Raw genomic sequence first — 110,868 nt, 5'->3', positions numbered from 1 at the left:
GTACCAGGTAGTGGTAGTTGGTATCGAACCACTTGGTCATCTCCAGCGCCGGGCGGCCGTCGTGGGCAGGCCCGGCGGCAGCGCAGCCGCAGCCTGCGGCGCTCCCGGCTATATCGGCGGCCACGCCGCGGGCCAGGGTGAAATAGCGTGTCAGTTCGCCTTCGCTGCCGTCGAAGCCGAAGCGCGCGGGCTCGCAGCCCAGCAGCTGGATGTGGTTGGCGACGTGATCGTAGTAGGCGAAATCGCCCACGGTGACGAAGTCCAGCCCGGCATCGCGCTGCAGCGCCCAGTGGCGCTGGCGCAGCTCGCGGCCGACGGCCTCCAGGGCGGCGGCGTCGAGCTCGCCGCGCCAGTGGCGTTCCAGCGCGAACTTGAGTTCGCGCTGCGCGCCGATGCGGGGAAAGCCCAGGGTGTGGCTGAGAATCACGGTTCTGCTCCGGGAGGTGAATGCGAGGCTGGGCATGATTCCGTGGTGGCGCCCATCATTCAAACGAAAGTTTTTCTGTGTTTGAATTAGGCGTTCTAATGTTTGCCACCTTACTCCATGAGTGCCTCCATCCTCGAACTGCGCCACCTCCGCACCCTGGCCGCGCTGCGCGCCGCCGGCAGCCTGACCCGCGCCGCCGATCTGCTGTGCCTGACGCAGTCGGCGCTGTCGCAGCAGATCCGCCTGCTGGAGGAGCGCTACGGCGGGCCGCTGTTCGAGCGCAAGTCCGTGCCGCTGGTGTTCACTGCGCTGGGCGGACGCCTGCTGCAATTGGCGGACGCCGTGCTGCCGCAGGTGGACGAAGCCGAGCGCGACATCGTGCGGCTGGCCTCCGGCGTGGCCGGCGAGCTGCGCATCGCGGTGGAGTGCCATACCTGCTTCGACTGGCTGATGCCGGCGATGGACGCCTTCCGCAGCCGCTGGCCGGAGGTGGAGCTGGACATCGTCTCCGGCTTCCATCCCGACCCGGTCGGCCTGCTGCACCAGAACCGCGCCGACCTGGCGGTGGTGTCCGAGCCGGAGGCCGACAGCGGGGTGATCTGCCATCCGCTGTTCAGCTTCGAGATCGTCGCCCTGCTGGCCAACGGCCATGCGCTGAACGCGCGTCCCTTCCTGGTGGCGGAGGACTTCGCCGCCGAGACGCTGATCACCTACCCGGTGGCCGACGAGATGCTGGACCTGGTGCGCCAGGTGCTGGCGCCCGCCGGCGTCCGCCCGGCGCGGCGCACCACCGAGCTCACGGTGGCGATGCTGCAACTGGTGGCCAGCGGCCGCGGCGTGGCGGCGCTGCCGGAATGGGCGCTGCGGCCCTACCTGGACCGCGGCTACGTCAGCGCCCGCCGCATCGGCGCCGAGGGCCTCACCGGCCGGCTGTATGCCGCCACCACGGTGGAGAAGGCGCTGCGGCCCTATGTTGGCGACTTCGTGCGGGTGATGCGGGAACGCAGCTTCGCCGACCTGCCGGGGATCGCCCTGCTGTAGGGGTGGGCAGGGTGGCGAACTATGCCATTGGTTTTATCTGGAATGGATTGAATGCGGCAGGTTCAAGACCGCATGAGCCGCCCTCACTGCTGAGCCTGTTGCTGCTGATAGCCCTGCCACAGCGCCGCCGCGATCTTCTTCGCAAACTCGTCCGCGCGCAGCCGCAGCGCCTCGTTCTCCAACTCGGCGGTGGTGGCGTGGAACAGGTCCAGCCACTGCATGAACAGCGCCGGCTCCAGGTCCGGCAGCGCGGCGTGGGCGCGCATGGGCGAGCCGTGGAAGCGGCCGGTGCCGCGCAGCATGCCGGACCAGAAATCCACCAGCTTGGCGAGGTGGGCCGGCCAGTCGCTCACATGCGCGTCGAAAATGGGGCCGAGCAGGGCGTCTTCCCGCACCCGGCCGTAGAAGCGATGGACCAGGGTGGTAATTTCCTCTTCGGTGCAGAGATCCGGATTGGCCATGGTGCGGGGGGCGGAAAAACGGGCCATCAGCATACGCCTTGGCGCAAGACGGCGGGAGACAGGGTTCCACGCTATGCGGAACGGCGTATAGAATGCCCGGCGCTTTTCCCGCCCGCAGGGGCGGAAAAGCCATGAATCCTCCATCGAAGGTGCCCCGGCCGCCGCCCACTGGCGGGCCGGGGTTAAACGGGAAACAGGTGCGTCCGCGCCGCCTAGAGCGGCCGACCAGGCCTGTGCTGCCCCCGCAACGGTAAGCGGATGGGGCGGCTTCACGCCGGCATCGCCAGGATGCCGGCAGCCACTGCGCCGCAGGCGCGGGAAGGCGAAGCCGCCTGCCGTCGGAATCAGCAATGAAGCCGACGGCACTCCGCAAGCCCGGATACCGGCCTTCGACAGACCTTGGACGCCGCGGGAGTGCGTTGTCCGGGCGGCTCCCGCGTGCCCCGGCGCGCGGCATGCCGGTCGGGCCCCGTTCGCCCCGCGTTTTTTCGCCATCCGGCCGGCGGGGACGCCCGGCCGCTTGCAGGGACCGTATCGACATGGCCAGCTCCATCCGCCCACGCCTTTCCCGCGTGGCGCTCTCGCTTGTTTCTCCCTCTCCCGCGCCGCGCCTCGCCGCCGGCCTCATGCTGGCGCTGTGCGGCGCCGCCTTCGCCGATACCGGAAAGGAAACCGTGCTGCCGGAAGTCACCGCCACTGCCAGCGGCGAAACCGCCAGCCTCGGCCTGGAACTGCCGGCCAGCACCGGCAGCCGCCTGCGGCTCACGCCGCTGGAAACCCCGGCCAGCGTGGACGTGCTGGAGGGCGAGACGATACGTGCCCGCGGTGACGCCACCCTGATCGAAGCCGCCGCCCGCGCGCCCGGCATCACCCAGAGCGGCACCTCCGGCGGCGGCGCGCTCGCCGCCCGCGGCTTCGCCGGCAACACCTCGGTGATGCGGCTCTACGACGGCACCCGCATGTACGTTTCCGGCGGCACGGTGAGCTTCCCCTTCGACCCCTGGATGGCGGAGCGCATGGAAGTACTGCGCGGTCCGGCCTCGGTGCTGTACGGCGAGGGCGCCATCGGCGGCGCCATCAACACCGTGCCGAAGAAGCCCACGCGCGGCACCATCGTCAACGAGGCCCGCGTCGCCTACGGCTCGGACGACACCTGGCGCACCGCCTTCGGCAGCGGCGGCGCGGTGGACGAGCACTGGTCCTACCGCTTCGACGTCAGCCGCAACCACAGCGACGGCTACGTGGATCGCGGCGAATCCGACTCCCTGGTGGTGGCCGCGGCGCTGCGGCTGGACGTGTCGCCCGCCTTCAACCTCACCCTGTCGCACGACTACGGCAAGCTGGAGCCGATGCGCTACTTCGGCGTGCCGCTGATAGACGGCGACCTCGACAGCCGGCTGCGCGACACCAACTACAACGTCGCCGATTCCAAGCTGCGCTTCCGCGACAACTGGACCCGCCTGGACCTCGAATGGAAGCCGGCGGACGACGTGGTGGTGCGCAACCAGACCTACCGCCTGCACAGCCGCCGCGACTGGCGCAACGCCGAGGGCTACCGCTACAATCCCAACGGCACCATTACCCGCAGCAGCTTCCTGCTCATCGGCTACAGCCTGGAGCAGGTCGGCAACCGGCTGGACAGCACCTGGAGCGGCCAGCTCTTCGGCCTGGACAACCAGCTGGTGCTGGGCTTCGATGTGAACCGCCTGCGCTACCACCGCGACCGCAACAACGGCGCCGCCGCGCAGACGCTGGACGCCTTCGCCTTCAACCCCGGCAACTTCCCGGGCACGATGACCAACGGCGAGCTGTTCAAGACCCGCACCGACACCCTGTCGGTGTTCATGGAAGACAAGCTGCAGCTCAGCCAGCGCTGGTCCCTGGTCGGCGGCCTGCGCTGGGACCGCATCGACGTCGATCGCGAAGGCATGCGCAACGCCTCGGGCGCGGACTTCGACAAGACCTTCACCCACACCAGCGGCCGCATTGGCGCGGTGTTTGCCGCCACCCCGGCGCTGTCCTTCTACGGCCAGTACGCCACCGCCGCCGACCCGCTCACCGGCGTGGTCAACACCACCGCCCAGCAGAGCCAGTTCGATATGTCCACCGGCGAGCAGGCCGAGCTGGGCGTGAAGCAGCGCTTCGACGGCGGCCGCGGCGAATGGACCTTCGCCGGCTACTGGATCCGCAAGGAGAAGCTGCTGATCCGGGATGCGGACGACCCCAACGTCTACCAGCAGGTCGGCGCCCAGTCCTCGCGCGGCGTCGAACTCGCGCTGGCCTACGCCTTCACCCCGGCGCTGAAGCTGGATGCCAACGGCACCGTGCTCAACGCCCGCTACGACGACTTCAACGAAGTGGTCGGCGGCACGGTGGTGTCGCGCAGCGGCCGCACCCCCTCCGGCGTGCCGGAGCGGGCCGCCAACCTGTGGCTGAGCTGGGATTTCCTGCTGCAGTGGAACGCTGGCCTGGGCGCCCGCTACGTCGGCACCCGCTATGTGGACAACGCCAACAGCGCCAAGGTGGATGCCTACACCGTGGTGGACGCCACCCTGTCCTGGCAGCTGCGCCGCGATCTGCGCCTCAGCCTGTTCGGCTACAACCTGTTCGACCGCGATTACGCCCAGACCACCTACAACGGCAACAGCCAGTGGGTGCTCGGCCGTCCGCGCAGCGTCGAAGTAGCGGCGAACTTCAGCTTTTGAGCGGGGCGGCGATGAGGCGGGCGAGGGGCAGGGGCACAGGCGGCGGTTTTCGCCGGCCTGCGGCTGGAGGCGGGTCACGGACCATTGCCGCCTGCGTGTCCGATGAAGGCGCGGCAGTCGCGCTGCCACGGTTGCGCTGCCGCCCGGGCGTCGAACTGCTTGCGCTGGCTGGCAACCGGCACCGGCGCAGGCTTTGGCGCGAGCCCAGGCTCCTCGGTCCGATGCGGGCGACCACCGGCAAAACGTCATGATTGAGCACCGCCCCTTCCGCCTCTGGCCGCGCCTGCGCCGCTGGCTCTACCTCGTCCACCGCTGCTTGGGCGTGGGCGGCTGCCTGCTGTTCGTGCTCTGGTTCCTCACCGGGCTGGTGATGATGTACGTGCGCTTCCCCGCGCTGAGCGAGGCCGAGCGCCTGGCCGGCCTGCCGCCGCTGCAGCTGGAGGGCGCGCTGCTGGGGCCGGACGAAGCCTGGCGCGCGGCCGGGCTGGCGGCCTTCCCGCTCGCCCGCCTGCGGCTGGAGATGCTGGCCACCGTCGACGGCGGCGCCGAACCGGTGTGGCGCACCGCCGATGGCGGCCGGCCTGTCACCCTGTCGGCGCGGGATGGCCGCGCCATCCCGGTGGTGGATGCCGCCCGCGCCACCGCCATCGCCCGCCGCTTCGCCGGCGGTACCGAGGTGCGCTACCTGGAGACCCGCGAGCGCGACCAATGGACCCTGCCGAACGCCAACGCCTTCGAGGCGCTGCGGCCGCTGCACCGCTTCGCGGTGGCGGACGGCGCCGGCACCGAGCTTTACGTATCGGCGGTGAACGGCGAGGTGGTGCGCGACACCAACCGGCATGAGCGTGGCTGGACCTGGCTGGGCACCATTCCCCACTACTACACCTTCGCCGTGCTGCGCGAACAGCACACCGTCTGGCGGCAGACGGTGCTGTGGACCGCTGGCCTGGGCATGGTCGCCGCGCTCACCGGCATCACCATCGGCCTGCTGCGCCTGCGTTTGCGGCGGCGCTACCGCAATGGCGCGGTGACGCCGCACCACGGCTGGATGGCCTGGCATCACCTCGCCGGCCTGGCCGGCGGCCTGTTCGTATTCACCTGGGTCGCCAGCGGCTGGGTGTCCATGACCCCCGGCGGCTGGCTGGCGCGCAAGCCGCCTCCGCCGGCGGCGCTGCAGGCTTATGCGGGCGAGCGCGGCGAATTTCCCTGGTCGGCGGAATGGCTGCGGCGTCTGCAGGTGGAGGAGGGCGGCGGCCTGCGCGAGATCGAGGCCTGGTGGTTCGACGGCCAGCCCATGCTGCTGCTGGCGGATGGCGCCGGCCGGCGGCGCAGCCTGCTGGCGGGGGATGGGGCGGCACCCATGCTGGGCGAAGCGGCCATCGCCGCCGCCGCCCGCCGCCTGCTCCCCGGCGCCGCCATCAAGCGCCTGCAATTGCTCGCCGAGGAAGACCGCTACTGGTACGGCCGCCGCCAGCCGGTGGTGCTGCCGGTGTGGCGGGTGGAGATGGACGATGCCGCCGCCACCTGGCTGCATATCGACCCGGCCAACGGCCGCCTGCTCGCCAGCAGCGACAGCGACGCCCGGCTGCGGCGCTGGCTGTTCAACGCCGCCCACAGCTTCGATTTTCCCTGGCTGCTCGATCGCCGCCCGGCCTGGGACGGCCTGATGTGGCTGCTATCGGCACTCGGCCTCGTCGTGTCGGCGAGCGGCGTCGTCGCCGGCTGGCGCCGTCTGCGCCGGCGCGCGGCGCGGCGCTGACTGCTGCGCCGGTGGGGGCGCCTGCTGCTCCACCGGCGCGGCTTCCGCCTCCACGGTTGCGGGGCCAGCCTCCAGCTCCACGCTGTGCAGCCATTCCCGCCAGATCGCCACCAGCAGCGCCATCAGCACCGGGCCGACGAAGAGGCCGACGATGCCCATGGTCTTGACCCCGCCGACCAGGCCGAAGAAGGTTGGCAGGAAGGGCAGCTTCACCGGCCCGCCGACCAGGCGCGGCCGCAGCGTCTTGTCCACGATGAACAGTTCCACCGTGCCCCACACGAACAGCCCCAGCCCGGCCGCCAGCTTGTCCGCGCCCACCAGGTAGATGGACACCAGGGTGAAAGCCAGCGGCGCGCCGCCGGGAATCAACGCCATGAAGGCGGTGACCACGCCCAGCAACACCGGCGAGGGCACGCCGGCGATCCAGTAGGCGATGCCCAGCACCACGCCCTCGCCCAGCGCGATCAGGCCCATGCCGGTCACCGTCGCGCTCACCGTCGCCGGCACCACGCGCGAGAAGCGGTTCCAGCGCTGGGGCAGGATGCGCTCGCCGACGATGTCCAGCTGGCCGGCGATGCGTTCGCCGTCCTTGTAGACGAAGAACAGGGTGATCAGCATGAACAGCACCGTCAGCCCCAGGTTCACCAGGTTGCCGGTGGCCGCCAGCGCGGTGCGGTAGATGTTGCCCAGGTGCTCGCCGCTCAGCAGTTGCACCCACTCGCCCAGCGCATGCGGCTCGCCCAGGTATTCCTGCCAGTAGTCCGCCAGCCGCTCGCCGACCATGGGCAGCGAACTGATCCAGCCCGGCACCGGCGCGCCCACCCGGTTGGCCTGCAACAGCCAGGCGATGAAGGTGCTGGCCTCCTGCAGGGCGTAGTGCAGCGCCAGCGACAGCGGCACCACCAGCACCACGATGACGACGACGAGCGCCAGGCTGGCGGCCAGCACGGTGTTGCCGCCGCACAGCCGCACGCCGCGGCGGTACAGCGGCCAACTGGCGAAGCCGATGATGAGTGCCGCCAGCACCGGCACCAGGAAGCCGCTGAAGAAATACACCCCGGCAGCGAGGATGAGGACGAGAAGACCGCGGGCGATGAGCGGGGCTTGCAGGACAGGCGGCATAGAAAAGGCGCAAAGAGTCTCGGAGCGGGGCGTCTGGGCCGGGATCGCCGCCGGAGCGGGCAGGCAGACCGCAATATACCGGGCCGGGGACCATCCGGGCGTTTTATGCACCAGCCCGGTGCCGGGCGCTGGTCGCGGGCTGTCGGCTGCCGCCCGGCTGGGGCATGATTGCCCTTTCCAGACACATCCCCGGCCTTACCGTTCCCCCCATGAAGCACGCCCGCACCTCGCCCAAGGATGAGTTCGCCGGCTTCGTCGTCGACCAGATGGCCGCCTTCGCCCCGGTGGAAGCGCGCCGCATGTTCGGCGGCCACGGCATCTTCCGCGACGGCCTGATGTTCGCGCTGATCGTCGACGGCCGCCTCCATTTCAAGACCGACGCCGCCAGCGCCCAGCGCTACGCCGCCCTCGGCCTGCAGCCCTTCCGCTACACCTCGCGCGGCCGCACGGTGGCGCTGGGCTACCACGAGGCGCCGCTGGAGGTGTTCGACCATCCGGCGCAGATGGCGGAGTGGGCCAGCCTGGCCTTCGACGTCGCCCTGCGGGCGGCCGCGGCCAAGCGCCGATGAACACCCTGCGCGCGCTGCGCAAGGCGGAGGCCGCCTTCAGCCGCGGCAACGCGGCGTTGGTCGCCGGCGAGCTGGCCGCCGCCGAAAAGGCCTACCGCGAAGTGCTGAAGCTGGCGCCGGATCTCGCCGAAGCCCATGCCAACCTCGGCCAGGTGTTGGACCGCCGCGGCCAGCCGGAGCAGGCCGAAGCCAGCTACCGCCAGGCCATCCGCCTGGCGCCGGCCAACCCGCGGCCGCACATCAACCTCGGCGTGCTGCTGCTGGCGCAGAAGCGCCATGCCGAAGCCGAGGCCGCCTTCACCGCCGCCCTCGGCCTGCCGCCGGTGCAGCCGGAAGCCTGGACCAACCTCGGTGTGCTGCACGCCAGCCTGGGCCGGCTGGATGAGGCGGAGCGCTGCCACCGCGCGGCGCTGGCGACGGCGCCGGACTACCGGCCGGCGCGCTTCAACCTCGCTTATGTGCTGCTGCGCCAGGGCCGCTATGAAGAGGGTTGGCCCTGCCTGGAAGCGCGCGACTGGGCGCGGGTGCTGGAAGCCCACCTGCCGATGCCGCGCTGGCAGGGCGAGCCACTGGCCGGCCGCCGGGTGCTGATCGGCTGCGAGGCCGGCCATGGCGACATGATCCAGTTCTGCCGCTATGCCACGCAGCTGAAGCAGGCCGGTGCCGCCGAGGTGGCGGTGCTCTGCCATGCCGGGCTGAAGCGCCTGTTCGGCGGCCTGGCAGGGGTGGATACCGTGCTGGGGCTGGATGAGGCGGTGCCGGCCGCGGCTGCCGAGGTCTGGATACCGGCGCTCAGCCTGCCGCATTGCTGCGGCACCCGGCGGCTGGCCGACATTCCGGCGCAGATTCCCTACCTGTCGGTGGATGCGGCATTGGCGGCGCAGTGGCGGGCGCGGCTGGACGAAGCGGCGCCCGCCAGCGGCGGCGGGCCGCGCGTGGGCTTGGTGTGGAAGGGCAATCCGCGCTTCGAGAACGACGCCGACCGCTCGTTGCCCGGCCTCGCCACCCTGGCGCCGCTGGCCGGGGCGGCCGGGGTGCGCTTCGTCAGCCTGCAGAAGGGGGCCGGCGAGGACGAGGCGCTGGCGCCGCCGCCGGGCATGGCGCTGGCCGCGCTCGGCGGCGAACTGGGCGACTTCGCCGACACCGCCGCGCTGCTGCAGGGGCTGGACCTGGTGATCGCGGTGGACACCGGCGTCGCCCACCTTGCCGGCGCGCTGGGCAAGCCGTGCTGGGTCATGCTGCCGGCCTACAAGACCGACTGGCGCTGGCTGGACGGGCGCGAGGACAGCCCCTGGTACCCCGGCACCCTGCGGCTGTTCCGCCAACGCGAAATGGGCAACTGGGCGCCGGTGGTAGTGCAGCTTGCGCAAGCGCTGCGGGAACTCGTTGCGGAACACCGGCCCGCTTGATTCGGTGCATGCATGGCGCGGCGAGAAGGCGGAGACGCCGGTTCTGACGCTCGCAGTTCCCGTGTATCCACGGGCCGGAGACAGGCGAGGAACGCCGCATTTTTCTCCGCCGCTTTCTTCACCGATCGAGCGCCGATCCCCTCTCCCGGGAGCGCTGTTTGCATGGCCGTTGGCCGCTCCTGGCCTGCTCGCAATTGCCATTGCCGGCTTCTATGGTTCAGGGAGTCGCGGCTGTCCTGGCCGCGCACAGCGGAAGGCGGCGGCGCCGTCTTCCTCCCGGCGATCCCGAACGAGGAGGCGTATCCGATGAGTGTGGAAAAAGTGCTCTACCGCGCGCATGCGCGTGCCACCGGTGGCCGCGACGGCCGCGCGGTTTCATCCGACGGCGTCGTGGACGTCAAGCTGACCACTCCGCGAGAGCTCGGCGGGGGTGGCGGCGAGGGAACCAACCCGGAGCAGCTCTTCGCCGCCGGCTATTCCGCCTGCTTCCTCGGCGCGATGAAGTTCGTCGCCTCCCGCGACAAGATCAAGATGCCCACCGATGCGGCGATAGACGGCAGCGTCGGCATAGGCCCGCTGCCCACCGGCTTCGGCATCGAGGTCGAGCTCAAGATCTCGCTGCCCGGCATGGACCGCGCCGAGGCGGAAGCGCTGATCCAGAAGGCGCACATCGTCTGCCCATATTCCAACGCCACCCGCGGCAACATCGACGTGAACCTGGTGCTGGCCTGAGCCGCCCGGCCGCGCGCCGACCGTTCACCGGCGGTTAAGGGCCGGCGCGCAAGAATGACTCCCGTGACATCGAGACGTCCTTTTCCTCACGGGAGACATCCAGCATGAACATCAGCAAGAAGTTCCTCCTCGGCGGCATGCTCGCCGGCAGCCTCGCCCTGCTCCAGCCCGCCATCGGCCAGGCGCAATACACCGGCCCTTCCACCCACCAGGCTCCCGCCACCGTGGCCGAGATCCTGAAGAACCCGGTGGACGACCAGGACGTGGTGCTGCGCGGCCACCTGCTGCGCAAGGTCGGCAACGAGAAGTACATCTTCTCCGACGGCACCGGCGAGATCCGGGTGGAGATCGAAGCGGAGGATTTCCCGCCGGAGCATATCGACGACAAGGTCCAGGTCGAAATCCGCGGCGAGGTGGAGAAGGACTTCCTCGAAAGCCCGGAGATCGACGTGGAGGCGCTGCGCAAGCTGCCGTGAGGGTGAGTTCCTGGTCCGGATTCCGACAAGGGACGGCATGAGCCGGCTGTGCACAGGCGGGCTGACTCCTTTCCTGAGTTTGACGTCGGAGCCGGCCAGGGGCGCGTGCGGGAAAGCGGTCGCGTGGAATGTCCTCATGCAGGCTGGTGCCGAGCCCAGCTGAAGGGTTCAGGCTCGCGGGCCTGCGGCGTCTTGCTCCTCGCGGGAGAGGGGGGAGGTCCGTGGGGCCAGAACACAGCCACCCCTGACGGGGTGCCCCCTCTCCCTGGCCCTCTGCCGCGAGGGGAGAGGGAAAAACCGGCGCCTGCCCAGGAGTCAGGCGGCATTGCGGCGGAGGGGGCTTGCATTGGTCTACCGATGGGCCTTCTTCCTCGACCCCTTGCGTCTTCGGCGGCGTCTTGCCGCCAGGCCCTGCCTCCGTCCGGCGCCATATTGCGTTGGAATCGAGGTCGCTTCCGTGCTGCTGACCCCCGGTAGCATTCCGGACCGCTAGCCGCACCGAGCCACCGGTATCCCAAACCGGAAATACCCTAAACCGGCAATACCAGCACCGCCTCCAGCCCGCCCAATCCGCTGCGGCCCAGTTCCAGCCGGCCGCCATAGGTCTCCGCGATGTCGCGGGTGATGGCCAGGCCCAGGCCGCTGCCTTCGGTGTTCTCGTCGAAGCGCAGGCCGCGCCGGCTGGCCTGTTCCAGCTGGGCGTCGTCCAGGCCGGGGCCGTCGTCGGCGATGCGGATGCGCAGTTCGCCGGCTGCGGCCGCGGCGCCCACCGTTACCCTGCCCCGCGCCCATTTGCCGGCGTTGTCCAGCAGGTTGCCCAGCATCTCGTCCAGGTCGGTGGGTTCGCAGCGCCAGTGCAGCTGTTCAGGCACCGTGAGCTGCCAGTCCAGTGCGCGCTCGCGGTGCAGGCGCTGCATCAGTGCGACCAGGTGGGCGATGCGCGGTGCCACCGCCACCCGCCGCAGTTCGCCGGCGCCGCTGCCGGCGCGGGCGAGGTGGCGGTCTATCAGGCGCGACATCGCCGCCACCTGGCCGCGCAGCAGTTCGCTGCCGCCGGCGGTGGCTTCGCCGCCGAGCAGGGCGAGCGGTTTCTTCAGCGCGTGGCTGAGGTCGGCAGCGTGGCCGCGGGCGCGGGCGACGATGCGGGCGTTGCGCGCCAGCACTTCATCCATTTCTTCCGCCAGCGGGTCCAGCTCCGGGCCGTAGCCGCCGCCCAGGCGCTCGGCGCTGCCCTCGCGCACCGCCGCCAGCGCGGCGCGCAGCCGGCGCAGCGGCGCCAGGCCCAGCCGCACCTGGGCGAGGGTGGCGAGGACCAGGGCGAGGATGAGCAGCGCCTGCGTGAGCAGCAGGATGCGGTCCAGCCGGGCGAGCTCCGCCTCGGTTTCCGCCGCCGGGCCATAGACGTGCAGCATGGCGCGCTGGCCGCCGGCTTCTACCGGGATGGCGAGGCCGAGCAGGGCTTCGTCGCGCGGGCCGCGCAGGCGGCGCAGCGTAGTGCCGGGCGCCAGCAGGGAGGTGAGGCTGGAGGAGGGGGGCGAGGCGTCGGCCGGCGTCAGCCGGCTGTCCCACAGCGAGCGGGAGCGCTGCTCCGGGCCGGCGCCTTCCAGCTGCCAGTACCAGCCGGAGAAGATGCGGCTGAATTCGTCGTTGTTGCGGCTGCGCTCCGGCACCAGGCCGCCACCGGGGGCGGCGAGCAGGCTGGCGGCGATGCGTTCCGCCCGTTCGTCCAGGCGCTGCTCCAGGCCGCGCAGCAGGGTGGCGTGCACGTTCTGGCGCAGCACCCAGCCGCCGGCGCCGCTCACCAGCAGGGCGGCGAGGCAGCCGAAGAGCAGCAGGCGGCCGCGCAGGCCGCCGCGCTCAGGCAGCGCCATCCTCCGCCGGGCTGGCCGGGCCGGCGGCGCCCTCCGGCTCGGCGAGGCGGAAGCCGCGGCCGCGCTCGGTGTGCAGCAGCGGGTGGCCGAGCTTGCGGCGGATGCGGCCGATGAGCACGTCCAGGGTGTTGGAGTCGGGGTCGAGATCGCGGGCGTAGACGTGCTCGGCGATCTCGCCGCGGCTTACCACGCAGCCCTTGCGCCGCATGAGGTAGGCGAGGATGCGCTGCTCCTGGGCGGTGAGGGCGAGCGGCGCGTCGTCCAGCGTGAAGCGGTCGGCGTTACTGTCGTAGGCCAGCGGGCCGACGCGCAGCAGCGGTTCGGCGTGGCCGCCGGCGCGGCGGGCAAGCACCCGCAGGCGCAGGGCGACTTCCTCGTGCAGGAAGGGTTTGGTGAGGTAGTCGTCGGCGCCGGCGTCGAAGCCTTCCAGCTTGTCGCTCCAGCGGCCGCGGGCGGTGAGGATGAGCACCGGCATGCGCCGGCCTTGGCCACGCCAGTGGCGCAGCACGGACACGCCGTCCTGGCCGGGCAGGCCGAGGTCCAGCACCGCGGCGTCGTAGTCCTCGGTGCTGCCGAGGAAGGCGGCTTCGTGGCCGTCGCCGCAGGTCTCGGCGACCATGCCGGCGGCGCGCAGGCTCTCGGCGATGCGCGCGGCCAGTCCGGCATCGTCCTCGACGATCAGCACCCGCATGGCGCGCTCCTCGCAGCCGGCTTCAATCCGATTCCTCCTCGTGCAGGATGCGGCCATCCACCGCGTCCACATGCAGCTCCAGGCCACGGCCGTCCGGCAGGCGCAGCTCGATCTCATAGTAGCGCCGGCCCTCGCGGTCGTGCTCCAGCTCCACCTCGTGCACCACGCCGCGGTAGCGCGCCTGCACCATGTCCAGCAGTTCGGGCAGGGGCTTGATGGACTTCATCGCGGTCAGCCGGCGTTCGCGGCCGCTCAGCACCTCGCCGCTGCGGGCGTCGATCTCGATCTCGCGCAGGCGGCCGTCGTCCTGGGCGATGCGCACTTGGTAGACCGGGTGCTCGTCCTCGCCCTGTTCCAGTTCCACCTCCAGCACCTGGCCGGGGTGCTTCGCCAGTAGCCTGCGCAGCACGCCAGCCAGCGCTTGCAGCGGCGCGGCGGATTCGGCCTGGCGACCCAGCTCGGCGCCGGTCTCCGCGTCCACCCGGATCTCCCAGCGGCGGCCATCGTTCTTCAATAGCTTGATTTCGTAGTAACGGCGGCCGTTGCGGTCGCGCTCCAGGTCCACATCCAGCACCTTGCCGGGGTGCTCCGCCTGCACCTTGGCGAGGATCTCGGCCAGCGGTTTCAACTGTCCGGCTTCCACCGCCCGGCGGACGACGTCATGCTCGCCCGCCTGCAGCAGGGCGGGTGCGGCGGCGAGACAGAGGAGCAGGGCGAGGGCAGGGCGGCGCATGGAGTGAATGCTGCGGTAGCAGGCTTAAACGCTTCGTGAATTGTAGCGGCGCGGCGTCCATCACCGCCGCCGGAACGGGAGGGGCGGGCTGTGACCGTCGCGCCCAGGTCCAGGACGAGGAGAAATCCGGCGAAAAAGCGCGTGGTCTTCATGTCGATGCGGGTTCCCGGTTACGCGAGGGGAACGCCGGGCGGGGAACGCCGGGTGTGAAAACGGGGCTTGCCACGTCGGACCGGGTTTGGGTCGCGGAGGCGGCCTTCTGCGCGGCCGATGTGACAATGTGTGCGCCACGGCGCCGCTGCGGGGGCAGATAATGGCAAGAAAATGAAGAATTTGTTGGTACTGCTCCCCAGCAGCGTGAAAGATGAACAACCCCTCCCAGCCCCCCAAGCCGCCGCCCGACAACCCGCCGCCGCTGCCTGTTTCCATGACCAACTCGGCAACGCCGGAGCGGGACATCGCCCAGGCGCTGGATGCCGCCACGCTGGATCTGTGCGCGCTGACGGATGCTGCGCCCGGCGTCTCCGTCCTGATCGATCGCGAGGGCCGCATCCTCGTCCTCAACCGGGCGGGCGCGGAGCGCTTCGGCGTCGGCCAGCAGGCGGCGATAGGCACCAATCTGTTTTCCTACTTTCCCGCCGAAGTGGCCGAGAGCCGCCGCCAGCGCCTGCAGCGGCTGCTGGCGGACAGGCAGCCGCTGGTGTTCGAGGATGAGCGTGCCGGCCTGTGTTACCGCAATTCGGCGGTGCCGGTGATAGACCGCGACGGCGAGATCCGCCGCATCGCGGTGTTCTCGGAGGACATCACCGAACGCTGGACCGCCGAGCGGCGGCTGCGCGACAGCGAGGCCCGCTACCGCTTCATCGCCGAGAACACCGAGGATGTGGTGTGGCAGCTGGACACGGACATGCGCTTCGTCTTCATCAGCTCCGCCGACGAGCGCATGCGCGGCGTGCCGCGGGAGCAGGTGGTGGGGCGGCATGTGACCGAGGTGTTCGGCCAGCGCGGCCGGGCCATCCTCGCCGAGGCGATGGAGCGCAGGCGCCAGCAGGAGGCGCGGGGCGAGGAGGTGAGCGCCAGCTTCCGCTTCGAGGCACCGCAGCTGCGCCATGACGACACCGAGGTGTGGACCGAGGTGGTCTCCACCCGGGTATATGACGAGGCCGGCCGGCTCACCGGCTACATCGGCGTCAGCCGCAACATCGAGGCGCGGCGGCGCTACCAGAGCACGCTGGAGGATGTGAACCGCCGCCTGCGCGCCCAGCTGGAGGAAATCTCCGCGCTGCAGGCGGAGCTGAAGGACAAGGCGGTGCGCGATCCGCTCACCGGCCTCTACAACCGCCACTACCTGCATGAGACGCTGCCGCGCGAACTGGCCCGCGCCCGGCGCGAAGCCTATCCGCTGGCGATGGTGATGGTGGACCTGGACTACTTCAAGGCCATCAATGACACCTATGGCCATGTCACTGGCGACCAGGCCATCACCCAGGCCGCCCGTGTGCTGCAGAAGCTGGCGCGCGAGAGCGATCTGGTGTGCCGCTATGGCGGCGAGGAGTTCCTCGCCGTGCTGCCGCGCATGGCGCTGGATGAGGCGCTGCAGCGGGCCGAACGCTGGCGCGACGCCATCTCGCAGGCCACGCTGCACAAGTTCGGCACCGAGATCCGCCTCACCGCCTCCTTCGGCGTCGCGGTATTCCCGGAGCACGCCACCGGCGGCGAGGCGCTGCTGCAGTGCGCGGATGCCGCCCTCTACGGCTCCAAGGACCATGGCCGCAACCGGGTGAAGGCCTACCAGCCGGGGATGTCGACCGGCTGAGCCCGGCTTGCGCTCAGGCGCGGGCGCCCGCGCCGATCTGTGCCCGGCCCAGCCATTCCTGCAGGAACTCCACGCACACCCTCACCTTGGCCGAGGTGGACAGCCGCGAGGGATACACCGCCCACACGTCCGCCGCCTGGGCGTAATCCGGCAGCAGCCGGACCAGGCTGCCGTCGGCCAGCGCCGGCGCCACGTCCCAGGCCGAGCGCAGGATGATGCCGTGGCCAGCCAGCCCCCATTCGCGCACGATCTCGCCATTGTTGGCCGACAGCGGGCCGCTCACCCGCACCGTCTCCGTGCCGGCCGGGCCGTCCAGTGTCCACCGGCCAAAATCCTGGTCGCGCTCGCGGATGACGATGCAGCGGTGCCGCGCCAAGTCCGCCAGCGTGGCCGGCGTGCCGTGGCGGGCGAGGTAGGCCGGCGCGGCGCACAACACCCGCGCGTTGCGGGCGATGCGGCGGGTGATGAGGTCCGCCTCGCGCACCGCGCCGACGCGGATGTCCAACTGGAAGCCCTCGCCGACGAGATCCACCGGCCGGTCCAGCAACTCCAGCTGTATCTCCAGCGCCGGATGCCGCTCCGCCAGCGCCGACAGCGCCGGCGCCACATGGTTGCGGCCGAAGCCGGAGCTGGTGCAGATGCGCAGCAGGCCGCTGGGCGCCAGGCGCTCGGCGGACAGCGCCTCCCCCATCTGGTCTACATCCTCCAGGATGCGCTGCGCCCACTGATGCACCACCTCGCCCTGCTCGGTGAGGCTGACGCTGCGGGTCGTCCGGTGCAGCAGGCGGGCGCCCAGCGCGGCTTCCAGCAGGCCGATGCGCTTGCTCACCAGCGCCTTGGAAGCGCCGGTCTCGCGCGCGGCGGCGGCGAAGCCGCGGCAGCGCACCACGATGCAGTACAGGCGCAGGTCTTCCAGTTGGGGTCGGGCGTTCACGATTCGTGGTCAATGTGGTCACGCAAAGGCGGATTATACGATTCACAAACCTCGCTATCCTGTGGCCCTGACGCTGCCCGAGCGGTATGCGCACCCCACAGCTAGGCGGCGCGGCCGCCACCCCGAGGAGGAGAACCGCATGAGCAAGACCCATCGCATCGCCGTCATCGCCGGCGACGGCATCGGCCAGGAAGTGATGCCGGAAGGCCTGCGCGCCGTGGAAGCGGCGGCGGCGAAGTTCGGCATGGCGCTCGAATTTACCCACTTCGACTGGGCCCACTGCGATTACTACCTGCAGCACGGCAAGATGATGCCGGACGACTGGTTCGCCCAGCTCAAGGGCTTCGACGCCATCTTCTTCGGCGCCGTCGGCTGGCCGGACAAGGTGCCGGACCACATCTCGCTGTGGGGCTCGCTGCTCAAGTTCCGCCGCGACTTCGACCAGTATGTGAACCTGCGCCCGGTGCGGCTGATGCCCGGCGTGCCCTGCCCGCTGGCGAACAAGAAGGTGGGCGACATCGACTTCTACGTGGTGCGCGAGAACACCGAAGGCGAGTATTCCGCGGTGGGCGGCAAGATGTACGAGGGCACCGAGCGCGAGACGGTGCTGCAGGAATCCATCTTCACCCGCAAGGGCGTAGACCGTATCCTCAAGTACGCCTTCGAACTGGCGCAGAAGCGGCCGAAGAAGCACCTGACCTCCGCCACCAAGTCCAACGGCATCGCCATCAGCATGCCGTACTGGGACGAACGGGTGAAGGAAATGGGCAAGGCCTACCCGGAAGTGAAGTGGGACCAGTACCACATCGACATCCTCACCGCCCGCTTCGTGCTCAGCCCGGAGCGCTTCGACGTGGTGGTGGCCTCCAACCTGTTCGGCGACATCCTCTCCGACCTCGGCCCGGCCTGCGCCGGCACCATAGGCATCGCACCCTCGGCCAACCTCAACCCGGACCGGACCTTCCCCTCGCTGTTCGAGCCGGTGCACGGCTCGGCGCCGGACATCCATGGCAAGGGCATCGCCAACCCGATCGCCATGATCTGGTCCGGCGCGATGATGCTGGATTTCCTCGGCCACACCGCGGCGCACGACGCCATGGTCAAGGCCATCGAGAAGGTGCTGGTGGAAGGTCCGCGCACGCCGGACATGGGCGGCGGCGCCAACACCTCGGAAGTGGGCAAGGCGGTGGCGGAGGCCATCGCCCGCGGCTGAGGCCGGCGGCCTCCGCTACAGCGCAAAACGGCCGCGCTCCGGCACGGAGCCCGGCCGTTTCAGTCATGCCGCCGGGCCAGGGCTCAGGGCAACTGGTAGGGCAGGCCGAAGCGTGAGGTGTCGAACAGCCGGTAGTGCACCTCGTCCAGCTTGAGGAAAGGATATTTGCGCCGGTATTCCAGCAACTGGTGCTGGAAGTTCTCCCTGCCCTGGGCGTAGTAGCGCCACAGCATGGGCGCCTGCTCGCAGTTCAGGGCGAAGTTGCCGATGTACACCGTTTCTCCGGCGCCCACCTGGAAGCTGCCGCCAGCCGGGGCGCCATCCTGGGCCAGCTCGCTGCGGGACAGATCGAGAGCGAGCGGTGCCGTGTCCCGCGTCGCCCTGATGCGCACGCGGCTGAGCGCATAACTGCCCGGCGGCAGCTGCAGGGCATAGTGCTGGAGGCCTGGTCGCATCAACACCGCCTCCGGGCCTTCCGCTTCCATATCGCCGGCAGCGGCGGGAGGGCGGCCGCCCCAGGGCAGGCGGTCGAAGGCGAAGCCACGCAACTCGGCGTGCTGGAAGCCGCCGCAGTTCCACCTGCGCCCCCAGTTGACCGCCAGCAGCACCACCCCCAGCGCTGACCGCTGCGCGGTGTAGTCGCTCTCGACAACTTCGGGGGCGAGGCTGGCGCGCTTCGTCGTCGTGCCGCCGCAGGCCGCAAGCGTGGCGCCCAGGAGCAGCGCCGCCAGGACGCTACCGCAACGATAAAAGAACATGATGGAGCCATTGAAGGATGTGTTTCCCAGAGCATACTTCAATGGCATGGATGATGGCGTTTGCTCGTGGCGGTGGCTAACGTTCCAGCGGCTGGGTGGCGGCGTCCGGCCGTTCCAGTTCGAAGCGGTCCGAGCTGCGGGCGTAGATGCCGGCGCCGCCCATGCGCGCGATGGGCGCATGGAGGGCGATGTGCACATGGCCGCGTTCCGCGTCCTGTACCAGGGCGTCGTCCACATGAAGGGCCACCACCTGGCCCAGCATGACGCGCTGATGTTCCGACACCGGAATGCTCTGTAGCAGCCTGCATTCCAGGCTGGCGCTGCAGGCGGTGATGCGCGGTACCTCCACCGCCAGCCCGGGTGCGGTCTCCAGCCCGACGAGGGCGAGTTCGCTGCTGCCGTAGGCGAGGTCCACCGCGGTGGCGTTCATGGCGGCGGCGAGGTGTTCATCCACTAGGTTGACCACGAATTCACCGCTGCGCTCGATGTTGCGCGCAGTGTCCTTCAACGGCTTTTCCGGGTGGGCGAGGATGCCCAGCGCGACCACCGCCGGATCGTGCCCCATGAGGTTGAAGAAGCTGAAGGGAGCCGCATTGACCGTTCCCTCCGGCGACACGGTGGTGACCCAGGCGATGGGGCGCGGCACCACCAGCGAGGTGAGCAGGCCATAGCGCTGCTTCTCGGTGAGCCTGTCCAGGCTGATCTGCATGATGTGTCCTGTGGGAGGCGCGGCAAGCCTGAATCGCCCGCCGCGCCGGGTGCTTACTTCGGCCTTACTTCACCCGCTCGGCCACGCGCAGGGTCAGGTCCAGCATTTCGCCGGTGGCCTTGTTCTCGCGCAGCATGGCGGAAGCGGCCTCGCGCATGTCCTTCAGCAGGGCGGCGCGTTCCTGGGCGGGCAGGTGGAAGACCTTGCCGCCCTGTTCTTCCCACAGCTTGTAGGCCTTGGCCTGGTCGTCGAGCACGAAGTCGTACAGCTCTGGCTCCAGCGCGGCGGCTTCCTCGCGCAGCATCTTCTGCAGATCGGCCGGCAGGGTGTCCCACCACTGCTTGCTTGCCAGCATCAGCTCGCCCATCACCCCGTCCTCGGTGGCGGTGACGTTCTTGACGATGTTGATGAGCTTGAGCGAGGTGAAGGCCGGCGGCGAGCTCTTGAGGCCGTCGATGGTGCCCTGCTGCAGCGCGGTGACGACCTCGCTGAAGTCCACCGGCACCGCGGTGGCGCCCATCAGCTCGACGCCCTTGCGCTCCACCCGGGAGGCCAGCACGCGCAGCTTGCGACCCTTGAAGTCGGCCACCTTGGCGCCCTCGAAGCGGGTCGCGAAGGCGGTGTTGCCGTAGATGTAGGTGCCGAGGCCGACCAGGCCCTTGCTGGTGCCGATGTCGAGGAGGGCCTTGCGGAACTCCGGATCGCTGAAGGTGCGCTGGGCGTGGCGGGCATCGGTGAACACGCCGGGCATGTCCATGATCTGGTAACGCGCATCCACGCCCACCAGGTAGGCCGCCGGGCCGGTGTAGAACTCGATGCTGCCCAGCTGCAGGCCTTCGATCATGCGGGTGTTGGAGCCGAGCTGGGCAGCAGGGTAGAGCTCGGTCTTGATGCGGCCGTTGCTGCGCGTCTCGACGCGCTTGGCGAAGCGCTTGATGGCCTCGGTCTGCACGTCGTTCACCGTGGCGGTGGCGAGCTTCATGGTGAAGTCGGCAGCATGTGCGGCGCTGGCGCCGAGCACCAGCGCGAGGGCGCCGAGGGAACACGCCAGGCGGGAACGCAGGCGGCGGGGGGCTTTACCTTGAACAGCGGACATCACTTACTCCTTGTGGTCTTGGTGGCCGTAGCCAGGGGTTGGGCGTGGGTCAGCGGACGAACTGGGCGCCGACGAGCGACAGCCAGGGGATGAAACTGATGACGAAGAGGGTGATCACCTGCAGCACGATGAAGGGCACGAGGCCGGCGCAGATGGTGGAGATCTTCACGTTGAACAGCGCGTGGGAAGTGAAGATGTTCAGGCCGAAGGGCGGGGTGAACATGCCGATGCTGAGGTTCACCGCCATGATCACGCCGAAGTGGACCAGGTCGATGCCGAGGTGGCTGGCCAGCGGCACCAGCATGGGCGTGAGCAGCACGATGGCCGACACCGGATCGATCAGGCAACCGACGACGAGCAGGAAGAGATTGATCGCGATCAGCACAACCCACGGGCTGTCGGCCAGGCCGCCGACGGATTGCACCAGCGCCTGCGGAATGCCGCTGGTGGTCAGCACCCAGGAGAACACGCCGGAGGCGGCCACCACCAGCAGGATCTGCGCGGTGAGGCGGGCGGAGCTGACCACCACTTCCCAGATCTCGCACCAGCTGATTTCGCGGTAGAGGAAGCGGGCCACCAGGATGCCGTACACCCCGGCGATGCCGGCCGACTCGGTGGGCGAGAACACCCCGGAGTAGATGCCGCCCAGGATCACCAGCGGCGTGCCCAGGGCCGGCAGCGCGCCCAGCACCAGCGCCACGGTTTCCACCGCGCTGCGCCTGGCCTCCGGCACCGGCTTCACCTTGCGGGCGTGCCACAGGATGTAGACCAGGGTGGCGAAGCCCAGCAGCAGCGCAGGGATGACGCCGGCGGCGAACAGCTCGGTGACCGACTGCTCGGCCGAGGCGGCGTACAGGATCATCAGGATGCTGGGCGGCATCACGCTGGCGATGCCGCCGGCCGAGGTCAGCAGGCCGAGGGAGAACTTCTCGCCGTAGCCGCCTTCGCGCAGGCTGGGATACATCAGCTTGCCCATGGCGGCGACGGTGGCCGGGCTGGAGCCGGACACCGCGCCGAAGAACTCGCTGGCGGCGATGGTGGTGATCGGCCGCGCCGCCTTGAAGCGACCGCACAGCGACAGGATGCAGGCGACGATGCGGCGCGACACGCCGCCGCGCGCCATGATCTCGCCGGCGAAGATGAAGAAGGGCACCGACAGCAGCGCGAACTTGTCCAGCCCGCCGAACATGATCTGCGGGATCAGGGTGGGCGGCACGCTCATGAAGCCGAGAATGGCGGCGCCGGCGCTCACCAGCAGCACCAGGTAGATTGGCAGGCCGGCGATCAGCAGCACTGGCGGCAGGATGGAGAGAACGAGAGGGATGCTCACTTCGCGCCCTCCGTGGCCAGGATGGCGTCATCCACTTCGGCCGGCTCGGCGCCCGGCAGCGGGCGGCGGGTGTCGGCCATCTGCAGCAGGCGCACCAGGCTGCCGGCGAGTGCCAGCGCGAAGCAGGCGAGGATGGAGCCGTTGGCGACTTCCTTCGGAAGCTCCGCCACGGTGGTGAGCTGCTGCAGGCGGGCCACCAGCGCCACGACCACATAGGCGTAGTAGGCGACGAAGCCGGTCGCGGCCACGCCGAACGCGGTCACCGCCAGCAGCAGGGCCCGCTGCAGCGAAGCCGGCAGGAAGGGGCGCAGGATGTCGGTGACCAGGTGTTCGCCGTTGGCGGTGAGGCGGTAGGACATCAGGCAGACCGACCAGATCACCAGCAAGGTGGTGACTTCCTCGGCCCAGAACAGCGGGGCGTGGAACACATAACGGCCGACCACGTTGACGAAGTTGATCGCGATGGCCGCCGCGAACAGCAGGCCGGCGGCCGCGTTCAACAGGGTGATCAGCCCGCGGGAGAGTTTTTCCATTGGACTTCCTCTTGGGTGAGTGGAACGACGGCCGCCGCAGCGGCCGCTTCGTGAGGAGGCGGGGGAAGGCTGCGGCGGCGTTCAGCCCCTGGCCGGGCGGACGTAGTTCACCGGCTGCTGCGGCGCTTCGTTCACCGTCAGCTGGAACACGTCCGGCCGGGCGTAATGGCCGGCCACGTCGAAGTCGAGCTTGCCGCGGGTGATTTCACCCATGTCCAGCGTCGCGGTGAGGATGCCCTCCTCGTCGAACAGCGGTCCGGCCAGCACCCGGCCGAGCGGGTCGATGATGGCGCTGCCGCCGCGCATCAGCAGGGTCTCGGGCGTGCCGTCGATCTGGCAGACGTAGTCCTCCGGGAAATCACCACGGCGCAGCACCTGGCAGCTGGTGAGGACGAAGCAGCGGCCCTCCAGCGCGATGTGGCGCATCGTCGGCAGCCAGGACTCGCGGTCGTCGGCGGTGGGCGCGCAGTACAGGTTGATCTTCTTGCCGTACATCGCCATGCGCAGCATGGGCATGTAGTTCTCCCAGCAGATCACCGCCCCCAGGTTGCCGATGGCGGTGTCGTATACCGGCAGCGTGGAGCCGTCGCCGAAGCCCCACACCAGGCGCTCGGCGGCAGTCGGCATCAGCTTGCGGTGCTTGCCCAGCAGGCCGCCGTCCGGGCCGAAGAACAGCACTGTGCAGTAGAGGGTGCCGAAGTCTCGCTCGATGACGCCCATCACCAGATGCAGCCCGGCCTGCGCGGCGGCCTTGCCCAGCCGCTCGGTCACCGGTCCCGGCACCTGCACCGAACTGTCGAAGTAGCGGCGGAATTCCTCGCGCCCCTCCGGTGTGCGCACGCCGATGCTGACGCCGTAGTCCTGCCCCTTGGGGTAGGCCGAGAGGTAGGCCTCGGGAAAGACGACCAGCTCGCAAGCCTGTCGGCCGGCTTCGGCGATCAGGCGCTCAGCCTTGGTCAGGCTGGCCTCCAGGTCGAAGGGAATGGCGCCGGCCTGGACGACTGCGGCTTTGATCTGCATTGCGGTTCTCCTGTTGTGGGCGGCTCGCCAGCGGATGGGCGATCTGTCGATCAGTTTCGACACGATTTAAGTATTAATTTGTCGATTTTTTTCGTCAACTTATTTCTTTGCTACACAGGCGTTTTCCCCTTGTTCTGGGGATTAACGCGCACTAAATGGGTGCGTATCGCCTTCTTTTGGGGCCTGGAGAGGCGGCGGAATGGATTTTTTGTCGATATAAATAGACAGGTGACTGACGTGACCAGGATCTCTCTGTCGACAGCAATCAACAACTAGCGTAAGGTTCCGCCGCCTCACCTCTCGCATGGCATGGAACGGCGGAGTCACCACTGGATGGACATGGAAAGCAAACTGGCCCAGATCGGCATCAGCGGCACGCTGTTCAAGCTCTACGCGGCAGCGATCGAACTGGGGGAGGCGCCCATCTCCGACGTCGCGGCGCGGGCCGGGCTGGTGCGCACCACCGCTTACGACGCGCTGTCGCGGCTGGAGCAAGAAGGGCTGGTGGTGCTGGAGAACCGCGGCAGCAAGCGCTACGTGGTGGCGGAAGACCCCACCGTGCTGCTGGAGCGGCTGGAGGCGCGCCGGCAGATGCTGGGCGAGCTAATGCCGCAACTGCGCTCGCTCTACAACCGCGTCAAGGGCAAGCCCGGCATCCGTTTCTACGAGGGGGCGGAGGGCATACGCACCGCCCTGTGGGACACCTTGACGGTTACCGGCGAGCCCAAGGTGCTGCGCGGCATCCTCTCCATGGGCGAGCTGAGCGAGACGCCGGGCCTGGAAGAGATGGAACGCTTCATCGCCGCCCGGGCCTCCAAGGGCATCTGGCTCAAGGTGATCCGCTCCAGGCGCAAGGACGTGGAGCCCATCTGGCCCTCCAGCCTCGGCGACCTGCGCGACCTGCGCTATGCGCCGGATGACATGGTGCTGTCGATGACCACCTTCATCTACGACAACCGCGTCAGCCTGATCTCCTCGCGGCGGGAAAACTATGGGCTGATCATCGAGAGCGAGGAATTCGCCGCCATGCAGCGGCAGCTTTTCGATGCGCTGTGGAGCGTGGCGACGCCGACGCCGGACAGCGAGTAGCGAGCGGCTCGCGCAAGGCAGAGAGGCTGCGCCTGGCCTCACCGCCGCTGCCCGGGCCGGAATCCCGGCGGGAATCGGCGGAATGTTCAAGGCATCCAGGGCCGCACTTGTCCGGCATCGCGCCAGCCCCTCCCGCACGCCGCTTGCGGCGCTGCCACATTCCGCCATCCCCGGACGCTAGAATTCGATCTTCATTTTTCGTTGAGAGCATCGAATGGAAACGTCGCCGTGCCTGGGGATAGATCTGGGGACCACCAACAGCCTGGCTGCGGTGTTCAGGGACGGACAGACGGAGCTCATCCCCAATGCCTTCGGCCATGTGCTGACGCCCTCGGCGGTGAGCCTGGCGGATGACGGCAGCGTGCTCGTCGGCCTGCCCGCGCGGGAGCGGTTGGCGACGCATCCCGCCGGCACGGCCACCGCCTTCAAGCGCTGGATGGGCACCGACCACCGCCTGCGCCTGGGCAAGCGGGAGTTCCGCCCGGAGGAGCTGTCAGCGTTGGTGCTGAAGTCGCTGAAGCAGGACGCCGAGGCGGCGCTGGGCGTGGCGGTATCGCGGGCGGTGATCACCGTGCCGGCCTACTTCAACGAGGCGCAGCGCCGCGCCACCAAGGCGGCGGCCGAGATCGCCGGGCTGCAGGTGGAACGGCTGCTCAACGAACCCACCGCCGCCGGCCTCGCCTACGGCCTGCAGGAGCGCAGCGACCACAGCACCTTCCTGGTGTTCGACCTCGGCGGCGGCACCTTCGACGTTTCGGTGCTGGAGTATTTCGACGGCGTGGTCGAGGTGCGCGCCAGCGCCGGCGACACCCGCCTGGGCGGGGAGGACTTCGTCCGCGTGCTGGAGGGCTACTTCCTCGCCAACTGCGCCAGCCTGGACAACAGACTGCGCGAACAGCTGGAAGGCTCGCCGGCGCTGTGGCGCATGGCGGAGCAGGCCAAGCGAGAGCTGTCGGAGGCGCCGGCGGCCAGCATGCAGCTCGTGCTCGATGGCCGCTGCCACGTCTGCGAAGTCAGCCGCGAGCAATTCGAGGCCGCCAGCACCGAGCTGATCGCCCGCCTGCGCCGGCCGATAGAGCGTGCCCTGGGGGATGCCAGGCTGGACCCGGGCGAACTGGCCGAGATCGTGCTGGTCGGCGGCGCCACCCGCATGCCGCTGGTGCGCCAGACCGCCACCCGGCTGTTCCAGCGCCTGCCGCTGCGCACCATCAACCCGGACGAAACCGTGGCGCGCGGCGCCGCCATCCAGGCCGCGCTGCTGGCCCGCCACGAAGCGCTGGAAGAAGTGGTGCTCACCGACGTCATGCCTTATTCCCTGGGCATCGTCAGCAGCGAGGAGGTGAACGGCCGCCGCTACGGCGACCGCTTCTCGCCCATCATCGAACGCAACATGCCGGTGCCGGTGTCGCGGGTGTCCAACTACAGCACGGTGGCCGACCGCCAGACCCGCATCCTGATCGACGTGCGCCAGGGCGAGTCGCCGGTCGGCAGCGAGAACCTCAAGCTCGGCGAACTGGAGATCGAGGTGCCGCCGCTGCCCGCCGGCCAGGCCACGGTGGACGTGCGCTTCTCCTACGACGCCAACGGCCTGCTGGCGGTGGATGTGCATGAGCTGGCCGGCGGCGGCAAGGCCTCCACGCTGATCCGCCAGCACGACGGCCGCCTCAGCGAAGAAGAGATCGCCGCCGCGCTGGCCCGGCTGGAGGCACTGAAGGTGCATCCGCGTGAACAGCAGGAGAACGTCTATCTCATCGCCCGTGCCAAGCGCCTGTACGAGGACAGGCTGGGCAACGACAGGCCGATGATCCAGCAATGGCTGGCGGCCTTCGAGATCGCGCTGGACTCCCAGGACGAGCGCGAGGTCGCCCGTGCCCGCGAAGGCTTCCGCCGCGCGCTGGACAGCATAGACGGCAGCTTCGTGCTCTGAGGGCGGCGACATGCGCAACTGCTGGAGCGAACTGGGGCTGGACGAGGCCACCACCGACAACGTGATCATCAAGCGCGCCTACGCCCGCCTGCTGAAGCAGGCCAGGCCGGATGACGACCCCGAGGGCTACCAGCGCCTACGCGAGGCTTACGACGCCGCGCTGGAGCAGGCCCGCTGGATGCGGCATCACCAGGCCCTGCTCGCGGCGGAAGCCGCCGAGGAAGCGCAGCCGGGGGCCGCGGCGGGCGAAGCCAACGCCGCCCGGGTGGCCACGCTGGCGGAAGGCGGCGGAGCGCAGCGCATTGCCGGCGAACAGGCCGAAGCCGCGCCCCGGGCGGAGGGCTCCCCGCCGCCACAGGAAGGGCCGCAGCCGCTTTCCGCCGCCACTTCCGACTTGCCGCCGCAGGCCGGGATGCCCGGCGAGGCGCCGGCAGAAGCCGACGAACCCATGCCCGGCTGGTTTCCGCCGGAGCAACTGGTCGAATCCCTGCTGACGCACTGGCGCACGGAGGGCGACCAGGCGCTGCCGGGCGCCTGGCCGGTGCTGGTCGGCCACCTGGACGAACTGCCCTATGCGCTGCGCGGCGAAGCCTCGGTGCGCTTCGCCGACCTGGTGCTGGAACACGCCGACCTGCCGCAGGACTTCGCCCGTGCGCTGGCGACTTACTTCGGCTGGCTGAGCGATTTCCGTTCCGAAGCCCAGCTCGGCCTGCCGCGCGCCCAGGCACTGCGCGACCGCCTGGAGCAGGCCCGCAGCCTGGCGGAGGCGGATCCGGTGTTCGCCCTGCGTCTGGAGCGGCTGCAGCGCTTCCGCAGGCTGCGTAGCGAGCGTGGGGCCTGGCGTGCGTGGCTGTTCGCTTTTCTGCATCTGCCCAGCTTGTACATGTTGATACCCAGCCTGTCTGCGCCTGTTCTGGGTTCCCTCGGGATCGGCAGGGAGGAGCACGCCGGTTTGCTGCGCATGGTGGAGAAGCTTGGTTTCCTGCGCCTGCTGCCAGTGGCTTTCCTGGGGGCGTATTGCCTTCCGTCCAACTGGAAGCAGGGCTCCACCACCTTCGCGGCCCTGGGGTTGGTGTTCATGGCGGTGTTGATGCTGCTGGCGATGATGGCCGGTACTGCGTTCTTGCGCCGGGCGGGATGGGGGCTGCTGCAGGCAGCCGCAAAGGTGGTGGATGTATCGACGAAGAGTGGCTATCGCTTCACGCTTTTCGCGAGTCTGGGAGGGCCTATCATCTGCGGCGCGGTGCTGCTTGCGCCGGACCTCACGCCATCGCTGCCCGAGCCTTGGCGAGGCGGTGCATACAGCTTGCTGTATTCCTTGTTGTTTGTTGGCTCCGTGCTGGCCCTCCGCTTCGTCGGCAGCGCCGCGTCGACAGTCGGGTTGTGCTGGGGGCTTGCCGCTGTTGCCGCGGTCGACGTCACGTTCCAGCCGGAGCCGATGATGCAGGCGAGCTGGGTGCTGGTGGGGGCTGCACTGTGGATCAACCTCACCCTGTTCCTTTTGCATCGCTACCCGCAACAGGTGGAAACATGGGCGCTGGCCCCCTGGCGGGTGATGAGACCTTCCACGCCGATAGGCTGGCTGTTCGTCGTGGTTGCAATCAAGTTCTACGTCGCGGTCATAGCGCTGCTGGTGGTGGCCTTGCTGCCGGCGCTGGCTGTGGCGACGGGGCGCAATCTGGGGACTGGTTTCGTGGTGTCTGCGCTAGCGCTGGCCGTTGCCTTTGCGGAAAGGCTCGGGATGACGCCCATGCTGTATTTCCTGTGCTTCATCGGCACCCTGCGCGTGATGTGCCTTGCCCAGAGATGGGCGGATGCATTGGCGGAGCGCCTTTATTCCCGGCGGTGGCGGATGGCGGTGGCTTGATCGGAATGCGGGACGCGCTTCGCCGGCAGACGGGCGCGCTCGATGGTCATCAAGAGAACAGGCGGTCCCGCATCGAGGCCGCCCGTTTTTGTTCCTTGTAGTCCGGGAGGGGTAGCGCGTTCTGCGCCCGGCTCACCGGACCGGCAGGGCCGCCGTCCGCTCGAATCGGCACGAGCAGACCAGCCGCCCGCATCACTGCGCCGAACCCTCTCCCTTGCCCAGCAGCATGACCAGCCCCTCGCCCAGCGTGCCGCGCCAGTGCAGGTAGTCGTGGCCGGCGGCGTATTCCTTGTAGCGCACCGGGTAGCCCTTGGCGCGCAGCACGTCGCGCAGGTGGCGGCTGCTTTCGAGGATGCCGGTCTGGCCGTTGCGGCTGGCTTCGAACAGGCCGGCTTCGATCAGGAAGGCGAGCGGTTTGCGCTCGGCGGTGGCGTACTGGCGCATCAGCCAGCCGGGTTCTTCGCCGGTGACGCCGGGGCCGCTGCCGGGCGACCACCAGAAGGAGCCGGACTGGCTGTAGACCTTGCCGAACAGCTCCGGGTGGCGCAGGCCGGCGTAGGCGGCGGCGAGGCCGCCATAGCTGGAGCCGGCGATCACCGTGCGTTCGGCGGGCGCGGCGAGGCCGTGGGCGGCGGCCCAGGGCATCAGTTCTTCGGCGAGGAAGCGGGCGAACGCCGGGTTGGGCGGCAGCTCGCTGCCGCGCGCCTCGCGGCTGGGGTTGGCGAGCAGGATGGCGGCGGTGGGCGGAATGGCGCCGGCGGCGATGAGATTGTCGAGGAGGGTGGGGGTGGGTACTTCGCGCAGATAGGCGTGGGCGTCGAACAGCACCAGCAGGGCGTTGCCTTCGGCACCGGGGCGGTAGCCGGCGGGGCGGTAGAAATGCACCTCGCGCGTATTGCCGAGGATGCGGCTTTCCAGCGTCAGCGTTTCCAGCGTGCCGGTGGCGACGCCGGGGCGCACTTCGGTCCAGCGCTGTGGTGGCGCAGCCGGCAGCGCCAGGATGGATTCGCCTGCGTACTGGTCGATGGGCTGGGCCGGGAAGCTGTGGGCGTTGAGCGGGTCGCGCTGGGCGGTGGCGAGGATGGCGCGGCGGCGGGTGGTGGCGGGCGCGTTCAGCGTCGGTACGTCCGGCGCCAGCTTGTAGCCCAGGCGGCTGCTGTGCGGCAGGCGGTAGCTGCGGAACCAGACGTCGGAACCCGCCAGGCGCTGCAGTTCATCATGGTCGCCGGAGGGGGCGCCGAACAGGCGCACGTTGTCGCGGGCGCCGCGCCACAGGAAGGTGACCAGCAGCTCGTCGCCGGCCAGCGGCGGCGTCACGCCTGCGCTCTCGATCAGCGGCGTGCCGGCCTGGGCGAGCTCGCGCCAGAAGGCGCCGCTGTTGCCCCCGCGGCCGAGTTCGGCCTGCAGGGCGCGCAGGCGGGGGCTGTCCAGTTCCGCCGCCGGCATCAGCTGCCGGGCGCGCGGCACGATCTCGGCGATCTGCAGGCGGTAGCCGCCGGCCCGCGGGGCGCGCACTTCCAGCTTGTAGGGCGGGGTGTCGCCGGCGACGAACATGAAGTCCTGCCGGGCGTCCCTGCCTTCGCCCAGCACCCGCAGCCGCTCGCCGGCGGCGTCGGTGAGCACCAGCCGCATGCCGTCGCCTTCCAGCCAGCCGCGTACGTAGTCGCCGGGCGAGAGTTGCAGCGCATGGGCGCGGCGCTGCTTGCTCTCCAGCGTGTCTTCGACCTCCTGGCCGGCGCGCAGCGGCGCACCTTCCGCCGGCTGGCCGCCGGTGGGGGCGGCGTTGGCGCCCAGGGCGAAGGGGAGCAGGGTGAGTCCCAACAGGCGGCGCAGGGCGGGAAGGAGCATGGGGCGGTTTCCGGTGAAGGGGTGCAGAGGAGGGCTGGCCGGCGGCGATGGCGCCACCGGCCGGCGGCGGATTGGAGGCCGGGCGGTCAGAAGTCCATGGTGGCGGAGAGCTTGACGGTGCGGCCGGCGCCCTGGGTGACGTAGCCGTCGTTGAAGGAGCCAGCCCAGTAGCTCTTGTCGGCCACGTTCTCGACGTTGGCGCGCAGCATCAGCGCCTTGCCCATGAGCCGGGTGGCGTAGCGGGCGCCGAGGTCGAAGCGCGTCCAGTTCGGGATCTTCTGGGTGTTGGCGGTATTCACGTATTGCTCGCCGGTATGGACGATGCGGCCGCTCAGGGTCAGCGCCCGCAGGCCGGGCACCGTCCATTCCGCGCCGAGGTTGGCCTTCCACTTGGGCACGCCGTAGACGTGGTTGTCGTCGTAGGTGTGGTTGGCGCTGCGGGTGAACACCGCGTCGGTGTAGGCCACGCCGCCGAGCAGGCGCAGCTTGCTGTTGAGTTCGCCGTAGGCGCTCCACTCGATGCCGCGGTTGCGCTGTTCGCCGTCGTCGCTGTAGCGGCCGGTGGCGGTGTCCTGGATCAGGCTGGGCCGGGTGATCTGGAACAGGGCCAGGGTGCTGCCTACGGTGCTGGCGTCCCACTTCACGCCGACTTCGATTTGCTCGGTCTTGAAGGGAGCAAAGCTCTGGATGTCGCCGTTGTTGAGGGTCACGTTCTGCCCTTTGCTCAGGCCCTCGATGTAATTGGCGTAAAGCGAGACCGGCGCCGCCCACGGCTTGATGACGATGCCCAGCGCCGGAGTGAGCGCGCGCTCGTCGTAGTCCTCGGTGGTGGCGCCGGTGCTGACGTTGTAGGTCTTGGACTGTACCCGCTGGCTGCGGGCGCCGAGGATGAGCAGCAGCTTGTCATCGGCGAAGGACAGGGTGTCCGCCAGGGCGACGCTGGACAGCGTGGTGTCGCCGCTCTTGGGCGCATGGCCGGGGTCGGCGCCCAGGCGAGGGGTGGCGGGGTTGTATATGTTGGAGGCGTAGTTGGTGCTGTTGCCGGGATTGGCGCGGTAGCTGTCGTAGTCCAGGTTGGTGACGGCGAAGGTGAGCTGGTGGTGCACGCTGCCGGTGGCGAAGCGGGCGCGCAGGCCGGCTTCGGCGGAGACGGTGTCGTTGCCGCCGGCCTGGTTGTAGGTCTGGCCGGTGTAGTTGCCGTTGGGCTGGATGCTGCCGGCGCGTGTGCCGTTGATGTAGCCGGAGTAGCGGTAGCGCAGCGTGCCCAGGCTGGCGTAGGCCTCCAGGTGGTCGTTGAAGCTGTATTCGCCGCGCAGCACGGTGGCCTGGTTCTCCAGCTTGCCGTGGATGCCGCGCAGCAGGTTGGTGCCGGTGTCCGGCGGGCTGACGACCTTGCTGGCGAAGGAGGCCATCCAGGCGCTGCCGCCGTCTATGGTCTCCTCGCTGGTGTAGGCGTCCAGCGTGAGCTTGAGCTGGTCGCCGCGGTAGTCCAGCGCCACCGCCGCCAGGGTGCGTTCCTTTTCCTGGTGATCCAGCGAGGTCTTGCCATCGCGCCAGGCGCCGTTCACCCGGATGCCGAAGCGGTCGTCCGGGCCGAAGCGGCGGCCGACGTCGGCATGCACGCCGAACTGGGACTTGGTGGTGTAGTCCAGCGTCAGCTGCGTCAGCGGCGTGTCGCCGGCGCGCTTGGGCACCAGGTTCACGATGCCGCCGACGCCGCCCTGCGGCGCCATGCCGGTCAGCAATGCGCCGGGGCCCTTGAACACTTCCACCCGCTCGATGAACTCGGTGGCGACGTGGCCGTAAGGGGCGATGCCGTAGAGGCCTTCGAAGGCCATGTCGTCGGCGTTGATGTCGAAGCCGCGGATGCTGAAGTTCTCGTAGATGTGGCCTTCCGAGGTGGTGAAGCGCACCGAGGGATCGTTCTGCAGCACTTCCGCCACCGTGCTGGCCTGCTGGTCGGCGATCAGCTGTGCGGTGTAGGCGGTGGTGTTGAAGGGCGTGTCCATGGTGTCCATGTTGCCCAGCAGGCCGATGCGGGCGCCGCGGGCGACCTGGCCGCCGGCGTAGCTGTCCGGCAGGTCGTTGCTGCCACGGGTGGCGGTGGCGGTTACCGTGACCTGCCGCAGCGTGCTCGGGCTGCCGGCGGGGCGGCGGCGCAGGGTGTACTGGCCGTCGCCCTGGGCGACCGCCTCTAGGCCGCTGCCGGCGAGCAGTGCGGCGAAGCCGCCGGCCACGGTGTAGTCGCCCTGCAGGCCGGCGCTTTCCAGGCCGCGGGTGGCTTCGGGATCGAAGGACAGGGCAACGCCGGCGGCGGAGGCGTAGCGGCCGAGCACGGTGGACAGCGGGCCGGCGGCGATGTGGTAGCTGCGCGCGATGTCGGCCTGGGCTGCCTGCCCGGCCTGGGCGAGCTGGAGCGGCCTGGCAGAGGCGGCGGGCGGTTCGGCCGCGTGCGTTGCCGGTGCAGCGAGGAGGCTGGCGGCGGCGAGCAGCGGCAGGGCCTTGCACACCGCGATGGCAAGCGGGCGGCGGCTGGGAACAGGGGCGGACTGCGACATGGTTTTCCTTTCGTTCGATGGCGGGAGGCTGAAGCGCTTCAGCCTGTGGGCCGGTCGAGAAGGAAAAAGATGAAAACCGGAGCGGAAATTTTTTCAGCCCGCTGGCCGGGCCGCTTTCAGCGTCACCCAGTAACGGGTGAAACGCTCGACGCGCAGCGGCAGGGACTTTTCCAGCACTGCCAGCGCGCGCTCGGTGTCCGCCACCGGGAAGGCGCCGGAAACGCGCAGCTGGGCCACTGCCGGATCGCAGGCCAGGCGGCCGCTACGGTAGCGGCCGAGTTCGGCCACCAGGCGCTCCAACGGCCAGTCGTCGGCGATCACGCTGCCTTCGCTCCAGGCGGCATCGTTGGCATCGGCGGGCTGGGAGGCGGAAATGCCGGCGCCGTCGAAGCGCAGCTGCTCGCCCGCCTGCAGGCGGCGCGGCGGGCTGCTGTCGTGGGTGATCTCCACGGCTGCTTCGAGCACGCTGACCTGGGTGTAGCCAGCCTCGCGGCGGACGAGGAAGCGGGTGCCGAGGGCGCGCACCCGGCCGTGGGCGGTCTGGACGACGAAGGGGCGGGGATCGGGCGTTGCGCCCTTCGCGGTGCTGACGAGGATCTCGCCGGCATGCAGCTGCAGCAGGCGGAGGTGGCCGTCGAACACCACGTCCACCGCGCTGGCGGTGTTCAGCCGCAGCTGGCTGCCGTCGGCCAGCACCAGTGCGCGCTGCTCGCCGGTGGCGGTGCGGTAATCCGCCTGCCAGGTTGGCCACGGCGCCTGGCGGTAGCCCAGCCAGCCCAGCGCGCCGCCGGAGGCCAGCAGTACGACGCTCTTCAGCAGGGTGCGGCGGCTCTGGGTGGCGGCGCGCAGCGTGGGCGTGGCGACCGCCGCCGGCACCTGGCGCACCAGCCCGGCGAAGGCTTCGATGCGGCGCCAGGCGCGCTGGTTGTCCGGGTGCGCCTGGTGCCAGCGGCTCCAGGCGCGGTGCTCGGCTTCGGTGGCCTCGCCGGAACAGAGGCGGGCGTACCAGGCGACCGCTTCCTTGCGCACCTGGTCTTCGTCGCGGGCGGCAGCGGTGTTCATCGCCGCGCTCATTCCGCCGCCAGCAGGTAGCAATGCTCTATGGCCTTGAGCATGTAGTTATTCACCGTCCGAGGGGTGACGCCGAGCCGGCGGGCGATCTCGGCGTAGGTCAGCCCTTCGATCTGCGACAGCATGAAGGCTTCGCGTATCGCCGGTTTCATGCCCTCCAGCATGGCGGCGATGGCGGTCAGCGTTTCGACCACGATGGCGCGGGTTTCCAGCGAGGGCTGCTGGCCCTCCGGCTGCGCCGCCAGCACTTCCAGGTAGGCGCGCTCCACCGACTGGCGGCGGAAGAGATCGAACATCAGCCCTTTGGCGATGGTGGCGAGGTATTCGCGCGGCTCGCGGATGTCGGCGGCGTTGCGGCTGCGCAGGATGCGGAGGAAGGTGTCGTGCGCCAGGTCCGCCGCCTGGTGGGCATCGCCCAGCTTGCGCCGCAGCCAGCGCTTGAGCCAGTTGTGGTGGTCGAGATAGAGGGCCTCGACGGCGGTGGTCGAGGAGAGAGGGTTTGCCGGCACGCTGCGCCCGATGACGGAGGAACGGCGCAAGCGCCGCCTGTTTTTAAAAATGAGAATCGTTACTAATTATAGGGGCGGCTGGATCGCACGGTAAAGACCGTGCTGTCCCTAGGGAGGGGCTGTGGTTGGGGGCGCCTGCCGTTCGCGGCGCGGAGAAGAACGCCCCTCCGGTTTCCGGCGATGGGAGGGCGCTTTTGCCCTTGGCCCTTCGATTTCCTGCTGGCAGGCGGGTGGGCGAACCCAGTGAGCTCGCTCGCGGCAGGGCTTCCCGGGATGCCCTTCGGCAGGCTCAGGGCGAACGGGGGACTCGGGCCTGTTTGCCGTTTCGGCGGCGAGCGCTGGCCGCCGCGGCCTGTCGCCCGGAGTGGGGGATCAGCTGGCGCGGGGCGCCGGATTGAAGCGGAATACCGCCGGCGCGTCCGCGCGGCTCAGGGTCTGCACCGGCAGGTCGCGCCACCGCAGCAGGGTCTGGCCTTCGAGGGCGGCGAGCAGGGCTTCGTCGCTGGCGGGGCTGCCGTCGGCCAGCTGGCATTCGGCGAGCAGGGCGGCAAGGTCGCGGTCGTCCACCAGCGCCGGGCCGGCGGCGGTGGCGAGCAGCATGTTGCCTTCCTCGTCCAGCCAGACGCCACTGATGGCGCCCGCATCGTCGCTGGCATGGGTGTGCAGGCTGCCGTCCGGCTGCAGGCGCAGCACCAGTGGCATGTAGTCCAGTGCGGCGTAGACCTTCTGCGGGCCGTTCTGCACGAACCAGTTGCCGGCGTCGTCGTGACCGTAGTAGCGGTCGAGGAAGGCGCGCAGGCCGGCGTGGATCACCGCCTCGCCGCGCAGCCGCCAGGTGCCGCGGCGGTCCAGCGACAGCCAGTCGTAGCAGGCGGGAACGTTGGGCCAGGGCGGGGAAGCGGGGGTGTTGGTGGGGTTCGACATGGTGGCGGCGGTGTCGGTCTGGGCCGTCGAGCATAGCGCGCGGCGGCCGGGCTGCGAAGGAGCGGCTATCATGACGGCCATGAAGGCGGTGCCGCAGCGGCGCCGCGGGACGATTGCCGGCGCCGTTCGATGCGCCGGCCCAGGTAGCGCTTCGGTTGCCGAATCCAAAGGAGAAAAAGATGGCTTCATCCCATGACAACGCCAGCATGGCGGTGTTCTGCGACTTCGAGAACGTCGCGCTGGGCGTGCGGGATGCGAAGTACGAGAAGTTCGATATCAAGCGGGTGCTGGAGCGCCTGCTGCTGAAGGGCAACATCGTGGTCAAGAAGGCCTATTGCGACTGGGAGCGCTACAAGGGCTTCAAGGCGGCGATGCACGAGGCCAACTTCGAGCTGATCGAGATCCCCCACGTGCGCCAGTCCGGCAAGAACTCGGCCGATATCCGGCTGGTGGTGGACGCGCTGGACCTCTGCTACACCAAGCAGCATGTGGATACCTTCGTGATCATCAGCGGCGATTCGGACTTCTCGCCGCTGGTGTCCAAGCTGCGGGAGAACGCCCGCATGGTGATCGGCGTGGGGGTGAAGCAATCCACCTCCGACCTGCTGATCGCCAATTGCGATGAATTCATCTTCTACGACGACCTGGTGCGCGACCAGCGCGCGGCCAAGCGGGATACGCCGGAGGCGCGGGATGCGCAGCCGGCGCGGCGGTCGCCGGAAGAGGACAAGCGCCGCAAGGACGAGCTGGAGGCGCGCCGCAGCAAGGCCATCGAGATCGCGGTGGAGACCTTCGAGGCGCTGCTGGCCGAGCGCGGCGACGGCGGCAAGATCTGGGCGTCCATGCTGAAAGAGGCGATCAAGCGCCGCAAGCCGGACTTCAACGAGTCCTACTTCGGTTTCCGCGCCTTCGGCAACCTGCTGGAAGAGGCCCAGTCGCGCGGCCTGCTGGAATTCGGCCGCGACGAGAAGTCCGGCACCTACGTCTATCGCCGCGCTGGCACCGCCCCCGCGCTGCCGGCGGCACCGATGCCGCATCCGCTGCCGGAGAACAAGGGCGAGGCCGAGCAGGACCCGGTCGCGTGGGATGCCGGTGTCAGCGAAGCACCGCCGGCGCAGGAGCGCGACCGCGGCGGCCGGCGCAACCGCGGCCGTCATCGCAACGAAGGGGGGCGCAAGCCCAAGGACGCCACTGCGGCGGCCAGCGAGGTCGTGGCGGAGGCGCCGGTGGTCGTGGTGGTGGAAGCCCCGGTGGCGCCCGCGGTGCCGGCGGCAGCAGTGGCGGAGAAGGCCGCCGCCAAACCGGCGCGCTCCTCCTCGCGCCGTCGCCAGCCGGAAGGTGAGGCCAGGGCAGAGGCGGCCGCACCCATCCCTGCAGCGGCCGCGGAGGCCGCGCCCACTGCGCCCAAGGGACGCGGTCGGCGGGCTCAGTCGAAGGCCTCCGCCGAAGCTCCCGCCCAGCCGGCCCAGGCGCCTGCCCAGGGGGCTGCCCAGGGGGCTGCTGAGGCCGCGCCCGCAGCGGCGAGGCCCGAAAGCGGCAAGACGCAGAAGTCCCGGGCCAAGGCAAAGCCGGCGGTGGAATCCGCGGAGGCGGAAGCCAAGCCGCGTACGTCCTCGCGCGGCCGCCGTCCGCGCAAGCAGGAGGCTGGCGGCGAGGGCTGATCGCCGCTACGCCAGCCCGGCCGCCGAAGCGCAATGCGCCGGGCTGGAGGCCGTCTCCAGCGATTGGATGGCCTGCCGCAGCGGGGTCGAGCCCCTCGCGCGGGCTCTGGAAGAGGCGGCGGGCGATAGCAGCCCGCCGCGCAGCCCCTGGGCGGCCTGTTCGGAGCGCGGCCGCATGGTCCGGAGCGGATGGCCGCGGCCTGCGGCTGAACCGGCGCGGCGCAGGGCCTTCCATTGTTTGTCCTCGTAGGCAAGGCGCCGTGCTGAACGTTTCCGCACGGCTGACGGTTTCCCGCCGTTGCATCGCCTCAGAGAATCACGGTGATCTCCTCCCGGCTCACCATCTGCTGCTCGAATTCCCGGGCGTCACACTGGAGCGCATCGCGCGGCGACAGGATGCCAACCGCGCGGCCTTGCGCGTCCACCACCGGCACATGGCGGAAACGGCCCTCGTACATCAGGTGCAGGGCGTGGCTGAAGGGCTTGTCTTCCGACAGGGATTCCGGCTCGGTGGTCATGATTTCACGCACAGTCACCTGATCCGGATCGCCCGCTTCGGCAACCACCCGGGTAACGATGTCGCGCTCGGAGCAGATGCCGAGCAGCGCGTCGTCATCGCCCACGACCAGCACCGCGCCGGTCTGGTGCTCCTTCATCATCCGCGCGGCGTTTTGCACCGAGGTGTCGCGCGCTACTGACAAGCAGGGGCGATGGTTGAGGATTTCTGCGATGGGACGATCGAGCATGATGGTTCTCCTTCGCTGGATGCGGCCGCAGGCCTGCGCGGTGCCGCCCCCAGGGGGCGGAGGGAATCCGAACGGGAAGAGGGCAGACGAAGGCGGCCGGGGTGATCGGGCCGACGTGTTGCCGCCGCGCGGCAGACGCGCCATGTGTCCCTTACGACTGAAGCCGGGAAACCGCGTTCCGTAGCCGAAACCGGCGCTTACATAGTGGCTGCCGGCGGGGCGGGGAGGTCGGGCGCCGCCGCGCCTTTCCGGCGCGCCGGGGTTTGGGGCAGGGCGTCCCTCCCTGGCCAGGGAGGGCGCCGGGAGCGCGGGCCAACCCGGGCCTTTGCGGCGATCCCGGCCGGCCCAGGCGAACCATCAGCCCGCCAGCGCCTCGCGCACCCAGGCGTTGGCCTGCTTGGCGTCGAAGCCGGTGCCGAAGCGGGTCTTGAGGGCGCCCATGACTGTGCCCATGGACTTCGGGCTGCGGTCAGCCAGGCCGGCGACCGTCTCGGCGATGAAGGCCTTCACGTCGGCTTCGGTCGCCATCGGCGGCAGGTACTCTGCGAGGATGGCGGCTTCGTCCGCCAGCACCGCGCGGCGGGCCTCATCCTTGATCACCGCCAGCGCTTCCTGGTTGTTCTTGAGGAACTTGCGCAGGGTGGCCTGCACTTCGTCGTCGGTGCTTTCGCGGTTGCCGGCGTTCTTGCCCACCATCTCGGCTTCGGCGATCAGGGTGCTCAGCAGCGTGGCGCGCACGGTTGCCGCGTTCTTGCGCGCGACCAGCGCGTCTTTCTTCAGTTGGGCCAGCAGGCTCATGAGGGACTCCGGTGAAAGGACTACCGCCGGCCGGACCGGACCGCGCGGCTCAGCCCGCAAGTCTAGCGCAGCGGCGGGCGCCGGCGGCTTTGCCGGTGTGCCAAAGCGGATTACGCTGCGCTGTCCCCTCAGACAGGAGAGATGCGAGATGCCGATGTTGTGCGAATTGCTGGGCAGCGAACTGTCCCTCGTCCAGGCGCCGATGGCCGGTGTGCAAGGCAGCCGGCTGGCCCTGGCGGTGTGCGCTGCGGGGGGCGTGGGCTCGCTGCCGGCGGCGATGCTGACGCCCGATGCGCTGGTGGCCGAACTGAGTGTTTTGCGCGAGCAGGCCGCCGGCCCCTGGAACGTGAATTTCTTCTGTCACCAGCCGCCGGCCGCAGATGCGGCGCGAGAGGCGGCCTGGAAGACGAGGCTGGCGCCGTACTATGCCGAGTTCGGGCTGGAGCAGGCGGCGCCGGCGGGCGCCGGCCGGCAGCCCTTCTCGGATGAGATCGCCGAGGTGCTGGAAGCCTTCCGCCCGCCGGTCGTCAGCTTTCACTTCGGCTTGCCGGCGCCGGCGTTGCTGGCGCGGGTGAAGGGCTGGGGCAGCAAGGTGTTGTCGTCCGCCACCACGGTGGCAGAGGCGCGCTGGCTGGCCGAGCGCGGCGCGGACGCGGTGATCGCCCAGGGCCTGGAGGCAGGCGGCCATCGCGGCCATTTCCTGGATCATGACCTCAGCCTGCAGCGCGGCCTGTTCAGCCTGCTGCCGCGCATCGCGGACGCGGTGAAGCTGCCGGTGATCGCCGCCGGCGGCATCGCCGACGAGCGCGGCGTGCGAGCGGCGATGGCGCTGGGCGCTGCCGGCGTGCAGGTGGGCAGCGCCTTCCTGCTGTGCCCGGAGGCGGACACCAGCGCCATTCACCGCGCCGCGCTGAAGAGCCCGGCGGCTGCGCATACGGTGCTTACCAATGTGTTCACCGGCCGCCCGGCGCGGGCCATCGTCAACCGGCTGGTGAGCGAGCAGGGGCCGCTGGGCGAAGCGCCGGCCTTTCCGCGGGCAACCGCCTTTGCCGCACCCTTGCGCACTGCGGCGGAGGCAGCCGGCAGCGGCGATTTCTCGCCGATGTGGGCGGGACAGAATGTGACGGCGGCGGGGGAGGCGGGGGCCGCGGCCTTGGTGCGTCGCCTGGCGCCAGAGTGTTGCGGGGTGGGGTGATTGCCGGCGGGGGGCTGCTGCCGGGCAGTCGTTGCGGCTGTAGTTGGGAGGTCCTGGCTCCATGCGTCTCGGCCTCTTCCGCAGCGCATGGGAATCCACGCAAGTTGTGGGGATTGCTAGGTTTTTTTCTCGTGAGGGAGGGGATGGGCAGAGGGGGGCTGCGGCGCTCAAGCGACCGCTGGCGCCCTGGCGGGCGCTCCCCCTCCCCGGCCCTCCCCTGCGAGGGAGGGGGCAGGACTTGCCCCTTGCGAGGCGGGTGCTGGCCATGGGGCCTTGGTGATTGCTGCAAGGAGGGTGAAAGGCATGGCTTCCACGGTTCGCTGCCCGCAGCACTATCGGCGCCAGCGGCGTTTCCTGATGCGATCTGCTTCAGCGGCAGGCTGATCCAGCGACCAGGCCCGACTGCGCAGCGACCCGGCGGCGCTGCACCTCACTCCTTCACCCGGCCCAGGTCGGCCAGCGGATGCTCCCCACTGAAGCGCGCCCGCAACACGTCCTCGGCGTAGCCCTGCGGCACTTGCTCCAGCGCGGTGTATTGCCAGCGCGGCTGGCGGTCCTTGTCGATCAGCAGGGCGCGCACGCCTTCGATGAAGTCCGGCCGGGCGGTGGCGCCGAGGGAGGCTTGATATTCCAGCCGGAACACTTCCGCCAGCGACAGCTGGCGGGCCTGGTGCCACAGGGTGGCGGAGAGCACCGCCGAGCTGGGGGCGCCGTGGGTGAAGGCGCGGCCGGCGGCGGCGAGCCAGGGATCGGCGTCGTCGGCGAGCTGGCGCAGGCGGGGGGCGATGGCAGCGAGGTCGGGCAGGCCGCCGCCGGTGGGCCCGATGGCGTGTTCGATGCGGTTGAAGTGACGGTACAGCGGCGCAGTGGCGATGTCGTCCGGCAGCGCGCGGGCCTGCAGCAGGCGGCTGAGCTGGGTGCGGTCGGCCTGGGCTTCGCCGCTCCAGCGGGTGGCGGCGAGCGCGGCCAGCACATCGTCCAGCGCCCCGTCGGCGAGGATGAAGTCGGCCAGGCCGGCGAAGCGGGCGCTGGCGGCGTTCAGCGCGGCGCCGGTCAGCGCCAGGAAGAGGCCGCCGTGGCCGGGCATGCGCGGCAGGAACCAGCTGCCGCCGACGTCCGGGTACAGGCCGATGGTGATCTCCGGCATGGCCATGCGGGTGCTGGGCGTGGCGACGCGGTGGGAGGCGCCGGCGAGCAGGCCGATGCCGCCGCCCATGACGATGCCCTTGCCCCAGCACAGGATAGGTTTGGCGGCGGTGTGGATGCGGTAGTCCAGCCGGTATTCGCGTTCGAAGAAGTGGGCGGCTTCGGGCACCGGCCTGCCGCCGGCGGCCTTGATCGCGCGGTACAGCGCGGCGACGTCGCCGCCGGCGCAGAAGGCCTTGCCGCCGGCGCCGTCGAGCAGGATGCCGACGATGGCGGGGTCGGCCAGCCAGGCGTCCAGCGCGGCAGCCAGGCGGTCGATCATCGGCAGCGTCAGGGCATTGAGCGTCTTCGGGCTGTCCAGGGTGGCATGGCCGAAGCGGCGGCCGCAGGCGGTGGGGATTTCACGCAGGCTGACGCAGTCGTTCATCGGGAGGCTTCCAGGGCGGGGGAAAGCCGGGACTGTAGCAAGGTGGCGCGATGGCGGGTGGTGGGGGCGGGAGTTGCGCCAGCTGTCGCCCCTGCGGGGCGCCCTCTCTCCCCGGCCCTTCCCGCGAGGGGGAGGGAGTGGGACTGCCGTGGGGGGGCTGTCGCTTGTCGGTTCGATGCTGGCGCCTGTCGTTAAGGCATGCGGAGAAATACGCTTGACGGGCGCCGGCGAGGACGAATGCTGAGCGCCATCGCCATCGCCATCGCCATCGCCATCGCCATCGCCATCGCCACCGCCATCGCCATCGCCATCGCCATCGCCATCGCCATCGCCATCGCCATCGCCATCGCCATCGCCATCGCCACCGCCATCGCCATCGCCATCGCCATCGCCATCGCCATCGCCATCGCCATCGCCATCGCCATCGCCATCGCCATCGCCGGGGATGGCTCAACTTGCGATCCGGCGTTCCAGCTCACGATAGGCGGAACGCCAGTTCAATCCGCTGTCACCACCCGGTTGCGGCCTTGTTGTTTGGCTTCATAGAGGGCGGCGTCGGCGCGGCTGTAGAGCTCGTCGAAGGGGGTGCGGCGGGCGGCCCAGCTGACGCCGAAGCTGGCGGTGACCGGCCATTCGCTGAGCTCGGCCAGCGGCTCCGCGTTGAGGCTTTCGCGGATGCGCAGGGCGGTGGCGTGGGCGCCTTCGAGGCCGGCCCGGGGGTGGAGGATGGTGAATTCCTCGCCGCCGATGCGGCCTATGCTGTCGCCCTCGTCCAGGATGGTCTGCACCCGCCGGATGAGGCTGCGGATCACCGCGTCGCCGGTGGGGTGGCCGAAGCTGTCGTTGATGCGCTTGAAGTGGTCGATGTCGATCACCGTCAGCGCCACCGGGCCGGCGTCCAGCGCGCGCTGCACCCGGTCGATGATGGCGCTGCGGTTGTAGATGCCGGTGAGCGGGTCGTGGGTGGCCTTGTATTCCAGCGCGCAGGCGAGGTCCTGCAGTTGTTCGTTGAGGCGGTTGAGTTCGCGTTCGGCGCGGTCGCTGCGGGAGATCAGGCGGTGGGATTCCCGCATCATGCGCGCGTAGTGCTCCGCCAGCGCGGCCAGGGCCTGGCGGTAGATCTCCGCATGCTGGTTTTCCTGCGCGGCGATGGCGCGAGCCTCGCAGAGGATGGCGTTCTCGTGTGCGAACAGCTCGGTCGAAGACATCGTGTCAATCCGCCGGGTGGGCGTGGAAGGCGAGCGCCGGGAAATCGATGTGCAGTTCCTCGCCGAACTCCTCGGCGATGTCGTCTTCCCGGTCGTGATGCCAGTGCAGGGCAATGCGGTGGCCTTGTTCGGCGGCCTGGTTGAGGGTGTCGAAGAGGCCGAACAGCATCTTGGTGCTGGAGCTGTTGAAGTAGCTCAGGGCAACATGGACTTCGACCTGCTCCCCACCCTGCAGGCCGGCCACATAGGCTCTCAGCCCCTCGGCGAGGGGGCCGTAGAAGGCGGCGGCATTCTCCGGGTAGGACTCGCCTTCCAGCCGCAGCTGGTGGGCGTCGTAGCGGAAATCCACCAGCGGCGTGCTGGCGGTGGCGGGGAGGTGGAGGTTGTCCATGTGGGCGCTGCTCATGGTCTCAGATGATCGCTTTCAGATAGAACATGGCCTTGCCGTCGGGGCCACCATTGCGGAATGAGGACTGCAGCGGCGCGCTGGCGTCGCGGGCCACGGTGAGGAAGCCCAGGTCGGCGCCCTTGCTGCCCGCGGGCGTCTGGGCGCGCAGCGAGACCTTGTAGGCCTGCTTGATGTCTTCCAGCGACATCTGCGACAGGCTCTCCAGGCGGCTGCGCAGGCGCTCCAGCTCGGCGGCTTCCACCGGGTTGGCGCACAGCAGGAAGTAGTGCTCGCCTTCCCGGCCTATGCACACCGAGCCGTAGCGGATCTCCCCGTCCTGCGGGCTGGGCAGGCTGGCGGCGGAGTAATGCACGATGTTCTGCGCCATCTCGACGAAGGAGGAGAACAGCCGGCGGCGGGTGCTGGCGGGCACGCCGTTGGTCTCCAGGTGCAGGCGCACCGTCTCGGCCATGGTGCTGATGATGTTCTGCGAGAAGTAGCCGACGTAATAGAACAGCACCTCGCGCTGCTGCGCGTAGTCGAGGAATTCGTAGTATTTCTGCTCGGTCATGGGCTGGGCGTGGGGAAGGGGCGCCTGGGCGCGATGTTGGTCTTGTCGGTGCGTATGGGCGGGCGGCATGGGGAAACCGGGCGCTCAGGCGCGCCAGCCCCAGAAGGTGAGATCGTCGCGGCGGATCTGGCTGCCCTGATAGTCGCGGTGCTCCTGCTGCAGGGTGCGGGCGAGTTCCGGCATCGGCAGTTCGCGGCAGCGGTCGAGCAGGGCGAGCAGGCGGCGCTTGCCGTACATGATGCGGCGCTCGCCGCCGACCTGGTCGGTGAGGCCGTCGGTGGCGGCGAACAGCAGGTCGCCGGGCATCACCGCGCGTTGCTGGCTGGGCCAGGCGTAGCCGTGGGGTGTTTCGATGTAGCCCACGCCCATGCGGTTGCCGGCCAGTTCGACCGGCTCGCCGCCGTTGGCGGGCAGCAGGTAGGCGGACAGGCGGGCGCTGCTCCAGCGCATCACGCTTTCGGCGCTGTCCAGGCACACGATGAGCGCGTCGCAGCCGTCGTTGGAGGCGGGCGTGCCGTCGGCGCGGCCTTCGACCTGGCCGAGCGCATCCTTGATGCGGATGTTGATCTCGCCTAGCAGGCGGTCCGGATGCATCGGGCCGTGCAGCGCCAGCGCGCGGTCGAGCGCGGAGGAGAAGATCAGCGTCATGAAGGCGCCGGGCACGCCGTGGCCGGTGCAGTCGGCGATCACCGCCAGCCAGCCGCGGTCGTGGCGCATGAAGTAGTAACAGTCGCCGCCGACGTGGTCGCGCGGCTCCCAGGCGAGGCAGCTGTCGGCCAGCGCCGCCGTCATCGCCTGGCGCGAAGGGGTGAGCATGGCGCTCTGGATCACGCTGGCGTATTCGATGCTCTGCACGATCTGGCGGTGCTGCAGCGCATGCATCTCGGACACCGCCCGCATCAGGTCTATGCCGAGGCCGATGCCGAGGTAGCGGCCGCCGGCGGTGATGATGAAGCCGTCGGCCAGCGCCTTCTCGCCATAGGCCACCGCCAGGTCGGCCATCTCGTCTATGCCGGTGGCGGCGTCCACAATCAGCGGGCTCTTGTCCATGAAGGCGATGCAGCTCTTCCTGTCGTACAGCTCGCGGTGGAAGGGCCGCACGATCTGCGACAGGAAGATGTGGCGGTTGATGAGGCCGAAGGGGCGGCCATCCTCCACCACCGGCAGGCTCACCAGCTCCTTGTGGGCGGTGAACAGCTTCAGCACCGTTTCGTTGTCGCACTCAGGCGAAACGCTGGCTATCGCCAGGCAGAGGTCGCCGGCGCAGGGACGGCTGCCGAGGGGAGCGGTGGTGGCACGGACGGGGGCGGCGAGCATGCTTGTCCTGAAGGCACGGGGAGTTGGCGCCCGCCAAGGGTAGCCCTGCTTTATTACGCTTTAGTTATATCCGCCGGCCAGGTTCCGCAGGCCGGCGAAGAGCGCCGCGGAGGAGTCGCGCCGGGTTCAGCAGGGGCGTGCTCGAGGAGGAAGCGGGACCACAGGGGCCGGCTTCAAGCGCCCGGCGCGGAGATCCGCAGCCGGGAGGCATGGAAAAAGATGCGCCCCGTTCGCCAGGAGGGGGGCGAACGGGGCGATCAGGCGGCTGGCCTGCCTCGGAGGAGGAGGGCGAAGCAGGCCGTGCCAGCCGGCGGAGGGTTGCAGCTACCACGCCTCCCCACCGCCGGGACGCGGGGCTGCGCTCAGAGCGGCAGCTGGAAGTCGGGCGCGATCTGCTTCAGCCAGGTGCTGAGGCGCTCTTCCGTGAGGTCGGACTGGTTGTCCAGGTCCAGCGCCAGGCCGACGAACTTGCCGTCCTCGCCCACTGCCTGGGAGGTGGTGAAGTCGTAGCCGTCGGTGGGCCAGGAGCCAACGATCTTGGCACCGCGATCGCTGAAGAAGTCGTAGAGGAAGCTCAGCGCATCGACGAACTCGTTGCTGTAGCCCACCTGGTCGCCCAGGCCGTAGAGGGCGATGGTCTTGCCGTCGAAGCTGATGTCTTCCAGCTTGGGCAGGAATTCTTCCCAGCTCTCGGCTTCGGCTTCGGAGGAGAGGCCGGGCAGCTGGCCTTCGCCCAGCGTCGGCGTGCCGAGGATGAGGAAGTCGTAGGCGGCGAAGTCTTCCGGCGTGACGCGGTTCACGTTGAGCGGATCGGCCATCGTGTCGTCGTCGAAGCGCTTCTTGATCTGCTTGGCGATCTTGCGGGTGTTGCCGGTGTTGGTGCCGAAGAAAAGGCCGATACGTGCCATGGGATGTTCCTTCTCGGTTCTATGGATGAAAGCGGCAGGCGGGCGCATGGCGGCGCCACTGACCATACGGAGGCGGAGCTTTCCGCCTCCCTCGTACGGCATAAAGCACTATGCGTGCCTGTCTGCGCGAGAGCCGGCGGAATCCGCTTCAAGTGCGCCGCAGTAGCGGGTATCGTTCGCGCCTTCCTCCTTTTTTACCGCGTTGGCCGGGCTCGTGCGCCGCCGTCGGCGCGGTCTGCTTTCCTGGAACCGCCTTGAGCAGCTACGCAGTTGTCGACTTTGAAACAACCGGCATGACGCCGGAGCAGGGCGCGCGCCCTACCGAGATCGCGGTGGTGCTGGTGCGCGACGGCGCGGTGGTGGATCGTTACCAGAGCCTGATGAACGCCGATGCGTGGATTCCGCCGCAGATCCAGGCCCTTACCGGCATCAGCAACGCCATGGTGAGGGCGGCGCCGCGGGTGGAGCGGGTGATGGCGGAGGCGGCGGATTTTGTCGGAAACCTGCCATTGGTCGCACACAACGCAGCTTTCGACCGTAAGTTCTGGGACGCCGAACTGTCGGCGCTGGGCCGCAGCCGGGCGGGCGATTTCGTCTGCTCGCTGATGCTGGCGCGGCGGCTGTTCCCGGATGCGCCCAACCACAAGCTGGGCACGCTGGTGCGCACCCTGGGCCTGCCGGCCACCGGCCGTTACCACCGCGCGCTGGCGGATGCCGAGGCCACCGCCTACCTCTTTCTGCGCATTGCAGAAGAACTGCGCCAGCGTTACCGCCTGGCGCGGGTGGAACATGAGCTGCTGATGCGCATCCAGCAGACCGCCCGCAGCGGCCTGGCGCGCTGCATAGCGCGCCATGTGGCGCGAGCGGGCTGAGCGGGATTCCCGCAGCCTGCGGTGGCGGGATCAGCGCCCGGCGCCGTCCAGCAACTGCGCGGTGAGCGCCCCCAGCCGGCGCAGCGCGGCATCCAACTCCGGGCTGTAGGGATGGCCGCAGCCGATGCGGATGAAGTGATCGAAGCGCTGGGAGTTGGAGAACATGGACCCCGGCGCGATGCGGATGCCGGCCTGCAGCGCATGCTCGAACAGCAAGCGTGAGGGCAGGCCACCGGGCAGCTCCACCCACAGCATGGCGCCGCCGTCCGGCAGGCTGAGCCGGGTGCCGGGCGGAAAGCTGGCGGCCACCGTGTCCGCGATGCGTTCGCGCTGTTCGCGCAGATGCTCCCGCAGGCGCTGCAGGTGGCGGTCGTAGGCGCTGGTGGCCATGAAGCCGGCGGCAGCGATCTGCGACCATTCCTCGTTGTGCCGGCTCTGGGCGAACTTCAGCATCGCCACCCGCGCCTGCCAGCGCCCGGCGGCCATCCAGCCCAGGCGCATGCCTGGTGCCAGCGTCTTGTTCAGCGAGGCGCAATAGATGATGTTGCCGCTGCGGTCCCAGGCCTTCAGCGCCTTCGGCGGGGTGGTGCGGCAGTGCATGTCGCGGTAGGGGTCGTCCTCGATCACCGCGATGCCGTTGCGCTCGCACAGCGCCGCCAGCGCCGCCTTGCGGCCGTCCGGCATGATGGCGCCCAGCGGGTTCTGCAGGTTGGGCACCACCACCACCGCCTTGATGTTGCCGTAGGTGGCGATGGCCAGCTCCAGCGCCTCCAGTGAGATGCCGCTGCTCGGGCTGGTGGGAATCTCCAGCGCGCGCATGCCCAAGCTCTCCAGCACCTGCAGCAGGCCGAAAAAAGTGGGCGATTCCACCGCCACCGTGTCGCCCGGATTGGCGACCGCGCGCAAGGCGAGGTTCACCGCCTCGATGCCGCCATGGGTGACGATGACCTCCTCCGCCGTCATGCGGATGCCGGCATCCAGCGCCCGGCGGGCGATCACCTTGCGGAATTCCGGGTTGCCGTTGGGCGAGCCGGGCGTGGTCAGCAGCGTGGGCGACTGCCGCAGGCAGCGCAGCACCGCGTTCTTCAGCGCCTCGGTGGGGTAGTGCTCCGGCGCCGCGGTGGCGCCGCCGAGATTGAGCGCCGCCGGATAGCGCTGGCCCTGGGCGATGACGGCGGACACGGTGGCGTGGATGCCGACGAAGGCCGCCGGGTCTGGCGCCTGGTCCTGCGCCGGCTCCACCACGCCAGGCAGGCGGGCACGCAGCCGCCGGCGCACGAAGTAGCCGGAGCGCGGTCGCGCCTCCAGCCAGCCCTCGTCCTCCAGGTGGCGGCACAGCTGCAGCGCGGTGGACAGGCTCACCGTGTGGCGCTGCATCAACATGCGCACCGAAGGCATGCGGTCGCCCGGGCGCAGCGTGCCGTCCTCGATCGCGTCGCGGTAGGCGGCGGCGAGCTGGCGGTAGAGGGGCTGCGCAGAGGCGGGGGGCGCGGCGGTCGCGGTGGTATCCATGGTCAGGAATGATGGCGGGCGACTGTGGGCGGCGACAGATACAGAACGGGCCGAAGCGGACCATAACAGACTGGCGAAAAGGCCATCTGTTGCGGTTCACATTCTAGTTCCCTGTGTCTGTTGCGGCTGGCGGCCGGCGCCTAATCTGGTGCCGTCCGAAACAGCCGGGCCCAGCCCGCCGGAGTTCATCATGCGCCGCCAGTTCCTCTCCAGCCCATCGCCCTTCAGCCCCTTCATCCCCCTGTTCGCCCCGCTGCGGCTGGCCGTGACGCAAGCCGTGCCCAAGGCCGCTGCGAACTCGGCGGTGGAACTGCCGGCCGGCGGCCTGACCCAGCTCTCGCTGCCGGAAGGCTGCCTGGTGGTGGCCGCCGAAGGCAGCTTGCGGCTGGACTACCTGGCCTTCGACCCGGCCTGGCTGGGCGAGGCGCCGCCCCGGCGCAGCCTGCGGCTGGCGGACGGCGAAGCGCATGCGATGCCCTGGGCCGGCTGGGTGGAGATCGTTGCCACCGAGGGCGCGGCGCGCTGCGTGCTGTTGCAGCCGGCCAGGCGCCGGGTGCTGGCCTGGCTGGCAGCGGTGGGACTGGCGCTGACGGCGGCGGCGCGGGCGGGTGGGCAGGCGGCAGTCGCGGCGTTCAGGGAGGTTTTGCGGCGGGAAGGTGTGGCTTAGCGGCAGCGGGGGAGGAGGGCGTGAGCCCGCGGGGCGACTGCCATCCACGTTCGGGCTCAGCTATCGGAGCTTGGGTCGTTGCACCGGAGCCTGATCATCGCCCCCTGGCTGGCGCATCCTGGCCTGGGCGGCTGGCCCGAACCCGGCCGGCCCGGTCAAGCGCCTGGCCCTAAACATCGCCCCGCTCCTCCCTGGCTACCGCGGACAAGTCCCGCAAATACCAGCCGGCATAGCCCAGGCCGGCGAGGGCGACCAGGGCGCTGAAGCGCAGGGTGTTGTCGAAGGGCACGCCGGCCAGCAGGTTGGCGACGACCACGTAGCCGAGATAGAAGGCGGCGACCAGGCCGGCGACGATGCGGATGAGGGCGAAGGTCTTGCGTTGGCGCAGGGTGGGGCGTGCAGTCATGGCGTCGGGCGGAATGTTCCGGTGGCGTCGGGGGCCGACAGCATAGCTTTACTGCGGCCGGCTGGGGATGGCGCTTGCAATTGGCCTATGCGTGGCGCCTTGCGGTCGGCAGAAAGCGCCCGGCCGGCGGGTGCCAGGTGCCGCGCCCTGCGCATCTAAGCGCCCTGCCCGCCGCCTACAGGGCGTGCTCCCGCAGCCAGCGTTCCAGTTCGGCGGCCGGCAGCGGCGGCGAGAACAGATAGCCTTGGGCGACGTGGTAGCCCTGTGCCTTCAGCAGTTCCTGCTGGGTGCTGTCCTCCACGCCCTCGGCGACCACGGTGAGGCGCAGGCTGTCGCCGATGCGGATCACCGCGTTGGTCAGCGCGCGGGTGGCTTCATCCCGCGCCAGATCGCGCACGAAGCTCTTGTCCAGCTTGAGTTCGCTGACCGGCAGGCGGCGCAGGTAGCCCAGGCTGGAGTAGCCGGTGCCGAAGTCGTCCATCGCCAGCCGCACGCCCTGGGCATGGATGTCGCCCAGGGTTTTCATGGTGCTGGGGTTGGTGTCCATCAGCAGGCTCTCGGTGATCTCCACCGTGAGGTCCGAGGCCGCGAGTGCGTGGGTGCTCAGGGTGTCGGCGATGAGCTGCGGCAGTTCCAGGTTGTGGAAGTTGGTGGCAGAGAGGTTGACCGACACCGCCGGCACCGCCAGCCCGCGCTTGCGCCAGTCGGCCAGCTGGCGGCAGGCCTCGCGCAGCGCCCAGTCGCTCAGTTCGCCGATCAGGCCGCACTCTTCGGCCAGCGGGATGAAGCGTATGGGCGGGATGTTGCCGATCTCCGGATGCGTCCACCGCGCCAGCGCCTCGACGCCGTACAGATGGCCATCCTTGAGGTCGATCTGCGGCTGGTAGTGCAGGTGCAGCTGCTCCTTGCGCAGGGCCTCCCGCAGCGCGGCTTCCAGCGCCAGGCGCTCCTGCGCCAGCAGGTTCATCTCGTTGCTGAAGAAGCTGAAGCGACCGCGGCCGCTGGTCTTGGCCTGGTACATGGCCATGTCGGCGCGGTGCAGCAGGGTGTCCATGTCGCGCCCGTTCTGCGGGAAGAGGCTGATGCCTATGCTGGCCGAGGGCGTGAGGGCGATGTCGCCGAGGTGGCAGGGGGCGGCGATGGCCCGTTGCAGCTGCTCGGTGATGTCGGTGGCGCGGCTGGCGTCGCACTGGGTGAGGACGACGACGAACTCGTCGCCGGACAGCCGGCCAACGATGTCCGAATCGCGTACGGTGGCGCGCAGGCGGGCGGTGACGGTGCGCAGCAGGTCGTCGCCGGCGGGGTGGCCCAGGGAGTCGTTCACCTGCTTGAAGCGGTCGAGGTCGATGAACAGCACCGCCAGGCTTTCCTGCTCGCGGTTGGCGCGGGTGATGGCCTGCTCGGCCTGAACTTGCAGCAGGCTGCGGTTGGGCAGCCCGGTGAGGCCGTCGTAGAAGGCGAGCTGGCGGATGCGGGCGCGGGCCTCTTCGCGCTCCAGCGCGATGGCGCACAGATGCACGCTTACCTCCACCAGCCGTTTGTGCAGCGGCGTGGGCCCGCGCCGGTCGTGATAGTAGAAGGCGAAGGTGCCCACCACCCGGCCGTCGCTGCGCTTGATCGGGCTGGACCAGCAGCTCACCAGGCCCAGCGGCAGTGCCAGGTGCTTGTAAGGCGCCCACAGCGGGTCGGTGGCAATGTCCGCCAGCACCGGCTCGCCGCGGAAGGCAGCCGTGCCGCAGGAGCCGACGCTGGGGCCGATCTCCACGCCATCCAGCGCGCGCGAGTAAGACTCGGGCATGCGCGGTGCGGCCAGTGGGCGCAGCTTGCCCTCGTTATCCACTTGCAAGATGGTGGCCACCACTTCCGGTGCGATGCGCTCCACCTCGCGGCAGATCAGCGTCATCACCTCCGGCAGCGGCTCTTCCTGCACCAGGGCCGCCAGTACCTTGTGCTGGAGCACCTCGTGCATCTTGGTGTGGGTGATGTCGGTGTAGATGCCGACGGTGTTGCTGAGCCGGCCGCCGGCATCGACGATGGGGTTGAGCACCACGGAGCACCACAGCGGGCGCTCCTGGCTGTCGCACACCAGCTCGTCGGAGCGGTAGCTGCGGCCGGTGGCGAGCTGGGCGTGGACGTCGCCGAAGTGGGTGCGCGGGCAGTGGGCCGAGGAAAACAGCAGATCGCGTGGCTGGCGGCCGATGACTTCCTGCGGCTGCCAGCCGAACATGCGGGTGAAGCCGCTGTTCACATGGACGATGCGGTGGTCCGCGTCGGTGATGACGACCGCGCTGTCGGTCTCATTGAGGCCGAGGGAGAGCAGGCGCAGGGTTTCGTTGAGGCGGCGCTGCTCGGTGATGTCTTTGACGAAAGCGGTATAGAGGGTGCGTTCGGGCAGTTCCACCCGGGAGATGGACATCGCGCCCCAGGCGGTGTTGCCGTCCGGCCGGTGTATCGGCACCTCCAGCGGCTTGCCGACCAATGCGTCCAGGCTTTCTGCCGCCGCCGTTTCCACTGCTTCGCAGCTGGGGGTGACGAGGCCCTGAGCGAGCAGCACATCCAGGCTGTGGCCTATGACTTCGGCGCGCTCCAGGCCCCAGAGGCGCTCCGCGGCGGCGTTGAAGAGCAGTACCTTGCGGTCCGCTCCCAACATCGCCACCGCATCCACGGTCTGTTCCAGCGTGTGGGCCAGGATTACTGCTGCGTCTTGTATGTTGGGCATGGCGCCGCCGTCGTGCAGGGGAAGATACGGTTTCCCTTTCGTAATAACCGAACCGTATGACCACTATGGTGCGCCTGAATCGGCGTGGCGTCATCTGCGCCAGCGCTCGCCATGAGGCAGATCGCACGCCTTGCCCGGCCACCGGGCATTGCGGCCGGTGGCGCATGCCGCTGGCACCTTTGCGGCGGCGCTTTATTCGCTGATGCAGATGCCGTTGAGGAGGCCGATCGCGACCGCCACGCCCGCCATCAGGATGGCGGAGGCGTTGCAGCGTTGCTCGATGCGCTCGGCGAAGCGGCGCAGCAGGCCGAACACCAGCAACTGCACCACGCCGGTGATGACGGCCCACTTCACCATCTCCAGCAGGTCGTGGGTGAAGTAGATCGCCGCCATCAGCGGGAAGGTGAAGCCGAGCAGGGCGCCGGTGAGGGTGATGGCGGCGGCGGTGTTGTTCTCGCGGATCAGGGCGAATTCGTTGTAGGGCGTCACCCGGGTGTAGACGGCGGTGAAGGCGGCGAGCAGGGCGGCGGCGGTGCCGAAGTAGCTCAGGAAGGCGAGGAGGGCGTCCATGGCGTTCTCAGTCGAAATAGTGGGGAACGAAGCGGGCGAGGTTGGTGGTGATGGGCGTATCGTCTTCGCGTATGCACATGCCGGCGGCCTCGTCGCCCACCACCCAGGCGCCGATCACCGGGTAGCCGGGGCCGAAGCGGGCGAGGGGGTGCAGCGCCTGGTAAATGTGGCCCTCGGCGCCGTAGGGGCCGCCATCGCTGTGGTGCAGTTCGCCATTCTCGTACAGCTCGATGTTGGCGCCCTCGCGGGAGAACAGCGGCTTGCGCGCGTAGGAGGCGAGGCGGCCGGGGGTGAAGTGGGCTTCCAGCAGATTGGGGTGGCCGGGGTTGCGTTCCCACAGGATGGGCAGCAGGCCCTTGCAGGAGAGCAGCGCCTTCCACATCGGCTCGACGAAGCGGGTGCTGCAGCCGGGAATGTGCTCGCTGAAGGGCTCGCGCATCAGCCATTCCCAGGGGTAGAGCTTGAACAGCGTCTGCAGCGGCCGGCCGGCGAGGTCCACGAAGGCGCGCAGCAGCGGATCCCAGCCGATGTCTTCCATGTAGATGTGGCTGGTGCCCAGCCCGGCCTGGGCGGCGGTGTCCATCAGGTAGTGGGTGCAGACCCAGTCTTCCTCGTTGTCCGCCACCGAGGCGAAATCCACCTGGGCGAGGCCTGCGCCGGCGATCGCCCGCCAGCGCGCCACCAGTTTCTCGTGTACCGAGTTGAACTGGTCCAGCTCGCGGCCGCTGGCGGCGCGGTATTCCTCCAGCCAGTACCACTGCGCCACCGCGGTTTCGAGCAGGGAGGTGGGTGTGTCGGCGTTGTACTCCAGCAGCTTGGGCGGGTGGTGGCCGTCGTAGGCGAGGTCGAAGCGGCCGTAGAGCGAGGGCTCGCCGCGGGCGAAGGCGTCGGCGATGGGCTGGTGGAAGGCGGCGGGGATGCCGAGCTGGTCGAAGCGGTCGCGCTCGATGACGAAGCGCGCCGCGTCCACGCACAGGGCGTGCAGTTCCTCGGTGGCGGCTTCCAACTCGTCGATCTGGGCGGCGCTGAAGGCGTAGCAGGCGTTCTCGTGCCAGTAGTCGTCCCAGCTGTGGAAGGAGAAGCCGATTTGCTCCAGCCGCTGGCGGTAGTCCTTGCGGGGGGCGATGTCGAGGCGGCGCATGTCAGCCCCCGGACGAGGCGTGGGCGCTGCCGCCGAAGCCACCGCGCACGATGCCGGCGGACTTCATGCCGACGGCGTTGCGGGGCGCGCCGTTGGCCACGTTGGCATAGGGCACCGCGCGCCGGCTGCCATCGGCATCCACCGCGATGGGGTAGCCGCGGTCGCGGTCCCAGTAGTAGCGCGGGCCGTAGTAGACATAGCGGCCGCCGCTGCCGGCGCTGCCATCGCCGCTCTGGCAGTTGCGATAGTCGTACCCCCAGTCGCGGCGGCAGTCTTCCAGGCTGGCGTAGCGCGCCTGTTGCAGCGGGTATTCCGGGCTGCAGCCCGCCACTGCGGTGGCACCCAGGGTGCCGAGGATGACCAGACGAACCCGCTGCGAACGCTTCATGCCCATGCCCGATGAGTAAGGAAGCCCGGCCGGCGTCGGCGCGGGCGGGAAAAGGGGGCGGATTATGCGGCGGCGATATCCGCCGGGCAAGGGCAGGGAATGCAGGAGAGAGCCGGACGGCGTGTTCGGGCTGGCATGTTGCCGCCTCCGCCCCGCGATCTGCTGGCCGCGGGGCGTGCCGCAAGGCGGGGGACGGCGGACGGGCTCAGGGCAGCCAGATTTCGATCATGCCAGGGCGGATGTTGCGGTAGGACTGGGACAGGTCGCGCAGGGCCACCTGGCCAGTCAGGCCTTTGCGCACGATCCACTCCGCCAGCTCCCGATCCTCGGTGTGGTAGTAGATGACGGTGGGACGCTCGAAGCGCACCGGCGGTTTGCGCCCGCGGGCCTGGGCGCTGCGGGTGACGTTCTCTATGCCGGGCAGCTGGGTGCCCAGCAGGCCGGCGGCCTGCAGCGTGGCGACCACGGAGTCGGCGCGCGGGCGGGCATCTTCGGTGTAGATCTGCAGGTAGACCAGGGCGCGGGCGATGTCGGGCTGCTGCGCGGGTGGCGGCGGGGAAGTGGGGGGTGGCGTGGCCACGGGCGCATCGGGAGCAGCGGGAGTGGGGGCCGGCGGCGTGGGAGCGTGTGTTTGGCCTGCCGCCGCCGGCTGGTCGCTGCCGGAATGGGGGGCGGAAGTGGGGCTGCCCGCGGCAGCGCCGGCGGTGCTCAACTCGCCGCGGGCGCTGGCGCCGCCTGTGGCCGCGCCGGCCAGCGGTCTGTCCAGGCCCAGCGCGGAGGCCAGCTTGTCGGTGATCTCCAGCAGGGATTTTGCCTTCTCTGGCTTGATGAGGGCGAGGTCGGCGAGTTCCCGGCGCAGCATTTCCAGTTGGCCGGCGGCGGTGGGGCAGTCGCTGGTGCGGGTGCCGCACAGGGGTTTCTCGTCGGCCTTCTTTTCCAGCACGTCGATACGGGAGAGCACAAACTTCACCCGTTCCTCGGCGGCGGTGGCTTGCGACTTCTGGTAGTTGGAATAGAACTCGAAGCCGGTCCACAGCGCGATCACGATGGGGGTGTAGAGCGCGACCAGCTTGGCGGTGCCGACCGGCTTGGGGCTGTCTTCGGCCGGCTTGGGCGGCGGCGGGCGGCTCCAGTCGGTGCCGGTGAAGCCGGGATGGGCGGCGAGGTAGTCCTGCCAGGCCTGCGGCAGGGCGGCCAGCGGGCCGGCGAGCTGGCCGCCGATCAGCCGGCCGAGCTTGCGGGTGCTTTCCCACTGGGCTTCGTCATAGAACTGGTCGGCGGTGCTCTGCTGCGGGAAGGACGGGGCGCTGTCGGCGTAGTGGGCGAGGTCGGCCGGCAGGTCGGGCAGCAGGCGCGGCTTCACCAGCAGCAGCCAGCCGGGTTCGGGATCGTCGCGGTAGCCCACCCGCGCCAGGGCCAGCGCGGCGCCGCTGCGGGGAAGGCCGAGCGCCGGAGCGAAGAAGGCGGTGCGCCAGGGGGTGTTGCTCCACAAGGTATCGAGGTCGGCATCGCCGAAGAATTCGATCTCGGCATCGAAGTCGATGCGCGCCTTCAGCACCAGGTTGGTGAGGTCGTCGAAGCTGTAGTCCGGGTCGGCGCCGCAGTCGGCCACCACGATCTGCTTCAGCTTGCGCCGTATCAGCTCATAGGCGGCGGTGTTCTCGAAGTGGCCGCCGTCGGAGAGATACCAGTAGCGGTATTTGTCCGGGTTGAAGTTAGCGGTGAATTCGTCCATCAGCGCGCCGGCGGTGGTCGGCGTGCTGGTCTTCTCGCCGCTGCCGGAGCGCCACCAGTAGCCCAGCCTCACCCCCAGCAGACCGAGCAGCGCCGAGAAGCCCAGGCCGGTGCGCGGGCCGGCGCCGGTGGAGAAGGCGGCGCCGGAGATGGATACCCAGCAGCCCAGCGACAGGGCCTCGGCCTCCCGCCATCCGGCGGCGCGCCAGAAGGTGCGGCCGAGGTTGAAGCCGGCCGGTCCCACCGCCATGTTCCAGCCCTTGCGGTCGGGCTGGAAATTGCCGGTGGCGGAGTAGCGCGTCTGGTTCACGTTCACATTGATGAGATGCAGCGGGCCGCCGTGGCGGTGAGGGGCGTAAGCGGGCTCGCCCTTGCTGCCGCCGGACCCCATCGGCATGTCGTCTCCTTCAACCACGTCGGAGACCGGCTTCTGGCCGCTGCCGCGCACCGGCGTCTCCGACCAGGCGATGTCGCGCCTGCGGTTGCCGGCGCCCAGGTAGGCGCGGGTGAGGCGGGCGGCGTAGAACTGGTGCAGCGACGAGAGGTTGAGGAAGTCCAGGTTGCCGCGGTAGATCGCGAACATCAGCAGCAGGATGAACGCCGCCGCCAGCGCCAGCCAGCCGAGCGGGATCTGCTGCGACAGCTTGCTGCCGGCCACGCCATAGGCGGCCACGGCCCAGCCGAAGGCGACTAGCGTCATCAAGGCCACGCCGACCACGCCGATGACGCCTTTGAGACTACGCCCGGCGGTGCTGTTGCCCAGCTTGTTCACGCCGGAGGACAGATGGGTCGCGAGGGCGCGCAAGGCCGTCAACAAAGCGCCGGTGAGGCCGGCACCCAGCAGCGGCAGGTCCGTCTTGTTCTCCACCACGCGCAGCGTGAGCAGCGCCAGGTCGTCCAGCAGGGCGAGGCCGGAGCTGGCGAACAGATAGAGCAGCAGGCGCGAGGAGAGCTTGGAGAGCCGGTTGCGGGCGTGGGCGAGGGAGTCGGACCCCAGCCGGGTGAGGAGCAGGATGGGCAGCGTCGCCAGCGCGGTGCCCGCCAGCATCAGCAGGCCGCGGCCGCGTGGCTGGCACTCGTGCCAGAAGACCGTCGGCGGGCTGCCCAAGGCCGGGCAGCCCGCATCGGTGAACCACAGGAGGGCGAGCGGGCCTGCCGCCAGGGCCAGGGCGACGAACACCTGGAACCAGGCGCAGCCCTTGTCGCGCCGTACCATCCAGTAGCTCCAGGCGGAGGAAATGAACAGCATCAGCGCCAGCACCGCCAGGCTCCACAGCGGCCCGGCCTCGTAGTGCGGCTCGGCGGCCTGGACCAACTCCGGCGCAGCGGTGGCGGTGAAGGCGCTGCGCAGCCAGGCGAGCAGCATGAAGGCGCTGAAGAAGATGACGGCGAGGAACACATGCACCGACAGCAGGTTGCGCAGGTAGACCGCGGCGGCGAAGCGGCGGTCCTTGCCGCCGTGCGGGGCGAGGTAGCGGCCGTTGTCGCGCAGCCAGCGGATGATGGGCGCCTCGTCGCTGGCCAGCTTGCGTTCCACGTCCTGCGCCACTGCCAGCGGCGAAGCCTTGATGTTCTCCTCGCTGGCGCGGTGGTACAGCCGGCCGAGGAAGCTGCCGATATAGCCGCCGCCGGACACGGTGGAGAGATAGCCGAATGGCTTCAGCAGCCCCTGGGCCGCCAGCGCCTGGAGCAGGCCGAGGTTGAAGGTGGCGCTGCGGATGCCGCCGCCGGAAAGCGCCAGCCCGGGGCTGCCGGATACCACGTGCCCGCTCGGTACGGCGCTCCTGGGCTGGGCCTGCGCCCCGGCGGGCAGGGATGGCGCAGCTTGTGCAGGCGGAGTGGCGCTGAGGCGGTTCTCCAGCAGCCAGGCTTCTTCCCTCGCCTGTTCGGGAGCGAAGTAATGGACCGGGATGGGGGCGGCGGGGGCAGGGGTCGGGTCGGGCATGGGCATTCCGCGAACGGGCCGGCGCGCGCCATCGCGGGCGGCGGGCCGGCGTCATAGATGTTTTGTGGAACGGACTCAGGCCTTGCGTGGCGGGCGGAAAGTTCCGGGTATGCGTTTCGCAAGGCGGTTTTGAAACATAGGTAGGCGGGCTGGCGGCCGGCATCCCCCAAACGGGTTAGGGTTACCGTCGGCGTGGCGCGTCCGCGGCATGTGAGCCGCGGCGCCGACTCGAGAACGGGGAGGAGAGGGATGACGATGTTTGCGGTGCTGGGGCTGCTGGTGGGCTTCGCCGGGCTGATTGCCTTCGGGCCGCTGGCCGCCGCTTTTGTCCTGCTGTTGCTTGGCCTTGCGCGCAGGCGCAAGTCGCGCGGCGATGGCGGAGACGCCCCGGGCAACGCGGCGATGGCCAGCGCCGGCGGCGACTCGATGAGGGACGGTTGCCACGCCGCGGATGACGGTAGCGCGGGCGGCGGAGAGGGAGGAGATGGCGGCGGTGGAGATGGCGGCGGAGGCGGTGACTGAGGTGCTGACTGAGGCCGCCGGCATGCGCTTCATGGCCTAGCGGAAAACGCCGGATTTGGCCCTGTGATGGCCTGGCCGCCGGGGCCATCATCCTCTCCGACACCCGCTGCCTGCGGTGCCGAACACGCAGGCGGCAGATCTTCCAACAGAACGGAGCGTGCCATGAGCCAGCGTATGAACTACTTCCAGGTTTCCGCCGAATTCGCCAAGAAGTACATGGACTTCAACCTTGCGTTGAAGAAGAAGGCTGTCATCCAGGAATTCGAGCCCCTGGTCACCATTCGCGCCTCCCAGATCAACGGCTGCGCCTTCTGCCTGGACATGCATGTGAAGGAGGCCAAGATCCACGGCGAACGGGAACTGCGCCTGCACCACATCGCCATCTGGCGCGAATCCGGCCTGTTCAACGCCCGCGAGCGCGCCGCGCTGGAATGGACCGAGGCGCTGACCACGCTGCCGCCCCACGGCGTGCCGGACGAGATCTACGAGCGGGTGCGCACCCAGTTGAGCGAGGAGGAGTTGTCCGACCTCAGCTTCCTGGTCATCGCCATCAATGGCTGGAACCGCCTGAGCGTCGCCTTCCGCGCCGAGCCGGGGTCGGCGGACGCGGCGTTCGGGCTGGACAAGGCGGGCCTGTACTGAAGGCTGAAAGGGCGGGCGCTGGCGATGCACTTCGCCGCCTTGCGCGCCTGCCCGAGGGCGCGGACCGCAGCCATCTGCGGAACGGGTCTTCCGCCACCATCCCGCGCAAAAGCGCTTGCTCCGGCGATACGCCGGGCGCCATCGCGGGGCAGCCCAAAGCCAGCCCTGCCGTCTTGCAACCCACCGCCCTACCCGCAGTCACACCTTTCGCGACGCGGCGCCGAAGCGCGCCGCGGGCCGCCAGCGCAAGCCCACCCGGTTGCCCTGAGGAAGCCGGCCTGTTAAACACCGGCTTCGCCCGGCGCGCGCCGCGGCCAATTCCCCAATTCCGAGAGGGCCAGAACAAATGTCCGATACCCCTTATACGCCCCCAAAAGTGTGGCAATGGGAAACGCCCAGCGGCGGTGAGTTCGCCAACATCAACCGGCCGATCGCCGGACCCACCCACGACAAGGACCTGCCGGTGGGCAAGCACCCGCTGCAGCTCTATTCGCTGGGCACGCCCAACGGCGCCAAGGTCACCATCCTGCTGGAAGAGCTGCTGGCCGCCGGCCATGCCGGCGCCGAGTACGACGCCTGGCTGATCCGCATCAACCAGGGCGACCAGTTCGGCAGCGGCTTCGTCGAGGTCAATCCCAACTCCAAGATCCCGGCGCTGCTGGACCGCAGCGCCAGCCCGCCGATCCGGGTGTTCGAGTCCGGCTCCATCCTGCTCTACCTGGCGGAGAAGTTCGGCGCCTTCCTGCCGGCCGAAGTCGCCGCGCGCACCGAGTGCCTCTCCTGGTTGTTCTGGCAGATGGGCAGCGCGCCCATCCTCGGCGGCGGCTTCGGCCACTTCTACGTCTATGCACCGGAGAAGTACGAGTACCCGATCAACCGCTACACCATGGAAGCCAAGCGCCAGCTCGACGTGCTGGACCGCCGCCTGGCCGGCCAGCGCTACGTGGCCGGTGCCGGGTACACCATCGCCGACATCGCCATCTGGCCCTGGTACGGCGCGGTGGTGCTGAACGAGGTGTATGGCGCGGCGGAGTTCCTGGACGCCCAGCGCTACACCAATGTGCTGCGCTGGGCGCGGGAAATCGCCGAGCGCCCGGCGGTGAAACGCGGCCGCATGGTCAATCGCACCTGGGGCGATCCCGCCGGCCAGCTCCACGAGCGGCACGACGCCAGCGACTTCGAACTGCGCACGCAGGACAAGCTGGCGCCCGAGGGCTGAGCGCCCAGGGCATGGGGGCGGGCGTTTCGGGCGGTCGGCGATAGGTGCCGCCCTTCCCGCCGCAAAAGAAGGCGCCGCCGCCTGCCGGTCGGGCGAGGCGGCGGCGCGGATGGCAGCGTTTCAGGCGGAACGCGCGGTGGTGAGGCGGCCCGGCACCAGGCCGTTCACCACCTGCACCTGCTGGATGTGGCGGGCGGTCGCCATCACGTCCAGCAGTGCGCGGTCGAAGGGCAGGGGGCCTTCGGTCTTCGCCAGCTCGGCGGCGGTGGCTTCGCGCAGCAACTGCGCCTTGTCGCCATCCGGGCCCTTGGGGCCAGCGATGTAGACGCCACCCAGGTCTTCCACGATGGCCAGGCCGGCCGCGCCCAGCGCATCCGCCAGCAGGAAGGCGCCGGTACCGATCAGCAGCTTGTGAGTTGTGGAGGCAGATACGAACAAGGCCCCAACTTGGAGCCTGTCAACTGCACTTTCACCTCAATCCCAACTCAGCGCACCACCCGTCTGATATTCCGTGACCCGGGTTTCGAAGAAATTCTTCTCCTTCCGCAGGTTGGCTTGTTCATCCAGCCAGGGCAGTACGTTTTCGGCACCGGGGTAGGGTTCGCCCAGGCCCAGCTGGCGGGCGCGGCGGTTGGCGACGAAGCGGAACTGGGCCATGTGCTGGCTGGCGGAATAGCCGAGGATGGGTTCGCTCAGCAGGAAGTTGGCGTAGGCGCTTTCGCAGGCTTCCGCTTCTTCCCACAGGCGGCCGATGGCTTTCGGGTCCAGTTCCAGTTCTTCTTCGGCGATCAGGGTGCGGACGACGCGGATGCCGAAGGCGCAGTGCAGCACTTCGTCGCGCATGATGTATTGCAGCTGTTCGGCGGTGCCCTTCATCAGGCCGCGGCGTTGCAGGGCGAAGATGGGGGAGAAGCCGTTGTAGAACCAGCAGCCTTCGAAGATGCCGGCGAAGAAGAGGTAGGAGAGGGCGAATTCGTGCAGGTTGTCGCGGTCGGTGAGGTCGAAGTCCGACTGCATGACGCGGTCGAGGCGGCTGTTGGCGAAGGCGATCTTGCCGTGGATTTCCGGCACCACGCGGTAGCGGTTGTAGATCTCCTGCTGGTCCAGGCCGATGCTCTCGATGCAGTGCTGGTAGGTCCAGGTGTGCAGGGCTTCTTCGTACACCTGACGGGCCTGGTAGATCTGCAGCTCGGGCGCGGTCATCTTCTCCATCACCGCCAGGCCGATGTTGCGCATGGCGAGGATGTCGGAGGTGGTGAGGTAGGAGAGCACGTTCTCGAACACATGGCGCTCGGCCGGCGTGAGCTTGTGGTGATAGTCGTGCACGTCCTGGGCCATGGAGATTTCCAGCGGCGTCCAGTGGTTGCGGTTGGCGTTGAGGAAGAACTCCCACGCCCAGGGGTATTTGAAGGGGGCGAGCTGGTTGATGTCGCCCTGGCCGTTCACCACCCGCTTGTCGGAGGCGCGCACCGGGGCCAGCGCGCCCGGCCGGGGGCCGGCGGCATTCATGGCCGGGTTGCGGGCGGCGGCGGCGTCCAGGCCGGGGCGGCCGCCCAGCGGGGTGCCGCTACCGAAGCCGCCGGCGGGCGCTGCGCCCGCAGCGCCGGGCTGCGGGGTGGAGCGGGGCGCGGGGTTATCCCAGTCGTTGAAGTTGAAGGCGCTCATTATTGGCAGGCCTCGCAGTCAGGATCGAGGATGGAGCACGCCTTGGGGGCGGTGCTGCCGTAGGTGGCCGGCGAGGCGGCGGCGCTGCTGGCACTGCCGGCCTTGCCCGGCTGGGCGCTCTCGCCGCTGCTGCCGGCGCCGGTCTTTTCCATGGCGGTGGCGCCCAAGGTGCGCAGGTAGTAGGTGGTCTTCAGGCCGCGCAGCCAGGCCAGGCGGTAGAGCTCGTCCAGCTTCTTGCCGGAGGCGCCGGCGACGTAGAGGTTGAGCGACTGCGCCTGGTCTATCCACTTCTGGCGGCGGGAGGCGGCTTCCACCAGCCAGCTGGGTTCGATCTCGAAGGCGGTGGCGTAGCGGGCCTTGATGTCGGCCGGGATGCGGTCGATGGGGCCGAGCGAGCCGTCGAAGTACTTCAGGTCGCCGACCATGACTTCGTCCCACAGGCCGAGGGCCTTGAGGTCGCGCACCAGGTGGGCGTTGACCACGGTGAATTCGCCGGAGAGGTTCGACTTCACGTAGAGGTTCTGGTAGTCCGGCTCGATGGAGGCGGACACGCCGACGATGTTGGAGATGGTGGCGGTGGGGGCGATGGCGACGCAGTTGGAGTTGCGCATGCCGTGCTGGGCGATGCGGGCGCGCAGGGCGTCCCAGTCCAGGGTGGCAGAGCGGTCGACCTCGACCAGGGCGCCGCCCTCATTTCCGTTGGCGCCCAATTTGCCGCGGCCTTCGGCCAGCAGCTTCAGGCTGTCCAGCGGCAGGATGCCCTTGTCCCACAGGCTGCCGCGGAAGGAGGAGTAGCGGCCACGCTCTTCGGCCAGTTCGGTGGAGGCCCAGTAGGCGTAGTAGCACACCGCTTCCATGGAGCGGTCGGCGAATTCCACCGCGTCGTCGGAGGCGTAAGCCAGGCCCATCACGTGCAGGGCGTCGGAGAAGCCCATGATGCCCATGCCCACCGGGCGATGGCGGACGTTGGCGGCGCGCGCCTTGGGCGTGGCGTAGTAGTTGATGTCGATGACGTTGTCGAGCATGCGCATGGCGGTGCGCACGGTGCGGCGCAGCTTGTCGCCGTCCAGGCTCCACTTGCCTTCGGCATCGCGCACCAGGTGGGCGGGGATGTTCACCGAGCCGAGGTTGCACACCGCGGTTTCGTCTTCCGAGGTGTTCAGGGTGATCTCGGTGCACAGGTTGGAGCTGTGGACCACGCCCATGTGCTGCTGCGGCGAGCGCAGGTTGCAGGCGTCCTTGAAGGTGATCCAGGGGTGGCCGGTTTCGAACAGCATGGTGAGCATCTTGCGCCACAGCTGGATGGCCGGGATGCGCTTGAACAGCTTGAGTTCGCCCCGGGTGGCCTTGTCCTCGTAGGCGAGGTAGGCGGCCTCGAAGTCCTTGCCGAAGCGGTCGTGCAGGTCGGGCACGTCCACCGGGGAGAAGAGCGTCCAGTCCAGGTTCTCCATGACCCGCTTCATGAACAGGTCGGGAATCCAGTTGGCAGTGTTCATGTCGTGGGTGCGGCGGCGCTCGTCACCGGTGTTCTTGCGCAGTTCGAGGAATTCCTCGATGTCCAGGTGCCAGGTTTCCAGGTAGGCGCAGACGGCGCCCTTGCGCTTGCCGCCCTGGTTCACCGCGACGGCGGTGTCGTTCACCACCTTGAGGAAGGGGATGACGCCCTGGCTCTTGCCGTTGGTGCCCTTGATGCGGCTGCCCAGCGCGCGCACCGGGGTCCAGTCGTTGCCCAGGCCGCCGGCGAACTTCTGCAGCAGGGCGTTTTCCTTGATGGATTGGTAGATGCCTTCGAGGTCGTCGGCGACGGTGGTGAGGTAGCAGGACGACAGCTGGGAGTGGCGGGTGCCGCTGTTGAACAGGGTCGGCGTGCTGCTCATGAAGTCGAAGGACGAGAGCAGGTTGTAGAACTCGATGGCGCGGGTTTCGCGGTCGATCTCGTTGATCGCCAGGCCCATGGCCACGCGCATGAAGAAGGTCTGCGGCAGCTCGATGCGCACTTCGTCCACATGCAGGAAGTAGCGGTCGTACAGGGTCTGCAGGCCGAGGTATTCGAACTGGTGGTCGCGCTCCGGCTTGAGGGCGGCGGCCAGGCGGGCGATGTCGTACTCGCCCAGGCGCGGGTCCAGCAGCTCGGCCTTGATGCCGCGGCGGATGGCCTTGGGGAAGTAGTCGGCATAGCCCAGCAGCGGGTCGGACATTTCCGCCTGGGAGGTTTCGCGGCCCAGCACCTCGACGCGCACGGCGGACAGCAGCAGGCGGGCGGCGACGAAGCCGTAGTTGGGCTCGCGCTCGATCAGGGTGCGGGCGGCCAGCACCAGGGACTGGCGCACGGCGGCGATGGGCACGCCGTCGTACAGGTTGTGCATGGCGTGTTCCAGCACGGTTTCGGCGGAAACGTCTTCCAGCCCGGCGCAGGCTTCCTGGCATACCGCGCGCAGGGCGGCCACGTCCAGCGGGCGGCGGATGTCGCCATCCACCACATGCATCGCCGCCTCGCTGCCGGCGTCGCCGGCGTGGGCCATCTTCTCGGCGGCGCGCTCGGCGGAGCGGCGCTCGCGGTAGAGCACGTAGGCGCGGGCGACGTCATGTTCGCCAGAGCGCATCAGCGCGAGCTCGACCTGGTCCTGGATGTCTTCGATGTGCAGCATGCCGCCGTCCGGCATGCGGCGGGTGAGCGCCAGCACCACGGTTTCGCTGAGCTTGCCGACGATGTCGCGGATGCGGGCGGAGGCGGCTCCCTGGCGACCCTCCACCGCGAGGAAAGCCTTGGTCATCGCCACGGCAATCTTGCTCGGGTCGAAACTCACCACCGCGCCATTGCGGCGAATGACCTGGAAGGCGGCGAGTGCGGGGTCGATCGGGAGTCGGTCCATGGTTGTCGGGTCCTTGGGCGAGTTGTCGGAGGTTACGTTCTGCTCTGGGTCGCGGTCTTGCGGCTCAGAAACCACACTGTCGGCATGGGCCGGCAGCTTTGAAAAAACAAAAGGCAGAGCACGCAAGGCTCTGCCAATGGCGTTGAAGCGGTGGGCGAACACGGTAATTGTCCATAAACCTCACCAGGAAAGCCCCGCTCCGGTCCGTTATTGAAGGAACTGCGTCGCGGCCGGTTTCCTGGCGGTCGGGTCCTGGGTTCGTCGCTCACTTTCTCGGGAACATGCTCCCGGCGAAGGGGGACGATGGACTCGGTGATTGCTGGGCGGGAGCACGGAATCCGCAGTGGCTGCGGTGCCGTCTTCCCCCCGGATCCGGACAGGGCCGAACCGGTGCGACGAGGCGTGAAAGTTAATGGTCGAGGGTGGGTGCTGTCAAGGCTGGGGATACAACCTGTAGTGTTCCAGTTTGATTGATCCACTATATGTTGTTCAGTGGCGCGCTCCGGTTGTGGATAAAAAACGCCGCCCCCGTTTCCAGGGGCGGCGCGGCTTTCAGGGGATTTCGGGGGGATTCGGGTACTTAGCGGGAGGCAATTACCAACCGGTTATCCACATCTTTTACACCCTCCACCGAGCGGGCGATGGCGCTGGCGTTAGCCACCGCGACTTCGCTGGGCGCCTGGCCGGTGAGCACCACCACCCCCTTGTCGGTCTCAACCGAGATGTCCAGGGTCTTGAGATTTTCGGCTTGGACGATCTTGGCCTTCACCTCGGCGGTGATGGTGCTGTCCTCGGCGGCCTGGGCGATGGCGTCTGCCTTCTCTTCCATCTGGGCGCTGGCCTGTTCGCCCTTGCGCTCGGCTTCGGCGCCGGCGTTTTCCATCTTGCGTTCGATCTGCGCCGCCTGTTCCTTGGTGGCGTCGATGGCGCTGTCCAGGCGCTGGCCCGGCGTGGGCGGCTCGGGCTCGCCGCAGGCGACGAGCATTGTGGTGGAGGCGGCCAGAATGGCGGCGGTGAGCAGGGACTTGGTGGTCGGCTTCTTCATCATAGGTCTCCTTCTGGTCGAAGCGTTTGACGCTGTCAGGTGTGGCCCGGGCTCAGGCCGACACGCTTGTCGTCACTCTAGGGAGGCTGGCCGGGGCGGACTGTAGGCAGGCTGCCAAAGTCCTTGTAGGAAAAGGAGAAGTTGACCGCTGGTGTGCTACCGGTTGTTACAGGCGGCTGCATAGGGCCGCGATACTGGCAGCATGTTTGCGTGTGGCCGGCATGCGCGTCGGGCACCCGCGCGGCAAGACACCAAGGCTTCATTTCCCGTAAGCGGCGCTTGCGGGGAATGGCAGGAAGCCTCCCCGGAATAAGCAGGCTGGACCAGAGCCGTTCCGGGCGGTGGTGTGTGTTGCGGCGGATGAAGCCGATCCTGCGCCGGGCCGCTCCACTTCGACTGATCGCTGCCGGGGTGCAAGAAGCATCCGCCGCGCGAGGAGAGCGTTCATGCCCGAGATTATTTCTGCTGAAGCCCGGCCACTTGCGCAGCCCGCCCAGGCGGCGCGGCCGCTGCACCTCATCGCCAACCGTGCTTCCGGCTCAGGCGAGGGGCCGCGGCTGGAGGAACTCGCCGCCGAGCGCTGCCGCGAACTCGGCCGCGAACTGGTGGTGCATGTGCCGGACAGCCCCTCCGGGCTGGCGCAGGCGGCGGAGCGGGCGCGGCGGGCGGCGCAGGCGGATGGCGGCGTGGTGATCGCCGCCGGCGGCGACGGCACGGTGCGCACCGTGGCCCAGGTGCTGGCCGGCAGCGAGGTGCCGATGGCGGTGGTGCCCATAGGCACCTTCAACTTCTTCGCCCGCAACTACCGCATTCCAGAGGATATGGAGGGTGCGCTGGAGGTGGCTCTCCACGGCCAGCCGCAGGCGGTGAACCTCGGCCAGGTGAACGGCCATGTCTTTCTCGTGAACGCCAGCTTCGGCCTTTACGCCAAAGCGATTGCCGAGCGCGAGCGCAGCACTTCCCGCTTCGGCCGCAACCGGGCTGTGGTCATCGCTTCCACCGTCATCAGCATGCTGCGCGGCCATCCGGTGATGGACGTGGAACTGGAAATCGCCGGCGTGAGCCAGCGGGTGCGCACGCCCATGGTCTTCGTCGGCAACAACGCGCTGCAGCTCAAGGATGTTTCGCTGGATGTGGCGCGCTGCATGGGCGATGGCCAGCTGGCGGTGGTGGTGCTGCGGCCGGTGAGCTGGTGGGGCATGCTGAAGCTGACCTTGAACGGTTTGCTGCGCATGCTTTCCCAGGAACAGAGCCTGGAAAGCTTCTGCGCCCACCGCCTGCTGATCCGCCGCCGCCGCGGCCGCGTCCGGGTGGCGCTGGACGGCGAGCTGCTGCGGCTGGAGACGCCGCTGGAGTTCCGCTCCTGGGACGACGCACTGAGCTTGATGTCGCCCCCGCTGGCCGAGGCACGGAGAACTGAGGAAGAGCTGACCGCCGCCGCGCCCGGAGCGGACGCGGCTCCAACCGGCGGTGTTGCGCCGGGGAGCGTGGCAATGAAGGAGGACGTGGCCGGGTGAGCGTGCGCCTGCTGCATCTGTCGGATCCGCATTTCGGCACCGAGCGACCGCCGGCGGTGGCGGCGCTGCTGCGCGCGGCCGAGGCGCTGGCCCCGGATCTGGTGGTGATCTCCGGCGACATCACCCAGCGCGCCACTGCGGGGGAGTTCGCCGCCGCAGCGGACTTCGTGCGCCGCCTGGCGCCCCTGCCGCTGCGGGTGGTGCCGGGCAACCATGACATACCGCTGTGGAACCTGGCGCAGCGCCTGTTCAAGCCAAGGGCGCGTTTCGACCGCGCCTTCTTCACCCCGGAGCCGCCGCCCTGGTGCGTGGGCGGGGTGGAGTTGCTGTGCTTCGATTCCACCTCCCGCTGGCGGCACAAGAACGGCGCGCTGAAGCCGGCGGAACTGAGCGCCCGGCTGGCGGAGGTGAATTCTCCCGGCCTGCGCGTGGTCGCATTCCACCATCCGCTGGATTGCCGCAAGGACGTGGATGAGGAAAACCTCGTCCGGCCCGGGCCGGCGATTGCCCACGCGCTGGCGGAGGGCGGGGTGGACCTGGTGCTGGGCGGTCACATCCACGATCCCTATGTGGCGCTGGCGGCCGAGCGCTTCCCCGACGTGCCGAAGGCACCGGTAGTGGCGCTGGCCGGCACCTGTCTTTCCCATCGCCTGCGCGCGGGCGCGCCCAACTCTTTCAACCTGGTGGCCCTGGACGCGGCACGGGCGCGCATGGCCATAGAGCGCTGGGATTTGATCTCCGACCGTGACTTCGCCTGCGTCGGCAGCCGCAGCTACGGCCGTTCGGCGGAAGGGGAGTGGCGGCGGGTGGAGGCCGGGGAGGAAGTGCCGCAGCCGGCCGGCGATCCCATCATCGGCGGCAATGCCGCTGCGCTGACGGACTCCGGCGCGGGTATTGCCTTGTTGCCGGAGCAGGGCGGAACGGCGTCGGAATCGTCCGACAGCACATTAGGACGCGACCGATGAGGCGGCGCCGGAGCGGCGCGTAAAGTTCAATCGCACGCCCGGCACTTCCGCTGCCGTGCCTCCAGCCCCAACCTAGGAGGAACCCGTCATGCTGCACTACGCCGTAGTCTTCTTCGTCATCGCGCTGATCGCGGCCGTCTTCGGTTTCGGCGGCATCGCCGCTGGCGCGGCCGAGATCGCCAAGCTGTTGTTCTTCGTCTTCCTGGTGATGGCGGTGGTCAGCTTCGTCATCAACCTGATGCGTGGTAAGGGCTAGCCGCCGCATGCCTGCCGGCGGCGCAGCGCCGGCATAGAATCCGGCTTGCGGGCCCGCACATGCGGGGCGCAAGCCGGATTCCGATCAGAGAGACAAGGAAAACTCAAATGCTCGACATCGCCATCGTGGACGACCACCAGATCGTACGCGCCGGTTTCCGGGAGATGCTGGCGGATGAAATCGACATCCGCATCGCCTTCGAAGCCGCGTCGGGAGAAGCGGCCCTGGAGCATTTGCGCGAGTCTCCTTGCCGGGTGTTGCTGCTCGACCTGTCCCTGCCCGGACAGAGCGGCGTGGACGTGCTGCGCCGGGTGCGCCAGCGCTACCCCGACACCCGGGTGCTGATGCTGAGCGGCTTCCCGGAAGACCGTTACGCGCTGGCGATGATACGCAATGGCGCCGACGGCTACCTGTGCAAGGACTGCGAACGCGGCGACCTGGTGGCCGCCATACGCGCGGTGGCGCAGGGCCGGCGCTACCTCAGCCCGCGCACGGCCGAGTTGCTGGCGGACGAGCTCACCGGCGGCGGCAGCGGGCTGCCCCACGAGAGCCTTTCCGAACGCGAACTGCAGGTCTTCCTGCGGTTGGCGCAGGGCGAGTCGGTATCCGACATCGCGGATGCGCTCAAGCTCAGCGTCAAGACCATTTCCACCTACCGTTCCCGGCTGCTGGAGAAGATAGGCGTCGCCAGCAACGCGGAGCTCGCCACTTACGCCGTACGCAACGGCCTGATCGTCGAATGAGCGCCACCACTGCCCCCACGCCCGACGTACTCCCGGCACTGCGCGTGGCGCTGGTGGAAGACTCGCCCCTGCTCGGCCAGATCCTCTCCGGCATGCTGGAGGAGATGGGCGTGGAGCTGGTGGGCCGCGCAGAGGACGAGCGCGGCGCGCTGGACCTGCTGGCCGAACGCCAGCCGGCGCTGGTCATCGTGGACCTGGAGTTGCGCGCCGGCAGCGGCATCGGCGTGCTGCGTGCGCTGCACGCCGAACCTGCCCGCTTTGGCGCGCCGCGGGCGGTGGTGCTGTCCAACTACGCCCATTCCACCGTGCGGGAGCACTGCGCCGCGCTCGGCGCCGAGGCCTTCTTCGACAAATCCATGCAGATGGACGAGCTGCTGGATTTCGTCGCCAGCGCGCAGGAAGGGTAGGAGCCGCGGCCGCGGCTCATTCCTTGTTACCTTCGCGGCGGCCGGCGGCGCTTGTCGCCACCGCTGGCCGGGGCCCTGCCAGGTGCCCGCTAAGCCAGCGGAATCCGGACCACGATGCGGGTGCCCTTGCCGGGGCTGCTGTCCAGCACGAAGCTGCCGGCGAACATCTGTACGCGGTGACGCATGCCGGCCAGGCCGTGGTGGCCGACCGCGGTGCGCTTGGGATCGAAGCCTACGCCGTCGTCCGCCACCCGCAGTTCCGCATGGCCGGCGGTGAAGCTCAGTTCCAGCTCCACTTGCTGCGCCTGGGCGTACTTGCGGATGTTGGTGAGCGCCTCCTGGGCGATTCGGAACAAGGCCAGCGCGCGGTCGCCGCTGATCTCCGGCGTTTCCCCGTCGTCTTCTTCCGGCAGCTTCAGTACCACCTGCTGTTCATGGCCCAAGGCGAAGTCGTCGCCCAGTGCGCGCAGCGCGGCGACCAAGCCGAGATCCTGCAGCAGCGGCGGGCGCAGGTCATCGATGATGCGGCGCTTGAGGGCGATGCCGCTGGACAGGGTGTCGCGCAGGCGGTCCAGGTTGGGCTTCAGCGGCGCCAGCGCTTCCGGCGACAGTTTGCGCGCGATGGCGCCGGCATCCATCTTGGCAGCGGTGAGCAGGGAGCCGAGTTCATCGTGCAACTCGCGCGCCAGCCTGGCCTTCTCCACCTCCCGGCTGTTGGTGAGGTAGCTGGCCAGGCTGCTGAGTTCGGCGGTGCGGGCCTGCACCAGCGCATCCAGGCGCTCGTTCTCGGTCAACAGCAGACGGCCGATTTCCTCGCGCAGCTGCAGCTGGCGCAGGATGGTGTTGAACAGCATCAGCAGCAGCACCAGTGCGCCGGTGGCCAGGGCGATGACGGCGAAACGCGTCTGGCGGAAGCGCAGCACCGACTGGTCGATGGAGCGCTGGCTGGCGCTGCCCAGTTGCTGACGCAGGCTGTCCAGCGAGCCGCGGATCCGGTCCATCAACTGCTTGCCGACGATGTCGCCGGCGGGTTGCTCGGCCATGGTCCGCTGTGCCACCGCTTCGGCCATTACCCGCAGCTTGTCGTTCACCAGCTCCTGCAGCTCGGCGATGGCGGGGGCCGAGGCCGGCAGGTCGGCGAAGTCCTCGCTGATCAGGATGAGCTTCTGGTCCAGCCCAGTGATGGCGGCTTCGTAGGGTTCGAGATAGATGGGCTCGCCGGTGAGCAGGTAGCCGCGCACGCCGGTCTCGGCGTCCACCAGGCGCAGCTGCAGGCGGTCCAGCCGGCCGTTGCGCTCGCTCTGAGCCTGAACGGAGGACACCGCCTCCAGCCCCAGCGAGGATTGCCAGAAGCTGGTGATGAGCAGGGAGATGATGAGCGCGCAGCCGCCGGCCAGCAGCAGGTGCGGCCAGGCGCGCAAGCGCCCCAGCGGGCGGGGTAGCGGCAGCGAGGAGGAGAGCGCCGGGCCGGAGGCGGTGGCGGATTCGGCGAGGGGGCCGATTGGCGTTCCGGAGCCGGAAGCGGGGAGAGGTGAGGGCCGGTTCATGCGCTTGTCCTTGAGTCGCGTCGCGGGAGGGCGTGGCCGGGGAAGCGTGCGGCTGTGGGGCAGTCTAGCAAGCGGCCGAAGGAGTAGGATAGGCGCCGCGCCGCACCGCCTTGCGATCCCGCAGCCGCGGGGGCGGCGCCCAACCTGCATCCAGGAGACAGACAATGAAAGCGATCATCGCCCTCATCGCAGCTGCCTTCGTAATCAGTGGCTGCAACACCGTGGCCGGTGCCGGCAAGGACATCGAACGTGGCGGCGAAGCCATCCAGAACAAGGCCAAGGAAGTGCAGCGGGGGTCTTGAGTGGGTAAGGCCGCCTGCTGCCGCGTTTTGAGGCAGCAGGCGGTGGTTCTTTCGTTTCAAGGGTTTGTCCCTGTTTTCCACAGTTTTTCCCGGTAGCTGTGCACGGTGGCTGGGGAAAACCCGGGCCGGATGCCGTGCGGCGCCCTGACAAGCATTCGGTGTTCCCGCCATCGCGCTCCCGCAGGGGAGGCCGGCAGTGGCGCTCGCGGGCGCTTCCCTCCGCGCTCTCCGTCTTCCTTGGGCCTGTTCCAGCCTGCCCTGTTCCGTCGTGCCGCCCGCGTGCCTCGCGGGCGAGCCTGCAAGCGGCGGCCTCAGTCCCGTCCGCTGGCGACGAAGCGGGGATTGTCCAGCCCGGGTTTGCCATAGCCGAGCTCGGCACCCTGCAAGGTGCGCACATGCCCGCCAGCGGCCCGTAATACCGCATGACCGGCAGCGATGTCCCATTCCATGGTGCGGCCCAGGCGGGGATAGAGATCCGCCTCGCCACTGGCGAGCAAGCAGAGCTTCAGCGAGGAGCCGGCGCTGATGGAGCGCGCCACCCGGCGGCCGGCGAGGAAGGCGGCGAGGGCGCCGTCATTGCCGTGGGAGCGGCTGAAGACCACGGTGCAGCCTTCCGCTGGCACTGCCCGGCAGCGGATGGGGCGTATTTGCCCGGCTGTTGCCAGATAGGCGCCCAGGCCTGCCGCGCCGGCGTAAAGGCGGTCGAGCGCCGGTGCCAGCACCACGCCCAGCACCGGCTGGCCGGCTTCGATGAGGCCGATGTTTACCGTGAATTCGCCGTTGCGCTGGATGAACTCCTTGGTGCCGTCCAGGGGATCCACCAGCCAGAAGCGTGCGCCCGGCTCCGGCAGCCGGCCGGCGCAGGCGGCTTCCTCCGAAATCGCCGGAATCTCCGGGGTGAGCTGCGCCAGCCCGTGCAGGATCACTGCTTCCGCCGCGTGATCGGCTGCGGTGACGGGCGAGGCGTCCGTCTTGTAGGCCACCGCGGGTGCCGCACTGTTCTCCTGTTGTGCATACAGTTCGAGGATGGCCGCGCCGGCGTGCCGGGCGATGGCTTCGACCTGGGGCAGCAACTCGGGGTAGTCGTCTTTCACGGGCGTCTCGCGCTGAGGGAGCGGCGGATCATAGGCGGGCGGCGGCGGCACGGTCAGCCCCCGGCTTGCGACTGCGCACGCGGGTAGCGCTTGCCACTTTCTGAAGCAGAGGGCCTCGGTCCTTTGCTTTCAAGCGCTTGCGCAGTTTGTCCACAGCTTCTCCCACGGGCTGTGCACCTTGGCTGGGGAAAACGGTGGATTGTTTCGCTTATTACCGGATTCTCCACAGGCGGTTTTTCCCGCGGGGGGTCAAGGCGGATCGGGCCGTGCGCGCTGCAGCAGTGCGGCCGTGTCCAGCGCCGGCCCACCGCCGAAGGCGTTGCTGCCGGCTCCTTCCTGCAGCCGGCCCAGGCAGAACGCCTCGCCGGCAATCCCGTCGCCCTGCAGCAGGCGGGCGGCGGACACCGCCAGGGCGATGGCTTCGGTGAGGCGGCGGGCGTCCGCCTCCTGCGGGGCGGCCAGCAGCTTGCCGAGGCGGTCGAGGTGGCGGTCGTAGGCGGGGTGGCGGCCGCGGGCGGGTGCCAGTTCGGCGGCCAGCGCTGCGCCGGCATTCTTGTCGCGGGCCAGGGCGCGCAGTACGTCCAGGCACATGATGTTGCTGGCGCCCTCCCAGATGGCGTTGAGCGGCGACTGGCGGAACAGCCGCGGCATCGGGCTTTCCTCCACGTAGCCGTTGCCGCCCAGCACTTCCATCGCCTCGGCCACCAGCGCCGGCGAGCGCTTGCACACCCAGTACTTGGCCACCGGCGTGAGCAGGCGCTTGAGCGCGGCTTCGGCGGCGTCGTCGCGCTGGCGGTCCAGCGTGGCGGCCACCCGCAGGCAGAGGGCGACATGGCCCTCCACCTCCACCGCCATGTCGGCGAGCACTTGCGCCATCAGCGGCTGGGCGATCAGCGGTTTGCCGAAGGCCTGGCGGTGGCGGGCGTGGTGCAGGGCGTGGGCGAGGGCTGCGCGCATGATGCCGGCGGAGCCGTTGGCGCAGTCCAGCCGGGTGTAGCTGGCCATCTCGATGATGGTGGCGATGCCGCGGCCTTGCTCGCCCAGCGGCAGGGCGAGGGCGCCATCGAAGCGCACTTCGGCGCTGGCGTTGGAGCGGTCGCCCAGCTTGTCCTTGGCGCGCACCAGGTGGAGGGCGTTGAGGCTGCCGTCCGGCAGGAAGCGCGGCATGAAGTAGCAGCCCAGGCCATCCGCGCCCTGGGCGGTGACGAGAAAGGCGTCGCTCATGGCGACCGAGAAAAACCATTTATGGCCGGTGATGCGATACCAGCCATCGCCGGCCGGGTCGGCGCGGCTGATGTTGGCGCGCACGTCCGAGCCGCCCTGGCGCTCGGTGAGGCCCATGCCGATGAGCAGGCCGCGCTTGCCGGCGGCGGGGATGAAGCGCGGGTCGTGGGCCGGCGCGAGCGCGAGGCGCAGCCAGGGCTCGGCCAGCGCCGGCTCGCGCATCAGCAGCGGCAGCGCGGCGTGGGTCATGGTGGCCGGGCACAGGCTGCCGCATTCAACTTCGGCGAAGAGCTGGAACAGGGCGGCGCGCTTCGTTTGCGCGCCGGGCTGTTCGTCCGCCCAGGCGGCGCCGGCGACATGGTTGCGCTTCAGCCAGTCCAGGCAATCGTGCCAGGCGGGGTGGAAGTCGAAGCGGTCCAGCCGCCGGCCCTGGGCGTCATAGAGGCGCAGTTCGGGCGGGTGACGGTTGGCGAGTTCGCCGCGGGTGATCCAGTCGGCGCTGGCGAGTTCTTCGCCGAGGCGGGCGAGCGCCGGCTCCATCGCCGCGGCCACCGCCGGTCCGCATTCCCGCGCCAGCGCGTCGCGCATCGCGGCATGGCCGAGATAGCGGTTGTGGTCCTGCAGCGGCGGCGCCTGGTTGAATACGCCTTCGGTGGCTTCAAGATCGGTGGCGCGGGTCATCATGCGAGACTCCCTGGGCGTTGAGCGGGGAAGGGCGCTGCTTTCCCCGCTTGCTCCAGTATGGACGGCGGCAGGCATTTTTCCCGCCCCAGCCGGTCTACCGGTCATGAACAGGACAATGAGACGAGGGCTATGGACTCACGCTGGCTGATCGCCTGTCTGGCGCCCCTGCTGCTGGGCAGCGCGGCGGCGCAGGAGACGCAGGTCTACCGCTGGACCGAGCGCGACGGTCGGGTGAGCTACGGCTCCACGCCGCCGCCCGGTGTGAATGCGCAGCCCATCGGCGGCCGGGTGTCGGTGGTGCCGGCGCCGCCCAAGCCGACGCCGGAAGAGTTGGAGGCGCGCCGCACCGACCAGCGCCTGCGCGAGTTGGAGGTCCAGCTGGAGGATGAGCGCCGCCAGCGGCAGGCCAGCGAGGAGCGCGAGGCGGCGCGGGCGCAAGCCAGGGCAGACTGTGAGGCGCGCTACCGTGAGGACTGCGATGACGATGGCCGGCCGCTGGGGCGGCGGGTGATCGTGGTGCCACAGCGGCCGCCCTGGGCGTATCCGCCGACGCCGCGCCCGCCGGTGCGCCCTCCGCCGCCGCATCGGCCTGACCGCCCTGACCGCCCGGAACGCCCCTCGCAGCCGGATCGCAGCGAGCGGCCGCCCCGCTCGCCGGCGGCGACGGTGCCGGCCGAGCCACGTACGCCGGCGACCGCACCTCGGCCGGCAACGCCGCCGTCCGCGTCGACGCCGCCCGCCCCGCGCGGCCCGGCATCGCTGCGGGGGCCGGAGGTGGCGCCGGGCGAGCGTTGACGTCGGCGGGCCGGTTGGCCTGGCCCGGAGGGGGGTGAGTTGTTCAGGCGTTGGCCAGCCGTTCCGGCGGCGGTTCCGTTTCCGGAACGGCGGGCTTGGTGTTCCCGGCGGGGAGGATGGGGTGCGCGAGCCGCATGCGGGTCCGCGTCTGGTGTGCTGCCGGGCGGCTCCCGGTTCTTTCTGGTTCCCGCTTTTTCTCGCTTTTTCTTATTGCCCGCGCATGAAGAAGCGATCCAGGTCGCTCATGGTCAGCTGCGTCCAGGTGGGCCGGCCGTGGTTGCATTGGTCGGCGCGCTCGGTGGCTTCCATGTCGCGCAGCAGGGCGTTCATCTCCGGCAGGGTGAGCTGGCGGTTGGCGCGCACCGCGCCGTGGCAGGCCATGGTGGCGAGCAGTTCGTTGCGGCGGGTGGTGGCGACCTCGGTGGCCGGGAATTCGCGCAGTTCCTCCAGCAGCTTGCGCATCAACTCCGCCACCGGGGCGGAGGCGAGCAGCGCCGGCACGGTGCGCACCGCCAGTTCCTGCGGCCCGGCGGGGGCGACTTCGAAACCCATGCGCAGCAATACCTCGGCGCATTCCTCGGCGGCGGCCATGTCCTTGGGGCCGACCGAGAACACTGCGGGAATGAGCAGGCGCTGGATGGAGGGCGTGCCGTCCAGCACCGTCTTCAGGCGTTCGTAGAGGATGCGCTCGTGGGCGGCGTGCATGTCCACCAGTACCAGCCCGGCTTCGTTCTGCGCCAGCACGTAGATGCCATGCAGCTGGGCGATGGCGTAGCCCAGCGGCGGCGCGGCTTCGCTGCGCGGCAGCGGCGGGGGCGGCGCCCAGCTGCGCGGCTCGGCGGTGGCCACGCTGTCGCCGCTGCTGCTGGCGCGCGCCTGCGGCAGGGCGCTGGCCGGGCGGGCGCTGCCGACGAAGTCGAAGTAGGAGCGGCTGGCGGAGTCCATCGCCAGGCGGCCCTGGCTGGCGCCGGCCGGCGGCCAGTGGCGGGCGGCCGGTGACGTGGATGGCGGCGCGGCGTCCATGGCGGCCGGCGTCACCGGCGGATGGATCACGCCGTCCTCGTCGGCGACCAGACCGGCGCGGCTGGCGCCGGACTCGGCCAGGGTGCGCTTCACCGCGTGGAAGACGAACTGGTGCACCGCGCGGCTTTCGCGGAAGCGCACCTCGATCTTGGCCGGATGCACGTTCACATCCACGCCCGCCGGGTCCAGCTCCAGGAACAGCACGTAGGCCGGGTGGCGGCTGCCGTGCAGGATGTCGGCGTAGGCCTCGCGCAGCGCGTGGGTGAGCAGCTTGTCGCGCACGTAGCGGCCGTTGATGAAGAAGTACTGGGCGTCGCGGCTGGCGCGGGAATAGGCGGGCAGCGAGGCGAAGCCGGTGAGGCGCAGCGGGCCGCCTTCGGCATGGACTTCGCGGGCGTGGGCGAGGAAGTCGTCGCCCATCAGCGCGGCGACGCGGCGATCGGCCTCGCCTGCGGGCAGGCGGTGTATCACCCGGCCGTTGTGGGAGAGCTGCATGCCGAGGTCCGGCCTGGCGAGGGCGACGCGGCGGAACATCTCGTCGCAGTGGGCGTATTCGGTGCTCTCGGACTTGAGGAATTTGCGCCGCGCCGGGGTGTTGTAATAGAGGTCGGCCACGTCCACCACCGTGCCGGCGTTGAGCGCCGCCGGACTCAGGCTGCGGTCGTCGCCGTCTATCTTCCATGCATGGCTGGCGCCGGTGGCGCGGCTGGTGATGGTGGTGCGGGCGACGGCGGAGATGGCGGCCAGCGCCTCGCCGCGGAAGCCCATGGTGCCAACCCGCTCCAGGTCGTCCAGGCTGGCGATCTTGCTGGTGGCGTGGCGCTCCAGGGCGAGGGCGAGGTCGTCGCGCTCGATGCCGCAGCCGTCGTCGCTGACGCGGATGCGCCGCACGCCGCCCTGTTCCAGCTGCACCTCGATCGCGCGGGAGCCGGCATCCACCGCGTTCTCCAGTACCTCCTTGAGCACCGAGGCCGGTCGCTCCACGACTTCACCGGCGGCGATCTGATTGACGAGGAGGTCGGGCAGGCGGTTGATGACGGGCATTGTCGGCTGCGGAGGAAAGGCGGATGGGCCGGCAATTATACGGGCTGGCCGGGCTGCGGCCGGCGCGGGGCGTTGCCGCCGGCAGGGCACGGCGGGCACCCATGCAGCGGAGATGCCGCTGCCGCGCGGGCTTGGTTATTATTTGCCCAAATTATTCTGATGCCCGGGGCAACGGGGAGGCGTGCATGGGGCGTGGGGGAGGCGTAGGTGTGCGCAGGGGCTGGGCCGCGGGCATGCTCGGCATCGCGCTGATGGCGGGCTGTTCGTCGCCGGGCACGGCGCCGCGCGAAGGCCGCCTGCCGGCCTGGGCGGTGCAGCATCTGGTGAAGTCGGATGTGAACCGCTTCGTCGAGGCGGACCAGCAGCGCATCTTCATCAGCCTGCGCCGGCTGGCGGTGAAGCTCTACAAGCGCAACCCGAAGGAGTGGCGCAAGTCGGCGCCCACGCTGGAGGCGGCGGTGTCGCGCGTCTTCGACGACAAGCACGGCTGGCGCTTCGAGGAGCTGGGCTACCGCCGCGGGGTGGATGCGATACAGGTGGCGTTGCACCCCGGCTACCGCGGCGACCGGGTCATGGCCTATATCGTCGGCATGGCGAGCATGGTGCAGTCGGCCTTCGGCGACCGGGAGGAGTTTTACGTGCTGGATGATCTGGACGCCCAGCACCTCTACAATGCGGCCCGCAACGTCGAGATCGCGGCCTGGAAACTGGCCAGCGCGCGCGACGAGCGCGGCGAGCTGCTGCTGCTGTCGAACGAGATCGGCGACATCACCAACCTCAGCTTCGAGCGCGAGTTCGGGCGCATCATCGGCTTGCTGGAGCTTCTCTCCGACGTGGTCGAGGAGAAGACCGAACGTACGGTGACCCGGGTGGTCCAGAGCATGGCCACCGCGGTGTTCCTGCCGGTGCATTAGGCACCGGTTTCCGCCCGCCAGGGCGCCGGCCCCTGCCCGGATTTTTCCCGCAGCCTTTCCTGCAAGCCTCAAGGATCATGAAGTCCATCGTCATTCTCGTTTCCGGCCGCGGCAGCAATATGGAAGCCATCGTGCGCGCCGGCATTCCCGGCGCCCGCATCGCCGCGGTGATCAGCAACCGGCCGGATTCGCCCGCGCTCGCCTTTGCCGAGGCGCAAGGCATTGCCGCGCTGGCGATAGACCATAAGGCCTACGCCGACCGCAGCGCCTTCGATGCCGCGCTGGCCGAGGCGATAGACGCGCGCGATCCCGATCTGGTGGTGCTGGCCGGCTTCATGCGGGTGCTGACCGACGACTTCGTGCGCCGCTACGAAGGCCGCCTGATCAACATCCACCCGTCGCTGCTGCCGGCCTTCCCCGGCCTGCACACCCACCGCCGTGCGCTGGAGGCTGGGGTACGGGTACACGGCGCTACGGTGCATTTCGTCACCGCGGAGCTGGACAGCGGACCGATGGTGATCCAGGCGGTGGTGCCGGTGCGCGACGACGACGATGAGGCCAGCCTGGCGGCGCGGGTGCTGGAGCAGGAGCACCGCATCTATCCGCAGGCGGTGCGCTGGTTCGTCGAAGGCCGGCTGCAGCTGGGCGGCGACAACCGGGTGAGGGTCGTCGGTGCTGAAGAGGCCGGCGCCAGCTGGACCGTGCCGGCGCTGGGAGCCGGCTGAGGGCAGGCGGCCATGATCAACCGCCGCCTGCTCCTCGCGCTCGGGGCCTCGCTGCTCGCCCACGGCGCCTTGTTCGGCAGCGACCTCTGGCATTTCTCCATTGCACCGCTCGGGCAAACCGCAGCGGAACCGGTGTTGACTGCCACGCTGCTGCCGGCGCGGCCGGCGGCGCCCCCGCCGCCGGAGATCCGGCCCGCGCCGCCCCGGCCGGTGGCCGCACCGCCCCGGCCCAGGCCCGTCCGCCAGGCGGAGGCGGCCAGTACCAAGGCCGAGCCGGCGGGGTTGATGCCGCCGCCGCGGCAGTCGATTCCCGACGTGGATGCGCCTGAGGAGTTCGCCCCGCCGGCGCCGGATAACGGCGGCGGCGCGCTGCCTGTCTCCGCTCCCTTGCCGGTGGCGGAAAAGGACGGCGCGGTGGACAATGCGCCCCCGGCGGAGGCCTTCAGCATCGAAGGTTGGCCGGCGCAGGGCAGCATCAGCTTCCGGGTGTTCCTCGGCGAGAAGCGCCTGGAGGTGGGCGAGGCCAGCCACAGCTGGTCGCATGACGACGACAGCTATCGCATGGAGGTGAACCTGCGCACCACCGGGCTGATCGCGCTGGTGCGCGGCTTCCAGTATTCCCAGCACAGCGAGGGCGGCGTGGGGCCGCAGGGCCTGCAACCCCGGCGTTTCAGCGTGCAGCAGCAGGGCAAGGAGCCGGAGACGGCGCTGTTCGACTGGCAGGCCGGCAAGGTCAGCATCCGCCGCGGCGAACGCGAGCGGCGCAGCGCCGGGATCCAGGCAGGCGACCAGGACGTGCTTAGCCTGTGGCACCAGATCGGCATCGTCGGCACCGCCGGCCTGCCGCGCACGCTGACGGTGGTGAGCAACAAGGAGGCCAAGATCGCGCTGCTGGAGGCGGTGGGCGACGAGGGCCTGCGGCTGCCCATCGGCAGGGTCGATACCCTGCGGCTGCGCGCCCAGGCGGAGGACGGCTCGCTCACCATAGACATCTGGCTGGCGCGCAACTACGGCATGCTGCCGGTGCGCATTCGCATGACGGACGACAAGGGCGAGATGTTGGACCAGCAAGCTACCCACCTGCGGCTGGCGCAGGCGGACGAGAACAAGGGAGGCGAGCGCGAGCTGGCCGCCGTGCAGGAAATGGTAGAACTCAAGGAAGAGAAGAGCGCGGAGGCCCCGAACGGCCTCTTCGCCAACTGAAGGCGCTATGCAGAAACAGACCAAGACGAACGAGGCCGCCGTTTCCCGCGGCCTGCTGATCCAGGCCACCCAGGTATTGGGCGCGGTGCTGGCCTTCGAACACCCGGCGGACGCGGTGTTGTCCCGCCACTTCCGCGACAACCGCGAGCTCGGCCACCGCGACCGCGGCTTCATCGCCGAGGCGGTGTACGGCATCCTGCGCCGCCTGCGCTGGCTGCGCCGCCTGGCCGGCGACGACGCCACCCCGCGGCAGCTGCTGCTGGCCTGGCTGGCGCGCGGCGAAGGCTGGCCGATGCGCCAGTTCGAGGGCCTGGCCTCGCCCACCGAGCGCGACTGGGTGGCGGCAGTGAAGGCCGCGCCCATCGATGGCGGCAGCCTGGCCGAACGCGCCGACCTGCCCGACTGGCTGGCCGAGCGCCTGCTCGCCACCCATGACGAGGAAGCGCTGCTCGACCTCGCCCGCAGCCTCAACCAGCCGGCACCGTTGGATCTGCGGGTGAACCTGCTGAAAGGCAACCGCGACGAAGTGCTGGCCCGGCTCAACGCGGAAGGCTTCAAGGCCGAGCCCGGCGCCTGGTCGCCGCAGGCCATCCGCCTCGGCGGCAAGCCGGCGCTGCAGAAGCACCCGCTGTTCCTCGATGGCACGGTGGAAGTGCAGGACGAAGGCAGCCAGTTGCTCGGCCTGCTGGTCCAGCCCAAGCGCAGCGAACTGGTGGTGGACTTCTGCGCCGGCGCCGGCGGCAAGACGCTGCAGCTGGGCGCGATGATGCGCTCCACCGGCCGCCTCTATGCCTTCGACGTCGCCGAGAAGCGCCTCGCCAAGCTCAAGCCGCGCATGGCGCGGGCCGGGCTGTCCAACGTGCATCCGGTGCTGATCGCGCATGAAAACGACGCCAAGGTGAAGCGCCTGGCCGGCAAGGCCGACCGCGTGCTGGTGGATGCGCCCTGCAGCGGCTTGGGCACCCTGCGCCGCAACCCCGACCTGAAGTGGCGGCAGAGTGCTGCCGGCGTGGACGAGATGGTCGCCAAGCAGCGCGCCATCCTGGCCTCCGCCGCCCGCCTGGTGCGGCCGGGCGGGCGGCTGGTGTACGCCACCTGCAGCCTGCTGGCGGAAGAGAACGATGCGGTGGTGGATGCCTTCCTGGCCGCTCACCCCGGCTTCCGCCAGGTCGACGCCAGCGCGGTGCTGGAGAAGCAGGGTGTGGCCCTGCAGACCGGCGAACGCTTGCGCCTCAGCCCGCGGCTGCATGACACCGATGGCTTCTTCGCGGCGGTGCTGGAACGGAGCGCCGATGCCTGAGCGCCGTCCTGGTCCCCGGCACCGCGCCCGGGGACTGCTGGCCGCGCTCGCCCTGTCCGCCCTCGTGGTGCCTGTCCTCACCCCCGCCGCCGCCAGCCAGCGCATGCCGGCCAGCGGCGAAGTGGAAGTGGCCTTCACCCCGCGTGACGATGCCGAGAAGCTGCTGCTCAAGGTCATCGGCAGCGCCCGCCGCAGCCTGCAGGTGCAGGCCTATGCCTTCACCAGCCGGCGCATCGCCGATGCCCTGGTGGCGGCGCAGGCGCGCGGCGTGGCGGTGGAAGTGCTGGCCGACGCCAAGATGAACCAGCGGGAAAAGGGCAACGCCCTGCCGCGCTTGCTCGCCGCCGGTGTGCCGGTGGCGCTGGAAACCCGCTACGCCGCCGCCCACAACAAGCTGCTGATCGCCGATGCCGATGGCCCGCACTGCGCGGTCGCCACCGGCTCCTACAACTTCACCTGGTCGGCGCAGAACCGCAATGCGGAGAACGTGCTGGTGCTGCGCGACAACTGCGCCCTGGCCGGCGCCTACCGCGACAACTGGCGGCGCCACCGCGCGCAGGCCACGCCCGTTACCCGTCTGCCCTGGAAGCCCTGACCGAGGAAGTCCCGCATATGGAAGCCATGCCCGCCGACGCCGCCGGAACCGAGTTCGCTGCCCTGCTGCAGCACATCTGGGCAGACCTGCACGATCCCCGTGTGATCTGGCAGGTGGCGGCCCTGGCGCTGTGCCTGGGGGCCGGCTGGATGGTGCAGCGGCTGGCCTTGCAGCGGGCGAAGGCAAATGCGGTGGAGACGCCGGCCAGCGCGGCGCGCCGTTTCGGCCAGCACGGCATACGGCGGGTGATCTTCCCGCTGTCGGCGCTCATCCTGGTGGTGGGGGCACGTGCGGTGCTGAACAAGTTCCAGAACGTCTATCTGCTCGACCTCGCGGTGCCATTGCTGATGTCGCTGGCGGCGATCCGCTTCGTCGTCTTCGCTGTGCGCCAGGCGGTGGGCCACTCCAGCTGGCTGGGCGGCTTCGAGCGCAGCTTCGCTGCGCTGGCCTGGATCGTGGTGGCTTTGCACATCGTCGGCTGGCTGCCGGAAGTCATCGATGGGCTGGACGCCATCTCCTTCACCATGGGCAGCCAGAAGCTGTCGCTGTGGATGGTGATGCAGGGGGCGGCCATGGTGCTGCTGACCGTGCTGGTGGCGCTATGGATAGGCGGGGTGGTGGACCGCCGCCTCTCCGCCGCCGCCGGGCTGGACGCCAATGTGCGGGTGGTGATGGCGCGGGTGGCGAATGCCCTGCTGTTGCTCATCGCGGTGCTGGTGGCGCTGCCCATGGTCGGCATCGACCTGACCACGCTCTCGGTATTCGGCGGCGCGCTGGGCGTCGGCCTCGGCCTCGGCCTGCAGAAGATCGCGGCCAATTACGTCTCCGGTTTCATCCTGCTGCTGGACCGCTCGTTGCGCATCGGCAACCTGATCACCGTCGGCACCGAGCGCGGCGTGGTGCGGGAGATCACCACCCGCTACACGGTCATCCGCGCCGGCAACGGGGTGGAGTCCATCGTGCCGAACGACACCCTGGTGGGCTCCATCGTCAAGAACGAAACCTACAGCGACACCAATGTTTCGGTTTCGCTGGATTTCCAGGTGGCCTACGACGCGGACGTCGAGAATGCGATGGCCATCCTCGTGCAGGTGACCGCCGAGCAGCCGAGGGTGCTGAAGACGCCGGCGCCCCGCGCCTACCTGGTGAGCTTCGGCGACAACGGCATCAACCTGCGGCTGGGCTACTGGATCGCCGATCCGCAGGAAGGCACGCTGGGCATCTCATCCGCCATCAATCTCGAGGTGATGCGCCGCTTCAAGGCCGAAGGCATCGGCTTCCCCTATCCCCAGCGCGAGGTGCGGCTGCTTCCTGGCTCCGAACTGAACGCCGTCTTGCCTGTCCCAGACTCCGTGGCCAAGGATTGATCAAGGCGTGTGTTTTGTGGCGATTCCCCGCCAGGCCATCACGTAGAATCGGCACAGCTTTTCCCCTGCAAGGACTCTTCTGCACATGATCTCCGGGTTGTTCGATCTTCCCTGGTGGGGCTACGTCCTCGTCGCCCTGGTGCTTACCCATATCACCATCGCCTCCGTCACCATCTTCCTCCACCGCCATCAGGCCCACCGGGCGCTGGATCTGCATCCCATCCCCAGCCATTTCTTCCGCTTATGGCTGTGGCTGACCACCGGCATGGAGACCAAGGCCTGGGCCGCCATCCACCGCAAGCACCACGCCAAGTGCGAAACCGAGGAAGACCCGCACAGCCCGCAGACGCGCGGCATCCGCAAGGTGATGTGGGAGGGCGCCGAACTGTATCGCGCCGAGGCGAAGAACGCCGAAACCCTGGCCCGCTACGGCCACGGCACGCCGGACGACTGGCTGGAGCGCAATGTGTACCGGCGCTCCACGCTGGGCGTATCCATCATGCTGATCATCGATCTCATCGCCTTCGGCCCCATCGGGCTGACGATCTGGGCAGTGCAGATGGTGTGGATTCCATTCTGGGCCGCGGGCGTGGTCAACGGCCTCGGCCACTACTGGGGCTATCGCAATTTCGACTGCACCGACGCCTCCACCAACCTGGTGCCCTGGGGGCTGATCATCGGCGGTGAGGAACTGCACAACAACCATCACAGCTTCGCCACCTCGGCCAGGTTCTCCGCCCGCTGGTACGAGCTCGACATCGGCTGGGTGTATATCCGCACGCTGGAGCGGCTGGGGCTGGCCAAGGTGAAGAAGGTGATTCCGACGCCGAAGTTCGGCGAGGCCAAATTGATTCCCGACCTGGAGACCCTGCAGGCGGTGATCACTCACCGCTACGACGTCATGACCCACTACGTCGCCTCGCTGAAGCGCATCTGCGGCGAGGAAATCGACAAGCTGATGAAGAGTCATCACGCTGGCAGCTTCGATGCCAAGGCGCTGAAGCGCTGGGTGCTGTCCGGCGAGGAACGCCACCTCGCCGAGGGGCAGAAGCAGCAACTGCAAGTGGTGATGAAGGACAGCATCGCGCTCAGCCTGGTGGTATCCATGCGCGAGGAGCTGTCGGCGATCTGGGCTCGCTCCACCGCAACCCATGAGCAACTGCTGAAGCAGTTGCATGACTGGATCGCGCGGGCGGAAGAGAGCGGCATCCAGCAACTGCAGGAGTTCTCGATGCGGCTGCGGCGCTACGCGGCCTGAAAAAGCCCGCGCCGGACGTGAAAAAGGGAAGCAGGCGCTTCCCTTTTTTCTTTGCCGTGGCGGTTCAGCTCCGGCTTTCGTCCCTCAGTGCGTCGGCCCAGCAGTTCGGCGTCTCGTAGAGGCGGACACGTTCCAGTCGCAGGTGGTTGCCGTAGATGTCCTGGTAGGCCGCATCCAGGATGCGGAAGGCGACGGCGGCAAGGTTCTCGGCGGTGGGGACCACATCCAGCACCACCGTCTTGTGGCCGGGAACCGTGGCGAGGAAATCCACCACCAAGCTGTCGCCGCGATAGACGAGAAAAGCGTGGTCCCAGCGGCTGACCACCTGTTCGTTGGCGATGCGCTTGACGTCGGCGAAGTCCATCACCATGCCGTTGACCGGCTGTCCATCGGCCTTGATGATGTCGCCCGACAGGGTGACCTCCAGCACATAGCGATGGCCATGCAGGTGGCGGCACTGGCTGGCGTGATCCGGTATCCGGTGGCCGGCGTCGAATTCCAGACGGCGGGTGATGCGCATGGTGAGTCTCGGCAGAACGGGCGCGGATTATAGCATCGGCCTCCGGCCCCCCGTCTTGCCTGCGGCGTCCAACTTCCCCGCAACCCACTGAGTCGATGATGATTTCCCTTGCCCGCCCGCTCACCATCCGCAACCACGACCGCGATCTCGCCGGGCTGACCTACGTCTATCCGGTGCTGTCGCGTCGCGCCGGCGGCGTATCCATTGGCATCAACCTCAATCCCAACAATGCCTGTAACTGGCACTGCGCCTATTGCCAGGTGCCGGATCTTGTCCGCGGCAAAGCGCCTGCCATCGATCTGGCGCAACTGGAGCAGGAGTTGGGCGGCTTCCTGGACGATCTGGTCCATGGCGACTGGCTGCAGCGCCATGCGCCGGAAGGCATGCGAGCGATCCGCGACATCGCTTTCTCCGGCAACGGCGAGCCAACCAGCGCAGCGGTGTTCCCGGAAGCGCTAGACCTGGTGGTGCGCCTGCGGGAGCAGGCAGGCCTGGGAAAGGAAGTGCCGATCCGGTTGATCACCAACGGCAGCCTGATGGCGCAGGCGCGTGTCCAGCAGGGCGTGCATGCGCTGGGCGAGGCCGGCGGCGAAGTATGGTTCAAGGTGGATGCGGGAACGGTGGCGGGTATGGAGCGCATCAACGGCGTTCGCATGGACCCGGCGGCGGTGGCGAAGCATCTCGCATTGAGCGCCTCGCTCTGCCCGACCTGGGTACAGACCTGCATGTTCCGCTGGGATGATGCGCCGCCGTCCGGGACTGAGCTCGCGGCGTACCTGGATGTGCTGACCGCTGCCGGTGTGAGCAAGCTGCAAGGCGTGCTGCTGTATGGCCTCGCCCGCCCTTCCATGCAGGTAGAGGCGAGCCATCTGAAGCCGCTTACCGCCGGCGAACTGGAAGCGATTGCCGGGCGTATACGTGAAAAAGGGCTGACGGTACGCGTCAGCCCTTGAGATTGCCTGCTACCGGCACGGATCAGCTGCGCTCTTTCTTCTTGGCGCGGGCTTCCTTCTTCAGCGACTTGTAGAGGTCGGGGTTGGTCGCCTTCAGGTATTCGGCAACTTCCATGTCGTCCTTCTTCACCTTGCTGATGTCGATCTGCTCGATGTGCACGAGGCGCAGCAGAGCCTGGACGGGGCGCGGAATGTTGCGGCCGCTCTCATAGCGGGAGCCCCCGCTTTGGGTTACGCCGATCTTGGACCAGAACTGGGACTGGTTCAGACCGAGCTTGCGACGGATCTCGCGGACGTCAATGGTTTCGGCGTTTTTCATGATTAAGCCCTGTGTTGGGTAGCCAGACGCGATATGAGACCTGGCTGGGTTTTAGAAAGTTCCTACGACTTAAGTTGTAGGGTGAATCAAGTATAGATCACTATTCTTCATACATACAACCGGGATGCCGCTCAGTTCCGGGTTAACCGTAACCAATATTTGCGGTTCTCCGTGTCAAGATTCTCACTCCTGCAAAAACCTCCGCCTTTGGATAGAATTTCGGGCTTTATCCACAGGCGCTTGGATCGATGGCTCTGATAGTTCAGAAGTATGGTGGCACCTCCATGGGTAGCCCCGAGCGGATCAAGAACGTTGCCCGCAAGGTGGCCAAGTTCCGCGCCGAGGGCCATGACGTGGTGGTCGTGGTTTCGGCGATGAGCGGCGAGACGAACCGGCTGATCGCGCTGGCCAAGGAAGTGGCGGCGACGCCGGAGCCGCGTGAGCTGGACGTGGTGATCTCCACCGGCGAACAGGTCACCATTGGCCTGTTGTGCATGGCGCTGCAAGACATTGGCGTCAAGGCGAAGAGTTACACCGGTAGCCAGGTGCGCATCCTCACCGACTCCTCATTCACCAAGGCGCGCATCCTGGAGATCGATGAGGAGCGCATGCGCCGCGACCTGCAGCAGGGTTCGGTGGTGGTGGTCGCTGGCTTCCAGGGCGTGGACGCCGACGGCAACATCACCACGCTGGGCCGCGGCGGCTCGGATACCACCGGGGTTGCACTGGCGGCGGCGCTCAATGCCGACGAATGCCAGATCTACACCGATGTGGACGGCGTCTATACCACCGACCCGCGCATCGTTCCGGAAGCCCGCAAGCTGGACACCATCACCTTCGAGGAGATGCTCGAGATGGCCAGCCTGGGCTCCAAGGTGCTGCAGATCCGCTCGGTCGAGTTCGCCGGCAAGTACAAGGTCAAGCTGCGTGTCCTGTCCAGTTTCCAGGACGGAGGGGAGGGCACGCTCATCACAGTCGAGGAAGACAGCAACATGGAACAGCCCGTTATCTCCGGCATCGCCTTCAACCGCGACGAGGCCAAGCTCACCGTTCTCGGCGTGCCCGACAAGCCCGGCATCGCCTACCAGATCCTCGGTCCGATCGCGGAAGCGAACATCGATGTGGACATGATCATCCAGAACGTCGGCCATGACGGCACCACCGATTTCTCCTTTACCGTCGGCCGCGGTGACTTGGACAAGGCGGTCAAGATCCTGGACGGCGTGAAGGCGCATTTCGGCGCCCGTGAGCTGAAGAGCGACAAGACCATGGCCAAGGTTTCGGTGGTCGGCGTCGGCATGCGTTCGCATCCGGGCGTGGCTTCCAAGATGTTCCGCACGCTGGCCGAGGAGGGCATCAACATTCAGATGATCTCGACCTCCGAGATCAAGATTTCCGTCGCCATCGAAGAGAAGTATCTCGAGCTGGCGGTGCGCGTGCTGCATAAGGCTTTCGGCCTGGACGGCGGCGAAGCTTGAAATTGACCCGCTGGCGCGAACCAGCTATAGTCGCGCCCTCGTAACGGAGACGTGGCCGAGAGGTCGAAGGCACTCCCCTGCTAAGGGAGCATGCGGGCTAAAACTCGCATCGAGGGTTCGAATCCCTCCGTCTCCGCCAGATACGGAAAGGCCCCTGGAAACCCAGGGGCCTTTTCCATTTCTGCGTTCCCTTTTCCGCGCCTCCGCGAAATTTCCCGCAACAAAACGGCATGGCCGGACGCGCGTCGGCCAGGCGTACCGCTTATGCGGGTGGTGTGGCTGTGCCGGCCGCACTGACATATTCCCTGGCCATGGCTTTGCTGCCCTGCGCGAAGTGACTTTCCGAATTTGCGGTGGATCAAGGATTCCGCTGTCGCGGACTTCGAGAATCGACCCCGACAAGAAGGTCATCCCATCGCAAACGGAGTCACGCAACATGAGCCGAGAACACAACAAGACGCCTGAGGAGCAGCTGGATACGGGCCGTCGCAGATTCCTCAACACCGCGGCGGTAGCGGGGCTTGCGGGCGCCTCGATGAGTGTCGGCCTGTCCGCCTGCAACCAGGACAGCAAGTCGGCCAGCGCTGTGCCTGCCGCCGCGGCCGGCCATGCCGACGCCGCCCACGAAGGTCAGAACCCGCACCTGAAGCCGGGCGAGCTGGATACGTATTACGGTTTCTGGAGCGGCGGCCACACCGGCGACTTCCGCGTGCTCGGCATGCCTTCCGGCCGCGAGCTGCACCGGGTGCCGTGCTTCGTGCCGGACGCGCTGGTGGGCTGGGGCATCACCAATGAATCCAAGGCGGTGATGGGTACCAAGGCGGACGGCAGCCTGAAGTACACCGTGGCCGACACCCACCACACCCATGCCTCCTACAAGGACGGCAACTACGACGGCCGCTACGCCTGGATCAATGACAAGATCAACAGCCGTATCGCCCGTATCCGGCTGGATTACTTCATCTGCGACAAGATCACCGAGCTGCCCAATGTGCAGGGCTTCCACGGCATCTTCCCGGACAAGCGCGACCCGGTGGACCCGGCGATCAACTACACCACCCGCGTGTTCTGCGGCGCCGAGTTCCACGTTCCGCTGCCCAACGACGGCCGCGATCTGGAATCGCCGGAGAAATACCGCTCGCTGTTCTCCTGCGTCGATGCGGAGACCATGGAAGTGCGCTGGCAGATGCTGATCGACGGCAACTGCGACCTGGTGGCCACCTCCTACGACGGCAAGCTGGCGGCGACCAACCAGTACAACACCGAAGGCGGCTACCACTATGAAGGCATGATGTCCGCCGAGCGCGACGCCTGCCTGTTCGTCAACATCGCCCGCGTCGAGGAGGCGGTGAAGGCCGGCAAGACCATCACCATAGGCACGTCCAAGGTGCCGGTGGTGGATGGAACCCGCGCCGCCAACCCGGACCCGAAGACCGCGCTGGTCGGCTACGTGTCGGTACCGAAGAACCCGCACGGCGTGAATGCCACGCCGGACGCCAAGTACTTCATCTGCGCCGGCAAGCTTTCGCCCACCGGCACGGTGATCGAGCTGGCCAAGGTACTGGACTGGTTCGACGGCAAGCTGGACGACATCGACAAGGCCATCGTCGCTGAAGTGGAACTGGGTCTCGGCCCGCTGCACACCGCCTTCGACGGCCGCGGCAACGCCTACACCACGCTCTTTCTCGACAGCCAGATCGTGAAATGGAACGTGGATGCGGCGATCAGATTCCACGCCGGCGACAAGAGCGCGCAGTACGTCGTCGATCGCCTGGATGTCACCTACCAGCCGGGCCACGTGAATGCCTCCCAGTCCGAAACCCGCTTCGCCGACGGCAAGTGGCTGGCGGTGGGTTGCAAGTTCTCCAAGGACCGCTTCCTGCCGGTCGGCCCGCTGCATGCGGAAACCGAGCAGCTGGTGGACATCTCCGGCGAGAAGATGAAGCTGGTGGCGGACCACCCGGTACGGCCGGAGCCGCACGACTTCATCATCTTCAAGCGCGATCTGCTGCGGCCCAAGCAGGTCTATGACATGAGCGAGTTCCCGCTGGCGGTGAAGGATCAGAAGGAAGCCGGCGTGTTCCGCGACGGCAAGAAGGTCACGGTGAAGATCGCCTCACTGGCGCCGGCCTTCGAGCCGCGGGAGTTCAAGGTCAAGGTGGGCGACGAGATCACCATCATCCTCACCAACCTGGACAAGGTGGAAGACCTGACGCACGGCTTCGCCATCCCGAAGTACAACGTCAATTTCATCGTCAATCCGCAGGAGACGAAGTCCGTCACCTTCAAGGCCGACAAGCCGGGCGTGTTCTGGTGCTACTGCACCCACTTCTGCCACGCGCTGCACCTCGAGATGCGCTCGCGCATGATCGTGGAGGCCTGATCCCTTTCTTTTTCCCGGGTTGTTGATGGGGTGCGATTCGAGGGGCCTGGCGCCCCTCGCTTTTTTCCCTGCAGGCGCTGGTGGAGCGCCCGGCGAAATTGACCCGCAACAAGTACAGCCTGCGTCGCGCTTCCTAGACTGCGGCCATGCCGTTCCAGACGGACCGTACCATGATGATCCCCCAGGCCCTGCGCGGGCTGCTGCTACTCGCCGCGCTGCTGTTCGCGGCCCCCCTGGTGCGGGCGGATGCCTACGAGGCCAAGCTGCCCGCCGAACTGAACACCGCTCCCCGTTTGTGCGACTACGTGCCCTGTGCCGAGGTGCTCCCGGGCGCCACGATTTTCTCCGAGCGCAAGGGAAGACCCTTCTATGTCGAAGGTTATGTCGAGGAGGGAAACGGCAGGCGCCTGGCGGGCTATGTGATGCTGTCCACCGACATCACCGACATTCCCGCCTATTCCGGCAAGCCGGTGGTGACGCTGATCGGCATGGACGCCAACGGCCGCTTCACCGGCAGCCGCATCCTCAAGCACTCCGAGCCCATCCTGCTGCTGGGCATTCCGGAATCGGCGCTGGTGCGCTTCAACCAGCAGTACCTCGGCAAGTTCGTCGGCGACAACATCGAGATCGGCCAGTCGCGGCCGGAGGAAGACATCATCGGCCTGGACGCCATCTCCGGTGCCACCGTCACTGTGATCGCGCAGAACCAGGTGATGATGAGCTCCGGCGCCGCGGTGGCGCGCCAGGTCGGCATTCTGGAACGCACCATGCGTCCGCAGGCCCGGCTGCTGGAAACCGGCGCAACGCCGGACTGGGCGACGCTGGCCACGGAAGGCAGCGTGAAGAAGCTGACAGTGGCGCCGGAGCAGGTTGGCCTGCCGCGCGCCGCCCAGCCCTTCATCGAACTCTGGTACGGCTACCTCAACCAGCCGGACGTGGGCCGCGCGGTCCTGGGCGAGGCCGGCTGGCAGAACCTGCTGGCACGGCTGAAGCCGGGCGAGCACGCCATCTTCGTGATCCGCAGCGACGGCAAGGAATCCTTCAAGGGTTCCGGCTTCGTGCGCGGCGGCCTGTACGACCGGGTGCAAGTGCGTCAGGGCCAGGACGCCTTCACCTTCCGCGACCTGGACTACCTCAACCTCTACGGCCTGGCGGCGGCCGGTGCGCCGCGTTTCGACGAGTCGGCCATCTTCATCATCCGCTCCGACGCCTTCTCCGCCGCCTACCCGTGGAAGTTCACCTTCCTCGGCAACCGGGTGGACCGCGAAACCGGCACCCGCAGCTTCGCCAACTTCGACAGCGAATACTGGCTGCCCGCGCACTACTTGGACGGCGGCCGGCCTGAGGTGAAGAAGCCGGCGCCGCCCTGGCTGCGGGTGTGGCAGACGCGCCGCTACGAGATCGCCGCCTTCGCCGCGCTGCTGATCGCGGTGGCGGTGGTATATGCCCGGCGTGACCGCCTGACCCGCGCCGCCACCCGCAACAACAAGTGGCCGGTGAATGGCTTCAAGTACAGCTTCTGGCTCATCAGCATCGGCTTCGTCGGCTTCCACCTGATGGCGCAGCCCTCCATCACCCAGGTGCTCACCTGGTTCCATGCGCTGCTGTTCCAGTGGCGCTGGGAGCTCTTCCTCACCGATCCCTTCATCTTCCTGTTCTGGATCTTCATCGTCGCCACCGTCTTCCTGTGGGGCAGGGGGCTGTTTTGCGGCTGGCTGTGCCCCTTCGGCTCGCTGTCGGAGCTGCTGTACAAGACAGGCGGCTGGGTCGGGCTGAAGCGCTTCCAGTTCAAGCTGCCCAAGGTCTGGCACCACCGCCTGAAGTGGGTGAAGTACGGCGTGTTCGGCGGATTGCTGGCGGTATCGGTGTTCTCCATGGGGCTGGCGGAGATGCTGGCCGAGGTGGAGCCGTTCAAGACCACCTTCCTGGTCGGCCTGTTCAACCGCAGCTGGCCCTACACCTTGTTCGCCGCCAGCCTGCTCGGCTTGTCGATCTTCACCGAGCGGCCGTTCTGCAAGTACCTGTGCCCGCTTGGCGCCTCGCTGGCGATGCCGACGACCTTCCGCTGGTTCGGCCTCAAGCGCAAGTCGGAGTGCAGCAGCTGCAAGGCCTGCGCGGTGGGCTGCGGCTCCCAGGCCATCGACGAGCACGGCCGCATCGACCAGCGCGAATGCCTGCATTGCCTGGACTGCATGGTGCTCTACACCGACGACCACGCCTGCCCGCCGCTGGTGCACGAGCGCAAGCGCCGCGGCAAGGCCGGCCTGCCGCTGACGCCGATAGGCGCGAACGGCTACTACATCCCGATCAAGCCGGTGCCCGCCGCGGCCACCGCCAACGCGGCCACCGCCAACGCGGCCAGCGGCATAGCGCCGCAGTCCTGAGGCAATGGAGAACGACAACATGGTCGACCCGAGAATGCTCACCGAGCCGGTGCAGCCGCCCTACGCGGCGGAAGGCGGTGGCCTGCGCCGGCTGGCCGCCGAGCTTTGGGACCACCTGTGGCCGTGGAGCCGCAGCGGCTTCCGCCATCCGCGCACTCAATTGCGCGCGCTGCAGGGCGCCGGCCTGGCGCTCGCGCTGGCGGTCAGCGTGGTGTGGGTGCTGGCGGCCGCCGGCCGGCTGGAGGCGGGCGCCGTCATCGGCTGGTGGTTCGGCTGGAGCGTGTTCGAAGTCATCGTCCGCCTCGGCGCCAAGCCCTATGTGAAGGAAGGGCCGTGGTGGGGCCGGCGTTACCGCGCGGCTTCGCTGATGGACATGCTGTGCTACGTCGGCTTCAAGAACCTGCTGATGGGCGCGGCCCTGTTCCTGGCGCTGAAGTCCTTCGGCCTGCTGGTGGTGTGAGCCTTCCGCCATGACGCTCCCCACCGCCCGCCGCCTGCTGATCCTCATCGCCGGCATCGCGCTGGCAGCGCTGGCGCCCCTGGCCGCCGCGGCCACGCTGCGGGTGGTGCCCGGCGAATCCATCCAGGCCGCGCTCGACCGCGCCGAAGCCGGTGACGTGGTGGAAGTGGCGCGCGGCCGCTACGTGGAGAACCTGCGCATCACCAAGCCGCTGACGCTGCGCGGCCTGGAGCGGCCGACGATCTCCGGCGGCGAGCGCGGCGACACGATACGCGTCACCGCGGTGGACGTCGTCATCGAAGGGCTGATCGTGGCCGACTCCGGCGGCAGCCTGCGCGAGCAGAACGCCGGCATCTACATCCAGCCCGGCGCCGACCGCGCGGTGGTGCGCAACTGCGAGCTCACCTACAACCTGTTCGGCCTGTGGGTGGAGCAGGCCAACGACGTGCTGATCGAAGGCAACGTCATCACCGGCAAGCGGGATTACCAATCCTCCCAGCGCGGCAACGGCGTGCAGCTCTACAACACCCGGCGGGCCCGGGTGCTGGGCAACGAAATCAGCTTCGTGCGCGACGCCCTCTATGTAGACGTCACCCACGACGCCGTCTTCCGCGGCAACCGCCTGCACCACAGCCGCTACGGCACCCACTACATGAACTCCTACCGCAACCTGTGGGAGGACAACGATGTATGGATGAACCGCGGCGGCCTGGCGCTGATGGAGGTGCGCGACCAGGTGGTGCGCAACAACCGCGTCTGGGCCAATTCCGACCACGGCATCATGCTGCGCACCATCCAGGACGCGGTGGTGGAGAACAACATCGTCGCCGGCAATTCGCGCGGCTTCTTCATCTACGACGCCGAGTACAACACCCTGCGCGGCAACCTGCTGGTGGACAACCTCGTCGGCGTGCATCTGTGGGCCGGCTCCAAGAACAACCAGGTGGAACGCAACGACTTCATCGCCAACCGCGAGCAGCTGCGCTACGTCGGCGCCCGCGACGAATTGTGGGGGATCAAGGAAGGCAACCACTGGAGCAACTACCTTGGCTGGGACCGCAACGGCGACGGCGTGGGCGATGTGCGCTACGAGGCCAACGACCTGGTCGACCGCCTGAGCGGGAAGCATCCGCTGATCAAGCTGCTGCTCGCCAGCCCGGCGGTGCAGACCCTGCGCCTGGTCGGCCAGCAGTTCCCGCTGCTGCGCGCGCCCAGCGTGGTCGACCCCAAGCCGCGCATGCGGCCCGACAAGGAAAACTGGAGAGACTGGCGTGGCAAGACCTTCCCTGGCATACGCTGAAATGCCGAACGCGTCGTCCGGCGCGGGCGCCGACCCGCTGGCCACAGCCGCTGCGGAGCAGCACCCGGGCGCCCAAGCCACTGAAGCCACTGAAGCCGCTGGAACCACCGACGCGGTGGTCACCGTCCGCGGCGTGCGCAAGCACTACGGCGCGGTGCATGCGGTGGATGGCGTGGATCTGGACATCCGCCGCGGCGAACTGTTCGGTCTCATCGGCCACAACGGCGCCGGCAAGAGCACCCTGTTCAAGATGATGCTGGGCCTGGTGCCGGCCAGCGCCGGCGAGATCCGCATCGGCGGCGTCGCCGTCGGCGGCCGCGATTTCCGCGCCGCCCGCCGCGCCGTCGGCTACCTGCCGGAAAACGTGGTGCTCTACGACAACCTCACCGGCCTGGAAACGCTGCACTTCTTCGCCCGCCTCAAGGGCGCGGCGGCGGCCGACTGCGCGCCGGCGCTGGAGCGTGTCGGCCTCGCCCAAGCGGCGCGGCGGCGGGTGCGGGAATACTCCAAGGGCATGCGCCAGCGCCTCGGCTTCGCCCAGGCCCTGCTCGGCAAGCCGCGGCTGCTGTTCCTGGACGAACCCACCACCGGGCTGGACCCCGAAGCCATCCGCGACTTCTACGCCACCCTGCGCGAACTGCGCGCCGAGGGCGTCACCATGGTGCTCACCTCCCACATCCTGGCCGAGATCCAGGAGCGGGTGGACCGCCTCGCCATCATGGCCGCCGGTAAGGTGCAGGCGCTGGGCACGGTGCAGGCGCTGCGCGAGCGCATGGACTTGCCGTTGAACATCGAGCTGCGGGTGGCCGCGGTGGAAATCGCCGCGGTGCGCGCCGCGCTCGCCGGCCTGCCACTGCTGGCGGTGGGCGACTGCGAAGGCGGCCTGGCGCTGCAATGCCGGCGCGAGCTCAAGATGGCGGTGCTGGAGGCGCTCACCATGCTGGCCGGCAGGGTGAGCGACATCCGGGTGCGCGAACCCTCGCTCGAAGACGTGTTCTTCGGCTTCGCCGATTGAGGAGGGCGACATGGAAATCCGACAGATCGCCACCATCGCCGGCAAGGAGTTCTGGGACCGCCTGCGCAACCGCTGGGTGCTGGCGGTGGCGCTGGTATTCACCGCCTTCGCCCTCGTCATCGCCTATTTCGGCGCTGCCCAGCAGGGCGCGGTGGGCTTCCGCTCCATCGAAGTCACCATCGCCAGCCTGGTCAGCCTGGTGATCTACCTGATCCCGCTGATCGCGCTGATGCTGGGCTTCGACGCCATCGTCGGCGAGCGCGAGCGCGGCTCGCTGGACCTGCTGCTGGCGCTGCCCATCACCCGCTTTGAACTGCTGCTGGGCAAATACCTCGGCCTGGCGGCGGCGCTGGCCTTCTCCACCGTGGTCGGCTTCGGCCTGGTGGCGCTGGTGCTGGCGCGCCAGCTGGATGTGGGCGCGCTGTTCCACTACTTCGGCTTCATGGGCAGCTCGGTGCTGCTGGGCATGGCCTTCCTCAGCCTGGCGGTGATGCTGTCGGTGTTCGCCGCCGACCGCACCCGCGCCTCCGGCCTGGCCATCGCGCTGTGGTTCTTCTTCGTGCTGGTGTTCGACCTGTTGCTGCTGGGCGCCCTGGTGCTGGGCGGCGACGGCTACGGCAGCGAGTTCTATCCCTACCTGCTGCTGGCCAATCCGGCGGACGTGTTCCGCATCCTCAACATCTTCAGCCTGGACGATGTGCGCACCCTGTACGGCCTCGCCACCGTGTTCCCGCCGGCGCTGGCACAGCCCTGGATGCTGGGCGGGGTGATGCTGGGCTGGATCGCGCTGCCGCTCGTTATTGCTGCCTGGCGCTTCCGCAAGTGACGAAAGAGAGAACGACATCATGAAATCCTCCCCCCTTGCCCCGTATTCCCGCCTGCTGCTGATCGCGGCCGCCGCTGCGCTGCTCGCCGCCTGCGGCCCGGCAGACCAGAGAGCCCAGACGCCGGTGGCGGTCGAGATAGACCGCGGCACCGTGTGCGCGCTGGACGGCATGCTGCTGGCCGACTACCCCGGCCCCAAGGCCCAGATCCACTACCAGGACAAGGCCGAGCCGGAGTTCTTCTGCGACACGGTGGAAATGTTCTCCCTCTACCTCAAGCCGGAGCAGGTCCGCGGCGTGCGCGCGCTCTATGTGCAGGACATGGGCAAGGCCGAGTGGGACAACCCGCGCGGCCACTGGGTGGATGCCCGGAGCGCCTGGTATGTGCACGGCTCCAGCCGCAAGGGCTCCATGGGGCCGACCATCGCCAGCTTCGGCAGCGAGGCGGATGCGCAGAAATTCGCTGGCGAGCACGGCGGCAAGGTCTACCGCTTCGAGGGCATCACCGCCGACATGGTGGTGCTGGACGGCGGTGCACTGCACGACCAGCGGATGTAAGCCGCGATGGATGCCAGAACCCGCGTCCACGCCTCCGCCGCTACGCCGTTCTGCCGCCTGGGCATGCTGGCCACCGGCCTGCTACTGCTGGGTGGCGCCATCTACGGCTGGCATGCCGCGGGCGCGGCCGCGCCCGCGGGCGACCGGCTGGCGGTGGCGCTGGCCGAGGACGTCTGCATCGTCCGCCCCGGCGCGCCTTTCCCCGGTGCGGTGCATCCCTACGACCCCGCCAGCGGGCTGGAGATGCTGGCCGCGCGGCCGGTGCCGGCGCTGGCGCGCTGCGCCGTCTGCGGCATGTATCCGGCGCGCCAGCCGCAATGGGCGGCGCAGGTGATCGTCGCCAGCGGCGACGCCTGGTTCTTCGATTCGCCGGTGGACATGCTGCTCTTCATCGCCGACAGCAGCCGCTTCACCGAGGGCCAGGGCGCTGGCGAGATTGCCGCCCGCTACGTCACAGACTACGCCGGCGGCGGCTGGGTGCCGGCGGCGCAAGCCTGGTTCGTGCACGGCTCCACCGCCAACGGCCCGATGCGTGGGCCGGACCTGCCGGCCTTCGCCCAGCGCAAGGATGCCGAAACCTTTGCCCGCGCCCGGGGTGGCGAGGTGCTCGGCTTCGATGCGCTGGATGGGGGAATCGCCGAGCTGCTGCGCTACGGCCACGGGCACCACGGGCACTCGATGCCGGCGCCTGTGGCGGGGTGAGGGCGGGGCGGGTTGAACAGGGCGGCGATCACGCGGGCGGCGGGTTCGCCCGGCGGATGCCGTCTTCAGCCTGATCGCTTGATTCCGGAAGGGCAGGGCGCGGCGGCGACTGCCCCCCCTACGCCAGATGGCCTGGCAAGCGCAAGCGCATTCAGGCCTTCTGCGCCCTTGGCAGCGCTGGCCTGACGCCGATGATGAAGGGGATCGGCACCGGCGAGCGTTCGCCCTCTCGCGGCTGGCGAAGCGCCTCGGGCTGCGCCGAAGCGAGGGACGTTTCAGCGCAGCCCGTCTGCGCGGCATGCGAGCGGGCGGCTGGCGTGCTGCTTACTCGGACTTCGACACCATGAAATCCACCGCGGCCTTCACATCCTCATCCGGCATCGTCGCCGCGCCACCGCGCGCCGGCATCATGCCCTTCTGGCCGGTGAAGCCTTCCAGAGCGTGCTTGTACAGCGTGTCCTTGCCCTGGGCGATGCGTGGGCCCCAGTCGGCCTTGTCGCCCGGCTTGGGCGCGCCGGCCACACCGGCGCTGTGGCACATGGCACAGACCTTCTTGTAGGAACTTTCGCCGGGGTGCGGCGCGGCCGGGGCGGCGGCCACCGGTGGCGGTGCCGGCGCGGCGGCAGGGGCTGTCGGCGGGCTTTCCTGGCCACCGCAGGCGGCGAGGGAGGCGGCGAGCAAAGCGGCAATCAGCAGGGGGGCGTTTTTCATGACAAGGCTCCGTTTTTGTCTGTGCGGTAAGCCGGCGGCGGTTCGCGGCCGGCTGCGAGTGCGGGGCCATGCTATGAAGCGGCGGACGAAATTTGATTGATTCGAATCAAAACGGCAAAGCCGCTTTTTGTGTGAATCGAAATGGCCCGGCGAACTGCGGGCTTGCCGCCGCTGCGCTGCGCCGGCCGGCGTGGCGCAGGCTGAAAGCCGCGTAACTGCGGCGTTTCCATTGCGGGAAATGATGCATTTCCGCCGCGCCGGAAGCGGAGAAAAGCAGCCTGAAAAATGCCGATGGGCTCCTTCGTTTTTTTTGGCGGCTGAAAACGCGAAAAGCGGAGGAGGGGGAGCGGGACGCTCAGCCCTGGCCGGCCACCGGCCGGCGGATGAAGGCGAGATGCTGCGGCGTGCCCGGTGGTTCGTGGATCAGGTCCGCCAGCGTGCGGCCGTCCAGCACCGCGAACATCGCCGTCAGCGCCTCGCCCAGCACCCCCTGCAGGTGACAGGCGCCGTCGATGTAGCAGCGGGAGTCGCTGCCGAAGCACTCCACCAGGGCGAAGTCGGTTTCGGTCTGGCGCAGCACCGCGCCCAGCACGATCTGCGCCGGCGCCTGCGCCAGCCGCATGCCGCCGCCCTTGCCGCGCAGCGTCTCGACATAGCCGGCGCGGCCGAGTTGGTGCACCACCTTGGTCAGGTGATGTTCGGAGATGGCGTGCGCCTGGGCGATCTCGGCCACGGTGCTGAGGCGGTCGCCGCGTTCGCCCAGGTACATCAGTACGCGCAGGCAGTAATCGGAGAAGGTGCTGAGCCGCATGGTCCGGCCTTTAAAGGTGTATGAAACATATTGATTATGGCCTGCCTCACTGGTAATCTGAAAGCTGCATAGGAAATGCATCTTATGCTGTGCCGGCAACGCCGCTGGCAACGGTCCTTTCCCCGAAAAATCACCGTGCCCCGCGGCGTCCATCCCCATGTCCGAGCAGCAGCGCAGTTCCCCGTCTTCCTCCGAGGCGTCTTCAGCGCCCCTGACTCAGTCCTCTCCCCGGCCTCCTGCGAAACCCCTGCGCCGCGCCAAGCTGTCCGCGGTGCCCAAGCCCGAGGCGGGCTCGCCCTTCGTCTCTGAGGCCAAGGTCTATCCGCGCAGCATCAGCGGCGTGTTTCAGCGCTGGCGCTGGGTGTTCGCCTGGCTGACGCAGATTGTCTTCTACGGCTTGTGCTGGTTGCCGTGGAACGGGCGTCAGGCGGTGCTGTTCGACCTGGATGCCCGCCGCTTCTACGTCTTCGACTTCGTGCTGTGGCCGCAGGACACCATCTACCTCGCGGTGCTGCTGGTGCTGTCGGCGCTGGCGCTGTTCCTGTTCACCACGGTGGCGGGGCGGCTGTGGTGCGGCTACACCTGTCCGCAGACGGTCTATACCGAACTCTTCCTGTGGGTGGAGCGCAAGATCGAGGGCGATCGCGCCAAGCGCATGAAGCTGGATGCCACGCCCTGGGGGCCGCGCAAGCTGGGTCTCAAATCGGCCAAGCACGGTGTGTGGCTGGCGGTGGCGCTGTGGACCGGCTTCACCTTCGTCGGCTACTTCACCCCCATCCGCGAACTGGCGGTGGAGACGCTGTCCTTCTCGCTGTCCGGCTGGGAGACCTTCTGGGTGCTGTTCTACGGCGGGGCCACCTACGGCATGGCCGGCTTCATGCGCGAGCAGATGTGCAAGTACATCTGCCCCTATGCCCAGTTCCAGTTTGTGATGTTCGACCAGGACACCCTGATCGTCGCCTACGACGAGGCCCGCGGCGAGCCGCGAGGCGGCCGCTCCAAGAAGGTTGCGGCCAAGGAGCAGGGCCTGGGCGATTGCGTGGATTGCAGCATGTGCGTGCAGGTGTGCCCCACCGGCATCGACATTCGCAACGGCCTGCAACTGGAGTGCATAGGCTGCGGCGCCTGTATCGACGCCTGTGACCAGGTGATGGACAAGATGCAGTACCCCCGCGGCCTCATCCGCTACTCCACCGAGAACGCGCTCAAGCACCGCAGCTCCCGCGCCACCATCCTGCGCCGCGCGCTGCGGCCGCGGGTGCTCATCTACAGCACCGTCTTCCTCGTTGCGCTCATCGCCACCGCTTGGTCGCTGGCGACCCGGGTGCCGCTGAAAGTGGACGTGCAGCGCGACCGCGCCGCGCTGGCCAGCGAGGCGGACGACGGTTCCATCGAGAATGCCTTCCGCCTGCAGCTCATCAATGCCAGCGAAAGCGAGCGCCATTACGTGGTGAGCGTGGCCGGGCTGGAGGGCATCCACCTGGCCGAAGCGTTGACGGTGAGCGTGCAGGGCGCCTCCACCGCCGCCGCCACCGTACAGGTGCGGGTGGCGCCGGGCGCCGCCGGCAGCGGCCCGCACCGCATCGAATTCACCGTGACCGACCAGGCCGATCCCGCGGTGACGGTGACCGAAGATGCCAAGTTCTGGTTGCCCTGAACTTCTCTTGAACTGCCCCCAGTTCGCAGCGGAGAACCGCGATGTGGCCCTTCCCCGATATCCGCGCGCTGCGTGAAGCCGAGCAGCGCTGCGCCGCACTTGCGAGCGAAAACGCTGCGCTGCTCGCCCGCCTGGAGGGGGCCGAGGCCGACCGTGCCGAACTCGCCCGGCGCCTCGCCGCCCGTGAGCAGGAGTGTGAGGTGCTGAATGGCGTGTTCCGCAACCTCGGCAGCTTCGGCGACTCCCTGGCCGGTGTCGGCGGCTCCTTCCTTGAACTGGTCGGCGCGCTGGACCGCGACAAAGGCAAGGCGGTGGATGCCGCCGAACATGCCGAGAGCAACCGCCAGTCCTTCGAGACCATCGCCGGCCGGCTGCAGCAGATGGTGGGGAAGATAGGCGAGGCTTCCGCCAAGGTCGAGGGCCTGCACCACCGTGCCGAGGAGATCGGCGGCATCGTCGAGCTGATCAAGGAGGTGGCGGCGCAGACCAATCTGCTGGCCCTGAACGCCGCCATCGAAGCCGCCCGCGCCGGCGAGGCCGGCCGCGGCTTCGCGGTCGTGGCGGACGAGGTGCGCAAGCTCGCCGAACGCACCGGCAAGGCCACCGGCGACATCGCCGAGCGGGTCGCCGCGATCCAGGGCGACACCGGGGCGGCCAGGGCGGTGATGCAACTGGGCGCGCAGGACATGGAAGCGTTTTCCCGCTACAGCGCGGAGGCCACCCTCAGCATGCAGCATCTCATCGGCCTGTCGCGCGAGGTGGAGCACTCTTCCGCCAGTTCCGCCCGGCTGGCGAACGTGGAGCTCGCCAACCTGGAAGAGCTGGGCCTGAAGCTGGAGGTGTACAAGGTGCTTCTCGGCCTCTCCGACCTGCGCCCCGACGCCTTGCCGGACGAAACCGCCTGCCGCCTCGGCCGCTGGTACTACGACGGCGAGGGCAAGGCCCGCTACGCCCGCTTGCCCGGCTACGCCGCCCTGGAGCAACCGCACCGCGAGGTCCATCAGCACGCCCGTCGCGCGCTGGAACTGCACTACGCCGGCAAGCCCGCGGCCGCCCTGGCCGCGCTGGCGGCAATGGAGCAGGCCAACCTCACGGTGATGGCCGGCATGGCGAGGATGCTGGCCGGCGAGGCCTGAGCCACCGTTGCCGCCGGCAACCCAGGCGGATCGCTGGACGACGCCCGCAGCCCGGCGGCCGCCGCCCCCCACCGGCATGCCGCCGGCCCTCTCCGCTTGCCGGCCTCATTCCATCACGTCGCGTACCCAGCGCACGCGATGGCGGCCCTGCACATCCAGCGTGCCGTCGGCCCCCATGGAGGTGATGGTGCGGGAGACGGTTTCCAGGGTCAGGTCGGTGATGTCGGCGATATCCCGCAGCCTGGGCAGTACGACGGCGCAGCCGCTGCCGCCCATCAGCGCCAGCAGCTTGCGGATGCGCTCCGTCGCCTTGCCGCAGCGCAGGGCCAGCAGCGCGCCCATCCGCCGTTCCGCGGCGGCCACCGCCTGCAGCCAGAACCCGCTGGCTGCCGCGTCGGCGGCCTGCGTCCAGGGTTTGAGCGTGCAGGGCGACAAGGCGTGGGCACTGAAGGTGTAGCGGCCGAAGAGCAGGGTTTCCGCTCCGACCACATCGCCGGTCATGGCGAGTCCGGCGAACCGGGGACCGGTGTCGTCGTCATGATCCAGCCGCAGGGTGCCGCTGACCAGGCGCCAGGCATGTCCTTCCTCGCCAGCGGCGTAGAAGGGGGCACCGCGCCGCAGCGACACCATGCCTTGCCCGGCTTCATTGTGTTCGTTCACTTTTCGGCTCCAGCCATATTGCGTTGTCGGAAGAGCAGCGGGTGCTCGTTCGTGCCCGCCGCTTCCCGTGGCGCCTTCCTCCTGGGAGGGGCGTGGCGCGGCGAACCGGGAATGGGCATGGGCAAAGCGCTCCGGCAGGGCGAGTCGCCACGCCAGCGCTTCCTTCGCAGTGCCTGAGCGGGCAGCGGTGGCGGCTCCGTTCCGGCAGCGCAACAGACGTGACGAAGCGGGGCGCCGGCGCAGGAAGGCGGGCGGGCCGCCGGCCGGTCCTCGGGGCCGGTCTGGCAGGTGTGCTCATTGCCAGGGCGGCGGCTCATCCGGCAGCGGATGGGGCGGTGCGGCCGGGGACGGCTGGGCAAGCCCGGCCGGAGGCGGATCAGGCGGAGGGGGGCGCTCGCGGCTGCGGGGTGGTCCAGGCCGAAACCGGGGCCGGCGGCAGCGCGGCGGCCAGGGGCAGAGGGCCGGCAGGCCCGGCGAGGGCTGGCCAGGACTGGGCGTCCACCGGCGCCAGCGCAAAACCGAAAGCGTGGGTGAGGCAATAGGGACAACTGCCGCTGCTGCCCGCGTGCCCGGACTCGTCCGGCGAGCCGCCTCCCGCCTGGAGGTGCTTGATGCCCGCGGCGGTGCAGACTTCCATCCACCCGGCGTCCCGGGCCGCGAGCGCCTTGCTGATGCCGGGAGCGAGCACCGTCAGCAGGATCGCCAGGATGGCGAGCCAGCTGCTCAAGCGCTGAAGGCCGGGGGAGAGGGGCATGCTGGCGAGAAGAAGGGTGCGCAGGCGGCGCGGGGCCGGAGGCGGGAATTCTATCGGACGCGGCGGGGAGCGGGAATCGTCATGCCGCCGCCGCATTTCTGCCCTCTCCCTCAGTCCAGGCTGGCCCGCAGCCTGGCGATGTCGGGCACATGGATGGTGCGGCCTTCCACCTCTATCAGGCCGCTGTCTACGAGCTCGTGCAGGATGCGGGAGAAATGCTCCTGGGTGAGGTTGAGGCGGGAGGCGATGGTGCCCTTGCTGGTGGAGAGCCGGATGGAGACGCGGCCGCGGCCGGGGCAGTCTTCGTCCAGCCCTTCCTCGCGCAGCAGGTAGCCGACGATGCGGTCGCGGCCGGAGCGCAGCGAGTAGCTCTCCACGTCGCCCATCAGCTGGTGCAGGCGGCGTGACAGGCCGCCGATGATCTTGCGGCAGAACAGCGGGTCGCGCGCCATTTCCTCGAACACCGCCTGCTTGGGAATGTGCAGCAGGCGGGTGTCGCTCAGCGCCTGCGCCATCACCACATAAGGCTTATCCATGAACATCACTGCTTCGCCGAAGGTCTGGCCGGGGCGCAGGATTTCCACCACCTTCTCGTTACCCGCCGCCGACAGGAAGGCGAGCTTGATCTGGCCGGCGAGGATGAGGTGGAAGCCGCTGCACGCGTCGCCACGGTGGAACAGGATCTCGCCGCGGGCGGCGGTGAGCTCGCGCACGCCGCGGGCGAAGCGGGCGATCTCGTCCTGCGCCAGGCCCTCGAACAACGGCGCGGTGGCGAGCAACTGGCAGATGCGCTCGCTCTGCACGTCTATGGCTTGAGGGCCGGCCGTGAGCGGAAGATGGGGCGCTGCCGGCTCGCGTGGGTCGACCGGCTGCATGCAGGGGAGGGCTTCGCGCAGCATGCTTACCTCCTGGGCTGGGCGTGGTGGGCGGGAACTGCCGGAGGCGCGGCCGGGCGGCCGTTGAAGGCCGGCGGAATGCCGCCGCGATGAGCCTTCGCGCCGCCGCCGGCCGGTTGCGGGGCAAGCGCCGGGCGGTGCATCGCTGGCGCTCCTTCCCGGCCCTGCAGACCACGCTGGGCGTCCGCCCGGCGGATCGGGATGACGCGGCGGGGCGGTGGGCCGGGGAAGGTGTCCTGCGCGGTCATCGGGATAAGGAGGTCGGTGGAAGCGGAAAGGCCGGGAGCGGCCCGGAGATAGGCCGCAGTCTAGGAAGGCGCCGGGGCAGGCTCCTTGATTCGGGACAATTTTGGCGGCGCGCTTGTCATCGGCGGGAAGCGGCCTCGATGCGGCCCGGTCATGGCGGTCGAATGCCCACCAAAGGGGAAGGACGGGTGCCGGTTGCGGGGCGGGCGGCGGCTGGCGCCGCGCGGCGTTATTGCGGTGCCGGAGGCTGGCTGGCGGCCGCCGCGTTCAACGCGGTGCCGTTCCCGTGGCCGCTTCCGCGGCAGCCTGGGCGGATGTCTCCTCGACGGCGTTGCCCTTCTCGTCCGGCGTCAGGCCCCAGTCGCCGTAGAGGTACCAGTCTTCGCCCAGCAGTTCCGCCGGGTGCTGGGTGCGGCCGGAGCCGTTGCCACAGCCCAGCGAGGCGGTGGGGCAGTACTTGTCGCAGCCCCAGCAGATGCGCTCGGGGTGCTTGGGGTTCAGCGGGAACTTCTTGGCCATGATCGCGGGCGCTTCTACGCCGGGTAATGCAGGCAGGAGGCAGGAAACGGATATCCCCTCGCCGGGCCGCTCGGAGGAGGAAGCGTGGGCGCCCGAGCGATTGTCTGGATCGCGTGAGGAGGTGAGCGCCGTGGCCCGGTGAAGGGATGGGCGGATTATCCGGCCGCTTCCCGGGCGCGCTCCATGATCCAGATCAAGCGATCCAGGCTGGCGTCGCCGGCGGTCGCCGCATGGCAAACGATTTTTCGGATTTGATTGGGGTCAAGGAGCGGCCCGGCGGCGGCGCAAACAATCCGGCCTCATCTGCCACCCCGGAGAGAGCCCGAATGGACCGCCTGACCCACTTCATGCAACACCACCATGGCCATTGCGACGAGGCCTTCGCTACCGCCGAGGCCGATGCCCACCGCGGCGACTGGAGCGCCTGCGCCGCCAGCCTGGCCCGCTTCCGCGCCGACCTGCTCGGCCACCTGGCGGTCGAGGAGGAGCGCATCTTCCCCGCCTTCGAGGCCAGCACCGGCAACACCGCCGGCCCCACCCGGGTGATGCGCTCCGAGCATGAGGAGATGCGCGAGCTGCTGGGCTGGCTGGACGAGGCGCTGGCTGGCCGCAACGCCGTCGCCTTCGCCGATGCCGCCGAAACCTTGCTCATCCTGCTGCAGCAACACAACATGAAGGAAGAGAACATCCTCTACCCGATGTGCGACCGGATACTGGGTGGCGACGAGGTGGCCTTCAAGCAGCTGATGGGAGAGGTCGAGCAGGCCTTGATGGAGGTGGCGCATGGCTGAGCAGGCGGGGGACGGGGCGGCGGGCGCCCCCCGGGTGATAGACGCGCGCGACATGGTTCCGCCGGAGCCGATGGAGCGCACCCTGGAGGCGCTGGATTTCCTCGAACGCGGCGAGGAGCTGCAACTGTGGCTCAACCGTGAGCCCTTCCCGCTGTACCGGATACTGAACACCAACGGCTACGCCTACCGCACCGAGTACATCGAGGACGACGGCCGTTTCATCGTCCACATCCGGCACGCCGGCCACTAAGCGCGGCCGCCACGGCGACCGCATTCCCCGCGGGAGGCAGGCCGATGGCCGCCGAACTTTCCTTCGAGCAGGCGCCGCCGCTGTCGGTGCCGCTGCGCTTCTTCTTCACCGCGCCGCTGTTCGTTCTCGCCGCCGGCCTGTTGCTGGTGCTGCGCGGCGAGGCGGTGTTCGCCAGCCGGTGGACGCCGGAGGCGCTGGCGGCCACCCACCTGCTCACCGCCGGCACCATGCTGCAGATCATGCTGGGCGCGCTGTTCCAGGTGCTGCCGGTGGCCGCGGGCGCCAACGTGGTGCAGCCGCGCCTGCTCGCCGGGTTGGTGCATCTGGCCTTGAGTGCCGGCGGCGCGGCGCTGGCCTGCGCCTTCCTGTGGAGCGATGCACTGTTCTTCCACCTTGCCGCCGGCCTGCTCGGGCTGGCGGTGGCGGCGCTGGTGCTGGGCGTTTCCGCCGGCCTGTGGCGCACGCCGGCGCTGGGCGCCACCGTGTGGGGGCTGCGCGGGGCGATGCTGGCGCTGGTCGTCACCGTCGGCCTGGGCGCGGCGCTGGCGCTGGTACGCAGCGGCGATCTCGGCGGCGGCTGGATGGCGCTGTCCACCCTGCATCAGGCTTGGGGGCTGGGCGGCTGGGCCGGCCTGCTGCTGGTGGCGGTCGCCTGGCTGGTGGTGCCGATGTTCCTGCTGACGCCGTCTTACCCGCTGCTGTTCACCCGCGGCCTGCCGGCGGCCATAGGCGCGGTGCTCATCATCGGTTCGCTGGTGATGGCGACGCCCGCCGGCTGGGGCGGCGGTTGGGCGGAGCGGCTGCTGGCCATCGGCCTGGCGCTGGCCGCGGCCGCCTTCGCCTGGGCCACGCTGGCACTGCAGCGCCGCCGCCGGCGCAAGATCACCGACGCCTGCTTCCGCTTCTGGCGGCTGGCGATGTTGGCACTGATGCTGGTGGCGGGGCTGCTTGCCGCCAGCGCCACCGGTCTCGCGCCGGACGCCGGGCTGGGGCCCCAACTGGGCGTGCTGGCGCTGGCCGGCGTATTCCTGTCGGTGATGCTGGGCATGCTCTACAAGATCGTGCCCTTCATCCTGTGGCTGCACCTGCGCCGCAAGGTGAATCGGCCACCGGCGATGACCCGCCTGATCACCGAGGAGCGCCAGCTGCTGCATTACCGCCTGCACCTGGCCAACCTGCTGGCGCTGCTGCTGGCCACCCTGTGGCCGCCGACGGCGGTGGCGGGCGGCCTGCTGCTGGCGGCCTCCGGCGGCCTGCTGCTGGCGAACCTGGCCGGCGCGCTGCGGGCTTACCTCGCGGTGGAGCAGGCGCCGGCGGTGGCGCTGCCCTGAGCCGGCGCGCTCAGCCCTCGTGCGCCCGCAGCCGGCGCAGGTCGTGCAGGGTGATGTGGCGGCCGGCGACGGTGATGAGGCCGCTGTCGGCCAGGTCGTGGAAGATGCGCGACAGGGTTTCCGGCGTGAGGTTGAGGCGGGAGGCGATCACCTGCTTGCTGGTCGGCAGGCCGATGCGGCACTCGCCGCTGTCCACGTCCTCCGGCGTCTGCTGCAGCAGGTAGCCGATCACCCGCTGGGTGCTGGAGCGCAGGGTGTAGGTCTCGACGTCGCGCACCAGGCTGTGCAGGCGGATGGAGAGGCCGGCGAGCAGCTTGCGGGCGAAGCGCGGGTCTTCGTCCAGCTGGCCGAGGATGGCGTCGTGGCCGATGGCGAGCAGGGTGCTGTCGACCAGCGCCTCGGCGAACACCGGGTAGGGCCGCTCCATGAACATCACCGCCTCGCCGAAGCTCTGGCCGGCGCCTATCACTTCCACCACTTTCTCGTTGCCCTGGGCGGAGGAGAAGGCCAGCTTCACCTGGCCGCGCAGCACGCAGAAGAAGCCGCGCGGGGTGTCGCCGCGCTGGAACAGCACTTCGCCGCGGGCCAGCGCGCGTTCGCGGCTCTGGCGGGCGATGCGCGCGATGTCTTCGTCGGCGAGTTCCGAGAACAGGGGCACCTGGCGCAGCTGGGCGATCAGGGCGGGGGAGGCGGTGGGGAGTTCTCCGGCCATCGTTGTTCAGCCTGTCATGGGGTATGGCCGTCGATTCTAGCCCATGGGGAAAGCAGGCCCCCTGGCTTGCTGATGGCGCGGGTCTGTCGATTGCAAGCGCAAGGCGGAGTGCGGGTGGAAGGCGGCGGACGGAAAAAACAAAAGGCCCCCGATAGGGGGCCTGGCGATGGCGGCGGCGGGAAGCGCCGCCGGCCGGCCTCAGCGGGTGGCAGTCTGGACGGCCTGCGGGCGGATTTCCTCGGCGACCTGGGTCGCTGCGTCCGCCTTGGCGACGCCGGGCAGCACCACGGCGCGCGGGCCGTGGCTGAGCTTGCGCACGTTGTCGGAGGCGGTGGCTGCGGCGGGCGTGCCGGCAGCGGCTTCGCTGGCGGCGGTCTGCTTCGCGGCGGCGCGGGCGCGTTCGATGGCGGTCCAGTCCGGCCCGGCGATGCTGCTGCCGGAAACGAGCAGGAGGGAAAGGGCGGCGAAGGCGGCCGTCTTGTTGCTGAATTGCATGTAGGTACTCTTTCTTGAAGTGATTGATGTTGTAGTGGGCGCTGCACCGGCGGCGGCGCACCCTCACGGGGAAGGCGGCTTTGCGCGGCGGCCGCTTTCCGCAAGGTCCATGCCGCGCGTTGCGGAGAGGCTTTTTCGCGCGCCTGGATACGGCGTGCGGGCGAGGGGGAGGTGCCGGGAACGCGGCCGAAGCGTCAGGGCTTGTCAGACAACCGTGCTGCATTTGTGGCTTTGCCGACGCCATTTCCGCCGTGCAGCGCGGGTTCCGGCGGTGCACGCCGGGTGCTAGACTCGCAGCCCTGATCCGCGGCCGGCAGCAGTGTTCCGCCGCGGGCTGCAACCCGCGCCCGGCGCGGGTTTTCGTTTGGCGGCGGCGTGTGCCGGCGCCACCCTGCGGCGGGCCGTGGAGGCCGCCGTCCTGACCAAGGAAGATCAATGCCGGAGTTTCTTCTCGAGCCGACGTTCTGGGTTTCGGTGGCCCAGGTCATCGCCATCGACATCCTGCTCGGCGGCGACAACGCGGTGGTGATCGCGCTCGCCTGCCGGCGCCTGCCGGAATCCCAGCGCAACAAGGGCATCTTCTGGGGCGTGCTGGGCGCCATCGTGCTGCGCATCGTGCTCATCTTCTTCGCGGTGAAGCTGCTGGCGATGCCCTTCCTCAAGCTGGTGGGCGCGCTGCTGCTGGCCTGGATAGGGGTGAAGCTGATGCAGCCGGAGGATGAGGACGAGCACGGCAGCATCGAGGGCAGCACCCACCTGCTGGGCGCGATCAAGACGGTGGTGGTGGCCGACGCGGTGATGAGCCTGGACAACGTGATCGCGGTGGCCGGCGCGGCGCATGGCGACATGTCGCTGGTGGTGTTCGGCATCGTCGTCAGCATTCCCATCATCGTCTGGGGCAGCAAGCTGGTGCTGCACCTGATGGACCGCTTCCCCATCGTGATCACGCTGGGCGCGGCGCTGCTGGGCTGGATCGCCGGCACCATGCTGGTGGGCGACGTGATCCTGGCGCCCCTGCTGTCCGGCGCGCCGGGCTGGCTGCACTATGTGACGGCCGCCATAGGCGCGGTGCTGGTGGTGGGCCTAGGCAAGTGGCTGGCGAGCCGCGCGGTGCCCGGCCCGCTGGTGGAGCTGGACCTGGAGGCGGACGACAAGGGGAGGGGCACGAAATGAGCGGAATGAGCGAAGAGGGCGGCACCGCCGGTGAGGTGGTGGCGACCCAGCCCGCGAGCGTGAAGGTGCTGCTGGCGGTGGATGGCTCCGAATGCGGCGAGCGCGCAGTTGCCCACCTGCTGCGCCTGACCGGCGCCGGCCTGCACGCCGAGGTTCATGTGCTGAATGTGCAGATTCCGGTGGATTCCGGCCATGCGCGGCTGTTCGTTTCCCATGAGGAGTTGCAGCACTACTACCGGGAAGAGGGCCTGGCGGCGCTCAAGCCGGCGCGGGAGCAACTGGAGGCGGCCGGCGTGGCGTGCAAGACGCACATCGCCATTGGTCACACGGCGGAAACCATCGTCCGCTTCGCCGTCGAGGGCGGCTTCCATTCCATCCTGCTCGCCAGCCGCGGCCGCGGCGGCATTGGCCGTCTGCTGCTGGGTTCGGTGGCGACCGAGGTGGCACGCACCTCGTCCATTCCGGTGACCATCGCCCGCTGAGGCGGTGGCGGCCGGCGGCTGCCGGCCACCCCTTGCTCCTGCGCCGGCGGCCACGGTTCCTGCGAGCCGGGGCCGCCAGCGGCGGTGCTTACTTAGGTGGCGGCGCTCAGTGGCGGGACACTCAGGCCGCCGGGCCGAAGCCCATGGGCGCCGGCGCCAGCGACAGGATCTTCTGGTACAGGGATTCCGCCTCTTCTTTCGGCTTGATGCCGAACAGCGGGTTGTCGTTCTCGCGGAAGGCGGTGTGGATTTCCGCCCAGTCCTCGGCGGTGAGCACCCGCTCGGCGATGGGCATGAACACCTCTTCCTCGGTGTGCAGGTGCTCCCACTCCAGCTCGGCGTAGCGGTCGGCGGTAGCGAAGAAGCGCTCGCGGGCCTCGGTTTCGCCGTTCTGGAAGGCGATCAGGTCACGCTTCAGTTCCTCCACCATCGGGTAGCCCAGGCTGTGCTCCCGCTCCAGGCGCTCGATCAGTTTGTCCGCCTCGCGGGTGCGGCGGCGCACCGCGGCGAAGAGGTATTTGTCCTCCTTGGGGTGATGCCAGCGGTCCGGGTAGGACACGATGTAGTCCAGGATGGCCTTGAGCAGCGGAAAGTTGGGCGCCGAACCCTTGCGCATCTCCTTGACGAGGTAGCGCAGGGAATACAGTACCGCGCTGATGGCGAGGTGTTCGTCCTTGATGATCTGGATGGCTTCCGGCCTCACGGTTCGTCTCCTTGTTCTCTTCTGGTGTGGGCGGCAGTGGCCGCCTTCTCATGTTATCCCCTGCGTGCGCAGGGTTTCAGATCCGCTCTATGGCGATGGCGATACCCTGCCCCACGCCGATGCACATGGTGCACAGCGCATAGCGGCCGCCGGTCGCCTCCAGCTGGCGCATCGCGGTGAGCACCAGGCGGGCGCCGGA

General features: G+C 69.0%; 103 protein-coding genes, 1 tRNA gene, 1 pseudogene and 1 riboswitch (1 of these 106 only partly in view). Of the genes and pseudogenes, 52 read left to right on the top strand and 53 right to left on the bottom strand.

Annotation, left to right across the window (positions count from 1 at the left end; translation table 11 throughout):
- Positions 1 to 427 carry the 5' portion of a 5-methyltetrahydropteroyltriglutamate--homocysteine S-methyltransferase gene (gene metE / locus C7389_RS17340; RefSeq protein WP_246034847.1) on the bottom strand. Its footprint begins 1,916 nt before the window's first position, so 427 of the gene's 2,343 nt are visible here — the first part of the coding sequence; its start codon is at positions 425 to 427; its stop codon lies beyond the left edge, outside the window.
- Positions 428 to 544: 117 nt separating this feature from the next.
- Here metE and C7389_RS17335 point away from each other — a divergent pair, with 117 nt between their 5' ends.
- Positions 545 to 1,468, top strand: coding sequence for a LysR family transcriptional regulator (locus C7389_RS17335; RefSeq protein WP_133593787.1), 924 nt, complete (start codon positions 545 to 547; stop codon positions 1,466 to 1,468).
- A gap of 83 nt (positions 1,469 to 1,551) precedes the next feature.
- Here the strand turns inward: C7389_RS17335 and C7389_RS17330 are convergent, their stop codons facing one another.
- On the bottom strand, positions 1,552 to 1,956 hold the full coding sequence (locus tag C7389_RS17330; RefSeq protein WP_211168484.1) for a group III truncated hemoglobin: 405 nt from the start codon (positions 1,954 to 1,956) through the stop codon (positions 1,552 to 1,554).
- A gap of 103 nt (positions 1,957 to 2,059) precedes the next feature.
- A riboswitch (cobalamin riboswitch) is annotated at positions 2,060 to 2,334 on the top strand.
- Positions 2,335 to 2,468: 134 nt separating this feature from the next.
- On the opposite strand from C7389_RS17330, the gene C7389_RS17325 reads away from it, so the two are divergent.
- Together C7389_RS17325 and C7389_RS17320 are read left to right on the top strand one after the other, a co-directional pair.
- Positions 2,469 to 4,634 carry a TonB-dependent receptor gene (locus C7389_RS17325; RefSeq protein ID WP_133593785.1) on the top strand — a complete coding sequence of 722 codons (2,166 nt, stop codon included), beginning with the start codon at positions 2,469 to 2,471 and terminating at the stop codon, positions 4,632 to 4,634.
- Between the two features lie 247 nt (positions 4,635 to 4,881).
- Entirely contained in the window at positions 4,882 to 6,393 is a 1,512-nt protein-coding gene (locus C7389_RS17320) for a PepSY domain-containing protein (protein ID WP_133593783.1), read from the top strand.
- On the opposite strand, the gene C7389_RS17315 is transcribed toward C7389_RS17320, so the two are convergent.
- Complete coding sequence (locus C7389_RS17315) at positions 6,310 to 7,515, bottom strand: AI-2E family transporter (protein WP_133593781.1); 1,206 nt, start codon at positions 7,513 to 7,515, stop codon at positions 6,310 to 6,312. The two genes, C7389_RS17320 and C7389_RS17315, sit on opposite strands and share 84 nt — an antisense overlap.
- Positions 7,516 to 7,724: 209 nt before the next feature.
- On the opposite strand from C7389_RS17315, the gene C7389_RS17310 reads away from it, so the two are divergent.
- The 4 genes from C7389_RS17310 (at position 7,725) to C7389_RS17295 (ending at position 10,701) form a co-directional block, all read left to right on the top strand.
- Positions 7,725 to 8,084, top strand: coding sequence for a TfoX/Sxy family protein (locus tag C7389_RS17310; protein ID WP_133593779.1), 360 nt, complete (start codon positions 7,725 to 7,727; stop codon positions 8,082 to 8,084).
- Complete coding sequence (locus tag C7389_RS17305) at positions 8,081 to 9,493, top strand: tetratricopeptide repeat protein (RefSeq protein ID WP_133593777.1); 1,413 nt, start codon at positions 8,081 to 8,083, stop codon at positions 9,491 to 9,493. The genes C7389_RS17310 and C7389_RS17305 overlap by 4 nt, the downstream gene beginning before the upstream one ends.
- A gap of 306 nt (positions 9,494 to 9,799) precedes the next feature.
- Positions 9,800 to 10,225 carry an organic hydroperoxide resistance protein gene (locus C7389_RS17300; RefSeq protein WP_133593775.1) on the top strand — a complete coding sequence of 142 codons (426 nt, stop codon included), beginning with the start codon at positions 9,800 to 9,802 and terminating at the stop codon, positions 10,223 to 10,225.
- 104 nt (positions 10,226 to 10,329) lie between these two features.
- Positions 10,330 to 10,701 (top strand): YgiW/YdeI family stress tolerance OB fold protein, encoded by a 372-nt coding sequence (locus tag C7389_RS17295; RefSeq protein ID WP_211168485.1) that lies wholly within the window; start codon positions 10,330 to 10,332, stop codon positions 10,699 to 10,701.
- 530 nt (positions 10,702 to 11,231) lie between these two features.
- Here C7389_RS17295 and C7389_RS17290 read toward each other — a convergent pair.
- From C7389_RS17290 to C7389_RS17280, 3 genes are read right to left on the bottom strand one after another with little or no spacing between them, the layout of a single operon-like run.
- The gene (locus tag C7389_RS17290) at positions 11,232 to 12,572 is read right to left on the bottom strand and encodes a sensor histidine kinase (RefSeq protein WP_133593773.1); all 1,341 of its coding nucleotides are present in this window, start codon (positions 12,570 to 12,572) and stop codon (positions 11,232 to 11,234) included.
- Positions 12,559 to 13,263 carry a response regulator transcription factor gene (locus C7389_RS17285; protein WP_133593771.1) on the bottom strand — a complete coding sequence of 235 codons (705 nt, stop codon included), beginning with the start codon at positions 13,261 to 13,263 and terminating at the stop codon, positions 12,559 to 12,561. The genes C7389_RS17290 and C7389_RS17285 overlap by 14 nt, the downstream gene beginning before the upstream one ends.
- 22 nt (positions 13,264 to 13,285) lie before the next feature.
- A complete protein-coding gene (locus C7389_RS17280) occupies positions 13,286 to 13,996 on the bottom strand; it encodes a PepSY domain-containing protein (RefSeq protein WP_133593769.1) in 711 nt (236 codons plus the stop codon).
- 364 nt (positions 13,997 to 14,360) lie between these two features.
- Between C7389_RS17280 and C7389_RS17275 the strand changes: the two genes are divergently transcribed.
- The gene (locus tag C7389_RS17275; protein ID WP_133593767.1) at positions 14,361 to 15,812 is read left to right on the top strand and encodes a sensor domain-containing diguanylate cyclase; all 1,452 of its coding nucleotides are present in this window, start codon (positions 14,361 to 14,363) and stop codon (positions 15,810 to 15,812) included.
- Between the two features lie 13 nt (positions 15,813 to 15,825).
- Here the strand turns inward: C7389_RS17275 and C7389_RS17270 are convergent, their stop codons facing one another.
- On the bottom strand, positions 15,826 to 16,746 hold the full coding sequence (locus tag C7389_RS17270) for a LysR family transcriptional regulator (RefSeq protein ID WP_133593765.1): 921 nt from the start codon (positions 16,744 to 16,746) through the stop codon (positions 15,826 to 15,828).
- A gap of 139 nt (positions 16,747 to 16,885) precedes the next feature.
- Between C7389_RS17270 and C7389_RS17265 the strand changes: the two genes are divergently transcribed.
- Entirely contained in the window at positions 16,886 to 17,959 is a 1,074-nt protein-coding gene (locus C7389_RS17265) for a tartrate dehydrogenase (RefSeq protein ID WP_133593763.1), read from the top strand.
- An 83-nt stretch (positions 17,960 to 18,042) separates the two neighbouring features.
- On the opposite strand, the gene C7389_RS17260 is transcribed toward C7389_RS17265, so the two are convergent.
- The 6 genes from C7389_RS17260 to C7389_RS17235 form a co-directional block, all read right to left on the bottom strand.
- Positions 18,043 to 18,717 carry a hypothetical protein gene (locus C7389_RS17260; RefSeq protein ID WP_133593761.1) on the bottom strand — a complete coding sequence of 225 codons (675 nt, stop codon included), beginning with the start codon at positions 18,715 to 18,717 and terminating at the stop codon, positions 18,043 to 18,045.
- 76 nt (positions 18,718 to 18,793) lie between these two features.
- Complete coding sequence (locus C7389_RS17255; protein WP_133593759.1) at positions 18,794 to 19,426, bottom strand: flavin reductase family protein; 633 nt, start codon at positions 19,424 to 19,426, stop codon at positions 18,794 to 18,796.
- A 64-nt stretch (positions 19,427 to 19,490) separates the two neighbouring features.
- The gene (locus C7389_RS17250) at positions 19,491 to 20,522 is read right to left on the bottom strand and encodes a TRAP transporter substrate-binding protein (RefSeq protein ID WP_133593757.1); all 1,032 of its coding nucleotides are present in this window, start codon (positions 20,520 to 20,522) and stop codon (positions 19,491 to 19,493) included.
- Positions 20,523 to 20,571: 49 nt separating this feature from the next.
- Positions 20,572 to 21,852 carry a TRAP transporter large permease gene (locus C7389_RS17245; protein WP_133593755.1) on the bottom strand — a complete coding sequence of 427 codons (1,281 nt, stop codon included), beginning with the start codon at positions 21,850 to 21,852 and terminating at the stop codon, positions 20,572 to 20,574.
- Entirely contained in the window at positions 21,849 to 22,385 is a 537-nt protein-coding gene (locus C7389_RS17240; protein ID WP_211168486.1) for a TRAP transporter small permease, read from the bottom strand. The genes C7389_RS17245 and C7389_RS17240 overlap by 4 nt, the downstream gene beginning before the upstream one ends.
- 81 nt (positions 22,386 to 22,466) lie before the next feature.
- Positions 22,467 to 23,405 carry a carbon-nitrogen hydrolase family protein gene (locus C7389_RS17235; protein ID WP_133593753.1) on the bottom strand — a complete coding sequence of 313 codons (939 nt, stop codon included), beginning with the start codon at positions 23,403 to 23,405 and terminating at the stop codon, positions 22,467 to 22,469.
- A 339-nt stretch (positions 23,406 to 23,744) separates the two neighbouring features.
- Between C7389_RS17235 and C7389_RS17230 the strand changes: the two genes are divergently transcribed.
- The 3 genes from C7389_RS17230 to C7389_RS25190 all read left to right on the top strand — a co-directional run bounded on the left by C7389_RS17230 (position 23,745) and on the right by C7389_RS25190 (position 28,288).
- On the top strand, positions 23,745 to 24,494 hold the full coding sequence (locus C7389_RS17230) for a TrmB family transcriptional regulator (protein WP_211165985.1): 750 nt from the start codon (positions 23,745 to 23,747) through the stop codon (positions 24,492 to 24,494).
- A gap of 214 nt (positions 24,495 to 24,708) precedes the next feature.
- The gene (locus C7389_RS17225; RefSeq protein WP_133593749.1) at positions 24,709 to 26,421 is read left to right on the top strand and encodes an Hsp70 family protein; all 1,713 of its coding nucleotides are present in this window, start codon (positions 24,709 to 24,711) and stop codon (positions 26,419 to 26,421) included.
- A 10-nt stretch (positions 26,422 to 26,431) separates the two neighbouring features.
- Entirely contained in the window at positions 26,432 to 28,288 is a 1,857-nt protein-coding gene (locus tag C7389_RS25190) for a hypothetical protein (protein WP_211168487.1), read from the top strand.
- 192 nt (positions 28,289 to 28,480) lie between these two features.
- Here the strand turns inward: C7389_RS25190 and C7389_RS17215 are convergent, their stop codons facing one another.
- The 5 genes from C7389_RS17215 to C7389_RS17195 all read right to left on the bottom strand — a co-directional run bounded on the left by C7389_RS17215 (position 28,481) and on the right by C7389_RS17195 (position 35,279).
- Positions 28,481 to 30,136 carry an alpha/beta hydrolase-fold protein gene (locus C7389_RS17215; RefSeq protein ID WP_133593747.1) on the bottom strand — a complete coding sequence of 552 codons (1,656 nt, stop codon included), beginning with the start codon at positions 30,134 to 30,136 and terminating at the stop codon, positions 28,481 to 28,483.
- An 86-nt stretch (positions 30,137 to 30,222) separates the two neighbouring features.
- Entirely contained in the window at positions 30,223 to 32,694 is a 2,472-nt protein-coding gene (locus tag C7389_RS17210; protein WP_133593745.1) for a TonB-dependent receptor, read from the bottom strand.
- 93 nt (positions 32,695 to 32,787) lie between these two features.
- The gene (locus C7389_RS17205) at positions 32,788 to 33,756 is read right to left on the bottom strand and encodes a FecR domain-containing protein (protein WP_133593743.1); all 969 of its coding nucleotides are present in this window, start codon (positions 33,754 to 33,756) and stop codon (positions 32,788 to 32,790) included.
- An 8-nt stretch (positions 33,757 to 33,764) separates the two neighbouring features.
- Positions 33,765 to 34,304, bottom strand: coding sequence for a sigma-70 family RNA polymerase sigma factor (locus C7389_RS17200; RefSeq protein ID WP_211168488.1), 540 nt, complete (start codon positions 34,302 to 34,304; stop codon positions 33,765 to 33,767).
- Positions 34,305 to 34,646: 342 nt separating this feature from the next.
- Positions 34,647 to 35,279, bottom strand: coding sequence for a DUF2946 family protein (locus C7389_RS17195; protein WP_246034845.1), 633 nt, complete (start codon positions 35,277 to 35,279; stop codon positions 34,647 to 34,649).
- Between the two features lie 98 nt (positions 35,280 to 35,377).
- On the opposite strand from C7389_RS17195, the gene C7389_RS17190 reads away from it, so the two are divergent.
- A complete protein-coding gene (locus C7389_RS17190; RefSeq protein ID WP_133593741.1) occupies positions 35,378 to 36,859 on the top strand; it encodes an NYN domain-containing protein in 1,482 nt (493 codons plus the stop codon).
- Between the two features lie 308 nt (positions 36,860 to 37,167).
- Here C7389_RS17190 and C7389_RS17185 read toward each other — a convergent pair whose 3' ends face one another.
- Together C7389_RS17185 and C7389_RS17180 are read right to left on the bottom strand one after the other, a co-directional pair.
- On the bottom strand, positions 37,168 to 37,605 hold the full coding sequence (locus tag C7389_RS17185; RefSeq protein WP_162851772.1) for a CBS domain-containing protein: 438 nt from the start codon (positions 37,603 to 37,605) through the stop codon (positions 37,168 to 37,170).
- A gap of 357 nt (positions 37,606 to 37,962) precedes the next feature.
- Positions 37,963 to 38,403: a GatB/YqeY domain-containing protein gene (locus C7389_RS17180; protein ID WP_133593737.1), complete on the bottom strand. Its 441-nt coding sequence runs from the start codon at positions 38,401 to 38,403 to the stop codon at positions 37,963 to 37,965.
- A 148-nt stretch (positions 38,404 to 38,551) separates the two neighbouring features.
- On the opposite strand from C7389_RS17180, the gene C7389_RS17175 reads away from it, so the two are divergent.
- The gene (locus tag C7389_RS17175) at positions 38,552 to 39,598 is read left to right on the top strand and encodes an NAD(P)H-dependent flavin oxidoreductase (protein ID WP_133593735.1); all 1,047 of its coding nucleotides are present in this window, start codon (positions 38,552 to 38,554) and stop codon (positions 39,596 to 39,598) included.
- A gap of 430 nt (positions 39,599 to 40,028) precedes the next feature.
- On the opposite strand, the gene C7389_RS17170 is transcribed toward C7389_RS17175, so the two are convergent.
- Positions 40,029 to 41,171: an enoyl-CoA hydratase/isomerase family protein gene (locus tag C7389_RS17170; RefSeq protein WP_133593733.1), complete on the bottom strand. Its 1,143-nt coding sequence runs from the start codon at positions 41,169 to 41,171 to the stop codon at positions 40,029 to 40,031.
- A gap of 237 nt (positions 41,172 to 41,408) precedes the next feature.
- Between C7389_RS17170 and C7389_RS17165 the strand changes: the two genes are divergently transcribed.
- Positions 41,409 to 41,717 (top strand): hypothetical protein, encoded by a 309-nt coding sequence (locus C7389_RS17165; RefSeq protein WP_211342523.1) that lies wholly within the window; start codon positions 41,409 to 41,411, stop codon positions 41,715 to 41,717.
- Here the strand turns inward: C7389_RS17165 and C7389_RS17160 are convergent.
- The 5 genes from C7389_RS17160 to C7389_RS17140 all read right to left on the bottom strand — a co-directional run bounded on the left by C7389_RS17160 (position 41,669) and on the right by C7389_RS17140 (position 45,563).
- The gene (locus C7389_RS17160; protein ID WP_133593731.1) at positions 41,669 to 42,379 is read right to left on the bottom strand and encodes a GGDEF domain-containing protein; all 711 of its coding nucleotides are present in this window, start codon (positions 42,377 to 42,379) and stop codon (positions 41,669 to 41,671) included. The two genes, C7389_RS17165 and C7389_RS17160, sit on opposite strands and share 49 nt — an antisense overlap.
- Positions 42,380 to 42,383: 4 nt before the next feature.
- Complete coding sequence (locus C7389_RS17155; protein ID WP_246034844.1) at positions 42,384 to 42,785, bottom strand: DUF1987 domain-containing protein; 402 nt, start codon at positions 42,783 to 42,785, stop codon at positions 42,384 to 42,386.
- Between the two features lie 4 nt (positions 42,786 to 42,789).
- Complete coding sequence (locus C7389_RS17150; RefSeq protein WP_133593729.1) at positions 42,790 to 43,338, bottom strand: SiaB family protein kinase; 549 nt, start codon at positions 43,336 to 43,338, stop codon at positions 42,790 to 42,792.
- Between the two features lie 84 nt (positions 43,339 to 43,422).
- Positions 43,423 to 44,655 (bottom strand): SpoIIE family protein phosphatase, encoded by a 1,233-nt coding sequence (locus C7389_RS17145; protein ID WP_133593727.1) that lies wholly within the window; start codon positions 44,653 to 44,655, stop codon positions 43,423 to 43,425.
- Between the two features lie 362 nt (positions 44,656 to 45,017).
- On the bottom strand, positions 45,018 to 45,563 hold the full coding sequence (locus C7389_RS17140; protein WP_133593726.1) for a flavodoxin: 546 nt from the start codon (positions 45,561 to 45,563) through the stop codon (positions 45,018 to 45,020).
- 254 nt (positions 45,564 to 45,817) lie between these two features.
- On the opposite strand from C7389_RS17140, the gene C7389_RS17135 reads away from it, so the two are divergent.
- Positions 45,818 to 46,435: a 3'-5' exonuclease gene (locus C7389_RS17135; protein WP_133593724.1), complete on the top strand. Its 618-nt coding sequence runs from the start codon at positions 45,818 to 45,820 to the stop codon at positions 46,433 to 46,435.
- A gap of 30 nt (positions 46,436 to 46,465) precedes the next feature.
- Here the strand turns inward: C7389_RS17135 and C7389_RS17130 are convergent, their stop codons facing one another.
- Positions 46,466 to 47,947, bottom strand: a complete 1,482-nt coding sequence (locus C7389_RS17130) for an aminotransferase-like domain-containing protein (protein ID WP_133593722.1) — start codon at positions 47,945 to 47,947, stop codon at positions 46,466 to 46,468.
- A 190-nt stretch (positions 47,948 to 48,137) separates the two neighbouring features.
- Here C7389_RS17130 and C7389_RS17125 point away from each other — a divergent pair, with 190 nt between their 5' ends.
- Positions 48,138 to 48,614: a hypothetical protein gene (locus tag C7389_RS17125; protein ID WP_133593720.1), complete on the top strand. Its 477-nt coding sequence runs from the start codon at positions 48,138 to 48,140 to the stop codon at positions 48,612 to 48,614.
- 169 nt (positions 48,615 to 48,783) lie between these two features.
- Here C7389_RS17125 and C7389_RS17120 read toward each other — a convergent pair whose 3' ends face one another.
- The 6 genes from C7389_RS17120 to C7389_RS17095 form a co-directional block, all read right to left on the bottom strand.
- Positions 48,784 to 49,020, bottom strand: coding sequence for a hypothetical protein (locus C7389_RS17120; protein WP_133593718.1), 237 nt, complete (start codon positions 49,018 to 49,020; stop codon positions 48,784 to 48,786).
- 175 nt (positions 49,021 to 49,195) lie between these two features.
- Positions 49,196 to 51,739 carry an EAL domain-containing protein gene (locus C7389_RS17115; protein ID WP_133593716.1) on the bottom strand — a complete coding sequence of 848 codons (2,544 nt, stop codon included), beginning with the start codon at positions 51,737 to 51,739 and terminating at the stop codon, positions 49,196 to 49,198.
- A gap of 192 nt (positions 51,740 to 51,931) precedes the next feature.
- A complete protein-coding gene (locus C7389_RS17110; RefSeq protein ID WP_133593714.1) occupies positions 51,932 to 52,309 on the bottom strand; it encodes a DUF350 domain-containing protein in 378 nt (125 codons plus the stop codon).
- A 7-nt stretch (positions 52,310 to 52,316) separates the two neighbouring features.
- Positions 52,317 to 53,450: a glutathionylspermidine synthase family protein gene (locus C7389_RS17105; protein ID WP_133593712.1), complete on the bottom strand. Its 1,134-nt coding sequence runs from the start codon at positions 53,448 to 53,450 to the stop codon at positions 52,317 to 52,319.
- Between the two features lies 1 nt (position 53,451).
- A complete protein-coding gene (locus C7389_RS17100; RefSeq protein WP_133593710.1) occupies positions 53,452 to 53,838 on the bottom strand; it encodes a DUF1190 domain-containing protein in 387 nt (128 codons plus the stop codon).
- 205 nt (positions 53,839 to 54,043) lie between these two features.
- Complete coding sequence (locus C7389_RS17095) at positions 54,044 to 57,517, bottom strand: patatin-like phospholipase domain-containing protein (protein WP_133593708.1); 3,474 nt, start codon at positions 57,515 to 57,517, stop codon at positions 54,044 to 54,046.
- 255 nt (positions 57,518 to 57,772) lie between these two features.
- On the opposite strand from C7389_RS17095, the gene C7389_RS17090 reads away from it, so the two are divergent.
- The 3 genes from C7389_RS17090 (at position 57,773) to yghU (ending at position 59,900) form a co-directional block, all read left to right on the top strand.
- The gene (locus C7389_RS17090; RefSeq protein ID WP_133593706.1) at positions 57,773 to 58,039 is read left to right on the top strand and encodes a hypothetical protein; all 267 of its coding nucleotides are present in this window, start codon (positions 57,773 to 57,775) and stop codon (positions 58,037 to 58,039) included.
- A gap of 162 nt (positions 58,040 to 58,201) precedes the next feature.
- Positions 58,202 to 58,681 (top strand): carboxymuconolactone decarboxylase family protein, encoded by a 480-nt coding sequence (locus tag C7389_RS17085; protein WP_133593704.1) that lies wholly within the window; start codon positions 58,202 to 58,204, stop codon positions 58,679 to 58,681.
- Between the two features lie 346 nt (positions 58,682 to 59,027).
- The gene (gene yghU, locus C7389_RS17080) at positions 59,028 to 59,900 is read left to right on the top strand and encodes a glutathione-dependent disulfide-bond oxidoreductase (RefSeq protein ID WP_133593701.1); all 873 of its coding nucleotides are present in this window, start codon (positions 59,028 to 59,030) and stop codon (positions 59,898 to 59,900) included.
- A 120-nt stretch (positions 59,901 to 60,020) separates the two neighbouring features.
- Here the strand turns inward: yghU and C7389_RS17075 are convergent, their stop codons facing one another.
- From C7389_RS17075 to C7389_RS17060, 4 genes are all read right to left on the bottom strand, one after another.
- Complete coding sequence (locus C7389_RS17075; RefSeq protein ID WP_211168441.1) at positions 60,021 to 60,338, bottom strand: amino acid kinase family protein; 318 nt, start codon at positions 60,336 to 60,338, stop codon at positions 60,021 to 60,023.
- A 36-nt stretch (positions 60,339 to 60,374) separates the two neighbouring features.
- Complete coding sequence (locus C7389_RS17070; protein ID WP_133593699.1) at positions 60,375 to 61,565, bottom strand: ribonucleotide-diphosphate reductase subunit beta; 1,191 nt, start codon at positions 61,563 to 61,565, stop codon at positions 60,375 to 60,377.
- Entirely contained in the window at positions 61,565 to 64,438 is a 2,874-nt protein-coding gene (locus C7389_RS17065; RefSeq protein WP_133593697.1) for a ribonucleoside-diphosphate reductase subunit alpha, read from the bottom strand. Before C7389_RS17065 ends, C7389_RS17070 begins: the two co-directional genes overlap by 1 nt.
- A gap of 580 nt (positions 64,439 to 65,018) precedes the next feature.
- A complete protein-coding gene (locus tag C7389_RS17060) occupies positions 65,019 to 65,486 on the bottom strand; it encodes a BON domain-containing protein (protein WP_133593695.1) in 468 nt (155 codons plus the stop codon).
- Between the two features lie 443 nt (positions 65,487 to 65,929).
- On the opposite strand from C7389_RS17060, the gene C7389_RS17055 reads away from it, so the two are divergent.
- From C7389_RS17055 to C7389_RS17035, 5 genes are all read left to right on the top strand, one after another.
- Complete coding sequence (locus C7389_RS17055) at positions 65,930 to 67,000, top strand: diacylglycerol/lipid kinase family protein (protein WP_133593693.1); 1,071 nt, start codon at positions 65,930 to 65,932, stop codon at positions 66,998 to 67,000.
- Entirely contained in the window at positions 66,997 to 67,965 is a 969-nt protein-coding gene (locus C7389_RS17050) for a metallophosphoesterase family protein (protein ID WP_133593691.1), read from the top strand. The genes C7389_RS17055 and C7389_RS17050 overlap by 4 nt, the downstream gene beginning before the upstream one ends.
- An 88-nt stretch (positions 67,966 to 68,053) precedes the next feature.
- Positions 68,054 to 68,221, top strand: coding sequence for a DUF1328 domain-containing protein (locus tag C7389_RS17045; protein WP_133593689.1), 168 nt, complete (start codon positions 68,054 to 68,056; stop codon positions 68,219 to 68,221).
- A 107-nt stretch (positions 68,222 to 68,328) separates the two neighbouring features.
- Entirely contained in the window at positions 68,329 to 68,964 is a 636-nt protein-coding gene (locus C7389_RS17040; RefSeq protein ID WP_133593688.1) for a response regulator, read from the top strand.
- On the top strand, positions 68,961 to 69,371 hold the full coding sequence (locus tag C7389_RS17035; RefSeq protein WP_133593686.1) for a response regulator: 411 nt from the start codon (positions 68,961 to 68,963) through the stop codon (positions 69,369 to 69,371). The genes C7389_RS17040 and C7389_RS17035 overlap by 4 nt, the downstream gene beginning before the upstream one ends.
- A gap of 89 nt (positions 69,372 to 69,460) precedes the next feature.
- On the opposite strand, the gene C7389_RS17030 is transcribed toward C7389_RS17035, so the two are convergent.
- The gene (locus C7389_RS17030) at positions 69,461 to 70,918 is read right to left on the bottom strand and encodes a CHASE3 domain-containing protein (protein ID WP_162851771.1); all 1,458 of its coding nucleotides are present in this window, start codon (positions 70,916 to 70,918) and stop codon (positions 69,461 to 69,463) included.
- A 164-nt stretch (positions 70,919 to 71,082) separates the two neighbouring features.
- Here C7389_RS17030 and C7389_RS17025 point away from each other — a divergent pair, with 164 nt between their 5' ends.
- On the top strand, positions 71,083 to 71,220 hold the full coding sequence (locus tag C7389_RS17025; RefSeq protein WP_133593682.1) for an entericidin A/B family lipoprotein: 138 nt from the start codon (positions 71,083 to 71,085) through the stop codon (positions 71,218 to 71,220).
- 311 nt (positions 71,221 to 71,531) lie between these two features.
- Here the strand turns inward: C7389_RS17025 and cysQ are convergent, their stop codons facing one another.
- Positions 71,532 to 72,314 (bottom strand): 3'(2'),5'-bisphosphate nucleotidase CysQ, encoded by a 783-nt coding sequence (cysQ, locus tag C7389_RS17020; protein WP_133593680.1) that lies wholly within the window; start codon positions 72,312 to 72,314, stop codon positions 71,532 to 71,534.
- Between the two features lie 249 nt (positions 72,315 to 72,563).
- Entirely contained in the window at positions 72,564 to 74,222 is a 1,659-nt protein-coding gene (locus C7389_RS17015; protein WP_211168442.1) for an isovaleryl-CoA dehydrogenase, read from the bottom strand.
- A 129-nt stretch (positions 74,223 to 74,351) separates the two neighbouring features.
- Between C7389_RS17015 and C7389_RS25185 the strand changes: the two genes are divergently transcribed.
- Positions 74,352 to 75,017, top strand: a complete 666-nt coding sequence (locus tag C7389_RS25185) for a DUF4124 domain-containing protein (protein ID WP_211168443.1) — start codon at positions 74,352 to 74,354, stop codon at positions 75,015 to 75,017.
- A 207-nt stretch (positions 75,018 to 75,224) separates the two neighbouring features.
- Here C7389_RS25185 and mutL read toward each other — a convergent pair whose 3' ends face one another.
- A complete protein-coding gene (gene mutL / locus C7389_RS17005) occupies positions 75,225 to 77,084 on the bottom strand; it encodes a DNA mismatch repair endonuclease MutL (protein WP_133593678.1) in 1,860 nt (619 codons plus the stop codon).
- Positions 77,085 to 77,293: 209 nt separating this feature from the next.
- On the opposite strand from mutL, the gene C7389_RS17000 reads away from it, so the two are divergent.
- The 7 genes from C7389_RS17000 (at position 77,294) to C7389_RS16970 (ending at position 84,446) form a co-directional block, all read left to right on the top strand.
- Positions 77,294 to 77,998, top strand: a complete 705-nt coding sequence (locus C7389_RS17000) for a hypothetical protein (RefSeq protein WP_246034841.1) — start codon at positions 77,294 to 77,296, stop codon at positions 77,996 to 77,998.
- Between the two features lie 77 nt (positions 77,999 to 78,075).
- Positions 78,076 to 78,723: a phosphoribosylglycinamide formyltransferase gene (gene purN / locus C7389_RS16995; protein ID WP_133593676.1), complete on the top strand. Its 648-nt coding sequence runs from the start codon at positions 78,076 to 78,078 to the stop codon at positions 78,721 to 78,723.
- Positions 78,724 to 78,735: 12 nt separating this feature from the next.
- Complete coding sequence (locus C7389_RS16990; RefSeq protein ID WP_133593674.1) at positions 78,736 to 79,926, top strand: DUF3108 domain-containing protein; 1,191 nt, start codon at positions 78,736 to 78,738, stop codon at positions 79,924 to 79,926.
- A 7-nt stretch (positions 79,927 to 79,933) separates the two neighbouring features.
- Positions 79,934 to 81,226 (top strand): RsmB/NOP family class I SAM-dependent RNA methyltransferase, encoded by a 1,293-nt coding sequence (locus C7389_RS16985; protein WP_133593672.1) that lies wholly within the window; start codon positions 79,934 to 79,936, stop codon positions 81,224 to 81,226.
- Positions 81,219 to 81,821, top strand: coding sequence for a phospholipase D family nuclease (locus tag C7389_RS16980; protein ID WP_133593670.1), 603 nt, complete (start codon positions 81,219 to 81,221; stop codon positions 81,819 to 81,821). Before C7389_RS16985 ends, C7389_RS16980 begins: the two co-directional genes overlap by 8 nt.
- 17 nt (positions 81,822 to 81,838) lie before the next feature.
- A complete protein-coding gene (locus tag C7389_RS16975; protein ID WP_246034839.1) occupies positions 81,839 to 83,188 on the top strand; it encodes a mechanosensitive ion channel family protein in 1,350 nt (449 codons plus the stop codon).
- 85 nt (positions 83,189 to 83,273) lie between these two features.
- Complete coding sequence (locus C7389_RS16970; RefSeq protein WP_133593668.1) at positions 83,274 to 84,446, top strand: DesA family fatty acid desaturase; 1,173 nt, start codon at positions 83,274 to 83,276, stop codon at positions 84,444 to 84,446.
- A 64-nt stretch (positions 84,447 to 84,510) separates the two neighbouring features.
- Here C7389_RS16970 and queD read toward each other — a convergent pair whose 3' ends face one another.
- A complete protein-coding gene (gene queD, locus C7389_RS16965; RefSeq protein ID WP_133593666.1) occupies positions 84,511 to 84,966 on the bottom strand; it encodes a 6-carboxytetrahydropterin synthase QueD in 456 nt (151 codons plus the stop codon).
- Between the two features lie 98 nt (positions 84,967 to 85,064).
- On the opposite strand from queD, the gene C7389_RS16960 reads away from it, so the two are divergent.
- The gene (locus C7389_RS16960) at positions 85,065 to 85,919 is read left to right on the top strand and encodes a radical SAM protein (protein WP_211168448.1); all 855 of its coding nucleotides are present in this window, start codon (positions 85,065 to 85,067) and stop codon (positions 85,917 to 85,919) included.
- A gap of 22 nt (positions 85,920 to 85,941) precedes the next feature.
- Here the strand turns inward: C7389_RS16960 and C7389_RS16955 are convergent, their stop codons facing one another.
- Positions 85,942 to 86,238, bottom strand: a complete 297-nt coding sequence (locus C7389_RS16955) for a helix-turn-helix domain-containing protein (RefSeq protein ID WP_133593662.1) — start codon at positions 86,236 to 86,238, stop codon at positions 85,942 to 85,944.
- Between the two features lie 248 nt (positions 86,239 to 86,486).
- On the opposite strand from C7389_RS16955, the gene C7389_RS16950 reads away from it, so the two are divergent.
- From C7389_RS16950 to C7389_RS16910, 10 genes are all read left to right on the top strand, one after another.
- Positions 86,487 to 87,716 carry an aspartate kinase gene (locus C7389_RS16950; RefSeq protein WP_133593660.1) on the top strand — a complete coding sequence of 410 codons (1,230 nt, stop codon included), beginning with the start codon at positions 86,487 to 86,489 and terminating at the stop codon, positions 87,714 to 87,716.
- 45 nt (positions 87,717 to 87,761) lie between these two features.
- Positions 87,762 to 87,855, top strand: a tRNA-Ser gene (locus tag C7389_RS16945).
- 297 nt (positions 87,856 to 88,152) lie between these two features.
- Complete coding sequence (gene nosZ / locus C7389_RS16940; RefSeq protein ID WP_133593658.1) at positions 88,153 to 90,099, top strand: TAT-dependent nitrous-oxide reductase; 1,947 nt, start codon at positions 88,153 to 88,155, stop codon at positions 90,097 to 90,099.
- A gap of 170 nt (positions 90,100 to 90,269) precedes the next feature.
- A complete protein-coding gene (locus C7389_RS16935) occupies positions 90,270 to 92,483 on the top strand; it encodes a NosR/NirI family protein (RefSeq protein ID WP_211168444.1) in 2,214 nt (737 codons plus the stop codon).
- 19 nt (positions 92,484 to 92,502) lie between these two features.
- Entirely contained in the window at positions 92,503 to 92,943 is a 441-nt protein-coding gene (locus C7389_RS25180) for a transcription regulator (protein ID WP_211168445.1), read from the top strand.
- A gap of 10 nt (positions 92,944 to 92,953) precedes the next feature.
- Positions 92,954 to 94,243, top strand: coding sequence for a nitrous oxide reductase family maturation protein NosD (locus tag C7389_RS16930; RefSeq protein WP_133593656.1), 1,290 nt, complete (start codon positions 92,954 to 92,956; stop codon positions 94,241 to 94,243).
- Between the two features lie 115 nt (positions 94,244 to 94,358).
- Complete coding sequence (locus C7389_RS16925; protein ID WP_246034854.1) at positions 94,359 to 95,258, top strand: ABC transporter ATP-binding protein; 900 nt, start codon at positions 94,359 to 94,361, stop codon at positions 95,256 to 95,258.
- A 10-nt stretch (positions 95,259 to 95,268) separates the two neighbouring features.
- Entirely contained in the window at positions 95,269 to 96,084 is an 816-nt protein-coding gene (locus tag C7389_RS16920) for an ABC transporter permease (RefSeq protein ID WP_133593652.1), read from the top strand.
- A gap of 19 nt (positions 96,085 to 96,103) precedes the next feature.
- On the top strand, positions 96,104 to 96,640 hold the full coding sequence (locus C7389_RS16915; RefSeq protein WP_133593650.1) for a nitrous oxide reductase accessory protein NosL: 537 nt from the start codon (positions 96,104 to 96,106) through the stop codon (positions 96,638 to 96,640).
- Positions 96,641 to 96,646: 6 nt separating this feature from the next.
- The gene (locus C7389_RS16910) at positions 96,647 to 97,342 is read left to right on the top strand and encodes a nitrous oxide reductase accessory protein NosL (RefSeq protein ID WP_246034837.1); all 696 of its coding nucleotides are present in this window, start codon (positions 96,647 to 96,649) and stop codon (positions 97,340 to 97,342) included.
- A 324-nt stretch (positions 97,343 to 97,666) separates the two neighbouring features.
- Here the strand turns inward: C7389_RS16910 and C7389_RS16905 are convergent, their stop codons facing one another.
- Together C7389_RS16905 and C7389_RS16900 are read right to left on the bottom strand one after the other, a co-directional pair.
- On the bottom strand, positions 97,667 to 98,053 hold the full coding sequence (locus tag C7389_RS16905; RefSeq protein WP_133593648.1) for a c-type cytochrome: 387 nt from the start codon (positions 98,051 to 98,053) through the stop codon (positions 97,667 to 97,669).
- Between the two features lie 355 nt (positions 98,054 to 98,408).
- Positions 98,409 to 98,864, bottom strand: a complete 456-nt coding sequence (locus C7389_RS16900) for an RrF2 family transcriptional regulator (protein WP_133593646.1) — start codon at positions 98,862 to 98,864, stop codon at positions 98,409 to 98,411.
- 271 nt (positions 98,865 to 99,135) lie between these two features.
- Here C7389_RS16900 and ccoG point away from each other — a divergent pair, with 271 nt between their 5' ends.
- The gene (ccoG, locus tag C7389_RS16895; protein ID WP_246034835.1) at positions 99,136 to 100,521 is read left to right on the top strand and encodes a cytochrome c oxidase accessory protein CcoG; all 1,386 of its coding nucleotides are present in this window, start codon (positions 99,136 to 99,138) and stop codon (positions 100,519 to 100,521) included.
- A gap of 41 nt (positions 100,522 to 100,562) precedes the next feature.
- Positions 100,563 to 101,657, top strand: a complete 1,095-nt coding sequence (locus C7389_RS25945; protein WP_133593642.1) for a methyl-accepting chemotaxis protein — start codon at positions 100,563 to 100,565, stop codon at positions 101,655 to 101,657.
- A 105-nt stretch (positions 101,658 to 101,762) separates the two neighbouring features.
- Here the strand turns inward: C7389_RS25945 and C7389_RS16885 are convergent, their stop codons facing one another.
- The 4 genes from C7389_RS16885 to C7389_RS16870 form a co-directional block, all read right to left on the bottom strand.
- Positions 101,763 to 102,317, bottom strand: a complete 555-nt coding sequence (locus tag C7389_RS16885; RefSeq protein ID WP_133593640.1) for a Crp/Fnr family transcriptional regulator — start codon at positions 102,315 to 102,317, stop codon at positions 101,763 to 101,765.
- A gap of 376 nt (positions 102,318 to 102,693) precedes the next feature.
- The gene (locus C7389_RS16880) at positions 102,694 to 103,044 is read right to left on the bottom strand and encodes a DUF2946 domain-containing protein (RefSeq protein ID WP_162851770.1); all 351 of its coding nucleotides are present in this window, start codon (positions 103,042 to 103,044) and stop codon (positions 102,694 to 102,696) included.
- 137 nt (positions 103,045 to 103,181) lie between these two features.
- Positions 103,182 to 103,970, bottom strand: coding sequence for a Crp/Fnr family transcriptional regulator (locus C7389_RS16875; protein ID WP_246034833.1), 789 nt, complete (start codon positions 103,968 to 103,970; stop codon positions 103,182 to 103,184).
- 510 nt (positions 103,971 to 104,480) lie between these two features.
- Positions 104,481 to 104,732 carry a DUF3079 domain-containing protein gene (locus C7389_RS16870; protein ID WP_133593636.1) on the bottom strand — a complete coding sequence of 84 codons (252 nt, stop codon included), beginning with the start codon at positions 104,730 to 104,732 and terminating at the stop codon, positions 104,481 to 104,483.
- Between the two features lie 326 nt (positions 104,733 to 105,058).
- Here C7389_RS16870 and C7389_RS16865 point away from each other — a divergent pair, with 326 nt between their 5' ends.
- Genes C7389_RS16865 through C7389_RS16855 form a run of 3 tightly spaced genes read left to right on the top strand, consistent with a single transcriptional unit; the run spans position 105,059 to position 107,104 of the window.
- Positions 105,059 to 105,523 carry a hemerythrin domain-containing protein gene (locus C7389_RS16865; protein WP_133593634.1) on the top strand — a complete coding sequence of 155 codons (465 nt, stop codon included), beginning with the start codon at positions 105,059 to 105,061 and terminating at the stop codon, positions 105,521 to 105,523.
- On the top strand, positions 105,516 to 105,773 hold the full coding sequence (locus C7389_RS16860; protein WP_133593632.1) for a DUF2249 domain-containing protein: 258 nt from the start codon (positions 105,516 to 105,518) through the stop codon (positions 105,771 to 105,773). The genes C7389_RS16865 and C7389_RS16860 overlap by 8 nt, the downstream gene beginning before the upstream one ends.
- 44 nt (positions 105,774 to 105,817) lie before the next feature.
- The gene (locus tag C7389_RS16855) at positions 105,818 to 107,104 is read left to right on the top strand and encodes a hypothetical protein (protein ID WP_133593630.1); all 1,287 of its coding nucleotides are present in this window, start codon (positions 105,818 to 105,820) and stop codon (positions 107,102 to 107,104) included.
- 10 nt (positions 107,105 to 107,114) lie between these two features.
- Here the strand turns inward: C7389_RS16855 and C7389_RS16850 are convergent, their stop codons facing one another.
- Entirely contained in the window at positions 107,115 to 107,816 is a 702-nt protein-coding gene (locus C7389_RS16850; protein ID WP_133593628.1) for a Crp/Fnr family transcriptional regulator, read from the bottom strand.
- 198 nt (positions 107,817 to 108,014) lie between these two features.
- Positions 108,015 to 108,311 (bottom strand): hypothetical protein, encoded by a 297-nt coding sequence (locus C7389_RS16845; RefSeq protein WP_133593626.1) that lies wholly within the window; start codon positions 108,309 to 108,311, stop codon positions 108,015 to 108,017.
- Between the two features lie 435 nt (positions 108,312 to 108,746).
- On the opposite strand from C7389_RS16845, the gene C7389_RS16840 reads away from it, so the two are divergent.
- Positions 108,747 to 109,484, top strand: a complete 738-nt coding sequence (locus C7389_RS16840; protein ID WP_133593624.1) for a TerC family protein — start codon at positions 108,747 to 108,749, stop codon at positions 109,482 to 109,484.
- The gene (locus tag C7389_RS16835; RefSeq protein ID WP_246034832.1) at positions 109,481 to 109,966 is read left to right on the top strand and encodes a universal stress protein; all 486 of its coding nucleotides are present in this window, start codon (positions 109,481 to 109,483) and stop codon (positions 109,964 to 109,966) included. The genes C7389_RS16840 and C7389_RS16835 overlap by 4 nt, the downstream gene beginning before the upstream one ends.
- Positions 109,967 to 110,087: 121 nt before the next feature.
- On the opposite strand, the gene C7389_RS16830 is transcribed toward C7389_RS16835, so the two are convergent.
- Positions 110,088 to 110,669 (bottom strand): hemerythrin domain-containing protein, encoded by a 582-nt coding sequence (locus tag C7389_RS16830; protein WP_133593620.1) that lies wholly within the window; start codon positions 110,667 to 110,669, stop codon positions 110,088 to 110,090.
- A gap of 76 nt (positions 110,670 to 110,745) precedes the next feature.
- A pseudogene (locus C7389_RS16825) lies at positions 110,746 to 110,868 on the bottom strand (3-oxoadipyl-CoA thiolase); the annotation flags it as partial.

This window comes from Azoarcus indigens, assembly GCF_004361735.1.
GTDB lineage: Bacteria > Pseudomonadota > Gammaproteobacteria > Burkholderiales > Rhodocyclaceae > Azoarcus > Azoarcus indigens.
The sequence above is the reverse complement of the archived record's forward strand: the minus strand, read 5'-3'. Positions and strand labels throughout refer to the sequence as shown.

Bases quoted from the DNA above. Each gene is read 5' to 3' on its own strand.
- C7389_RS17055 (WP_133593693.1), top strand. From the start codon at position 65,930: ATGCCCGAGATTATTTCTGCTGAAGCCCGGCCACTTGCGCAGCCCGCC.
- C7389_RS17300 (WP_133593775.1), top strand. From the start codon at position 9,800: ATGAGTGTGGAAAAAGTGCTCTACCGCGCGCATGCGCGTGCCACCGGT.
- C7389_RS17230 (WP_211165985.1), top strand. From the start codon at position 23,745: ATGGAAAGCAAACTGGCCCAGATCGGCATCAGCGGCACGCTGTTCAAG.
- C7389_RS17275 (WP_133593767.1), top strand. From the start codon at position 14,361: ATGAACAACCCCTCCCAGCCCCCCAAGCCGCCGCCCGACAACCCGCCG.
- C7389_RS16975 (WP_246034839.1), top strand. From the start codon at position 81,839: ATGGAAGCCATGCCCGCCGACGCCGCCGGAACCGAGTTCGCTGCCCTG.
- C7389_RS16860 (WP_133593632.1), top strand. From the start codon at position 105,516: ATGGCTGAGCAGGCGGGGGACGGGGCGGCGGGCGCCCCCCGGGTGATA.
- C7389_RS16910 (WP_246034837.1), top strand. From the start codon at position 96,647: ATGGATGCCAGAACCCGCGTCCACGCCTCCGCCGCTACGCCGTTCTGC.
- C7389_RS17030 (WP_162851771.1), bottom strand. From the start codon at position 70,918: ATGAACCGGCCCTCACCTCTCCCCGCTTCCGGCTCCGGAACGCCAATC.
- C7389_RS17185 (WP_162851772.1), bottom strand. From the start codon at position 37,605: ATGCTCGATCGTCCCATCGCAGAAATCCTCAACCATCGCCCCTGCTTG.
- C7389_RS17090 (WP_133593706.1), top strand. From the start codon at position 57,773: ATGTTTGCGGTGCTGGGGCTGCTGGTGGGCTTCGCCGGGCTGATTGCC.
- C7389_RS25185 (WP_211168443.1), top strand. From the start codon at position 74,352: ATGGACTCACGCTGGCTGATCGCCTGTCTGGCGCCCCTGCTGCTGGGC.
- C7389_RS17285 (WP_133593771.1), bottom strand. From the start codon at position 13,263: ATGCGGGTGCTGATCGTCGAGGACGATGCCGGACTGGCCGCGCGCATC.
- C7389_RS17115 (WP_133593716.1), bottom strand. From the start codon at position 51,739: ATGCCCAACATACAAGACGCAGCAGTAATCCTGGCCCACACGCTGGAA.
- C7389_RS16955 (WP_133593662.1), bottom strand. From the start codon at position 86,238: ATGAAAAACGCCGAAACCATTGACGTCCGCGAGATCCGTCGCAAGCTC.
- C7389_RS17210 (WP_133593745.1), bottom strand. From the start codon at position 32,694: ATGTCGCAGTCCGCCCCTGTTCCCAGCCGCCGCCCGCTTGCCATCGCG.
- C7389_RS17255 (WP_133593759.1), bottom strand. From the start codon at position 19,426: ATGCAGATCAGCCTGGACAGGCTCACCGAGAAGCAGCGCTATGGCCTG.
- C7389_RS17165 (WP_211342523.1), top strand. From the start codon at position 41,409: ATGCTGAGCGCCATCGCCATCGCCATCGCCATCGCCATCGCCATCGCC.
- C7389_RS16900 (WP_133593646.1), bottom strand. From the start codon at position 98,864: ATGCGGCTCAGCACCTTCTCCGATTACTGCCTGCGCGTACTGATGTAC.
- C7389_RS17060 (WP_133593695.1), bottom strand. From the start codon at position 65,486: ATGATGAAGAAGCCGACCACCAAGTCCCTGCTCACCGCCGCCATTCTG.
- C7389_RS17130 (WP_133593722.1), bottom strand. From the start codon at position 47,947: ATGGATACCACCGCGACCGCCGCGCCCCCCGCCTCTGCGCAGCCCCTC.
- C7389_RS16915 (WP_133593650.1), top strand. From the start codon at position 96,104: ATGAAATCCTCCCCCCTTGCCCCGTATTCCCGCCTGCTGCTGATCGCG.
- mutL (WP_133593678.1), bottom strand. From the start codon at position 77,084: ATGCCCGTCATCAACCGCCTGCCCGACCTCCTCGTCAATCAGATCGCC.
- C7389_RS17100 (WP_133593710.1), bottom strand. From the start codon at position 53,838: ATGAAGCGTTCGCAGCGGGTTCGTCTGGTCATCCTCGGCACCCTGGGT.
- C7389_RS17155 (WP_246034844.1), bottom strand. From the start codon at position 42,785: ATGAGCAGCGCCCACATGGACAACCTCCACCTCCCCGCCACCGCCAGC.
- C7389_RS17175 (WP_133593735.1), top strand. From the start codon at position 38,552: ATGCCGATGTTGTGCGAATTGCTGGGCAGCGAACTGTCCCTCGTCCAG.
- C7389_RS25180 (WP_211168445.1), top strand. From the start codon at position 92,503: ATGGTCGACCCGAGAATGCTCACCGAGCCGGTGCAGCCGCCCTACGCG.
- C7389_RS17315 (WP_133593781.1), bottom strand. From the start codon at position 7,515: ATGCCGCCTGTCCTGCAAGCCCCGCTCATCGCCCGCGGTCTTCTCGTC.
- C7389_RS16985 (WP_133593672.1), top strand. From the start codon at position 79,934: ATGCAGAAACAGACCAAGACGAACGAGGCCGCCGTTTCCCGCGGCCTG.
- C7389_RS17205 (WP_133593743.1), bottom strand. From the start codon at position 33,756: ATGAACACCGCTGCCGCCCGCGACGAAGACCAGGTGCGCAAGGAAGCG.
- C7389_RS17170 (WP_133593733.1), bottom strand. From the start codon at position 41,171: ATGAACGACTGCGTCAGCCTGCGTGAAATCCCCACCGCCTGCGGCCGC.
- C7389_RS17110 (WP_133593714.1), bottom strand. From the start codon at position 52,309: ATGGACGCCCTCCTCGCCTTCCTGAGCTACTTCGGCACCGCCGCCGCC.
- C7389_RS17225 (WP_133593749.1), top strand. From the start codon at position 24,709: ATGGAAACGTCGCCGTGCCTGGGGATAGATCTGGGGACCACCAACAGC.
- C7389_RS17290 (WP_133593773.1), bottom strand. From the start codon at position 12,572: ATGGCGCTGCCTGAGCGCGGCGGCCTGCGCGGCCGCCTGCTGCTCTTC.
- C7389_RS25190 (WP_211168487.1), top strand. From the start codon at position 26,432: ATGCGCAACTGCTGGAGCGAACTGGGGCTGGACGAGGCCACCACCGAC.
- C7389_RS16875 (WP_246034833.1), bottom strand. From the start codon at position 103,970: ATGCTGCGCGAAGCCCTCCCCTGCATGCAGCCGGTCGACCCACGCGAG.
- C7389_RS17215 (WP_133593747.1), bottom strand. From the start codon at position 30,136: ATGCTCCTTCCCGCCCTGCGCCGCCTGTTGGGACTCACCCTGCTCCCC.
- C7389_RS17335 (WP_133593787.1), top strand. From the start codon at position 545: ATGAGTGCCTCCATCCTCGAACTGCGCCACCTCCGCACCCTGGCCGCG.
- C7389_RS17070 (WP_133593699.1), bottom strand. From the start codon at position 61,565: ATGAGCGCCTTCAACTTCAACGACTGGGATAACCCCGCGCCCCGCTCC.
- C7389_RS16845 (WP_133593626.1), bottom strand. From the start codon at position 108,311: ATGCAATTCAGCAACAAGACGGCCGCCTTCGCCGCCCTTTCCCTCCTG.
- C7389_RS16905 (WP_133593648.1), bottom strand. From the start codon at position 98,053: ATGAAAAACGCCCCCCTGCTGATTGCCGCTTTGCTCGCCGCCTCCCTC.
- C7389_RS17145 (WP_133593727.1), bottom strand. From the start codon at position 44,655: ATGCTCGCCGCCCCCGTCCGTGCCACCACCGCTCCCCTCGGCAGCCGT.
- C7389_RS16960 (WP_211168448.1), top strand. From the start codon at position 85,065: ATGATTTCCCTTGCCCGCCCGCTCACCATCCGCAACCACGACCGCGAT.
- C7389_RS17235 (WP_133593753.1), bottom strand. From the start codon at position 23,405: ATGCAGATCAAAGCCGCAGTCGTCCAGGCCGGCGCCATTCCCTTCGAC.
- purN (WP_133593676.1), top strand. From the start codon at position 78,076: ATGAAGTCCATCGTCATTCTCGTTTCCGGCCGCGGCAGCAATATGGAA.
- C7389_RS17180 (WP_133593737.1), bottom strand. From the start codon at position 38,403: ATGAGCCTGCTGGCCCAACTGAAGAAAGACGCGCTGGTCGCGCGCAAG.
- C7389_RS17305 (WP_133593777.1), top strand. From the start codon at position 8,081: ATGAACACCCTGCGCGCGCTGCGCAAGGCGGAGGCCGCCTTCAGCCGC.
- C7389_RS17085 (WP_133593704.1), top strand. From the start codon at position 58,202: ATGAGCCAGCGTATGAACTACTTCCAGGTTTCCGCCGAATTCGCCAAG.
- C7389_RS17250 (WP_133593757.1), bottom strand. From the start codon at position 20,522: ATGTCCGCTGTTCAAGGTAAAGCCCCCCGCCGCCTGCGTTCCCGCCTG.
- C7389_RS25945 (WP_133593642.1), top strand. From the start codon at position 100,563: ATGTGGCCCTTCCCCGATATCCGCGCGCTGCGTGAAGCCGAGCAGCGC.
- C7389_RS16930 (WP_133593656.1), top strand. From the start codon at position 92,954: ATGACGCTCCCCACCGCCCGCCGCCTGCTGATCCTCATCGCCGGCATC.
- nosZ (WP_133593658.1), top strand. From the start codon at position 88,153: ATGAGCCGAGAACACAACAAGACGCCTGAGGAGCAGCTGGATACGGGC.
- C7389_RS17310 (WP_133593779.1), top strand. From the start codon at position 7,725: ATGAAGCACGCCCGCACCTCGCCCAAGGATGAGTTCGCCGGCTTCGTC.
- C7389_RS17095 (WP_133593708.1), bottom strand. From the start codon at position 57,517: ATGCCCGACCCGACCCCTGCCCCCGCCGCCCCCATCCCGGTCCATTAC.
- C7389_RS17160 (WP_133593731.1), bottom strand. From the start codon at position 42,379: ATGTCTTCGACCGAGCTGTTCGCACACGAGAACGCCATCCTCTGCGAG.
- queD (WP_133593666.1), bottom strand. From the start codon at position 84,966: ATGCGCATCACCCGCCGTCTGGAATTCGACGCCGGCCACCGGATACCG.
- C7389_RS16840 (WP_133593624.1), top strand. From the start codon at position 108,747: ATGCCGGAGTTTCTTCTCGAGCCGACGTTCTGGGTTTCGGTGGCCCAG.
- C7389_RS17195 (WP_246034845.1), bottom strand. From the start codon at position 35,279: ATGGCCGTCATGATAGCCGCTCCTTCGCAGCCCGGCCGCCGCGCGCTA.
- C7389_RS16920 (WP_133593652.1), top strand. From the start codon at position 95,269: ATGGAAATCCGACAGATCGCCACCATCGCCGGCAAGGAGTTCTGGGAC.
- C7389_RS17150 (WP_133593729.1), bottom strand. From the start codon at position 43,338: ATGACCGAGCAGAAATACTACGAATTCCTCGACTACGCGCAGCAGCGC.
- C7389_RS16855 (WP_133593630.1), top strand. From the start codon at position 105,818: ATGGCCGCCGAACTTTCCTTCGAGCAGGCGCCGCCGCTGTCGGTGCCG.
- C7389_RS17140 (WP_133593726.1), bottom strand. From the start codon at position 45,563: ATGGCACGTATCGGCCTTTTCTTCGGCACCAACACCGGCAACACCCGC.
- C7389_RS16935 (WP_211168444.1), top strand. From the start codon at position 90,270: ATGATGATCCCCCAGGCCCTGCGCGGGCTGCTGCTACTCGCCGCGCTG.
- C7389_RS16970 (WP_133593668.1), top strand. From the start codon at position 83,274: ATGATCTCCGGGTTGTTCGATCTTCCCTGGTGGGGCTACGTCCTCGTC.
- C7389_RS17125 (WP_133593720.1), top strand. From the start codon at position 48,138: ATGCGCCGCCAGTTCCTCTCCAGCCCATCGCCCTTCAGCCCCTTCATC.
- C7389_RS17330 (WP_211168484.1), bottom strand. From the start codon at position 1,956: ATGGCCCGTTTTTCCGCCCCCCGCACCATGGCCAATCCGGATCTCTGC.
- C7389_RS16835 (WP_246034832.1), top strand. From the start codon at position 109,481: ATGAGCGGAATGAGCGAAGAGGGCGGCACCGCCGGTGAGGTGGTGGCG.
- C7389_RS16870 (WP_133593636.1), bottom strand. From the start codon at position 104,732: ATGGCCAAGAAGTTCCCGCTGAACCCCAAGCACCCCGAGCGCATCTGC.
- C7389_RS17105 (WP_133593712.1), bottom strand. From the start codon at position 53,450: ATGCGCCGCCTCGACATCGCCCCCCGCAAGGACTACCGCCAGCGGCTG.
- C7389_RS17320 (WP_133593783.1), top strand. From the start codon at position 4,882: ATGATTGAGCACCGCCCCTTCCGCCTCTGGCCGCGCCTGCGCCGCTGG.
- C7389_RS16990 (WP_133593674.1), top strand. From the start codon at position 78,736: ATGATCAACCGCCGCCTGCTCCTCGCGCTCGGGGCCTCGCTGCTCGCC.
- C7389_RS17045 (WP_133593689.1), top strand. From the start codon at position 68,054: ATGCTGCACTACGCCGTAGTCTTCTTCGTCATCGCGCTGATCGCGGCC.
- C7389_RS17260 (WP_133593761.1), bottom strand. From the start codon at position 18,717: ATGTTCTTTTATCGTTGCGGTAGCGTCCTGGCGGCGCTGCTCCTGGGC.
- C7389_RS17295 (WP_211168485.1), top strand. From the start codon at position 10,330: ATGAACATCAGCAAGAAGTTCCTCCTCGGCGGCATGCTCGCCGGCAGC.
- C7389_RS16980 (WP_133593670.1), top strand. From the start codon at position 81,219: ATGCCTGAGCGCCGTCCTGGTCCCCGGCACCGCGCCCGGGGACTGCTG.
- C7389_RS17190 (WP_133593741.1), top strand. From the start codon at position 35,378: ATGGCTTCATCCCATGACAACGCCAGCATGGCGGTGTTCTGCGACTTC.
- C7389_RS17035 (WP_133593686.1), top strand. From the start codon at position 68,961: ATGAGCGCCACCACTGCCCCCACGCCCGACGTACTCCCGGCACTGCGC.
- C7389_RS16850 (WP_133593628.1), bottom strand. From the start codon at position 107,816: ATGGCCGGAGAACTCCCCACCGCCTCCCCCGCCCTGATCGCCCAGCTG.
- C7389_RS17015 (WP_211168442.1), bottom strand. From the start codon at position 74,222: ATGATGACCCGCGCCACCGATCTTGAAGCCACCGAAGGCGTATTCAAC.
- C7389_RS17280 (WP_133593769.1), bottom strand. From the start codon at position 13,996: ATGCGCCGCCCTGCCCTCGCCCTGCTCCTCTGTCTCGCCGCCGCACCC.
- C7389_RS17120 (WP_133593718.1), bottom strand. From the start codon at position 49,020: ATGACTGCACGCCCCACCCTGCGCCAACGCAAGACCTTCGCCCTCATC.
- C7389_RS16865 (WP_133593634.1), top strand. From the start codon at position 105,059: ATGGACCGCCTGACCCACTTCATGCAACACCACCATGGCCATTGCGAC.
- C7389_RS16950 (WP_133593660.1), top strand. From the start codon at position 86,487: ATGGCTCTGATAGTTCAGAAGTATGGTGGCACCTCCATGGGTAGCCCC.
- C7389_RS17025 (WP_133593682.1), top strand. From the start codon at position 71,083: ATGAAAGCGATCATCGCCCTCATCGCAGCTGCCTTCGTAATCAGTGGC.
- C7389_RS17325 (WP_133593785.1), top strand. From the start codon at position 2,469: ATGGCCAGCTCCATCCGCCCACGCCTTTCCCGCGTGGCGCTCTCGCTT.
- C7389_RS17265 (WP_133593763.1), top strand. From the start codon at position 16,886: ATGAGCAAGACCCATCGCATCGCCGTCATCGCCGGCGACGGCATCGGC.
- yghU (WP_133593701.1), top strand. From the start codon at position 59,028: ATGTCCGATACCCCTTATACGCCCCCAAAAGTGTGGCAATGGGAAACG.
- C7389_RS17040 (WP_133593688.1), top strand. From the start codon at position 68,329: ATGCTCGACATCGCCATCGTGGACGACCACCAGATCGTACGCGCCGGT.
- C7389_RS17240 (WP_211168486.1), bottom strand. From the start codon at position 22,385: ATGGAAAAACTCTCCCGCGGGCTGATCACCCTGTTGAACGCGGCCGCC.
- C7389_RS17065 (WP_133593697.1), bottom strand. From the start codon at position 64,438: ATGGACCGACTCCCGATCGACCCCGCACTCGCCGCCTTCCAGGTCATT.